The sequence below is a fragment of the Nocardia sputorum genome (genome assembly GCF_027924405.1).
GTDB lineage: Bacteria > Actinomycetota > Actinomycetes > Mycobacteriales > Mycobacteriaceae > Nocardia > Nocardia sputorum.
Genome location: NZ_AP026978.1, coordinates 4,920,268 through 5,033,989 on the forward strand (window position 1 = coordinate 4,920,268; position 113,722 = coordinate 5,033,989).

113 protein-coding genes, 1 other RNA gene and 1 pseudogene (2 of these 115 running past the window's edge) are annotated in these 113,722 nt (G+C 68.7%); 70 read left to right on the plus strand and 45 right to left on the minus strand.

Translation table 11 applies throughout. From position 1 onward, the window contains the following. Window positions 1-433: the 5' portion of a cytochrome bc1 complex diheme cytochrome c subunit gene (qcrC, locus tag QMG86_RS22190; protein WP_281874599.1), read on the minus strand. It extends 431 nt beyond the left edge of the window; the window shows 433 of its 864 coding nt (coding positions 1-433); the start codon lies at window positions 431-433; its stop codon lies beyond the left edge, outside the window. Window positions 434-518: 85 nt separating this feature from the next. Continuing rightward, a complete protein-coding gene (gene ctaE, locus QMG86_RS22195) occupies window positions 519-1,130 on the minus strand; it encodes an aa3-type cytochrome oxidase subunit III (RefSeq protein WP_159840341.1) in 612 nt (203 codons plus the stop codon). Between the two features lie 198 nt (window positions 1,131-1,328). Between ctaE and QMG86_RS22200 the strand changes: the two genes are divergently transcribed. From QMG86_RS22200 to QMG86_RS22210, 3 genes are all read left to right on the plus strand, one after another. Beyond that, window positions 1,329-1,754 carry a hypothetical protein gene (locus tag QMG86_RS22200; RefSeq protein WP_281874600.1) on the plus strand — a complete coding sequence of 142 codons (426 nt, stop codon included), beginning with the start codon at window positions 1,329-1,331 and terminating at the stop codon, window positions 1,752-1,754. Between the two features lie 374 nt (window positions 1,755-2,128). After that, window positions 2,129-3,190, plus strand: a complete 1,062-nt coding sequence (trpD, locus tag QMG86_RS22205; RefSeq protein ID WP_281874601.1) for an anthranilate phosphoribosyltransferase — start codon at window positions 2,129-2,131, stop codon at window positions 3,188-3,190. 139 nt (window positions 3,191-3,329) lie between these two features. After that, window positions 3,330-3,614 (plus strand): hypothetical protein, encoded by a 285-nt coding sequence (locus tag QMG86_RS22210; RefSeq protein WP_281874602.1) that lies wholly within the window; start codon window positions 3,330-3,332, stop codon window positions 3,612-3,614. Between the two features lie 6 nt (window positions 3,615-3,620). Here QMG86_RS22210 and QMG86_RS22215 read toward each other — a convergent pair whose 3' ends face one another. Continuing rightward, window positions 3,621-3,896 (minus strand): Lrp/AsnC family transcriptional regulator, encoded by a 276-nt coding sequence (locus tag QMG86_RS22215; protein WP_063020259.1) that lies wholly within the window; start codon window positions 3,894-3,896, stop codon window positions 3,621-3,623. A gap of 5 nt (window positions 3,897-3,901) precedes the next feature. Continuing rightward, the gene (locus tag QMG86_RS22220) at window positions 3,902-5,728 is read right to left on the minus strand and encodes a DEDD exonuclease domain-containing protein (RefSeq protein ID WP_281874603.1); all 1,827 of its coding nucleotides are present in this window, start codon (window positions 5,726-5,728) and stop codon (window positions 3,902-3,904) included. A gap of 595 nt (window positions 5,729-6,323) precedes the next feature. Here QMG86_RS22220 and QMG86_RS22225 point away from each other — a divergent pair. The 17 genes from QMG86_RS22225 to QMG86_RS22305 all read left to right on the plus strand — a co-directional run bounded on the left by QMG86_RS22225 (window position 6,324) and on the right by QMG86_RS22305 (window position 23,424). Then, a complete protein-coding gene (locus tag QMG86_RS22225; protein WP_281874604.1) occupies window positions 6,324-6,893 on the plus strand; it encodes a C40 family peptidase in 570 nt (189 codons plus the stop codon). A 257-nt stretch (window positions 6,894-7,150) separates the two neighbouring features. Next, the gene (locus QMG86_RS22230; RefSeq protein WP_281881081.1) at window positions 7,151-8,176 is read left to right on the plus strand and encodes an NlpC/P60 family protein; all 1,026 of its coding nucleotides are present in this window, start codon (window positions 7,151-7,153) and stop codon (window positions 8,174-8,176) included. Window positions 8,177-8,323: 147 nt separating this feature from the next. Further along, on the plus strand, window positions 8,324-9,325 hold the full coding sequence (locus tag QMG86_RS22235) for a hypothetical protein (RefSeq protein WP_281874606.1): 1,002 nt from the start codon (window positions 8,324-8,326) through the stop codon (window positions 9,323-9,325). 678 nt (window positions 9,326-10,003) lie between these two features. Beyond that, the gene (locus QMG86_RS22240) at window positions 10,004-11,131 is read left to right on the plus strand and encodes a glycosyltransferase family 4 protein (protein ID WP_281874607.1); all 1,128 of its coding nucleotides are present in this window, start codon (window positions 10,004-10,006) and stop codon (window positions 11,129-11,131) included. A 29-nt stretch (window positions 11,132-11,160) separates the two neighbouring features. Beyond that, window positions 11,161-11,544, plus strand: a complete 384-nt coding sequence (locus QMG86_RS22245; protein ID WP_281874608.1) for a polyketide cyclase / dehydrase and lipid transport — start codon at window positions 11,161-11,163, stop codon at window positions 11,542-11,544. Between the two features lie 37 nt (window positions 11,545-11,581). Further along, window positions 11,582-12,019, plus strand: a complete 438-nt coding sequence (locus QMG86_RS22250; protein WP_281874609.1) for an SRPBCC family protein — start codon at window positions 11,582-11,584, stop codon at window positions 12,017-12,019. A gap of 44 nt (window positions 12,020-12,063) precedes the next feature. After that, window positions 12,064-13,326 (plus strand): ArsA family ATPase, encoded by a 1,263-nt coding sequence (locus QMG86_RS22255; protein ID WP_281874610.1) that lies wholly within the window; start codon window positions 12,064-12,066, stop codon window positions 13,324-13,326. After that, window positions 13,316-13,732 carry a hypothetical protein gene (locus QMG86_RS22260; protein ID WP_281874611.1) on the plus strand — a complete coding sequence of 139 codons (417 nt, stop codon included), beginning with the start codon at window positions 13,316-13,318 and terminating at the stop codon, window positions 13,730-13,732. Before QMG86_RS22255 ends, QMG86_RS22260 begins: the two co-directional genes overlap by 11 nt. Further along, the gene (locus QMG86_RS22265; protein ID WP_281874612.1) at window positions 13,729-14,739 is read left to right on the plus strand and encodes an ROK family protein; all 1,011 of its coding nucleotides are present in this window, start codon (window positions 13,729-13,731) and stop codon (window positions 14,737-14,739) included. Before QMG86_RS22260 ends, QMG86_RS22265 begins: the two co-directional genes overlap by 4 nt. A 178-nt stretch (window positions 14,740-14,917) precedes the next feature. Beyond that, the gene (locus QMG86_RS22270; protein ID WP_281874613.1) at window positions 14,918-15,649 is read left to right on the plus strand and encodes a lysophospholipid acyltransferase family protein; all 732 of its coding nucleotides are present in this window, start codon (window positions 14,918-14,920) and stop codon (window positions 15,647-15,649) included. Between the two features lie 500 nt (window positions 15,650-16,149). Next, a complete protein-coding gene (locus QMG86_RS22275; RefSeq protein ID WP_281874614.1) occupies window positions 16,150-16,914 on the plus strand; it encodes a sporulation protein in 765 nt (254 codons plus the stop codon). Window positions 16,915-16,979: 65 nt separating this feature from the next. Next, window positions 16,980-18,545 carry an alkaline phosphatase D family protein gene (locus QMG86_RS22280; RefSeq protein WP_281874615.1) on the plus strand — a complete coding sequence of 522 codons (1,566 nt, stop codon included), beginning with the start codon at window positions 16,980-16,982 and terminating at the stop codon, window positions 18,543-18,545. 52 nt (window positions 18,546-18,597) lie between these two features. Further along, on the plus strand, window positions 18,598-19,875 hold the full coding sequence (locus QMG86_RS22285; RefSeq protein WP_281874616.1) for an FAD-binding protein: 1,278 nt from the start codon (window positions 18,598-18,600) through the stop codon (window positions 19,873-19,875). A 137-nt stretch (window positions 19,876-20,012) separates the two neighbouring features. Then, window positions 20,013-20,168: a hypothetical protein gene (locus QMG86_RS22290; RefSeq protein ID WP_159840326.1), complete on the plus strand. Its 156-nt coding sequence runs from the start codon at window positions 20,013-20,015 to the stop codon at window positions 20,166-20,168. Between the two features lie 55 nt (window positions 20,169-20,223). After that, window positions 20,224-21,474, plus strand: a complete 1,251-nt coding sequence (locus QMG86_RS22295; RefSeq protein WP_281874617.1) for a TfuA-like protein — start codon at window positions 20,224-20,226, stop codon at window positions 21,472-21,474. Then, window positions 21,467-22,609, plus strand: a complete 1,143-nt coding sequence (locus QMG86_RS22300) for a YcaO-like family protein (protein WP_281874618.1) — start codon at window positions 21,467-21,469, stop codon at window positions 22,607-22,609. The genes QMG86_RS22295 and QMG86_RS22300 overlap by 8 nt, the downstream gene beginning before the upstream one ends. Next, on the plus strand, window positions 22,606-23,424 hold the full coding sequence (locus tag QMG86_RS22305; RefSeq protein ID WP_281874619.1) for a hypothetical protein: 819 nt from the start codon (window positions 22,606-22,608) through the stop codon (window positions 23,422-23,424). The genes QMG86_RS22300 and QMG86_RS22305 overlap by 4 nt, the downstream gene beginning before the upstream one ends. Here the strand turns inward: QMG86_RS22305 and QMG86_RS22310 are convergent. Continuing rightward, window positions 23,415-24,713, minus strand: coding sequence for a hypothetical protein (locus QMG86_RS22310; RefSeq protein ID WP_281874620.1), 1,299 nt, complete (start codon window positions 24,711-24,713; stop codon window positions 23,415-23,417). The two genes, QMG86_RS22305 and QMG86_RS22310, sit on opposite strands and share 10 nt — an antisense overlap. A gap of 17 nt (window positions 24,714-24,730) precedes the next feature. After that, complete coding sequence (locus QMG86_RS22315; protein ID WP_281874621.1) at window positions 24,731-25,018, minus strand: MoaD/ThiS family protein; 288 nt, start codon at window positions 25,016-25,018, stop codon at window positions 24,731-24,733. A 75-nt stretch (window positions 25,019-25,093) separates the two neighbouring features. On the opposite strand from QMG86_RS22315, the gene QMG86_RS22320 reads away from it, so the two are divergent. Both QMG86_RS22320 and QMG86_RS22325 read left to right on the plus strand, forming a co-directional pair. Then, window positions 25,094-26,461, plus strand: coding sequence for an MFS transporter (locus QMG86_RS22320; protein WP_281874622.1), 1,368 nt, complete (start codon window positions 25,094-25,096; stop codon window positions 26,459-26,461). A 131-nt stretch (window positions 26,462-26,592) separates the two neighbouring features. Next, a complete protein-coding gene (locus tag QMG86_RS22325; protein WP_281874623.1) occupies window positions 26,593-27,687 on the plus strand; it encodes a CSLREA domain-containing protein in 1,095 nt (364 codons plus the stop codon). On the opposite strand, the gene QMG86_RS22330 is transcribed toward QMG86_RS22325, so the two are convergent. From QMG86_RS22330 to ctaC, 3 genes are all read right to left on the minus strand, one after another. Then, window positions 27,684-28,343: a TetR/AcrR family transcriptional regulator gene (locus QMG86_RS22330; RefSeq protein ID WP_281874624.1), complete on the minus strand. Its 660-nt coding sequence runs from the start codon at window positions 28,341-28,343 to the stop codon at window positions 27,684-27,686. The genes QMG86_RS22325 and QMG86_RS22330 overlap by 4 nt on opposite strands. A gap of 106 nt (window positions 28,344-28,449) precedes the next feature. Beyond that, window positions 28,450-28,866 carry a cytochrome c oxidase subunit 4 gene (locus QMG86_RS22335; RefSeq protein WP_063020277.1) on the minus strand — a complete coding sequence of 139 codons (417 nt, stop codon included), beginning with the start codon at window positions 28,864-28,866 and terminating at the stop codon, window positions 28,450-28,452. Between the two features lie 14 nt (window positions 28,867-28,880). After that, a complete protein-coding gene (ctaC, locus tag QMG86_RS22340; RefSeq protein WP_281874625.1) occupies window positions 28,881-29,972 on the minus strand; it encodes an aa3-type cytochrome oxidase subunit II in 1,092 nt (363 codons plus the stop codon). A 364-nt stretch (window positions 29,973-30,336) separates the two neighbouring features. Here ctaC and asnB point away from each other — a divergent pair, with 364 nt between their 5' ends. Then, window positions 30,337-32,280 (plus strand): asparagine synthase (glutamine-hydrolyzing), encoded by a 1,944-nt coding sequence (gene asnB / locus QMG86_RS22345; protein WP_281874626.1) that lies wholly within the window; start codon window positions 30,337-30,339, stop codon window positions 32,278-32,280. Between the two features lie 51 nt (window positions 32,281-32,331). On the opposite strand, the gene QMG86_RS22350 is transcribed toward asnB, so the two are convergent. Both QMG86_RS22350 and QMG86_RS22355 read right to left on the minus strand, forming a co-directional pair. After that, entirely contained in the window at window positions 32,332-33,300 is a 969-nt protein-coding gene (locus QMG86_RS22350) for a carbohydrate kinase family protein (RefSeq protein ID WP_281874627.1), read from the minus strand. 253 nt (window positions 33,301-33,553) lie between these two features. Continuing rightward, complete coding sequence (locus tag QMG86_RS22355) at window positions 33,554-33,904, minus strand: HesB/IscA family protein (protein ID WP_039797033.1); 351 nt, start codon at window positions 33,902-33,904, stop codon at window positions 33,554-33,556. 197 nt (window positions 33,905-34,101) lie between these two features. On the opposite strand from QMG86_RS22355, the gene QMG86_RS22360 reads away from it, so the two are divergent. Further along, entirely contained in the window at window positions 34,102-34,773 is a 672-nt protein-coding gene (locus tag QMG86_RS22360; RefSeq protein ID WP_434085508.1) for a DUF3043 domain-containing protein, read from the plus strand. A gap of 546 nt (window positions 34,774-35,319) precedes the next feature. On the opposite strand, the gene QMG86_RS22365 is transcribed toward QMG86_RS22360, so the two are convergent. After that, window positions 35,320-35,481: a hypothetical protein gene (locus QMG86_RS22365; RefSeq protein ID WP_281874628.1), complete on the minus strand. Its 162-nt coding sequence runs from the start codon at window positions 35,479-35,481 to the stop codon at window positions 35,320-35,322. An 85-nt stretch (window positions 35,482-35,566) separates the two neighbouring features. On the opposite strand from QMG86_RS22365, the gene QMG86_RS22370 reads away from it, so the two are divergent. The 5 genes from QMG86_RS22370 to QMG86_RS22390 all read left to right on the plus strand — a co-directional run bounded on the left by QMG86_RS22370 (window position 35,567) and on the right by QMG86_RS22390 (window position 40,347). Then, entirely contained in the window at window positions 35,567-36,535 is a 969-nt protein-coding gene (locus tag QMG86_RS22370) for a helix-turn-helix domain-containing protein (protein ID WP_281874629.1), read from the plus strand. Between the two features lie 73 nt (window positions 36,536-36,608). Beyond that, the gene (locus tag QMG86_RS22375) at window positions 36,609-37,169 is read left to right on the plus strand and encodes a bifunctional adenosylcobinamide kinase/adenosylcobinamide-phosphate guanylyltransferase (RefSeq protein WP_281874631.1); all 561 of its coding nucleotides are present in this window, start codon (window positions 36,609-36,611) and stop codon (window positions 37,167-37,169) included. A 335-nt stretch (window positions 37,170-37,504) separates the two neighbouring features. Beyond that, window positions 37,505-38,584, plus strand: coding sequence for a nicotinate-nucleotide--dimethylbenzimidazole phosphoribosyltransferase (gene cobT / locus QMG86_RS22380; RefSeq protein ID WP_281874632.1), 1,080 nt, complete (start codon window positions 37,505-37,507; stop codon window positions 38,582-38,584). Between the two features lie 172 nt (window positions 38,585-38,756). After that, on the plus strand, window positions 38,757-39,512 hold the full coding sequence (locus QMG86_RS22385) for an adenosylcobinamide-GDP ribazoletransferase (protein ID WP_281874633.1): 756 nt from the start codon (window positions 38,757-38,759) through the stop codon (window positions 39,510-39,512). 121 nt (window positions 39,513-39,633) lie between these two features. Further along, window positions 39,634-40,347 carry an MBL fold metallo-hydrolase gene (locus tag QMG86_RS22390; protein ID WP_281874634.1) on the plus strand — a complete coding sequence of 238 codons (714 nt, stop codon included), beginning with the start codon at window positions 39,634-39,636 and terminating at the stop codon, window positions 40,345-40,347. Between the two features lies 1 nt (window position 40,348). Here the strand turns inward: QMG86_RS22390 and QMG86_RS22395 are convergent, their stop codons facing one another. The 3 genes from QMG86_RS22395 to QMG86_RS22405 form a co-directional block, all read right to left on the minus strand. Continuing rightward, entirely contained in the window at window positions 40,349-41,446 is a 1,098-nt protein-coding gene (locus tag QMG86_RS22395; RefSeq protein ID WP_281874636.1) for a branched-chain amino acid aminotransferase, read from the minus strand. 88 nt (window positions 41,447-41,534) lie between these two features. Continuing rightward, window positions 41,535-42,635 carry a glycine cleavage system aminomethyltransferase GcvT gene (gcvT, locus tag QMG86_RS22400; RefSeq protein WP_281874638.1) on the minus strand — a complete coding sequence of 367 codons (1,101 nt, stop codon included), beginning with the start codon at window positions 42,633-42,635 and terminating at the stop codon, window positions 41,535-41,537. A 47-nt stretch (window positions 42,636-42,682) separates the two neighbouring features. Further along, a complete protein-coding gene (locus tag QMG86_RS22405) occupies window positions 42,683-43,288 on the minus strand; it encodes a GNAT family N-acetyltransferase (RefSeq protein ID WP_281874639.1) in 606 nt (201 codons plus the stop codon). A gap of 96 nt (window positions 43,289-43,384) precedes the next feature. Between QMG86_RS22405 and QMG86_RS22410 the strand changes: the two genes are divergently transcribed. Together QMG86_RS22410 and QMG86_RS22415 are read left to right on the plus strand one after the other, a co-directional pair. Then, window positions 43,385-44,200, plus strand: a complete 816-nt coding sequence (locus QMG86_RS22410; RefSeq protein WP_281874640.1) for a TetR/AcrR family transcriptional regulator C-terminal domain-containing protein — start codon at window positions 43,385-43,387, stop codon at window positions 44,198-44,200. 9 nt (window positions 44,201-44,209) lie between these two features. Further along, window positions 44,210-45,721 (plus strand): leucyl aminopeptidase, encoded by a 1,512-nt coding sequence (locus tag QMG86_RS22415; RefSeq protein ID WP_281874641.1) that lies wholly within the window; start codon window positions 44,210-44,212, stop codon window positions 45,719-45,721. A gap of 215 nt (window positions 45,722-45,936) precedes the next feature. Here the strand turns inward: QMG86_RS22415 and QMG86_RS22420 are convergent, their stop codons facing one another. Further along, the gene (locus QMG86_RS22420) at window positions 45,937-46,299 is read right to left on the minus strand and encodes an oxidoreductase (protein ID WP_434085507.1); all 363 of its coding nucleotides are present in this window, start codon (window positions 46,297-46,299) and stop codon (window positions 45,937-45,939) included. A 260-nt stretch (window positions 46,300-46,559) separates the two neighbouring features. Here QMG86_RS22420 and sucB point away from each other — a divergent pair, with 260 nt between their 5' ends. From sucB to QMG86_RS22435, 3 genes are read left to right on the plus strand one after another with little or no spacing between them, the layout of a single operon-like run. After that, the gene (gene sucB, locus QMG86_RS22425; RefSeq protein ID WP_281874643.1) at window positions 46,560-48,344 is read left to right on the plus strand and encodes a 2-oxoglutarate dehydrogenase, E2 component, dihydrolipoamide succinyltransferase; all 1,785 of its coding nucleotides are present in this window, start codon (window positions 46,560-46,562) and stop codon (window positions 48,342-48,344) included. A gap of 19 nt (window positions 48,345-48,363) precedes the next feature. Next, a complete protein-coding gene (locus QMG86_RS22430) occupies window positions 48,364-49,272 on the plus strand; it encodes a TIGR01777 family oxidoreductase (protein ID WP_281874645.1) in 909 nt (302 codons plus the stop codon). Beyond that, window positions 49,269-49,805 (plus strand): GNAT family N-acetyltransferase, encoded by a 537-nt coding sequence (locus QMG86_RS22435; RefSeq protein WP_281874646.1) that lies wholly within the window; start codon window positions 49,269-49,271, stop codon window positions 49,803-49,805. Before QMG86_RS22430 ends, QMG86_RS22435 begins: the two co-directional genes overlap by 4 nt. A 109-nt stretch (window positions 49,806-49,914) precedes the next feature. On the opposite strand, the gene QMG86_RS22440 is transcribed toward QMG86_RS22435, so the two are convergent. Then, a complete protein-coding gene (locus tag QMG86_RS22440) occupies window positions 49,915-50,337 on the minus strand; it encodes a hypothetical protein (RefSeq protein ID WP_281874648.1) in 423 nt (140 codons plus the stop codon). A 363-nt stretch (window positions 50,338-50,700) separates the two neighbouring features. On the opposite strand from QMG86_RS22440, the gene lipB reads away from it, so the two are divergent. The 3 genes from lipB (at window position 50,701) to QMG86_RS22455 (ending at window position 53,782) form a co-directional block, all read left to right on the plus strand. Further along, a complete protein-coding gene (lipB, locus tag QMG86_RS22445; RefSeq protein WP_281874649.1) occupies window positions 50,701-51,462 on the plus strand; it encodes a lipoyl(octanoyl) transferase LipB in 762 nt (253 codons plus the stop codon). Next, on the plus strand, window positions 51,459-52,574 hold the full coding sequence (gene lipA / locus QMG86_RS22450; protein WP_434086119.1) for a lipoyl synthase: 1,116 nt from the start codon (window positions 51,459-51,461) through the stop codon (window positions 52,572-52,574). The genes lipB and lipA overlap by 4 nt, the downstream gene beginning before the upstream one ends. A gap of 629 nt (window positions 52,575-53,203) precedes the next feature. Further along, entirely contained in the window at window positions 53,204-53,782 is a 579-nt protein-coding gene (locus QMG86_RS22455; protein ID WP_281874650.1) for a transglycosylase SLT domain-containing protein, read from the plus strand. A gap of 508 nt (window positions 53,783-54,290) precedes the next feature. Here the strand turns inward: QMG86_RS22455 and QMG86_RS22460 are convergent. Next, window positions 54,291-55,463, minus strand: a complete 1,173-nt coding sequence (locus QMG86_RS22460) for a helix-turn-helix domain-containing protein (RefSeq protein ID WP_281874651.1) — start codon at window positions 55,461-55,463, stop codon at window positions 54,291-54,293. A gap of 328 nt (window positions 55,464-55,791) precedes the next feature. Between QMG86_RS22460 and QMG86_RS22465 the strand changes: the two genes are divergently transcribed. The 7 genes from QMG86_RS22465 to QMG86_RS22495 all read left to right on the plus strand — a co-directional run bounded on the left by QMG86_RS22465 (window position 55,792) and on the right by QMG86_RS22495 (window position 60,039). Beyond that, entirely contained in the window at window positions 55,792-56,007 is a 216-nt protein-coding gene (locus tag QMG86_RS22465; RefSeq protein WP_281874652.1) for a hypothetical protein, read from the plus strand. Beyond that, complete coding sequence (locus QMG86_RS22470; RefSeq protein WP_281874653.1) at window positions 56,004-56,210, plus strand: hypothetical protein; 207 nt, start codon at window positions 56,004-56,006, stop codon at window positions 56,208-56,210. The genes QMG86_RS22465 and QMG86_RS22470 overlap by 4 nt, the downstream gene beginning before the upstream one ends. A 119-nt stretch (window positions 56,211-56,329) precedes the next feature. Beyond that, window positions 56,330-56,827: a DNA-directed RNA polymerase subunit beta gene (locus tag QMG86_RS22475; protein WP_281874657.1), complete on the plus strand. Its 498-nt coding sequence runs from the start codon at window positions 56,330-56,332 to the stop codon at window positions 56,825-56,827. Between the two features lie 153 nt (window positions 56,828-56,980). Beyond that, window positions 56,981-57,532, plus strand: a complete 552-nt coding sequence (locus QMG86_RS22480; RefSeq protein ID WP_281874658.1) for a DUF3558 domain-containing protein — start codon at window positions 56,981-56,983, stop codon at window positions 57,530-57,532. A gap of 11 nt (window positions 57,533-57,543) precedes the next feature. Further along, complete coding sequence (locus QMG86_RS22485) at window positions 57,544-57,918, plus strand: hypothetical protein (protein WP_281874659.1); 375 nt, start codon at window positions 57,544-57,546, stop codon at window positions 57,916-57,918. 14 nt (window positions 57,919-57,932) lie between these two features. Next, entirely contained in the window at window positions 57,933-59,210 is a 1,278-nt protein-coding gene (locus tag QMG86_RS22490) for a hypothetical protein (RefSeq protein ID WP_281874660.1), read from the plus strand. Between the two features lie 67 nt (window positions 59,211-59,277). Then, window positions 59,278-60,039, plus strand: a complete 762-nt coding sequence (locus QMG86_RS22495; protein WP_281874661.1) for an ESX secretion-associated protein EspG — start codon at window positions 59,278-59,280, stop codon at window positions 60,037-60,039. Window positions 60,040-60,101: 62 nt separating this feature from the next. On the opposite strand, the gene QMG86_RS22500 is transcribed toward QMG86_RS22495, so the two are convergent. The 4 genes from QMG86_RS22500 to QMG86_RS22515 all read right to left on the minus strand — a co-directional run bounded on the left by QMG86_RS22500 (window position 60,102) and on the right by QMG86_RS22515 (window position 62,837). Further along, window positions 60,102-60,617 carry a hypothetical protein gene (locus tag QMG86_RS22500; protein ID WP_281874662.1) on the minus strand — a complete coding sequence of 172 codons (516 nt, stop codon included), beginning with the start codon at window positions 60,615-60,617 and terminating at the stop codon, window positions 60,102-60,104. 395 nt (window positions 60,618-61,012) lie between these two features. Beyond that, on the minus strand, window positions 61,013-61,774 hold the full coding sequence (locus tag QMG86_RS22505) for a hypothetical protein (RefSeq protein WP_281874663.1): 762 nt from the start codon (window positions 61,772-61,774) through the stop codon (window positions 61,013-61,015). A 131-nt stretch (window positions 61,775-61,905) separates the two neighbouring features. Next, entirely contained in the window at window positions 61,906-62,253 is a 348-nt protein-coding gene (locus QMG86_RS22510) for a hypothetical protein (protein ID WP_281874664.1), read from the minus strand. Between the two features lie 2 nt (window positions 62,254-62,255). Next, a complete protein-coding gene (locus QMG86_RS22515) occupies window positions 62,256-62,837 on the minus strand; it encodes a YbaB/EbfC family nucleoid-associated protein (protein WP_281874665.1) in 582 nt (193 codons plus the stop codon). 624 nt (window positions 62,838-63,461) lie between these two features. Here QMG86_RS22515 and QMG86_RS22520 point away from each other — a divergent pair. Then, window positions 63,462-63,965 (plus strand): hypothetical protein, encoded by a 504-nt coding sequence (locus QMG86_RS22520; RefSeq protein ID WP_281874666.1) that lies wholly within the window; start codon window positions 63,462-63,464, stop codon window positions 63,963-63,965. Window positions 63,966-63,981: 16 nt separating this feature from the next. Here QMG86_RS22520 and QMG86_RS22525 read toward each other — a convergent pair whose 3' ends face one another. Then, entirely contained in the window at window positions 63,982-67,422 is a 3,441-nt protein-coding gene (locus QMG86_RS22525) for a phosphotransferase (protein WP_281874667.1), read from the minus strand. 149 nt (window positions 67,423-67,571) lie between these two features. On the opposite strand from QMG86_RS22525, the gene QMG86_RS22530 reads away from it, so the two are divergent. From QMG86_RS22530 to QMG86_RS22545, 4 genes are all read left to right on the plus strand, one after another. Next, window positions 67,572-68,996 carry a WGR domain-containing protein gene (locus QMG86_RS22530; protein WP_281874669.1) on the plus strand — a complete coding sequence of 475 codons (1,425 nt, stop codon included), beginning with the start codon at window positions 67,572-67,574 and terminating at the stop codon, window positions 68,994-68,996. A gap of 126 nt (window positions 68,997-69,122) precedes the next feature. Beyond that, window positions 69,123-70,616 carry a serine hydrolase domain-containing protein gene (locus QMG86_RS22535; RefSeq protein WP_281874670.1) on the plus strand — a complete coding sequence of 498 codons (1,494 nt, stop codon included), beginning with the start codon at window positions 69,123-69,125 and terminating at the stop codon, window positions 70,614-70,616. A gap of 91 nt (window positions 70,617-70,707) precedes the next feature. After that, window positions 70,708-72,903: an elongation factor G-like protein EF-G2 gene (locus QMG86_RS22540; protein ID WP_281874671.1), complete on the plus strand. Its 2,196-nt coding sequence runs from the start codon at window positions 70,708-70,710 to the stop codon at window positions 72,901-72,903. A 92-nt stretch (window positions 72,904-72,995) separates the two neighbouring features. Next, complete coding sequence (locus QMG86_RS22545) at window positions 72,996-73,727, plus strand: hypothetical protein (RefSeq protein WP_281874672.1); 732 nt, start codon at window positions 72,996-72,998, stop codon at window positions 73,725-73,727. A gap of 15 nt (window positions 73,728-73,742) precedes the next feature. On the opposite strand, the gene QMG86_RS22550 is transcribed toward QMG86_RS22545, so the two are convergent. The 6 genes from QMG86_RS22550 to glnA (QMG86_RS22575) all read right to left on the minus strand — a co-directional run bounded on the left by QMG86_RS22550 (window position 73,743) and on the right by glnA (QMG86_RS22575) (window position 80,103). Continuing rightward, complete coding sequence (locus tag QMG86_RS22550) at window positions 73,743-74,642, minus strand: hypothetical protein (RefSeq protein ID WP_281874673.1); 900 nt, start codon at window positions 74,640-74,642, stop codon at window positions 73,743-73,745. Between the two features lie 130 nt (window positions 74,643-74,772). Next, window positions 74,773-77,091, minus strand: coding sequence for a hypothetical protein (locus QMG86_RS22555; protein WP_281874674.1), 2,319 nt, complete (start codon window positions 77,089-77,091; stop codon window positions 74,773-74,775). A 97-nt stretch (window positions 77,092-77,188) separates the two neighbouring features. Further along, the gene (locus QMG86_RS22560; RefSeq protein WP_281874675.1) at window positions 77,189-77,506 is read right to left on the minus strand and encodes a hypothetical protein; all 318 of its coding nucleotides are present in this window, start codon (window positions 77,504-77,506) and stop codon (window positions 77,189-77,191) included. Window positions 77,507-77,631: 125 nt separating this feature from the next. Continuing rightward, entirely contained in the window at window positions 77,632-77,979 is a 348-nt protein-coding gene (locus QMG86_RS22565; protein WP_281874676.1) for a hypothetical protein, read from the minus strand. Window positions 77,980-78,016: 37 nt separating this feature from the next. Further along, window positions 78,017-78,292 (minus strand): hypothetical protein, encoded by a 276-nt coding sequence (locus QMG86_RS22570; RefSeq protein WP_281874677.1) that lies wholly within the window; start codon window positions 78,290-78,292, stop codon window positions 78,017-78,019. Between the two features lie 374 nt (window positions 78,293-78,666). Then, the gene (gene glnA, locus QMG86_RS22575; protein WP_067800793.1) at window positions 78,667-80,103 is read right to left on the minus strand and encodes a type I glutamate--ammonia ligase; all 1,437 of its coding nucleotides are present in this window, start codon (window positions 80,101-80,103) and stop codon (window positions 78,667-78,669) included. 252 nt (window positions 80,104-80,355) lie between these two features. On the opposite strand from glnA (QMG86_RS22575), the gene QMG86_RS22580 reads away from it, so the two are divergent. Both QMG86_RS22580 and QMG86_RS22585 read left to right on the plus strand, forming a co-directional pair. Next, window positions 80,356-80,811 carry an RDD family protein gene (locus QMG86_RS22580; protein WP_281874678.1) on the plus strand — a complete coding sequence of 152 codons (456 nt, stop codon included), beginning with the start codon at window positions 80,356-80,358 and terminating at the stop codon, window positions 80,809-80,811. A 44-nt stretch (window positions 80,812-80,855) separates the two neighbouring features. After that, the gene (locus QMG86_RS22585) at window positions 80,856-81,248 is read left to right on the plus strand and encodes a YrdB family protein (protein WP_281874679.1); all 393 of its coding nucleotides are present in this window, start codon (window positions 80,856-80,858) and stop codon (window positions 81,246-81,248) included. Window positions 81,249-81,295: 47 nt separating this feature from the next. Here QMG86_RS22585 and QMG86_RS22590 read toward each other — a convergent pair whose 3' ends face one another. Next, entirely contained in the window at window positions 81,296-82,030 is a 735-nt protein-coding gene (locus QMG86_RS22590) for a DUF4191 domain-containing protein (RefSeq protein ID WP_281874680.1), read from the minus strand. A 58-nt stretch (window positions 82,031-82,088) separates the two neighbouring features. Further along, window positions 82,089-82,532 (minus strand): TY-Chap domain-containing protein, encoded by a 444-nt coding sequence (locus QMG86_RS22595; RefSeq protein WP_281874681.1) that lies wholly within the window; start codon window positions 82,530-82,532, stop codon window positions 82,089-82,091. 698 nt (window positions 82,533-83,230) lie between these two features. Between QMG86_RS22595 and QMG86_RS22600 the strand changes: the two genes are divergently transcribed. Together QMG86_RS22600 and QMG86_RS22605 are read left to right on the plus strand one after the other, a co-directional pair. Beyond that, complete coding sequence (locus QMG86_RS22600; protein ID WP_281874682.1) at window positions 83,231-83,971, plus strand: DUF2334 domain-containing protein; 741 nt, start codon at window positions 83,231-83,233, stop codon at window positions 83,969-83,971. A gap of 8 nt (window positions 83,972-83,979) precedes the next feature. After that, entirely contained in the window at window positions 83,980-85,089 is a 1,110-nt protein-coding gene (locus QMG86_RS22605; protein WP_281874683.1) for a glycosyltransferase, read from the plus strand. Between the two features lie 6 nt (window positions 85,090-85,095). On the opposite strand, the gene QMG86_RS22610 is transcribed toward QMG86_RS22605, so the two are convergent. Continuing rightward, the gene (locus QMG86_RS22610; protein ID WP_281874684.1) at window positions 85,096-86,001 is read right to left on the minus strand and encodes a DMT family transporter; all 906 of its coding nucleotides are present in this window, start codon (window positions 85,999-86,001) and stop codon (window positions 85,096-85,098) included. 111 nt (window positions 86,002-86,112) lie between these two features. On the opposite strand from QMG86_RS22610, the gene QMG86_RS22615 reads away from it, so the two are divergent. Genes QMG86_RS22615 through QMG86_RS22630 form a run of 4 tightly spaced genes read left to right on the plus strand, consistent with a single transcriptional unit; the run spans window position 86,113 to window position 90,493 of the window. After that, a complete protein-coding gene (locus tag QMG86_RS22615; RefSeq protein ID WP_281874685.1) occupies window positions 86,113-87,780 on the plus strand; it encodes a CocE/NonD family hydrolase in 1,668 nt (555 codons plus the stop codon). Beyond that, entirely contained in the window at window positions 87,777-89,147 is a 1,371-nt protein-coding gene (locus tag QMG86_RS22620; RefSeq protein WP_281874686.1) for a M20 family peptidase, read from the plus strand. The genes QMG86_RS22615 and QMG86_RS22620 overlap by 4 nt, the downstream gene beginning before the upstream one ends. After that, window positions 89,144-90,031: an alpha/beta hydrolase gene (locus QMG86_RS22625; protein ID WP_281874687.1), complete on the plus strand. Its 888-nt coding sequence runs from the start codon at window positions 89,144-89,146 to the stop codon at window positions 90,029-90,031. The genes QMG86_RS22620 and QMG86_RS22625 overlap by 4 nt, the downstream gene beginning before the upstream one ends. A 9-nt stretch (window positions 90,032-90,040) precedes the next feature. Further along, window positions 90,041-90,493: a 6,7-dimethyl-8-ribityllumazine synthase gene (locus tag QMG86_RS22630; RefSeq protein WP_281874688.1), complete on the plus strand. Its 453-nt coding sequence runs from the start codon at window positions 90,041-90,043 to the stop codon at window positions 90,491-90,493. Between the two features lie 3 nt (window positions 90,494-90,496). Here QMG86_RS22630 and QMG86_RS22635 read toward each other — a convergent pair whose 3' ends face one another. Together QMG86_RS22635 and QMG86_RS22640 are read right to left on the minus strand one after the other, a co-directional pair. Further along, window positions 90,497-91,936 (minus strand): neutral zinc metallopeptidase, encoded by a 1,440-nt coding sequence (locus QMG86_RS22635; protein WP_281874689.1) that lies wholly within the window; start codon window positions 91,934-91,936, stop codon window positions 90,497-90,499. Window positions 91,937-92,140: 204 nt separating this feature from the next. Continuing rightward, entirely contained in the window at window positions 92,141-93,085 is a 945-nt protein-coding gene (locus QMG86_RS22640) for an endonuclease/exonuclease/phosphatase family protein (protein ID WP_281874691.1), read from the minus strand. Window positions 93,086-93,196: 111 nt separating this feature from the next. Between QMG86_RS22640 and QMG86_RS22645 the strand changes: the two genes are divergently transcribed. Then, window positions 93,197-93,589 (plus strand): hypothetical protein, encoded by a 393-nt coding sequence (locus tag QMG86_RS22645; RefSeq protein WP_281874692.1) that lies wholly within the window; start codon window positions 93,197-93,199, stop codon window positions 93,587-93,589. A 161-nt stretch (window positions 93,590-93,750) separates the two neighbouring features. On the opposite strand, the gene QMG86_RS22650 is transcribed toward QMG86_RS22645, so the two are convergent. Together QMG86_RS22650 and QMG86_RS22655 are read right to left on the minus strand one after the other, a co-directional pair. Beyond that, on the minus strand, window positions 93,751-94,398 hold the full coding sequence (locus QMG86_RS22650; protein WP_281881087.1) for a cysteine hydrolase family protein: 648 nt from the start codon (window positions 94,396-94,398) through the stop codon (window positions 93,751-93,753). 2 nt (window positions 94,399-94,400) lie between these two features. Then, a complete protein-coding gene (locus QMG86_RS22655) occupies window positions 94,401-94,727 on the minus strand; it encodes a YciI family protein (RefSeq protein ID WP_063020336.1) in 327 nt (108 codons plus the stop codon). 108 nt (window positions 94,728-94,835) lie between these two features. Here QMG86_RS22655 and QMG86_RS22660 point away from each other — a divergent pair, with 108 nt between their 5' ends. Beyond that, entirely contained in the window at window positions 94,836-95,171 is a 336-nt protein-coding gene (locus tag QMG86_RS22660; protein WP_281874693.1) for a winged helix-turn-helix transcriptional regulator, read from the plus strand. Between the two features lie 46 nt (window positions 95,172-95,217). Here the strand turns inward: QMG86_RS22660 and QMG86_RS22665 are convergent, their stop codons facing one another. From QMG86_RS22665 to QMG86_RS22675, 3 genes are all read right to left on the minus strand, one after another. Then, window positions 95,218-98,229, minus strand: a complete 3,012-nt coding sequence (locus QMG86_RS22665) for a bifunctional [glutamine synthetase] adenylyltransferase/[glutamine synthetase]-adenylyl-L-tyrosine phosphorylase (RefSeq protein WP_281874695.1) — start codon at window positions 98,227-98,229, stop codon at window positions 95,218-95,220. A gap of 57 nt (window positions 98,230-98,286) precedes the next feature. Continuing rightward, window positions 98,287-99,624: a type I glutamate--ammonia ligase gene (gene glnA, locus QMG86_RS22670; protein ID WP_159840268.1), complete on the minus strand. Its 1,338-nt coding sequence runs from the start codon at window positions 99,622-99,624 to the stop codon at window positions 98,287-98,289. 165 nt (window positions 99,625-99,789) lie between these two features. Next, complete coding sequence (locus QMG86_RS22675) at window positions 99,790-101,334, minus strand: alpha/beta hydrolase (protein WP_434086120.1); 1,545 nt, start codon at window positions 101,332-101,334, stop codon at window positions 99,790-99,792. Between the two features lie 179 nt (window positions 101,335-101,513). Here QMG86_RS22675 and panB point away from each other — a divergent pair, with 179 nt between their 5' ends. The 6 genes and pseudogenes from panB to QMG86_RS22705 all read left to right on the plus strand — a co-directional run bounded on the left by panB (window position 101,514) and on the right by QMG86_RS22705 (window position 105,605). Further along, the gene (gene panB / locus QMG86_RS22680) at window positions 101,514-102,371 is read left to right on the plus strand and encodes a 3-methyl-2-oxobutanoate hydroxymethyltransferase (protein WP_281874696.1); all 858 of its coding nucleotides are present in this window, start codon (window positions 101,514-101,516) and stop codon (window positions 102,369-102,371) included. 57 nt (window positions 102,372-102,428) lie between these two features. Continuing rightward, entirely contained in the window at window positions 102,429-102,647 is a 219-nt protein-coding gene (locus QMG86_RS22685; RefSeq protein ID WP_159840266.1) for a DUF2191 domain-containing protein, read from the plus strand. Then, window positions 102,644-103,045, plus strand: coding sequence for a PIN domain nuclease (locus QMG86_RS22690; protein ID WP_281874697.1), 402 nt, complete (start codon window positions 102,644-102,646; stop codon window positions 103,043-103,045). The genes QMG86_RS22685 and QMG86_RS22690 overlap by 4 nt, the downstream gene beginning before the upstream one ends. A gap of 243 nt (window positions 103,046-103,288) precedes the next feature. Further along, window positions 103,289-103,738 carry a hypothetical protein gene (locus tag QMG86_RS22695; protein ID WP_281874698.1) on the plus strand — a complete coding sequence of 150 codons (450 nt, stop codon included), beginning with the start codon at window positions 103,289-103,291 and terminating at the stop codon, window positions 103,736-103,738. A 13-nt stretch (window positions 103,739-103,751) separates the two neighbouring features. Continuing rightward, window positions 103,752-104,699 (plus strand): annotated as a pseudogene (pip, locus tag QMG86_RS22700) (prolyl aminopeptidase); the annotation flags it as partial. A 45-nt stretch (window positions 104,700-104,744) separates the two neighbouring features. Further along, the gene (locus QMG86_RS22705; RefSeq protein WP_281881089.1) at window positions 104,745-105,605 is read left to right on the plus strand and encodes a CHAD domain-containing protein; all 861 of its coding nucleotides are present in this window, start codon (window positions 104,745-104,747) and stop codon (window positions 105,603-105,605) included. Between the two features lie 22 nt (window positions 105,606-105,627). On the opposite strand, the gene QMG86_RS22710 is transcribed toward QMG86_RS22705, so the two are convergent. Then, on the minus strand, window positions 105,628-107,079 hold the full coding sequence (locus QMG86_RS22710; protein WP_281874699.1) for an RNB domain-containing ribonuclease: 1,452 nt from the start codon (window positions 107,077-107,079) through the stop codon (window positions 105,628-105,630). Between the two features lie 15 nt (window positions 107,080-107,094). After that, a complete protein-coding gene (locus QMG86_RS22715) occupies window positions 107,095-107,427 on the minus strand; it encodes a hypothetical protein (RefSeq protein ID WP_281874700.1) in 333 nt (110 codons plus the stop codon). Between the two features lie 434 nt (window positions 107,428-107,861). Between QMG86_RS22715 and QMG86_RS22720 the strand changes: the two genes are divergently transcribed. Continuing rightward, entirely contained in the window at window positions 107,862-108,233 is a 372-nt protein-coding gene (locus tag QMG86_RS22720; RefSeq protein WP_281874701.1) for a hypothetical protein, read from the plus strand. A gap of 95 nt (window positions 108,234-108,328) precedes the next feature. On the opposite strand, the gene rnpB is transcribed toward QMG86_RS22720, so the two are convergent. Then, window positions 108,329-108,743, minus strand: an RNA gene (gene rnpB / locus QMG86_RS22725) — RNase P RNA component class A. Window positions 108,744-108,779: 36 nt separating this feature from the next. Between rnpB and QMG86_RS22730 the strand changes: the two genes are divergently transcribed. The 3 genes from QMG86_RS22730 (at window position 108,780) to QMG86_RS22740 (ending at window position 110,859) form a co-directional block, all read left to right on the plus strand. Beyond that, window positions 108,780-109,667: an alpha/beta hydrolase gene (locus QMG86_RS22730; RefSeq protein WP_281874702.1), complete on the plus strand. Its 888-nt coding sequence runs from the start codon at window positions 108,780-108,782 to the stop codon at window positions 109,665-109,667. Between the two features lie 118 nt (window positions 109,668-109,785). Beyond that, complete coding sequence (locus QMG86_RS22735; RefSeq protein ID WP_281874703.1) at window positions 109,786-110,349, plus strand: NUDIX hydrolase; 564 nt, start codon at window positions 109,786-109,788, stop codon at window positions 110,347-110,349. A 48-nt stretch (window positions 110,350-110,397) separates the two neighbouring features. Beyond that, window positions 110,398-110,859: a GNAT family N-acetyltransferase gene (locus tag QMG86_RS22740; protein WP_281874704.1), complete on the plus strand. Its 462-nt coding sequence runs from the start codon at window positions 110,398-110,400 to the stop codon at window positions 110,857-110,859. A gap of 7 nt (window positions 110,860-110,866) precedes the next feature. On the opposite strand, the gene QMG86_RS22745 is transcribed toward QMG86_RS22740, so the two are convergent. The 3 genes from QMG86_RS22745 to QMG86_RS22755 form a co-directional block, all read right to left on the minus strand. Next, window positions 110,867-111,751, minus strand: coding sequence for a hypothetical protein (locus QMG86_RS22745; RefSeq protein WP_281874705.1), 885 nt, complete (start codon window positions 111,749-111,751; stop codon window positions 110,867-110,869). Next, window positions 111,748-112,335 (minus strand): GNAT family N-acetyltransferase, encoded by a 588-nt coding sequence (locus QMG86_RS22750; protein WP_281874706.1) that lies wholly within the window; start codon window positions 112,333-112,335, stop codon window positions 111,748-111,750. Before QMG86_RS22750 ends, QMG86_RS22745 begins: the two co-directional genes overlap by 4 nt. A gap of 349 nt (window positions 112,336-112,684) precedes the next feature. Beyond that, window positions 112,685-113,134, minus strand: coding sequence for a hypothetical protein (locus QMG86_RS22755; RefSeq protein ID WP_281874707.1), 450 nt, complete (start codon window positions 113,132-113,134; stop codon window positions 112,685-112,687). Between the two features lie 82 nt (window positions 113,135-113,216). Between QMG86_RS22755 and QMG86_RS22760 the strand changes: the two genes are divergently transcribed. Next, window positions 113,217-113,722, plus strand: partial view of a helix-turn-helix domain-containing protein gene (locus QMG86_RS22760; protein ID WP_281874709.1) — the 5' portion only. The gene runs 313 nt beyond the window's last position; 506 of the gene's 819 nt are visible here — the first part of the coding sequence; its start codon is at window positions 113,217-113,219; its stop codon lies beyond the right edge, outside the window.

Consider the following 113,722-nt stretch of genomic DNA (forward strand, 5'->3'; position numbering starts at 1 on the left):
CCGCCACGTACGCGCTGAGCGCGTCGGTCTGATGGGCGTCGAACTTCGGCGGCTTGCGCTCCGCCTGGGCCTCGTTGCGGGCCATCGGCATGCGGCCGGAGGAGACCTGGAAGTAGACCGCGGCCTCGCCGACGCCGATCAGGCTGGGACCGCGGTCGGCGACACCCTGCAGGTTCGCGCCGTGGCAGGTGATGCAGGACGTGTCGTAGAGCTGCTGCCCCTCGCGGATGAGCGCGGACTGGTCCTCGTGCGCGGTGGCGCGCTGCGGGTCCGGCGTGAGGGCCGATGCCAGGAAGCCTGCTCCGACGAGGCCCACCAGCAGCGCAAGCCCGCCCGCGATGCGACGGCGAACGCGCCGCTGCCTGCGCGTCTTGCTGGCCTGGCCGTTCCCGGGGCTGGCGGGCTCTGGCGCTGACGGGGGAGATGAACTCATCTGTGTCCCTTTGGAGTAGACGGAACCGACTTCTGCGAAAGATCCTGGGTCGCACCGCGCGCGCTGGGCAGCGCGGCGTCCACGATCAGCGGACGAAGTAGATCGTGGCGAACAGCCCGATCCACACGATGTCGACGAAGTGCCAGTAGTAGGAGACGACGATCGCCGCGGTGGCCTGCGCCGGGGTGAACTTGCTGACCTTGGTGCGCACCAGCAGGAACACGAACGCGATCAGACCGCCGATGACGTGCAGACCGTGGAAACCGGTGGTGATGTAGAACACCGAACCGTAGGAGCTGCTGGCGATCGACGTGCCCTCGTGCACCAGGTTCATGTACTCGTAGCCCTGGCCGCCGACGAAGAACGCGCCCATCAGCAGCGTGACGACATACCAGCGGCGCAGGCCGAACACGTCGCCCTTCTCCGCGGCGAACACGCCCATCTGGCAGGTGAACGACGACGCGACCAGCACGGCCGTGACCGGCACGGCGAGCTTCAGGTTCAGTTCGGTCGGCTCCGGCGGCCAGTTACCGTGCGCCTGGGCGCGGGCGACGAAGTACATCGCGAACAGGCCGGCGAAGAACATCAGCTCGCTCGACAGCCAGATGATGGTACCGACGCTGACCATGTTGGGCCGGTTCAGCGAATGCACACGCTGGGTAATGGCCGATCCTGGGGTCCCTACTGCGGTCGTCACGGGGGTAAGTATGACTCGTCGTAGTACGACGGCCGTACCCGGGTACGAAACTGGTTCCTCCGTGTCGGAAAACCCAGGAAACGACAGGCTCTGGACCAGGCGGGCGGCCTCGGGCGAGTGGCGTGCGCGACGCTGGAACGGGTCGCACGCGGACGAACGCGCGCCCAGCATGACAGCCGAGGGTAAGGAGAAGCTGAGATGAAGGTTCGGGTGCCACTGTGGCGGCGGCTGTGGCGGCGGGACCGGGACACCGCCCTGGACCCGGACCGAGCCGATCTGGTCGTGGTCGCGTCCGGCTTCGACGACGCCGAGGCGTGTTCGGCCGCGCTGGCGCGCGCGACCGCACTGACACCGGACGCGCCCGCGGTGCTGCGCCACCATCTGCGCATCCCGCCCCGGCACGTGCAGACCGTCTGCGCGATCGCCGCGCAGGACGGCTATTCCCCCGCACCCCAGGTCGGCGGCGCGGGCACCGACGCGCTCGAAACGGTCATCCTTCAGCGCGTCCAGCTGCTCGACGCCCTGCACTGCTCCCAGGAGCGCTCCCGCATGGCCGGCCTGGCCCAGCGTCACGACGGCATCGCCGACGGCTGGGACGCCCTGCAACCGGGGCAGCAGCTGTAATAACGCACCGACCTGGCTTCCGCGGACGTCGCGACCCCAGCTGGCGGATTCCGAGCGAAGCGAAACCGGCGCTCTTCGTCCACCACGCACGAAGACGGCCGCAGCTCTCCAATGCGCGGACTCGACTGCCGACGCGCTCAGCTCACCCCGGCCACGAGTTTCGAGCGAAGCGAGACCGAGCATGCGCGTTCGCGGCCCGGCTCGCGTCCGAGCGGCCGACGCGTAGGCGACGAAGGAGCAAGCGGCGGTCGCTCGGACGCGAGCCACAAGAGGGCCGCGAACACCCAGCGCCGCAGGCGCTGGAAAGACCAACACAGCTAGGCTGCAGGCAACCAAACCGGTGCGGGAACCGGTGTCGACGGGAGAAGTGTGGAATGAGCGTGCGCAGCTGGCCCCAGGTGCTCGGAACCCTCGCCGACGGTGGCGACCTGGCCGCGGACGACACGGCGTGGGCGATGAACGAGATCATGTCCGACAACGCCACCCCCGCCCAGATCGCCGCGTTCGGCGTCGCCATGAAGATCAAGGGCCCCACTCCCGCCGAGCTGACCGGCCTGGCCACGGGCATGCTCGAGCACGCCCGGCTGGTGCGGATCGACGGCGACGCGGTCGACATCGTCGGCACCGGCGGTGACCGCTCCGGCTCGGTGAACATCTCCACCATGTCCTCGATCGTGGTGGCCGCGGCCGGGGTTCCCGTGGTCAAGCACGGCAACCGCGCCGCGTCGTCCAAGAGCGGCGGCGCCGACGTGCTGGAAGCGCTGGGCGTCAAGCTGGCGCTCGGCCCCGAGAGTGTGGCGCGTTGCGTGCGGGAGGCCGGCATCGGTTTCTGCTTCGCCGCCGTGTTCCATCCCGCCCTGCGGTACGCGGGCGCGGCACGCAGCCAGATCGGCATTCCGACCGTCTTCAACGTGCTGGGGCCGCTGACCAACCCCGCGCAGCCGCGCGCCGGGCTGGTCGGCTGCGCGTTCGCCGATCTGCTGCCCGTGATCGCGGGCGTGTTCGCCGAACGCGGCGCGAGCGCGCTGGTGGTGCGCGGCAACGACGGCCTCGACGAGATCACCACCTCCGACACCACCGAGGCCTGGATCGTCGCGGGTGGAAGGACCCGCCGGACCACCATCGACCCCACTCGCATCGGGATCCCCCGGGTCGAGCTGGACGCGCTGCGCGGCGGCGACGCCGAGGTGAACGCGGGCGTGGCCCGCGACGTGTTCGCCGGTAACGGTGGCGCGGTCCGCGACGCGGTGCTGCTGAATTCGGCCGCCGCGATCGTGGCCTACGACTGGTCGCGCGGCGCGGGCGATCCGGACGCCGACCTGCACGCCGCGCTCGCCGCGGGCATCGAGCGCGCCGCCGCGGCGATCGACACGGGTGCGGCGACCGCGCTGCTGGAGCGCTGGGCGAAGCTGACGCAGACCCTCGGCGACAGCTGACGCCTGCCGCCGCGGCCGACACGCTGAGCTGAACGAAGGTCCCGGCCGGGCCGGGGCGGTAACGTCGGACGGGCAATCCGGCGCATGCCGAGTTCGTCGGGCACCGCGCCGACCGGTTCGACCGACGAGGAGCACAGCCATGCGACCCACTGTCCCGGCGCTACTCGCCGTCCCCGCCGCCGCGGGCATCATCGCCGCCCCGGCGGCGAATGCGGCCGACGGCGCCCTGTTCGCCGACGGCGTCGTCTACGAGAACCCGGTCGGCTGCCTCGAGGTCGGCGACGGGTCCGACGTGGAGATCCGCAACCGCACCGACGTCGTCGTCCACCTGCACGACGCGCCGGGATGCTCGGGCGACGTCGTGGCGCTGGCGCCCAACGACGCCGCCTATTTCGCGGTGCGCAGTGTCCGGGTCGGGGACTGAGCGGGACTACTCACCCAGCGAGAACCCGGCCTCCACTTCGGCGCGCGAGTACGACTTGAACGCGATGTGCGTCGTGGTGCGCTCGACGCCCGGTGTCTTGTCGATCCGGCCGGTCACCACCTCGGCGATCTGCTCGTGGTCGCGCACCCGCACGATCGCGATCAAATCCACGTCACCGGCGCAGGAGTAGACCTCGGCGACGCCCTCGGTGTCCGCGACCGCCTGCGCGGTCTCGGGGATGCGGCCGTTGTCGGCGTGAATCAAGACGATCGCGGTAATCATGACGCTCAGCCTAAGCGGTCGAGATAGCCCTGCTCGGTCGGTTGCGCGCGGACCGCCGCGTCGGCCAGGTCCGCCCAGCCCAGCCAGCGCGCCGCGCCGAACACCGGCTCGTGATACCCGTCCGTGGTGCGCACGATCCGCACGCCGGGCCGTGCCAGCCAGCGGGCGATCAATGCCACCTCTTCCGGTGCCGCGCCCCGCAGCGGCGGGGCGTCCTCGCCCCCGGCGTTCTCCCCGGATTCCCCGATCGACGCCTCTCGCTCTGGAAGCGGAGCCTCGGCGCGCGTGAAAGTCCCTGTCGGAACCACCGTTTCGGCGGAGGCGACGATCTGGTCGACGATGGGCATCGGCGGCGTGCCGCGCGGTGCGGTGCCCGAACCGGCCAGGCGGCCGTACCGGATGACGGCGAACTCCCACCCGCCGTTGCCGTCCGGATGCGCGGCGATCAGTTCGGCGATGCGAGCCACGGCGGCCAGTCGTTGCGTTCGGTGCAGGGCGCGCACCACCCGCGCCGCCCGGTCGCGCAGCCGCGCGGCCGCCTCGAAATGTTCGGCCCGGCAATGCGTTTCGATGTGATCGAGCATGTACCTGATCGGCGCGTCGCTGCGCCCGGCGAACAACGCGCGCACGAGCGCGGGCGCGGGGGCGTACTCCGTCATGGTCGACGGCCTGTCACCGGCGCCCGCCGGACACCCGCCGACGAGCGCGGGCGGGCACTCGTGCGCCGCCCGCCGGGACAATCGCGTCGCACAGGTTCGCAGGCCGGTGAATTCGGCGATGATCACACCCAGGTCGGCGGCGTCGTTGCGGGAGTGGAACGGCCCCAGCGCGTCCCTACCGGCCTCGCGCACCACCGAGAACCGCGGGAACGGCTCGTCGGTGAGGGTGAGCCACCAGGCCCGCTTCGGGAATTTCGACCGGCGATTGTAGGGCGGCGTGTGCGCCACCAGCAGCCGCAGTTCGCGGACCCCGGCCTCGAGCGCGTGCGCGCACACCACATGGTCGACCCGCGTCGCCAGCGACACCATCTCCTTCATCCGGCCACGGGTCTCCGAGCCGGTGAAGTAGTTGCGGACACGGCGGCGCAGGTTCACGGCCGTCCCTATATATAGGGCTTCATCGGAAGGACCGCGGAACAGATACACCCCCGGAGCAGCGGGGAGGTCGGCCGCGAGGACACGTTTCGAGCGCTGCCGGGGCGTGACATCCGGGAGGTAGTCGAGCAGCTCGGTCAGACTGTGGACGCCCTGGTTGCCCACTCGGCCGATCAGCGCGTGCAATACGTCGACGGTCGCGCGGGCGTCTTCCAGTGCGCGGTGCGTCGGCTGAGTGGAGGCGCCGAGCAGCCGGGCCAGCGAACTCAGCCGGACGGAGGGGGCCTCGTCGCGCCCGAGCACCCGCCGCGCCAGCTTCACGGTGCACAACACCTGCGCAGGCGGCCACGGGGTGTCGCACTGCGCGGCGGCGGCGCGCAGGAACGCCATGTCGAACCGGGCGTTGTGCGCGACCAGCACCGCGCCCGCCGCGAATTCCAGGAAGCCTGGCAGCACCGCCTCGATGCGCGGCGCGGCGTACACCATCGCGGTGGTGATGCCGGTGACGTGCACGACCGCGGGCGGGATCGTCCGTCCGGGGTTGACCAGCGTCGCGAACTCTCCGAGCACCTCCCCGCCGCGCACCTTCACCGCGCCGATCTCGGTGATGGCGTCGGCCCCGGGGCTGGTCCCGGTGGTCTCCAGGTCCACGACCACGAATGTCGTGTCGTACAAGGGGGTGTCGAGCTCGTCGAAAGCCAGCTGCTGGGCGGGCGGGCGCGGCGCGGGGTCGGGCACGGCGTGCAGCGTATGGCCACGGTCCGACAGGAACCGGGCGCGCGAACACCACACGAAATGTCCGAATGACACCGTGGGGATTCCGGGGCGATACCCGGGAAATGATCTAGAAATGCGATAAAGAGACCCAGATCACAAAAGGTCGAAAACTGTATCAAACATTGCCGCGAGTCGGACGAAATGCGCCGGCCCCGCGCCGAGCGATTCGACAAGCCTTGACTCTACGGTGTACGAACGGGTGACCATATTGATCACTACGGCACATTTTGCAGGCCTACCTGCGAAGACAATCCCGGAGTCGGTCTCGGGCCGCCGGTCGGTACTGGCCAGTTCTCCCAGCCGCCGCAGCCTGTGCCGTCTTGGGAATACGCCGCCGTTATCTGTTCGTGATTCGATGGGACATATCTCACACCGATTCGCCGGTGAAATTGTTGAGCGACCGCATTTCGCTTTGCCGGCGCTTTACAAATCACCGTGATGTCTTCGTAACCTTTTCGAGACCTCACGGAGTCCGCCGCGCCGACCGGTGCGGCCCCGACGCAGTCCGCGGCACCACCGGGTGCGGCGTCGTGAGGCAGATTGGGAGTACCGCATCATGACGACCAACGCCGTCAAGCGTCACGCACAGCGCGCTGTTGCCGCCGGGGCCGTCGGCGCTGCCACCATCGGCGCGTTCCTGCTGCCCGCAGCCCCCGCGTCAGCCCAGCCGGTGACCATTCCCGGCGTGGGAACCTTCGAGGTTCCGAACGAAGTCCCGGTGCCGCCGGGTCTGCCGGGCCTCGAACTGCCCGGTCCGGCTCCCCTCCCCTTCGTCGCCCCCAAGAGCTCCGGCGACATCGCCCTGGACGCCGCGCTGAGCAAGGTCGGCTCGCCGTACGTCTACGGCGCCGCGGGCCCCAACGCCTTCGACTGCTCCGGCCTCGTCCAGTGGTCCTACCGCCAGGCGGGCGTCGAGCTCCCCCGCACCAGCGGCGCGCAGCTCGCCGCGGGCAGCCCGGTGTCCCTGGACGATCTGCGGCCGGGCGACCTCGTCTCCTTCTACGGCGGCGGCCACTCCGGCCTCTACGCCGGTGACGGCAACGTCGTGCACGCGTCCACTTCCGGCCAGCCCGTGAAGGTGGCGCCCATCTCCTCGATGCCGGTCGCGGGCGCTCGCCGCTTCTGAGAAGCAGCTGGTCGGGCCGCGAGGCCGCGGCCCGACCGCAGGACGGCTCCGTGATCGTTTCGTGCTCTGCTGGACATCGACCCGGGCCGTTCCGTAACCTAACCGAGACCTTCGATTGATTACCCGCGGTTCGCCCACCGCAAACCCCGGGTTCGACGAAGACCTCCGCGTCGGTTTCGCGAAAGATCGCTTCACGAGAGAACGGGGCACCGCCGGCTGTGGCCGAACATCACCGCAGACAGCAGACCAAACGCCTGATGGGCGGGACGCTGGCAGCCGGAATCCTGGCCGCGGGCCTCTACAGCGGCGGTCCGGCCGGAGCGGATCCCGTAGCGCTTCCCACGAACGCCACCGAGGCCGTGCAGCGGATGATCGATCTGTCTCATCAGTCCGAGCAGCTCAACCAGCAGGCCCTGGGAGCGGAAGCCGAACTGGAGGCCAAGCTCGCCGTCCAGCGTGACGCCGACGCCCGGCTGGCCGCCAGCACCGCCATGGTCGACCGTGCCCGGGACGAGGTGCGCCGCTACCAGCCGGTCATCGACCGCACCGCGATCGCCGCCTACCAGGGCGCCCGCACCAACCGCCTGTTCGCCGTGCTGGTCAGCGATTCGCCGCAGCAACTGCTGGACCAGATGTCCACGCTGGACGTGGTGTCCGCGCAGACCTCCGAACAGCTCGACCACTACGACAAGGCCACCGCCGCCGCGACCGCGGCCGAGTCGGCGGCCCGCACCGCCGCCGACGCCGCACGCGCCGCGGCGCAGAAGGCCGACGCGGTGCGCATCGATCTGGAACACAAGCGCAGCGATCTCGGCGGCGCCATCGCCGAGGTGGTGCAGGCGTGGAGCGCGCTGTCGGCCAAGGACAAGTCCGCTCTCGCCGGATCACCGTTCCCGCCCGGATTCGACCGCGACACCCTCTTGCAGGGCCTCGTTCCCGGCAGCGGCACCAGCGCGCTGGCGGCCGGGCTCACGCGAGTCGGCGACCCCTACGTCTGGGGCGCCACCGGTCCCAACCAGTTCGACTGCTCCGGCCTGGTCCAGTGGGCGTTCAAACAAGTCGGCAAGAACGTGCCCCGGACAAGTTCGCAGCAGGCCACCTACGGCACCCCCGTGGCCAAGGACGATCTGCAGCCCGGCGACGTCGTCTTCTTCTACTCCGACATCTCGCACGTCGGCATCTACGCGGGCAACGGGCTCATGCTGCACGCCTCCACCTTCGGCGTCCCCGTCGCGGTCGCCCCCATGAGCTCGACACCGTTCCATTCGGCCCGGCGATACTAGAGGCCGTGAGCGAGCCAACCAGCGGCACCGCACGACCCACGACAGCACCGACCGGCGACGGTCGATCGTGAGCGACCCGCGCGAGCCCGGCGGCACATCCGGCACCGCACGGCCCGTCGGCGCCGTAGCCCCGTCCGGGGTGCGCCGATGAGCGGCTCGAGGAGACTGCGCGCGTGGTGGTCGGCGCGGCGGCGATTCGAGTTCTGCCTCACCGTCGCGATGGTGGTGGCGCTCACCGGCGTGTGCGTCGCGCTGCTCATGGTGCCGAACACGGTGCTGCCGAGACTGCGAGCGGCGGAACCGGGTGCGGCCGAGGCGGTGGGTCAGGCGGCGGCCGCCGATCCGAGGCTGGCCGAGGTACGCCGCATCATCGAACCGTTCGGATCGATCATCGCCCGCCAGGTGCCGACCGGTGACGGACGGCAGTCCCTGGTCGTCGGCCATCCCGACCAGCGGATCGAAATCGATGTGCTGGAGCGCGCGCTCGCCGACGCCACCGCCGCGGTGACCGACGTGTGGGGTCCCGGCTGGGCGCAGTCCGCGCTCGTCGTCGTCGCCTCGTCGCCCTCCGAATTCGCGGCTCTGCTGCGCTCGCCCGGCCTCCTGCCCGCCGAAGTCGCCGCCGCCTCCGTCGCCGATCCGTTGCCGCCGGGCGGCAGGCCCACCGGCCAGCGTGTCGTCTTCGGTCCCGACACCGGGCGCCGCCTCGACCCCGAGGGCATGGCCACCCTGCTGCGGCACGAACTCACCCACATCGCCGCGCGCGCCGAGACCGTCGACGGTGCCCCGCTGTGGATGCTGGAAGGCTTCGCCGACTACACCGCCCACCATCGCGAGGGCCAGCGCTTTGCCGACATCGCTCCTACCCTCACCGCGCACGGCCACGCCGGGCGGATCCCCGACGACCTGCCCACCGACGCCCGATTCTCCGGCCCCGACGCCGCATTCACCTACGAGCAGGCCTGGTCGATCTGCGCCTTCGTCGCCGAGAAATACGACCCGCCCCGCCTCGTCCAGCTCTACCGCCGCATCGCGGCGGGCAAGCAGGACCCGGCCACCGAAGACAGCATCCTGCGCGAAGTCCTCGGCACCACCCGCGCCGATTTCGTCGACGACTGGCGCGACTGGCTACGAGCCCGAACCGCCTGACCCCGCTACCGCCGCAACATCGCGACATCGCCGCCGCTGCGTCTCGGTCTGCGCCGCCGGCCGAGACGCGTGGCGCAAACACGACAACGACGACGATCCCGGCGACCCGTCCTCGGCAACGCCCGTCACCACGGTCACCCTCACCCACGGCAGCGACAACATCGGCGTCTCCGGTCCTGACGGCGCCAGTTCGCGTCCGAGCGACCGCTGCGTCGACGATCACCCCGAATACCGCCCACAAATCGCATCCCGAACCGACCCCGCCCCGCCCCGCCCCAGGGCGAGCAGATGATCAGCGAAAGCCCCGGCAAAGGGCCCACCGAGGAGACCGGGTCCAACGCCCCCAACATCCGGTTGCGAGCGAAACAAGACCGACCTCCAGCGTTCGCGACCCGGCTCCCTTCTCAGCGACGCGTCAACGATCACCCCGAGCACCACCCAGGCCACCCCACCCACCTTGTCCTGAGCCAACCTCTCTCCCGCGCCCAGCGCACCGCAACCCCAGGTTTCGAGCGAAGCGAGACCGAGCATCCGCCGTTCGCGGCCCGGCTCGCGTTTGCGCGGCCGCCGCGTCCGCGACGAAGGAGCAAGCGGCGGCCGCGCAAACGCGAGCCATAAGGGGGCCGCGAACACGCCGCGACGAAGTCGCGGCAAATCCAACACAGTATTTTGTTGCGCATGGCCCGAACTTTGCTGGTTACCAATGATTTCCCGCCGCGGCCGGGCGGTATCCAGTCCTATCTGCAGGCTTTGGCCGGTGAGCTGCCGCCGGATGACCTGGTGGTCTACGCTCCGCGCTGGCGTGGGGACAGCCATCTGAAGTTCGACGCCGAGCAGAAGTTCCAGGTGATTCGCCATCCCACGACGCTGATGCTGCCGACGCCGCTGGTGCTGCGCCGCGCCGCGCGGCTGCTGCGGAGCGAGAAGTGCGACACGGTGTGGTTCGGGGCGGCGGCGCCGCTGGCGCTGATGTCGCCCGCTCTGCGGCGCGCGGGCGCCGAACGCATTCTGGCCAGCACCCACGGCCACGAGGTGGGCTGGTCGATGCTGCCCGGCGCCAGGCAGGCGCTGCGGGTCATCGGCGAGCACACCGACGTGGTCACCTATGTCAGCCGCTACACCCGCCGCCGTTTCGCGTCCGCGTTCGGAGCGGACGCGGCGCTGGAGTACCTGCCGCCGGGCGTGGACACCGAGGTGTTCCGTCCGGATCCGGCGGCGCGGGCCGAGCTGCGCGAGCGTTACGGTCTGGGCGATCGTCCGACCATCCTGTGCCTGTCGCGGCTGGTGCCACGTAAAGGGCAGGACGCGCTGATCCTGGCGATGCGCGATATCCGGGAGCGGGTGCCGGGCGCGGTCCTGGTGATCGCGGGTGGCGGCCCCTCCGAGGAGAAGTTGCGCGCCCTCGCGGTCGCCATGGGCGTCACCGACGACGTGGTGTTCACCGGCCGCGTGCCGTCCGGCGAGCTGGCCGCGCATCACACGCTGGCGGACGTCTTCGCGATGCCATGCCGGACCAGGGGCGCGGGCCTGGACGTGGAGGGTCTGGGCATCGTCTACCTGGAGGCGTCCGCGTCCGGTGTCCCGGTGGTGGCGGGCAATTCCGGCGGCGCCCCGGAGACCGTGCTCGAGGGCAAGACCGGGCGGGTCGTGGACGGCCGTTCCGTGCAGCAGATCGCCGACACGCTGGTGGAGATCCTGTCGGATCGGGAGGCGGCCGCGCGGATGGGCGCGGCGGGGCGCGCGTTCGTGGAGCAGCAGTGGCGCTGGGACAGCCTGGGCGCGCGCCTGCGACAGCTGCTGCGGTGATCCGCGTCGCATCTACTACGCTCAGCGGAGTGAGCAGTATCCAGGTCGCAGATCAGACCTTCGTCGCCGCATCGGGGGCCGCCGTGGCCGACCTGCTGTCCGGGCCGAACCAGTGGCGCCGGTGGTGGCCGGACCTGGACCTGGAGGTCCGGGAGGATCGGGGTGCGAAGGGAATCCGCTGGTCGGTGGCCGGGGCGCTGACCGGAACCATGGAAGTGTGGCTGGAGCCCTCGCTCGACGGAGTGATCCTGCACTATTTCCTGCACGCCGAACCGCAGCCCGCGCTGCCGGTGAGCAAGCTGGCCGCTGCCAACCGGGCCCGCCGGGTCGCGGGCAAGAACATGTCGTTCGAGCTGAAGTCCCGGCTGGAGGCGGGTCGCCCGGCGGGTGTCGCACCCGCGCCCCAGTCTTGATCTACCGGCACCGACGCTGAAAGGAATCGCTGTCCGCATGGCCGACAGGACCCAGAGATCGATCGTCATCGCGGCCCCGTCGCAGCAGGTGATGTCCGTCATCGCCGATCTGGAGTCCTACCCGGAGTGGGTGTCGGCGGCGCAGTCGGTGGAGGTGCTGGAGGCGGGGCCGGACGGTATGGCCAAGACCGCGCGATTCGTGCTGGACGCGGGGGTGGTCAAGGACACCTACGTGTTGTCCTACGACTGGCGTGCCGACCGTAAGGCGGTCAGCTGGCGGCTGCTCAGCGGCGAGTTGCAGAAGGCGCAGAACGGCACCTACGAGCTGATCGATCGGCCCGACGGGGGCACCGAGGTGGTCTACACGCTGACGGTCGATCTGAACATCCCGATGATCGGCATGTTCAAGCGCAAGGCCGAGAAAGTGATCACCGACACCGCGCTGAAGGAACTGAAGAAACGGGTCGAAGGCTGACCGCGCACAAGACCAGGGTCGAACTGTTCATCGGCAAGGGCGGGGTGGGCAAGACCACGCTCGCCTGCGCCACCGCCGTGGCCGAGGCCAGGTCGGGCCGTCGCGTGCTGGTCGCCTCGCTCGATCAGGCGCATTCGCTGGGTGACGCGCTCGGCTTCCGTTTCCAGCACGATCCGGGCACCGTCACCGGTGTCGCCACCGTAATGCCCGGCTTGGACGTGATCGAGATCGATTCGCTCGCGCTGCTCGAGGACCGGTTCCGCGACGTGGCGCGGTTGATCTCGACCGGACGCGGGCACCAGCACGGCGTCGATCTCGGGGCGCTGGATCCGGCGGAGCTGACCGGTTTGCCGGGCGTGCAGGAACTGCTGATGCTGGTGGAGATCACTCAGTTCGCCGCCGAGGACGACTGGGATCTCATCGTCGTGGACTGCCCGCCCTCGGCGGACATGCTGCGCATCGTCACCGCGCCCGGCACCTTGCTCGGTTACCTGGAACGGATCTGGCCGCCGCACGAGCGCGCGATGAGCGCCGTCGGCACCGACCTGCACCGCGCCGTGCTGGCGGCGACGGTCGAACGGATCGTCAAGGCGGTGACGGAGGTTCGGGATCTGCTCGCCGACCACCGGCGCACCGGGGCACGGCTGATCACCGTGGCCGAGCGGGTCGCGGTGGCCGAGTCGGAGCGGGTGCGTTCGGCCGCGACGCTGCTGGGCCTGCGGCTGGATGCCGTGGTGGTGAACAAGGTGCTGCCCGACCTCCCGGCACCCTCCGGATCCGGCGGAGCCGAACATCCAGCGGTGCAGTGGTATTCGAACCGGCGCGGCGAGCAATCGGATGTCATCGCCGAATTGCGGAGCAAGATGCGGGGTATCCCGGTGGTGATCGCGCAGCATGCCGGGCCCGAGCCGATCGGGCTGAACTCGCTGGCCGCGCTGTCGCAGGCGATGGAGTCGGCGGGCGACACCGGCGACGCTGCGCTTATGCTGAGCGACAATCAGACGGAGGTCGACGCGAGTTCCGGCGAACCGCTGGTTCTCCGGGAATCCGGCACCGGATTGCAGTCGGTGTACGCGCTGCGCATGCACTTGCCGGTGGTCGACGCCGCCACGTTGCGCCTTGGCCGAGTGGAGGACGATTTGATCGTGGGAGCGGACGGGGTCCGGCGCCGGGTGCGCCTGGCGCCGGTATTGCGGCGGTGCACGGTCGACGGCGCCGAGCTCGCGGACGAGTACTTGGTGGTCCGGTTCCGGCCCGATCCGCGGGTCTGGGCGCGCACGTCCGAAAGTCACGATCATGACCGGTGATCCGCACGCGCCGCACGGCGACGGGACCGGCGGCCACACCGCGCCGGACGGTCTCGGCGAGTTCGCCGAGGAGTTGAAATTGCTCGCCGAGGCGGTGCTGGAGCGGGTGGAACCGGTGCTGCGGCGCGCCGCCGACGGGCAGGTCGAGTGGGCGAGCTGCAGCTGGTGCCCGGTGTGCGCGGCCGCGGCGCTGGTGCGCGGGGAGCACCACGAGGTGCTGGCCGCGATCGCCGATCACGGCACCGCGATCGTCACCGTGCTGCGCGAGGCGCTGGCTGGGGTGCCGGTCGACCCCGTCATGCCCACCGACGCCGACCCGGAAACCGGTGCGCCGCATCGTCACGATCCACCCGAGGACGGCGACGGCCCGCGTTACGTCGACATTCCCGTGACGATCAAGGTATGACGCATCAGATGGCCGGCACACGACCGCTGACCGTCGGAATAGACGTCGGCGGCACCAACATTCGGGCCTCGGTGATCGATGACAGCGGCGAGGTGCTCGACACGGTCCAGGCGCCGACGCCGCATTCGGCCCGGGCCTTGGAGGACGCGCTGGACCGGGCTGTGCGCGACCTGTCCGGCCGGCATCCCATCGGCGCGGTCGGCCTCGCGGTCGCCGGGTTCATCAACGGCGATCGCTCCACCGTCCGGTTCGCCCCGCACCTGCCGTGGCAGGACGCGCCGGTCGCGCAGCGGCTCACCGAGCGGCTGGAACTGCCGGTGATCCTGGAACACGACGCCAACGCCGCGATGTGGGCCGAATACCGGTTCGGTGCCGCCGCGGGCGGGCACAACGTGGTGCTGGTCGCGATCGGCACCGGCATCGGCGCCGCCCTGCTCATCGACGGCCAGCTCTACCGGGGCACGCACGGCGTCGCGCCGGAACTGGGTCATCTGCAAGTCGTTCCGCAGGGGCGGCCGTGCCCGTGCGGCAAACACGGATGCTGGGAGCGCTACTGCAGCGGAACCGCGCTGGCCGAGACCGCGATCGAGATGCTGGCCAGCGACACGGTGCACTCCGTGCTGGCCAGGGACGTGGCACGCGACCCCGGCTCGCTGACCGGGCGGCGGGTCGCGGGCGCGGCGCAGGACGGCGACCCGCTCGCGTCGCGGGTGATGGCCGACTTCGCGCGCTGGCTCGGGCTCGGACTGGCGTTCGTCAGCGACATCTTCGATCCGGACCTGGTGGTCATCGCGGGCGGCGTCAGCAGTTCGGCGCCGCTGTTCCTGGACGAGGCGCGCGAGGAGTACGCGCGCGCGATCACGGGTGCGGGACACCGGCCGCTGGCCCGCATCCGGACCACCCAGCTCGGCGAGGCCGCGGGCATGATCGGCGCCGCCGATCTCGCCAGGGCGGCACTGTCCTCCGGCGCGCGCAAGTCCGCGCGCGTGGCGCGGACCAGCCGGTGACGGCACCGGCCACGACCCTCGTGGCCTGCCGCGACACGCCGAGCGCCGCCATCGGTCGACGTGGGGGCCGAAGTGTGGTGAGATTCGCCGCTGCGGTTGGATGTGATCTTGCACCAGCGGTAAAGTCGGCAATTGAAGCAGGTGCCCGCAACTATCCCGGTCCCGGGGGAAGGACGTCATGTTCTACTGGCTGCTGAAGTTCGTGCTGCTGGGACCGTTCATTCATCTCTACAATCGGCCTACGGTCGAGGGTGTGGAGAACATTCCGGCGGACGGGCCGGCCATCATGGCGGGTAACCACCTCTCCTTCGCCGACTGGCTGTTCGCTCCGTTGCTGAGCCCGCGGCGGATCAACTACCTCGCCAAGGCCGAGTACTTCACCACCCCGGGCATCAAGGGCCGGTTCCAGAAGTTCTTCTTCAGCGCCACGGGTCAGTACCCGATCGATCGCAGCGGCGCCGACGCCGCCGAGGACGCGCTGAACGCCGCCCGCAAGCTGCTCGACCAGGGCCGCCTGGTCGGCCTCTACCCGGAGGGCACCCGCTCCCCCGACGGCCGCCTGTACAAGGGCAAGACCGGCCTGGCCCGCTTGGCGCTGGAGACCGGCGTCCCCGTCATCCCGGTCGCCGTCATCGGCACCGATGCGGTGAGCCCGCCCGGACCGTTCCGCTGGCGCCGCAGGAAGGTGACCGTCAAGTTCGGCGAGCCCATCGACTTCTCCCGCTACGAGGGCATGGGCGGCAACCGCTTCGTCGAGCGCGCTGTCACCGACGAGGTCATGTACGAGCTCATGCGGCTCACCGGCCAGGAATACGTCGACGTCTACGCCCACAGCCTGAAGAAGGGCGTCCCCAGCGGCAGCCGCACCGACAGCGTGTCCGTCCGCATCCCGGACACCGCCGCGGGCTGAGCACCCTCGCGCCTACACGCCGGGCCGGGCGCAATTCGTTGACCGTTCGGACGAAGATCTGAGGCATCCCGATCCGAGGCCGACCTGCGCGCAGGCGCGGACGCGATCGGATCCCGCTCGGGCATCGCGCATGTCGGTGGGGACGCGCTCGATCGGCGGCGCACCGTGATCCGAACGCCGCACGAGTGGTCCGCAGTCAGCGCGATGGGCCGAGTTCGATCCTCCCGTGGTGCTCGCCGGTGGCGTAACGTCCGCTATGGTCTCCGCAGCCGTCCGGCAGGTCCGCCCGTACGCCGTCGGTGCCGACAACGGCGTCGAAACCCCTGGGGCGATACAGATTCCGCTGCTTGCCCCGCCTTCGTCACCGCGACTCGATCGACGTCATGACGAACCGCGCCGGCGCTGCCGCGTCCGCCGGTGCCATAGACTCGGCCGAGTCGTCCGGGGGCCACAAGGTAATGAACAAGTCTTCGGTAAGACGACGCGGCGAAAGTACGAGCATGTTCAAGAAGTTGCTGGCGGCGGCCGGGGTCGGTGGGGCCGAAGTGGAAACCGAGTTGTTCACGCCGGGCGTGCAGCCCGGGGGCACGGTGGAGGGCGTGATCCGGTTGCGCGGCGGGGCGGTGGCTCAGGACATCGCCTACGTGGCCGTCGAGTTCGTCACCAGGGCCGAGCAGGAGTACGAGGATCACGAAGGCGTGCGGGACATCCCGTTCGGCCGTACCGGGGTGCACGGACCGTTGCATCTGCCCGCGGGTGCGGTGCCGGAATTCCGCTTCGCGGCCCGCGCGCCGATGGAAACGCCGATCACGTTCTACAACGGCAGGCACCTGCCCGGCACGGTGGTCTCGCTGCGCACGATCGTGGAGATCCACGGCGCGGTGGACGCCGCCGACACCGACCCGATCGGCGTCGGCGCACTGCCCGCCCAGCACGTCTTGCTGGAAGCCGTCGAGCGCTTGGGATTTCACCTGCGCAGCGCGGACGTGGAATCGGGCCGGGTGCACAACACCCCGCAGACGCTGCCGTTCTACCAGGAGATCGAATTCGCCGGTGCACCGCGCTACCCGCGCCTGAACCAGCTCGAGGTGACGTTCGTCCCCACCGATACCGGCATGAGCGTGGTCTTGGAGGCGGACAAGCGCGGCGGTTGGATCTCCGAAGGCCGCGACGTCTTCGACGCGCTCTGGGTGGACTACCAGCATCTGGGCGGCGTGGACTGGGCGGGCGAACTGCACCACCGGCTGGAGCGCTTGGCGCACTGAGTTTGTTGGCCACCCGGACCCGGCCCGTTCACGTGGCGTTGAGGTAGTTGCGGCAGGGTTGCCTCATGAGCGGCTCGGCCTCAGGACCATCCCGGCGCACCGTCTTGCGAGCTTCCGCGCTCGGACTCGTGGCGGCCCCGGCGCTGGCGGCGTGCTCGCCGGACAGCGGCCCGGCGCTGGTCCGGCCGCGGCCGGTGCTCACCCACGGTGTGGCGGTGGGTGATCCACGCCCCGACGGCGCGCTGATCTGGGCCCGCGCCGATCGCCCCGCTACCTTGATCGTGGAAACCGCTGCCACGGAATCGTTCAGCGATGCCAAGCGTTTCACCGGTCCGCTGCTCACCCCGGACTCCGACGGCACCGGCCGCGTACGGGTCGACGGCTTGCCCGCGGGACAGCAGGTGCACTATCGGGTGACCCTGCGCGGCGAGGACGGCGCCACCTCCGAACCGGTCACCGGTGTCTTCCGCACCGCCCCCACCGCCGCGGCGGACATCCGGCTCCAGTGGTCCGGCGACGTCGCGGGTCAGGGCTACGGCATCAACCCCGAAGTGGGCGGCATGAAGATCTTCGCCGCGATGGCCGCCCGCGACCCACACCTGTTCCTGCACTCCGGCGACTCCATCTACGCCGACGGACCGTTGCAGCAGTCGGTCACCCTGCCCGACGGCCGGATCTGGCGCAACGTCGTGAGCGAGGCGAAGAGCGCCGTCGCGCAAACCCTGGATCAGTTCCGCGGCAACTACGCCTACAACCTGACCGACGAGAACTACCGCCGCTTCAACCGCTCGGTCGCCCAAGTGGTGCAGTGGGACGACCACGAGACGGTGAACAACTGGTACCCGGGCGGACTGGTCGCCGAATCCAAGGGCTACACCGAACGCCGCATGGACACCCTGGCCACCCGCTCCTGGCAGGCCTTCCACGAATGGATGCCGCTGGAGCCGAGGGAAGCGGTGGACGGCAGGCTGTATCGCAAGATCGCCTACGGTCCGCTGCTCGACGTCTTCGTGCTCGACATGCGCGCGAACAAGGACACCAACAACGCCAACAACGGGCCCGACGGTCGCATTCTCGGTCCGGCTCAGACGAAGTGGCTCATCGACAGCCTGCGCGAATCCACCGCGACGTGGAAGATCATCGCCAACGACCTGCCGCTGGGCCTGATCGTCCCGGACGGCGAGCAGAAGAACGCCACCGCCTACGAGGGCCCCGCGAACGGCGATCCCGGCGCGCCGTCGGGACGGGAACGTGAGATCGCCCAGGTGCTGTCGTCGATCCGGGCGCACAAAGTGACCGACGTCGTCTGGCTCACCGCCGACGTGCACTACACGGCGGCGCACCGCTATTCGCCGGAGCGCGCGGCCTTCACCGACTTCGACGAGTTCTGGGAGTTCGTCTCGGGTCCGCTGAACGCGGGGGCGTTCGGCCCGAACCAGCTCGACGGTACGTTCGGCCCGGAGGCGGTCTTCGTGCACGCGCCGCCGGTGCAGAACAGCTCACCCCTGGACGCCTTCCAGCATTTCGGCGAGGTGCGCATCGACGGAAAATCCAGGGAACTGACCGTCGATCTGTGCGATGCCGCCGGATCCGTCCTGTTCAGCAAGAGCCTTGCGCCCGCGTCGCGGTGACACCCGACTTCGGGGGAGCGGCGCGGGCCGCGCTGTGGTTAGCTTTTCTGCCATGAGCACGCCGCAAACTGTCTCCAACGCCGAGGAATACCTCCCGCGCGATACCGCCGATGTCGTTCGCACGGTGCGGGATTCCCGAGGGCGATCGGAACGGCTGATGGTGCGTGGCGGCGAGCTGCTCGACGAGGGGCTCACGCTGCCCGCGCAGCCGACCGTGGTATCGCTGCGCCGGATGAATCAGGTGCTGGACATCAACCTGGGCCGGCGCACCGTCCGGGTGCAGGCGGGCGCGAAGCTCTCCGATGTCGACCGCAGGCTCGGCGCGCACGGTCTCGGCCTGCCCGTCGTCGGCGACCACCGCGACATCACCGCGGGCGGCTTCGCCTCGGTCGGCGGCGTCAGCGCGGCCTCGCACAAGCACGGCCTGTTCATCGACCAGATCGTCGATCTGGAGTACGTGGACACCGATGGGCGCATCGGCACCTGCGGGCGCACGCATCACACCGAGCGGTTCCAGCGCATCCTGGGCGCGGGTGGCCGGGCCGGCATCATCACCGCGCTCACCCTCGATGCGATCGAGGTCGACAAGGACCACACCTGGCTGACCACCCACGCCGACCGGTTCCTCGACTTCGACTCCTTCGTCGAGCACGCCCACGCGGAGATCGCGCGCCCCGGCAACGCCGAACTGCAGGTCGGCCGCTGGGTCGACACGGCGCCGCTGAAGGTGGCGCGTCCGGTCGGCACCGGCCACGTGCAGCTGGGCACCGTGCGCTTCGGCCAGTGGTCGAGCCTCTACCCCACCGCGCCCACCCGAGGACTGCGCGCCCGGCGCGAGGTCGGGTCGCGGGCGCGGAAATCGCTGGGCGCCATCGCCTCGGCCGCGCCGGGCAAGGCGGGCATGCCGGTGCGCAACGCGGCGGCGGGCGCGGTGCTGTTCGCGCCGAAGGTGCAGACCCTCCGCGATGCCGAGTATCTGGCCGATACAGCGCTCAGCTCGTCCGAGCGTGGCCCCGCCTACCGGGTGGGCGTTTTCGCGCCGCTGTCGAGCTATACATCGGTGTTCTACCGCCTGCACGATCTGTTCTCGGGCCACCGGGAACGCACCGGCTGCTTCACCGTCATCTCCGCGATGACCTACGGCGTGCGCTCGCGCTACCTGCGCGCGGAATCCGCCGCCCGCGGCCTGCCGCCCGAGGACCACGGCCTGATCACCTTCACCTGCCGCCTCCGCCCCGCCGCCCTGCCCTCGGAACTGCTGCGCGACATCGTCTCCGGCATCGAAGAGATCTGTCGCTCGGAGAACGCGCTGCGCTACGAGGCGGAGTAGAGGATGCATGAAAACGCGCATATCACAGCGCGTTTCGATGCTCGCTCCGAAAACGGGGGTTGACCGCTACATCGCTCCACAGTAACTTCTCCTATACGGGGCGGGGAGTTCGCTCCGTTCTCAGGGAGGGAATTGCAATGACCGCACCAACCGATATTTCGCCTGTTCGCGGCTCGGAGAACGGCGATATCGTCAGCCTGGCCACGGAATTGACTTCGGATCAGTTCGAGAAGCTGTTCGCTCTCGAGCTCCGTCGGCCGGTTGCGGTGTCCGACGCGGACACCGCGGACTAGGGAAACCGCGTCAACGGGGGCAGGACCCTGCCCCCGTTGACGGATTCCGATTCACATGCGGACGCTGCATGTATTCACAGGACCGACGATCAGTCCCGCGGAAGTTCTCGAAATAGCACCGCGCGCGCGAATCAATGGCCCGATCGCACACGGTGATCTATTCGATTCGTCGATTCGTTCCGGGGATATCGTTCTGATCGTCGACGGGCTCTTTCATCACTCGGCGACCATTCGGCACAAGGAAATCATCGGCGCACTGGACAGAGGCGTCGTCGTAGCCGGCACCGCGAGTATCGGGGCTTTACGGGCGGCAGATCTGGAACCGTTGGGGATGATCGGATACGGCGAGGTTTTCGCAGCCTATCGAGACGGGACGATCTGGGACGATGCCGAGGTAGCGGTCGTGCACGCGCCCGATGGCGACCAGCGAGCGCGGACGGTTCCGCTGGTCAATGCCAGGGCCATGCTCGCAGCAGCGGTAGCCGAGCGCGTCTCGCCGCCCGAGGACGTGGGACCCGCGTTGGCCGCGATCCGCGATATCTACTACGCCGAACGCAGTGTGGGTCAGATGTTGCAGGTGCTGACCGCCGCGGGATTCGACGAGCTCGCCCGCTGGCTCGGCCGTCGGCTCGACGACGACCCCGAGTTCGGCGACGTCAAGAAACGGGATGCAGTGGCGGCGCTACTCGCCTGCGAAGGTGCGCCTGCGGCCGTCCGGTCTGTGCCGCGCGACTGGATCACATCGTTCTATCGTGACTGGCGCAATTTCTTCATCGTTGATCCGGCCGGCTCGGGCATCCGCTATCTGGATCGGGTGCGATATCAGCAGATCTTCCATCCAGATTTCCCCCGGGTGTGGCGAAAATTCCTCGCCTACAGTTCGCTCGAACCGGCGGACGGGACGGTAGGCGTCCCGCTCGGAGAACGCCTCCAACGGCTCGGCGCGAGCGCGCTCGACCCCGCTGTCATCTTCTCCCCCAGGTTCGACGTGGCGAACCCGGCGCATCGCGCGGTGCTTCTGGCCGAGGAGACCGAACACGATCGGGCGACGGCGGCCGCGTACCGCGCGGCGCATACTTCGTTCACCGCGGAGCATGCCGCGGTCGACCCGCGAGCGCTGCATCGGTCGGTCGGGCGATCGGTGCTGAGCACGCTGTGGAATGTTCCGACGGAGGGCCTGACCACCGAATACGCACGCCGCGGTCTTCGTTCCGAGCAGGACGCAGTGGAGGCACTCGCTCTGTTCATCGTCGGCTATCTGCAGGATGTCGCCGCCGAACGCAACAAGGCAGGTCTCCGTGCCTGATACCCGCGTGGATCTACACGGCACCTACCGGGCACGGGACCCCGAGCAGACGTGGGAGTTGATCGCCCCGTTGCTGTCGGAGTTCGGTATCACCCGCGTGGCCGACGTGACACACTTCGATTGCATCGGAATACCGGTCGTCATGGCGACCAGACCGAGGTCGGAGACCCTGGTCGTCTCGCAGGGCAAGGGCTTGACTCCGTTGCTCGCGCGCCTCTCGGCAGTGATGGAATGTATCGAGCTGGACCACGCCGAACGCCCTGCGGCGACGGCGGTCTCGGCTCGTGCCGATGAGCTGGCGTTGACCTACGACATCGCCGACCTGCAGCTCCGCGTGGACGCGCACGTCGTCCGGCAGCTCGATATCGAGTGGTACCCCGCGACAACGCTGGTCAGCGCCACACCGAGCATGGTTCCGCGTGGGCTCGTCGATCTGACGTTCGGCAACGGTTACGACTGGCGTCCGGGAGTCTTCCGTACCAGCAGTACAGGTCTGGCGTCCGGCAACACTCGGGACGAGGCCTTGCTGCATGCGCTGTACGAGTTGATCGAACGAGACACCGTATCGTCGCTGTCATCGGTGACGGCCGACGCACGCCGGATGATCGACGTGTCCACTGTCGACAGTGACCACTGTCAAGAGCTGTTCGAGAAATTGCGCCGCGCCGGCGTCCAGTTCGAAACAGCGATGGTGCCCAATCCTTTCCGGATACCCACCGCAGTGGCCTTCATATGGTCGGAGGATTTCGCGCTCACCTGCGCCGGCTCGGGCGCGCATTCCGATCCTGCGGTAGCACTGTCACGTGCCGTCACGGAAGCAGTGCAGTCCCGGCTGACCGAGATCGTCGGCACCAGGGACGACATACCCTCGGACGGCGCTCCCGCACTCGACGCGCGTCCTCCGGTGCCCGCACTCGACGCGAGCGGAATACCCTGGGCCGAGGCCGTGGGCGAGGAAGGTCTGCACGAGGATTCCTTCGCGGACGAGCGCGCCGCCGTAGCGGAGCGCATCTCCGCGCATACTGGTCGTGAACCGATCTGGATCGATCTGTCCACACATCCGGATGTCTTCTCCGTGGTGCGAGCCTTCGCCCCGGGCCTGGTCTACAGCGCCCGGGGACATGTCCCGCGATGAGCCGCGTCCTGCCCACCCGACCCGGAATCGATGTCGAGGTGGTGCGCGAATCAACCGAACAGCACGTCACCGGTAACTCGCACCTGCACGAGGTAGCGGCGCGGACATCGGAAGGGTACGAGTTGCGCTTGCTGATCCGCAGGCCCGCCGAGATCCGCGACCCCTACTTGCATATTTTCGTCCACGGTCAGGCCAAGCGGGAGAAGTACACCCCACCGGTCTTCTACCGCCAAGGCAGCTCACGCAGGCTCGGTGCGGTGTGCGTTTTCCTCTGCGACCCGATTCTGTTGTACTCGACCGACTGCTCGATCGGCTGGCATCTGCTCGGCGACGACCAATTCTGGCCCGTGGTCACAGACTTGCTCGATTCGCTGATCCGGGACGACGACCTGCGAGGGGTGGTGTGGCACGGCTCCTCCGCCGGCGCCTACGCGGCAATTCGCAACGCCTTGCGGTGGACCGGCCCCTCACTCACCATCGCCGTCGCACCACAGAACGACCCCACGACGTTCTATTACTGGCCGGAGTTTTCGCCGTACTCTCGATTGGCGCATACAGCGCCACCGGAGCGATTGGACCGATTACTGGAACAGTATCCCGTGCCCGGCCACTCCCGAATACATGTCATGGTGAACAACAAAGATACGTATCACCTTCTGGAACATGTGAGGCCCCTGCTCGCGCACGCCGATACAAACGCCAATATCACCGTGCGAATGATCCACAACGAGATGGGTCACGAACGTATCGGAGAGGTGGACTACTGGTCTAATTATGAACTGGCAGAGCGCCGGTGGCGTGCCTGTCAACCATAGTAAGGAAGACTCAGATCACGAGGAAGGATCGGGGGGTGCCGAAAGATCCCCCGTTTCGGAAGATTGGCAACACCCGGCTCATCCGGAACGAACACCATTCGATCCTTGTCGAGCCGCGCACGTCGCAGGACAATGCGCTCGGGAGCCAGCCTCCGCAACTCTGCCGCCATCGGAGCGCTGAAGACCGAAGTTCGGTCCGAGATCTTGCTCCGAAGATGCGCAGGAGTTTCGATGGAGGCGATCACGTCGGAGGGCAGGATCACGTGAAAGTAAGTCTCGCGCCAGAGAACCGGAACTCCCGCTATCCGACCGGTCCAGAAGGGACGCGTGTTCGAAAACATCGAGAACGCCCATTCGGACTTGACACCGACGAGGAGCAGCCCGAAATTCAGTCCCCCGAGCACGATCGGGGCCAGTGCGGCCACATGCACGACCGGGGCGGAGGGATGTGCCGTTCCGGCTATTCCCACGCACACGGCGCCGTAGGCAGCTCCTAGAGTCGCGTTGACCCATCGCCCGGCACGGCGGTGCGAGAACACCTCGGCCGAGGTGAGGAACCGGCCACAGAGCCCACCGGCGATCACGGCCGCGACCGTTCCGGCGATCACCACCCCGTCCAGGCGACCGTCCGCCGAAAGCGCCAGCGCCCACGGGGCCAGCACCAACAGCGAGAAGTGGAAGTTCCCCAGCATGCCGAAGGCCAGATGCACGGCAGCCGCCAGCACGAAGGCCGGCCAGAGCCCGCCCGGTGCGAGAAGGAGAACACCGATCCCGGTCTCGCTCAGCACGGCTGCCCACGGAGCAACCCGCACGACCGGCTCGGGGGCCGCGAAGCTCATCCGGGCGGCATACCTGCGAAGCATGAATTTCGCCGCACTCACCTCCGCCGACAAGAACTCCCGGTTGGCTTTGATCGCCGCCGCCGAGAGATACAGGATCGCCAGCAGCCACCGCATTGCCGTCGCGGGCTCGGACGCGGCGAAGACCAGCGAGGTCAATGCCATCCAGGACAATGCCAAGTGGTTCGACAGCCGGTGCGGCTGGCACATCAGCCACGCGGTGAATACCAGCACGGCCACGATATAAGCCGGAACCGTTCCCACCCACGCCGCCCCGAAGAGCACCACGGGAGCTACGACGTGGCACACGCTGTTCACGGGGTAAGGTATCCGCACCCCCAACGCCGGTGCGAATGTCGAACGTAGATGACCCGGTCCGTCACGAACGACGTAATAGGCGATGTGCCCGATAATTCCGATCAGCAACAGGATCGCAAAATATTCGCGCATTTTCGGCCGACCGGATGTCAACCACCCGCTACCGCACACAAGATGGTTACCGTCGCTCCGGGGCGTATCGGAGCGGCCACACCACCGAGCGCACGCGCGTCTTCGTCTTCCACATACACGTTGACGAATCGCCGGATGTCGTTTTCCCCCGTGGTGATACGCGCCTTCAAGGCGGGATGCTGACGAATCAGCGAGTCCAGAACCTCCCCGACAGTCGAGCCACTGCACAACACTTTTGCATTACCTGCCGCATGTGACCGCAGCACCGTCGGCAACACGACAGTCGCACCGATTTCCCTGTCCACCCCGTTACTCCCCTCCCCGCTGGATATAGGGACGGTACTTCGGTAAGTTTCCCGCCCGTGTGGAGCATACATCGAATGCGCTTGCGGGGGGTACTCGCGGAGCCGGATTTCAGGGCGTTGTGGGTGGCGAATGCGTTCGGGGACATCGCTTCCAACACCACGGTGGTGGCTCTGAGCGTCACATCGGTCGTTGTTCTGCATGCGAGCCCGTTCCAAGTCGGCGTGATCGCCGCCCTTTCCCGCGCTGCTTATCTGGTGGTGGCGCTGCCTGTCGGCGTGTGGGTCGACCGGTGGAGCCGCAAACGCGTCCTGCTGGTCTCGGATCTCGTCCGGTTGGCCGCTGTCATGTGGATCCCACTCGCCTACTTCCTCGGCGTGCTCGCGATCTGGCAGCTGATGCTGGTGGGAGCGGTGGTCAGCACAGCCAACGTCTTCTTCGACGTGGCCCACACGGCGATCCTGCCGAGTCTGGTAGGACGCAAACGGGTTTCGGATGCGTCGGCTCGCCTGCAGTCCGTCGACACCGTCACGAGCGCGACGATTCCGGCCGCCGCCGGAAAGTTGATCGCTTCCACCTCCGCGGCGGCGGCGTTCCTGGTCGCGGGGGCCGTCAGCCTCGTCTCCACGCTGTTCGTCTGGCGGATCACCGAAGGCCGCTCGGACAAGACCAGCGCGAGCGAACCGGCCGGATTCGGCACGGCTGTGCGCGAAGGCATCCGGTACGTCGCGGGACACCGCATCCTGCGCGCGACGGTCACAGCCGGAGTGCTGCTGAACTTCGGCGCTGGTATGTACAACGCGGTGATCGCGGTCTACGTGTTGCGTGACTGCGGACTCTCCGCCGGCGAGTACGGGTACGCCCTCGCGCTCGGTTCGACAGGAGGATTCGCCGGATCGCTGGTCGGCCAGCACATCGGACGGGCACTGGGCGAGATCCGCACTCAGGTGGTTTGTTATTTCGCGATGGCCGCCGCGCTGGCCGCGCCTGCGCTCGCTTCCCACCTTCCGGTCCCGGCGTGGATCTCCTACGCCGCCGCGGTCTTCCTGCTGTCGTTCCTCCTGGTCGTCATCAGTGTGAACACTTCCGGGATGCACGCTCGCCTGACACCGCAGCGACTACTCGGCCGGGTCAGCGCTTCCCGACGGTTCGCGACCCTGGGCATCGTTCCGATCGGCGCGCTCGCCGGCGGCCTGGTCGCGAGCCACCTCTCGGCAGCGACGACGCTGTTGATCGCCGCGGCCTTCCCGGCGTCGACTCTGATCGTTTTCGCGTTCTCCCCGGTGATCGGAATGCGCGTGCTCCCCGCGGAACTCGAAGTCGATGACGAGACAGAGACCGTCCTTCCGGAGGAAGAGAGAACCGCCGCACCCTCGACCAGCGCCCCCGATGGTGCGCAGGCGCTGCAGCCCGCGGCCGTTCCCCTTCCGCCTGCACGCTCCTGACCTGCACCTGAGGACCGGTTTCCGGAAACGCCACCGGCGCAGCGCCGTTTCCGACATAGTGGTAAACACTCGCGTTCCCTACTTATACGCGAGCGTACCCCACTCCATTGTTCGTGATCGGATCAGACTTCATGAGGACGAGCACATCCGCGGCGGTCGGCGCATTCGCTGTCACAGCCCTGGTCGCGGGAACCGCGGCCGGATTTCCCGGAGCGGCCTATGCCGACACCGCGCAAGAGGGAGATCCACCGAGTGTGATCACGGTGGACAGCACAGCCGACGAGGCGGCCGCCGAGCCCCGAAACGGGCATTGCCGCACGCCTTCCGGCGCCTGCACACTGCGTGCCGCGGTGCAGACGGCCAACGCCCATCCCGGGAGCACGATCGTGGTCCCCGCCGGGCGATATGTCCTGACGATCGGGCCCGACCAGCGGAAAGTGCAGGGCCGCAACCCGGACGCCACCACGGGAGACCTGAACCTCACGGCGCCGACGACGGTGCGCGGCGCAGGCCGCGAGCGAACCATACTGGACGCCAACGGAATCGACCGGGTGCTCAGTATCGCCGCGCCCGCGGCGTTGACGGGATTGACGGTGACCGGCGGACGCACCGCCCAGCACGAGATCCCCTTCTACGACACCGGCGGAGGCGGCATAGCGAATTCGTCGTCACTCGTACTCGACGACGTCGTGGTCCAGGACAACAGCGCCGGGTACGGCGGCGGCATCTTCAACGTGCCGGGCTCGGACCTGCACACGCGGAATACGGTGGTCACGGGCAACTCCTCCGGCGAGGCGGGCGGTGTGCGATGCGACGACACCTGCACCTTCACCGACTCCACGATCTCCGACAACCGCGTGGTCGATCCCGGAGTCTGGTACCGCCCAGGCGGTTTCGCCGGACGCGGCGGCGGCGTCGATGTCCGGGGCCGGGGCGTGGTGACCTTCGACCGCGTCACGATCACCGGGAACACCGCCTCGGACGGCGGCAGCGGCATCAACGTGGCGCCTGCCTACCTCGACACCCTGCCGCGCCAGGTGACCGATCTGGTCGAGTTCCCGGTGGGCCGAGTCGTCTTGCGCGACTCCACGGTGCTGGGCAACAGGTCCGGCGCCGCGGTGGTCAACTGCGTCGAGGTCTTCGCGACGATCGTGTCGGAAGGCGGAAATACCAGCGACGATGCTTCCTGCAACCTCACCGGGGCCGGCGACCGGGTGGTGTCCTAGCCGGCGGGCGCTGTCGGCCCGAGCAACGCGAGGTGGATGTGCACGACGGCGTCCTCGAGGTCGAGCAAGTCGCCTCCGGCACGGAGGGTGCGGCGGACGGCCTCGTTGGTCGCGTCGGTCACCGCCAGGTACGCGTAGTCGGGGACGGCGGGATCCTCGGGGCCCGCCTCCGCACGCCACGAACGGAGGAACCCGGCGAACCAGCGCTGGCATCGTTCGAACGACTCGAGCGCGCGCGGCCCGGCCACGGCGGTCTCCAGATAGAACGCACGGGCGAACGACGGCTCGTCACGCAGCAAGGTGAGGTACTCGCGAATGCCGCGGCGGAGCGCTTCCCGTGGCTCCACCGATTCCGACCTGATCTGCCGCATGACCTGCCGGAGATGGTCGATCATCAGATCGCGGCCGGCGTCGGCCGCCGCGAGGAAGCACGCTTCCTTGTCCGGAAAGTGCTGGTAGAACGTACGACGCGAAACCTTGGCCGACGCGGCGATGTCCGCGACCGTCGCGTCGAGATAGCCGCGGTCGGCGACGACAACCGTCACGCCGAACAGCAGCCGCTCACGCTGCGACCCCGTCACGAGGTCGCGAGCGAGACCGTGCGGCCCGTGCGGTAAGGCCGGCAGAGTCGGCTCCAGCAACTTCTTACGTCCCACCCGCACCTTCATATCAGGCGCGGCCTCACTCCCCACCGGGTCGGCCACCACACACGCGAAACGGCCCCACCGGATCTCCGATGGGGCCGTTTCGGCAGTCTTCGGCTCAGTGCTTTTCCGGCCCGAGGTAGTACTCGAACACCAGACCGGCGGCCGCGGCGAGGATGCAGACGACGCCGATGCCGATCAACCAGAACTGGAAGAACGCCAGGCCCAGGGCGGTCACCGAACCGGCGGCGGCCAGGGTGATCGGCCAGAAGCTGCCGGGCGAGAAGAAGCCCAGGTCGCCGGCGCCGTCCACGATCTCGGCGTCCTCGTAGTCCTCCGGGCGCAGGTCGAGACGACGAGCGACGAACCGGAAGTAGGTGCCGATGATCAGCGACAGGCCGGCGGTCAGCACCGTGGCCGTGGTGCCCGCCCATTCGACGCCGGTGCGCGACTGGCCGGTGAAGAAGCCGTAGACCACCGCCACGATGATGAAGAACACCGTGAGCAGTTCGAAAATCCGCGCTTCGATCTTCATGTCAGATCAAATCCTCACTTGCTCTCGGCCGAGGCCGCGCTCTTGACGTCGCGCCTGGTGTTGAACGGCGTGGTGGACGTGGCCACGGGGGACTCACCGATGGACTCCAGCGCCTCGGCGTTGGTCTTGCCCGCCTGGCGCGCGTCCAGGTACTTGGTGAACTTCTCCGGCGTGACCGCGCGGACCTCGAAGTTCATCATCGAGTGGAAGGTGCCGCACATCTCGGCGCAGCGGCCGACGAACGCGCCTTCCTTCTCGATCTTGGTGATCTGGAAGACGTTGTCGGAGTGGTTTTCCTTCGGGTTCGGCATCACGTCGCGCTTGAACAGGAACTCCGGCACCCAGAAGGCGTGGATCACGTCGGCGGCGGCGAGCTGGAACTCGATGACCTTGCCGGTCGGCAGCACCAGGACCGGGATCTCGTTGCTCGAGCCGATCGTCTCGACCTTGTCGTAGTGCAGGTAGGACAGGATGTCGTTCTCCGGCTTGCCGTGCACGGGGCCCGGCTGCGGGTGACCGTCCTTGGTCCGCTCCTCGTACCCCTCGAGCTGCTCCTGGCTCAGCGCCTCACGCGAGGCGTCGATGCCGTCGAACTTGTACCCGTCCTTGAAGTCCACGTTGCGGTAGCCGAACTTCCAGTTCCACTGGAAGGCGGTCACGTCGACGGTGACGTCGGGGTTGTCCACCTTCTCGTGCACGTAGTTCTGCACGACCACGGTGAAGTAGAACAGCACGGCGATGATGACGAACGGGATCGCCGTGTAGGTCAGCTCCAGCGGCACGTTGTAGCCGGTCTGGCGCGGGAACTCCGGGGAGTCGGCCTTCTTGCGGTGGAACGCGACGGTCCAGAAGGTCAGGCCCCAGACCAGCACACCCATCGCCAGCGCGGCGACGACCGACCAGGTCCACAGTTCCCGCATCCGAGTGGCCTGCGGCGTGATGCCCGACGGCCAGCCGAACCGCAGCCAAACATTGTCGATCGAGCAGCCCGAGACGAGCAGCGCGGTGATCCCCAAGGACACCGCCAGCCCGGCCCGCCGAAGGATGCGGCCCCGCCCACCCCGGGCGGGTCGTGCCCCGATCTCTTCGCTCGCCTTGTGCGCCACGCTCACGCCTTCCTGGTCGCCACACATTCCGACAGTGCATCGTCGGGGCTGCGATCTACCCCGGCGATACGTCCTAAGCTCGTTTCAGGACACCCTCTCGACCAGCGCGTGACGCGCCGGTCGCCTGAGAGAGACCTGAGTACTACGCAGCGTAGACCAAACGCACCCCCCGTTCGTCGTCGGGTCGGGTTCGACACCTCGCCGAGCCCGCGGGGATCACCGTCACCAGCGATTCCGGCCGGGACGTGATGCGCACGACGCGCGGACGCCGGTGGTGCGGCATACTCGGACACTAGATTTCGTCCCCCTGCGCCCCATCCGGTGCGCGCGTATCCCGACTGCGAGAAATGAGGTTGCCGACGCCGTGTGTGGACTGCTCGGATTCCTGGCATCTGACGAGGCGGCACCTGGCACGGTGGAGCAGGTCTACGAGGCCTTGCACTGCGTGCGTCACCGCGGCCCGGACGAGCGCGGCACCTGGCACGACGACCATGTGATCTTCGGCTTCAACCGCCTGTCGATCATCGACATCGAGCACTCGCACCAGCCGCTGCGCTGGGGCCCGCCGGGGCAGCCCGAGCGCTACGCGCTCACCTTCAACGGCGAGATCTACAACTACCTGGAGCTGCGCGCGGAGCTCGCCGAGGCACACGCCGCCGAGTTCCCGGACGGCAAGATCTTCCGGACCGAAGGCGACAGCGAGGCCATCGTCGCGGCGTTCCACTACTGGGGTCCGGAGGCGGTGCGGCGGCTGCGCGGCATGTTCGCCTTCGCGATCTGGGACACCGAGACCCAGGAGCTGTTCCTCGCCCGCGACCCGTTCGGCATCAAGCCGCTGTTCCTGGCCACCGGGCCCGGCGGCACCGCGTTCGGCAGCGAGAAGAAGAGCCTGCTGGAACTGCTGCCCGCGCTGGAGCTGAGCGACGCGCTCGATCCGCGGGCGCTGGAGCACTACACGGTGCTGCAATACGTGCCGGAACCGGAGACGCTGCACAAGGACGTGCGCAGGCTGGAATCGGGCAGCTACGCCACCGTGCGGCCCGGGGCGGCCCCAGCCGTCACCCGGTACTTCACTCCGAAGTTCCCGGTGCGCGCGTTCACCCCCGGATCGGCGAACGCGCGCTACCGGGAGATCGCCGCGGCGCTCGAGGACTCCGTCGCCAAGCACATGCGCGCGGACGTGACGGTCGGCTCGTTCCTGTCCGGCGGCATCGACTCCACCGCGGTCGCCGCGCTGGCCATGCGGCACAACCCGAAGCTGATCACGTTCACCACCGGGTTCGAGCGCGAGGGCTACTCGGAGGTGGACGTGGCCGCCGAGAGCGCCGAGGCGATCGGCGCGCGCCATGTGGTGAAGGTCGTCTCTCCCGCCGAGTTCGCCGAGGCGATCCCGGAGATCGTCTGGTACCTCGACGACCCGGTGGCCGATCCGGCCCTGGTCCCGCTGTACTTCGTGGCCAAGGAGGCGCGCAAGCACGTCAAGGTGGTGCTCTCGGGCGAGGGCGCCGACGAGCTGTTCGGCGGATACACCATCTACCGCGAGCCGCTGTCGCTGAAACCGTTCGAGAAGCTACCCCGTGGCTTGCGCAAGCTGGCGGGCAAGCTGTCGGACCGGATCCCGGACGGCACCAGGGGCAAGAGCCTGCTGCACCGCGGCTCGCTCACCCTCGAGGAGCGCTACTACGGCAACGCGCGCAGCTTCAACGACGCCCAGCTGCGCGCCGTGCTGCGCGAGTTCCGGCCGGAGTGGACCCACCAAGACGTGACCGCGCCGCTGTACGCGCAGTCGCGCGGCTGGGACCCGGTGGCCCGGATGCAGCACCTGGACCTGTTCACCTGGCTGCGCGGCGACATCCTGGTCAAGGCCGACAAGATGACCATGGCAAACTCGCTGGAACTGCGCGTGCCGTTCCTGGACGCCGAGGTGCTGAAGGCGGCCGAGGGGCTCCCGTTCGACCAGAAGATCACCAAGGAGACCACCAAGTACGCGCTGCGTCAGGCGCTGGAGGGCATCGTGCCGCCGCACGTGCTGCACCGCGCCAAGCTCGGCTTCCCGGTCCCGCTGCGGCACTGGCTGCGCGGCACCGAACTCTACGACTGGGCACAGCAGCAGATCGCCGAGTCGCAGACCGACCACCTGCTGAACAAGGCCGCGATCAGCGAGATGCTGGTCGCGCACCGCGCCGGGACCGCCGATCACAGCCGCAGGCTGTGGACGTTGCTGGTGTTCATGGTGTGGCACGGAATCTTCGTCGAGGACCGGATCAAGCCGGAGATCCAGGAGCCGGTCTACCCGGTCTCGCTCTGAGATGCACGAAAGGCGCGCACCCGGTCGGGTGCGCGCCTTTCGTCTTCAGGATCAGAGCAAAGTCTTGATGTCCGCCGCGGCCTCGGGGCCATAGGCCTGGGTGAGGCGCTCCAGCGCGGACTCCTTGTTCAGCGTCCACTCCTGGGTGCCCATGGTCTCCAGCACGAGCACGGCGATCAGCGAGCCCAGCTGCGCGGAACGCTCCAGGCTCAGCCCGGCGGTGTGCGCGGTGAGGAAGCCGGCGCGGAAGGCGTCCCCGACGCCGGTCGGCTCGACCTTCTCCGCCTCGGGCACGACGCCGACGGTCACCTCGGCGCCGTCACGGTCCACGATCCGCACGCCCTCCGCGCCCAGCGTGGTGACCCGGATGCCGACCTTCTGCGCGACCTCTTCCTCGCTCAGACCGGTCTTCTGCAACAGCAGCGCCCACTCGTACTTGTTCGTGAACAGATACGCGGCGCCATCGATGAGCTGCACCGACTGATCGCCGTCGAGACGGGCCAGCTGCTGGGAGGGGTCGGCGGCGAACGGAATGCCGAGCTCACGGCATTCGGCGGTGTGCCGCAGCATCGCCTCCGGATCGTTGGCGCCGACCAGCACGAGGTCGAGTTGCCTGCTCTCGGCCAGCTCGGCGATGGAGATGTCGCGGGCCTCGCTCATCGCGCCCGGGTAGAACGACGCGATCTGGGCCATGTCGTCGTCGGTGGTGCAGACGAAACGCGCGGTGTGCGCGCGGTCGGATACCAGCACGGTGGAGCAGTCCACCCCGTGCTTCTCCAACCAGGCGCGGTACTCGCCGAAGTCCGCGCCGACGGCGCCGACGAGCAGGGGCGTGCGATTGAGCAGGCCCATGGCGTAGGCGATGTTGCCGCCGACGCCGCCGCGACGGATCTGCAGATCGTCGACGAGAAAGCTCAGCGACACATGGTCGAGCTGATCGGCCAGCAGTACGTCGGCGAACCGTCCGGGGAAACGCATGAGGTGATCGGTCGCAATGGACGCGGAAACGGCGATGGACACGTGGCTGAGCCCCTTCAACGGTAGGCGGCAGGCGGTGCAGACCGGGACGCGAGTCCCGATCTCACCGTAGCTGATGCCGCCTCTCCGGGTCTTCAGGCCGTACTAGTTGAGCGACACCGGATTTGCGTTCAGGTCTTGCGTGCGCGCCGCTCGGGTCCTGGTCGTTCCCGACGAGTTACCCATGTCCCGACAAGATCAGTCGTTCCGATCTCATCCCGGCCGATCGCCGTGATCGCGCCGGGAGGGTACTACCTCAGTTGAAGGAGTCGCCGCAGGCGCAGGAGCCGGTGGCGTTCGGGTTGTCGATGGTGAAACCCTGCTTCTCGATGGTGTCGACGAAGTCGATCGAGGCGCCCTGCACGTACGGCGCGCTCATCCGGTCGACGGCCAGCGTGACGCCACCGAAGTCGACGGTCAGGTCGCCGTCGAGCGAGCGGTCGTCGAAGAACAGCTGGTAGCGCAGGCCCGCACAACCACCCGGCTGCACCGCGATCCGCAGCGCCAGGTCGTCGCGACCTTCCTGGTCCAGCAGTGCCTTCGCCTTCGCGGCGGCGGCGTCGGTCAGAGTCACACCGTGGGTGGCGGTCTCGTTCTGCACAGTCATGAACTCTCCTCGAGGAACCTGTGGTCAACCCGTGAACAGCGCACGGGTCGTGTCGGTCAACACCACTCGGCAGGCTGCTATTCCTCCATCTTGCCACCAGCCGATCCGCGGGGACACGCAACCTCCGTGACCCCGCACACTCCCGGCGAATCGGACCGCATTTCTCGCCACGCTACCCATCGAATAGCCTGGTCGGTGTGAAATTGTTCCGTCGCGGCGAGTCCAGCACCACCGACGCGACCGCCGAATCGACGGTGGTCACGAACGGCGACTCGGCCGCGGGCACCACCCGCGCGGCGGCCACGGCCACCGCGGGCAAGGGCCGTCCCACCCCGAAACGCCGTGACGCCCAAGGCAAGCGCCGCGGCCCGGTAGCACCCGCTCCGCTCACCGCGAAAGAGGCCCGCGCCCGGCGCAAGGCCGCGCGGGGCACCAGAGAGGAGCGCAAGGCCGCGGCCGCTCGACGACGCGAGGCCGCCGCCGATCGCCGCGAGCGCATGCTGGCCGGCGAGGACAAATACCTGCCGCAGCGCGACCAAGGTCCGGTCCGGGCGTTCGTCCGTGACATCGTCGACGCCCGGCGCAACCTGGTCGGCCTCTTCATGCCGATGGCGCTGGTGCTCATCCTGTCGATGTTCGTCGCGCCCGCGCTGCAGACCATCGTCACCCTGGCCATGCTGGTGATGATGCTGTTCATGGCCGTCGAGGGCTTCCTGCTCGGCCGCGTCGTCAACAACCGCGTCAGGGAGCGTTTCCCGGAAACCACCGACATCGGCTACCGGCTGGGCTGGTACGCCTTCGTCCGCGCCTCCCAGATCCGCAAGATGCGCGCCCCGAAGCCGCGCGTCAGCCCGGGCGACGCTGTGTAGTTTTGCCGCGCCTTCGGCGCGGCGTGTTCGCGGCCCCTTTGTGGCTCGCGTTTGCGCGGCCGCCGCTTGCTCCTTCGTCGCGTACGCGGCGGCCGCGCAAACGCGAGCCGGGCCGCGAACGGCGGATGCTCGGTCTCGCTTCGCTCGGAAGACGTGGTTGTGGTGCGCTGGGCGCGTCGGTACCGCAACTCGCTACCAAGAGGTACACGGGTCCGCTATGGCTTGCTGTCGGCTGGGCCCAGTTGTCTCTTGCTCCTTCGTCGGGTACGCGGCGGCGCACACGCGAGCCGGGCCGCAGACGGCAATGCTCGGTCCGGCTTCGCTCGAAATCGGGGTTGACCTGGCGTGATTGCGGTCGGCAGCGTCTGCGAACCTGGGTACGCGGTCTTCGCCCTTCGTCTGAGGGCCTGCCACACATGGCGGGAGGCAAGGACGCTCGACACAAGCGGGGTGTTCGGATGCGGCGTGCGCACCGTGCGCTCGGCCGGTTTCCACGGACTCTGCCCGGTCGTGGGTCCGCCATGAGCGCGGACCGGTGTCTCGCGGTCAGCGGTGGTGGGTGTTGCGGCCGAGCATCGCCGTCAGTTCCGAGTGCAGTCGCTCCGCGTCGCGGTCGATCACGTTCGAGGAGCCCGCGCTGGCCGTGCCGCGCGCGATGACTGTGGCGAAAACCACGAGAACCGCCAGGGTGATGAGGAAAGTAGCCATGGCAGTAATTTTTCGTTCATTCATTTACTGCCGAAAGTGGCGGTGCTGACATAGTTCGTAAAAATTCGGCCACTAGACTGGCGGCATGCTGTCGAAGGTCGCCGTGGTGCTGTCCGAACGCATGGCCATGTTCGAATTCGGGGTGGTGTGTGAGGTTTTCGGTCTCGACCGCACGGCTGACGGGCTGCCCGGCTTCGATTTCCGGGTGTGCGGGGCCGAGCCGGGCGTCCCGCTGCGCTCGACGAGCCCCGGGATCACGATCACACCGGAACACGGCCTCGCGGAGCTCGCGACGGCCGATCTGGTGGCCATCCCCGCCGCCGCGGCGGACCAAGGATTCGACCCGCGGGTCGTCACCGCCGTGCGCGACGCGGCGGCGGCTGGAGCAACCGTGCTCACGGTGTGTTCCGGAGCCTTCCTGGCCGGGGCGGCCGGGCTGCTCGACGGCCGCAAATGCACCACGCACTGGCGTCATGTGGAGCAACTCGCCGCCGCGTATCCGGCGGCGACCGTCGATCCGGACGTGCTGTTCGTCGACGAGGGCGATCTGATCACCAGCGCGGGCACCGCCGCGGGCATCGACGCCTGCCTGCACCTGGTGCGGCGCGAACTCGGCAGCGGCGTGGCCAACGCGATCGCGCGGCGCATGGTGGTGCCGCCGCAGCGCGACGGCGGGCAGCGCCAGTTCATCGAACGCCCCGTCGCCGCCTGCACCTCCGACAGTCTCATTCCCACCCTGGAGTGGATGAACGAGCACCTCGACCTGCCGCACACGGTGGAAGACCTCGCCACCCGCTCCAACATGTCCACCCGCACCTTCGCGCGTCGCTTCGCCGCCGAAACCGGGACCACCCCGGTGAAATGGCTCACCAACCAGCGCGTACTGCTGGCCAAGCAACTGCTCGAGGAAACCGACCTCGGGCTGGAACACATCGCCGCACGCTGCGGTTTCGGCTCCGGCGCCCTCCTGCGCCACCATTTCCAGCGCCTCGTCGGCATCGCCCCCACCGAATATCGTCGCCGCTTCGGCCGCAGTCCGGAAGCAGCGGTCTGATCGCTCGCCCGCCGACACCCGGCACGCCTCGGAGCAGTGCGGGGACCTGACGCTCGGTTGATAGCGTGCACCCGTGTCCGAACCTCCTCCGTCCGCCGCGCCGCGTAGCACCCTCGTTCTCGGTGGCGCGCGGTCCGGGAAGTCGGCGTTCGCGGAGGACCTCGCGGTCCGGTCGGGCGGCCCGGTGCGGTATCTCGCCACCGCCGTGCCCGACCCCGGCGACCACGACTTCGCCGAACGCATCGCCGGGCATCGCGGCCGGCGACCGGCGGGCTGGTCCACCGTCGAAAGCGCCGATCCGGCGGAAATCCTCACCGAGCCGACGCCGACGCCGTCCGTCTTCACCCTGATCGATGACATCGGCACCTGGTTGACCGCCCGCATCGATGCGCGCGACGCGTGGGACGCCCCGCGCGGCACGGTCTCCCCCGACACCGACGCGCTGGTCGCCGCCGTCGCCGCGTACATCGGCGACCTCGTGATCGTCACCCCGGAAGTGGGCATGGGCGTCATCCCGGCCACGCGCTCCGGCCGCCTGTTCCGCGACGAGATCGGCACCCTCAACCAGCGTCTGGCCCAAGTCTGTGACGAGGCCTTCTTCGTCATCGCCGGTCTGCCGGTCCGCCTCAAATAGCGCTCGAGCCACGTCTTCCACCCAGCGATACCCGCGACCGCGCCGAGCGGTCCGCGTCGCCGATCGCGGATCCCACGCCCTTCACTCGTATCCGTCTGAGCGCCTGGATTCTCGACGTCGACCGCGGTGTCGCCTCGACACATCTCCTGGGCCGCGTGGCACAAGTCGGCCTTGCCGCAGGCGATGCGGCTTCCGTCGACAGCCGGACGGCTCGGCGATGCCTCGGGCGCGGCGAACCGGTGCGGCGAGGTCAGGTCACGGCCCCACGGTGCGACGGGGCAATGGCAAGATTGGGCGGCGAAGCGGGCGAACCGCCATGACCGAAAGGCTCGATAGTGACGCACGGATTCGGACCGGTAGCGCCTCCGGACGCACAATCTCGTGCGGCGGCCGAGCAGCGCCAGGCGCAGCTGACCAAACCCGCCGGCGCACTCGGCCGTCTGGAGCAACTCGGCAACTGGGTGGCGGCCTGTCAGGGCACGTGCCCGCCGAAGCAGTTCGAGCGTGCGCGGGTGGTGATCTTCGCCGGGGACCACGGCGTCGCCCGGCACGGGGTGTCGGCGTATCCGAGCGAAGTGACCGCGCAGATGGTCGCGAACTTCCTGGCCGGCGGCGCCGCGGTGAACGCGCTCGCGGCGGTGGCGGGCGCGACGGTGCAGGTCGCGGACATCTCCGTCGACGCGGACACCGACCCGCAGGTGTCCAAGCACAAGGTGCGCCGTTCCAGCGGGGCGATCGATCGCGAGGACGCGCTCACCGACGACGAGATCCGGGCGGCGATCGAGGCGGGCCGCGCCATCGCCGACGAGGAGATCGACGCGGGCGCCGACCTGCTGATCGCGGGCGACATGGGCATCGGCAACACGACTCCGGCCACCGTGCTCGTCGCGAGCCTCACCAAGACCGAACCGGTCGCCGCCGTGGGCCGCGGCACCGGCGTCGACGACGCGGGATGGATCCGCAAGGTCGCCGCGATCCGCGACGCGATGCGCCGCGCCCGCCCGGTGGTGAAGGACCCGGTCGAACTGCTCCGGGTGGCCGCGGGCGCCGACTTCGCCGCGATGGCCGCGTTCCTCGCCCAGGCCGCCACCCGGCGCACGCCCGTCCTGCTCGACGGCGTCGTCGTCACGGCCGCGGCGATGGTCGCCGAAGACCTCGCCGCGGGCGCGAGCGCCTGGTGGCTGGCGGGTCACCGCTCGACCGAACCGGCGCACGACCTCGCGCTGCGACACCTGCGCCTGGACCCCGTGATCGACCTGGCCATGCGCCTCGGCGAAGGCTCCGGAGCTCTGACCGCCTTGCCCGTCCTCCGCTCGGCGGTGGCCACGCTCGCGGAGATGTCCACCTTCGGCGAAGCGGGCGTCAGCACCGCCGACGCCGAACCGGTGAATCGCGCGCTCGACCTGCGCAAGTGAAGTCTTCCCGGTCCTGCGACCCCTTCCTCCACCGGCCGACGCCGAGCGGGAGGCAACCGCTCCCGGCGACTCCCGGCTCCGCGACGCGCGGGCCGACAGCTGGACCGCAGCCGGTAATCGATCAGGTCAGCGGCACAGCGCGCGCGATGCCGCCTGGCACACGAGGTTCGGTGTGAACGGCGTTCGGTTGGCGATTTCCTGGCTCACGGTGCTGCCGGTGCGCGGCCCGGATGCCGTGGATCGCGCGGCGGCGGGCCGCGCGATCCTGCTGGCACCGCTGGTCGGCGCGCTGCTCGGCGCGGGGGCCGCGGGTCTGCTGTGGGCTCTGACCCGCGCCGGGGCGAGCGCCGCGCTGGCCGGGCTGGTGGTGGTCGGCGCGCTGGCATTGATCACCAGGGGTATGCACCTGGACGGCCTCGCCGACACCTTGGACGGCCTCGGCAGCTACGGGCCGCCGGAGCGGGCCAGGCAGATCATGAAAAGCGGCGGAGCCGGACCGTTCGGTGTCGCGGGGCTCGCGTTCACCATCGGGATACAAGCGTTCTCGTTCGCGGCCCTTGCCGAGTCGGATAGGTGGCTGGCCGTCGCTCTCGCCGTGACGACCGGCCGAATCGCCGTGATCCTCGCTTGCCGGGGCATCCCCGCCGCGCCGGGCACCGGTTTCGGCATCCTGGTCGCCGACACGCAGTCCGCCCTTGCCGAGGCCACCTGGTCGGTGCTCGCTCTCGCGCTCGCCGTGCTCGCCGTCCCGGGCCGTCCGTGGCTCGGCCCGCTCGCCGTGGCGCTCGGTCTGGCCGCCTCGGTGATCCTGGTCCGGCATTGCGCTCGCCGCTTCGAGGGGCTCTCCGGTGACGTCCTCGGCGCCGCCGTCGAGACCACGGTGGCGCTCACGGCGGCCGTGCTGTCGCTTACCGTCCAGCCCGGCTGACCGGCCGCGGGCGCCGATTCGGGTGTTTGGCCGGTGCGGACCGGGAGCGAGAGTCTGAGTCACTGGAATTTTTCCGGCCGTGCCGCGCGGGTCGTCTGGGTCGGGCAATAAGGTGGGCGGTATGTCTTCTGAGCGCCTGTATTTTCGCCAGCTGTTGTCGGGACGCGACTACGCCGTGGGCGATCCGATCGCGACGCAGATGCGCAACTTCGCGTATCTCATCGGCGATCGGGAAACGGGCGAGTGCGTGGTGATCGACCCGGCCTACGCCGCGGGTGATCTGGTGGACATCGCCGAGAGCGACGGCTTGCGGCTCAGCGGGGTGCTCGCCACCCATCATCACCCCGATCACGTGGGCGGCACGATGCTCGGCTTCACCCTGCGCGGAGTGCGCGAACTGCTCGAGAAGACAAGCGTCCCAGTGCATGTCAACGCGACAGAGCTGCCCTGGGTGGCCAATGTCACCGGCATCGCGGAGAGCGAACTGACCGGCCACGAGCACGGCGACAAGGTCACCGTCGGAGCCTTCGACATCGAGTTACTACACACGCCCGGTCACACCCCGGGCAGCCAATGCTTTTTGTTCGACAACCGCCTGATCGCCGGCGACACGTTGTTCGTCGACGGCTGCGGCCGCACCGACTTCCCCGGCGGCGACTCGGACGAAATGTTCCGCAGCCTGCGCTACCTGGCCGGACTTCCCGGTGACCCGGTCGTGTACCCGGGGCACTGGTATTCGCAGGAACCCAACGCCACGCTGTCCACTGTCCGGGACAAGAACTACGTCATGCGTCCGCAGACGCTGGAACAGTGGCACATGCTGATGCCGGGCTGAGTCACATCGGCCGCATCCACCCGTGCTTGTCGGCGAAGGTGCCGCGCTGGATGCCGGTGAGGGTGTCGCGCAGCGCCATGGTGACCGCGCCGGGCTCGCCGCCGCCGATGGTGAATTCGCCCGCCTCGGAACGGACCCAGCCGACCGGCGTGATCACCGCGGCGGTGCCGCACGCGAAAACCTCGGTGATCTCCCCGGTTTCGGCGCCCTTACGCCATTCCTCCACCGAGATCTTGCGCTCCTCGACCGGGAAGCCCGAGTCGGCGGCGAGGGTGAGCAGTGAGTCCCGGGTGATGCCCGGCAGCAACGAGCCGGACAGTTCCGGGGTGACCAGCCGCGCCTCGGACCCGGAACCGAAGACGAAGAACAGGTTGTTGGTGCCCATCTCTTCGACGTAGCGGCGCTCACACGCGTCCAGCCACACCACTTGGTCGCACCCCTTGGCCGATGCCTCGGCCTGCGCGAGCAGCGACGCCGCGTAGTTGCCCGCGACCTTCGCCTCGCCGGTGCCGCCCGGCGCGGCGCGCACGTATTCGGTGGACAGCCAGACCCGCACCGGCTTCACACCACGCGGGAAGTACGCCCCCGCCGGGGAACCGAGCAGCAGGTACTTGTACGCCGCGGCGGGCTTCACGCCCAGCCCGGCCTCGGTGGCGAACATGAACGGCCGCAGGTACAGCGATTCCTCGCCGCCCGCCGCGGGCACCCAGTCCCGGTCCACCTCCAGCAGTTGCCGCACCGACTCGACGAACAGCTCGTCGGGCAGTTCGGCCATCGCCATCCGGCGAGCCGACCGGCGGAAACGCGCGGCGTTGGCGTCGATGCGGAAGCAGGAGACGCTGCCGTCGCTCTGCCGGTAGGCCTTCAGTCCCTCGAAGATGGCCTGGCCGTAGTGGAAGACCATGGTCGCGGGGTCCAGCGCGAGCGGCCCGTACGGCTCCACCCGCGCGTTGGTCCACGTGCCGCCGACGTAATCGATCGAGACCATGTGATCGGTGAAGTGGCGCCCGAACCCCGGCTCCGCCAGTACCTCTTGCCGCCGCTGCGCCGGAAGCGGCGCGGGATGCGGAACACGGGTGAACTGTGCGGCAGCGGTCATGCCGACGATCCTATCCGGCCCGCTTCCGGCCATTTCGCCACGGTCCGCACCGCACCGCGTCACCCTCGGCGGCTGGTGGGCGCGTCCCTCACTTGGTGTTGGTCCGGACGAACGGCGGACGGACGGTTTCGCAGCGCACACGGCGGCCGCGCACATCGACCTCGACCTCGACGCCGGGTTCGATGCCCGCCGCGGTGTCCAGCAGCGCCAGCGCGATGCCGAGCTTGAGCGTGGGCGAGAAGGTGCCGGACGTGGTCGCACCGACCGGCTCGCCGTCGCGCAGCACGGTTTGGCCTTGCCGGAGCACACCGCGGTCGAGCGCCTTGAGGCCCAGCAGGATTCGGCGCGGACCGTCCGACTTCTCCTGCTCCAGCGCGGCCTTGCCCCAGAACTGCGACTTCTGCCAGCCGACCGCCCAACCGCAGCGCGCCTGCACCGGGGAGATGTCCGGCGAGAGCTCGTGTCCGTGCAGGGGATAGCCCATCTCGGTGCGCAAGGTGTCGCGGGCGCCCAGCCCGGCCACCTGCCCCTCGGCGGCGCGCACTTGCTCCACCAAGGCGCGGAACAGCGGTTCGGCGTCGGCCCAGCGCGGCAGTAACTCGTAGCCGTGTTCGCCGGTGTAGCCGGTGCGGCAGACCCGGACGGGGCGGCCGTCCCAGTCCGCGTCGGCAAAGGCCATGTACTCGAGATCGGTGGGCAGGCCGAGCGCGCCGAGCACCTCGCCGGAGCGCGGCCCCTGCACCGCGAACACGGCGTAGTCGCGGTGCTCGTCGGTCACCGTGACGCCGTCGGGCGCGGCCTCGCGCAGTTCGGCGACGACCGCCGCGGTGTTGGCGGCGTTCGGTACCAGGAAGATCTCGTCGTCGCCGACGTAATAGGCGATCAAGTCGTCGATCACGCCGCCGTCCTGCGCGCAGCACAGCGTGTACTGCGCCTTGCCCGGGCGGATGCGGCCGAGATCGTTGGTGAGGGCAGAGTTCACGAACGCCGCGGCGCCTCGGCCGCGCACCGTCGCCTTGCCCAGGTGGCTGACGTCGAACAGCCCGGCCGTCGTGCGGACCGCTTGGTGCTCGGTCACCGTGCCCGCGTAGGACACCGGCATCTCCCAGCCGCCGAACGGCGCGAAAGTGGCGCCCAGCTCGACGTGCACGGCGTGAATGGGTCCTTGCAGGAGGCTCGTCTCGGTCACCAGCCGAGCTTATCCGGGACCGCGGCGGCGCAAGCCCGCCCCGCGCGCTACGGCCGGAACCACATCGGGATCAGCGTCGGGCCGTTCTCCGGCAGCGTGTGGGTCGCCGCGGTCGGCGCGAATCCGCAACGGCTGTAGAGCCGGGCGGATCGTTCGGTGCTGGCTTCGAGAAACGCCGGGAGGTCCGCTTCGGACACCGCTTTCAAACGGTCGGCGAGTATCACCGCACCCGCCCCCTTGCCGCGATGCTCCGGCAGCGTGACGATCACTTGCAGGTAGCGGTGCGGGAACTCGCGGGGGTGTGCGCGGGCGAGCAGGTCGGTGAGATACGTCAGCCGCTGCGCCACGCGCAGATCGGGAGCCTGTTCGAGCATGGTCCGAGCCTCGGCGGCTTCGTCGGCGAATCGCTCGACCGAGGTGACGTGCTGCCAGATCGACATGGACCAGATCTGCTCGCCCGGCCCCGCTACCCAGATCTCGTCCTCGCGCAGCGCTCGATCCACCAAACCCGGCACGAACGCGGTACGGAAAGCCGGATCAGGCTGACCTTCCAGCACCCACTCCGTCACCACCTCGTCCGCACTGGCGATGCCGAACGCATCGATCAGCGCGTCCCGGTCGCGCCGACCGGCCTGGCGAACAGTGAACTCCATCCGCGTCACCTTCCTGTGAACATCGTGTCGATCATCGAATCTAAGGAGGTCAGAGACGTGTCGCTACTATTTCGTCACACCTGTTCGTGTGTCGAAATGGAACCACCGATGATGTGCGCGGTCTGCCGCAAGGAACTCGCCCAGCCCGCCAAGGGCCGGCGGCGCAAGTACTGCTCGCGCTCCTGCCAGGCGCGCGCCTACCGCGCGCGCCGCGCGTCGATCCCGGCACGCCGCGCGAGCCGCCCGACGCGGCTGACCGCGGTCGGCATCGCGCGGGCGGCGGTGGAGCTGGCCGACCGCGACGGAATCGACGGTCTCACCATGCGCCGCCTGGCCAGCGCGCTCGGCGTCGCGACCGCGACCCTCTACCGCCACGTCCCCGACCGGGAAACGCTGCTGGCGAACATGGCGGAGCTGGTACTCGACGAGATCCCACCGCCCGCGGCCGGATGCGCGGGCTGGCGCCGACGGCTGCGGCACGAGGCGCACGAGGAGTGGCGCCTCTACCGCAGGCATCCGTGGATGCTGCCGCTGCTGGCGCGCACCCGCCCCCCGCTGGGCCCGGCCCTGCTGGACGTCTTGGAACGGAACTTCGCCGCCCTCGATCGCCCCGGCCTGACGCGGCGCACGGGTTTCGCGATCTACCTCGCGCTCTCCGGCCTGGTCCAGGGCCTCGCGCTGTTGTGGAGTTCCGAGCGCGCCGACCGCTTCGGCGAGCCGCGCGACGCCGCCGAGGCTACCGCGCTGCGCCACGAGTTCGCCGAACTGCTGGACCCCACGGTCCGCCCCGTCCTGCACCGTCTCCTCGCCGACTCGGATTCCTTCGAGATGGACTTCGACGACCTGCTGCACGACGCGGTGGAACTGCTGCTCGACGGCGTCGCGGTGCGCTATCCGGAACCGACCGAATAGCCTGTGCCAATGACCGCTGTTGCAGATCGCTCGCTCGGACCGGAACTGGCACGCACCGAGACCATCGGCGCGGACACCGATGTGCTCGTCATCGGGTTGACCTCCTCGGAGGACGGTCCCGCCATCGTGCCCGAGGACCTGTTCAGCGACGTGCTCACCGCCGACGTGCGCGCGGAACTGCTCGATCAGCTCGGCGCGGTGGGGGCGAAAGGCAAGGCCGAGGAGCTCACCCGGATTCCGGCCCCGGCCGGGCTGGACGGGGTGACCAGCGTCCTGGCCGTCGGTCTGGGCTCCACCGACAAACTCGACGCCGAGCAGATCCGCCGCTCGGCCGGCGTGGCCGCTCGCGCGCTCTCCGGCACCGAACTGGTGGTGACCACGCTGTCCGGGCTGGACATCGGCGCCGCGGCGGAAGGCTTCTACCTGGGCGCCTACTCCTTCACGCCGTTCCGCTCGGACAAGTCCGCGCCCAAGCCGGACGAGCGCCCCGTGGCCCGCGTCGAGTTGCTCGTGCCCGAGCCCGGATTCGGCGAGGAGGCCTTGTTCCGCGCCCAGCTCACCGCCGAGGCCGTCGCCACCGCACGGGATTTCGTGAACACCCCGCCCAGCCATTTGTTCCCGGCCGAGTTCGCCTCGCGCGCGCAGGAACTCGCCGAGGCCGCGGGTCTCACCGTCGAGGTGCTCGATGAGAAGGCGCTGGAAGCGGGCGGTTACGGCGGCGTGCTCGGGGTGGGCAAGGGCTCCTCGCGCCCGCCGCGCCTGATCCGCATCACCTACGCGGGCGGTCCGAAGAAGGTCGCGCTGGTCGGCAAGGGCATCACCTTCGACACCGGCGGCATCTCCATCAAGCCCGCGCAGAACATGGAGAACATGACCTCCGACATGGCGGGCGCCGCCGCCGTGATCGCCACGACGCTGCTGGCGGCGCGCCTGAGCCTGCCGCTCACCGTCACCGCCACGGTGCCGATGGCGGAGAACATGCCCTCGGCCACCGCGCAGCGCCCCGGCGACGTGCTCACCCAGTACGGCGGCACCACCGTCGAGGTGCTCAACACCGACGCCGAGGGCCGATTGATCCTGGCCGACGCGATCGTGCGCGCGAGCGAGGACGAGCCGGAGTACCTGATCGACGTGGCGACGCTGACCGGAGCGCAGATGGTCGCGCTCGGCACCCGCACGCCCGGCGTGATGGGCACCGACGAGTTCCGCGACCGGGTGGCCCGCATCTCCCGCGAGGTCGGGGAGAACGGCTGGGCGATGCCGCTTCCCGCCGAACTGCGCGCTGACCTGAACTCCAAGATCGCCGACCTGGCCAATGTCGCGCCGCACCGCTGGGGCGGCATGCTCTCGGCCGGACTGTTCCTCAAGGAGTTCGTACCGGAGAACGTGCAGTGGGCCCACCTCGACGTGGCCGGTCCCGCCTACAACACCGGCGGCCCGTTCGGCTACATCGGCAAGGGCGGCACCGGCGTCCCGGTCCGCACGCTGATCGCGGTATTGCAGGACATCGCCGCGGAGTGAGTGGGAAGCGCGTCGTCCGGGGCGTTCCCGGACGACGCGGGTAGTCCACCGCGGTCCGAAGGGCGGACCGCGGCCCGCGTTCCACGCTCCGCCGCGCATCGGCCCACTGATATTCGGAGTGGGTTCCGCCTCGCGACTCCGGGGGGACGCTTCGCGCGTCGTCGGGGCAACTCGGAAAGCACCCCGGAACCGGGCGGAACGGACAATCCGGCGGCTCAGAGGTCGTACAGATCCCGTTCCAGCTCGCGCTGCCGCTGCACCCGCCTGCGAGCGTCGTAGTCGCGCATCCGCTGCGGATAACCGGTCTTGTGCACGTCGTAGACGGGGATGTGCAAATCCTTGGCAAGCCGTTGCGCACCACGCTCGCCGACGATCCGCCGCGTCCATTCACCATCTGCGGCAACAAGCACCACTGTGACATCGGTCACCGTGGTCTTCGGTTCGATGTAGCCCTCGACGCCCACGTGCGTGCGCACCCAGTCGGCCAGATAGCGAGCGTCCCGCCCGGACACCGAACTCCCACGTAGAGCGCCCCCGCCCCGGGCGACGCCGCCACGGAAACGATCCAGCAAACCCAACGACGCGCACCTCCTTTCCTGCACCGGAGAATGTTCACCGCCGGTCTTCCCATACTGCCAGCTCCGCGCAGTTGGCCGCCCTGTGCTACGTAGCTTGCGCGCGAGTGCAAGGATGGACCGCGGTACAAGAACCACACGGATCTCCGGTGCCACGCACAATGATCGGTGGCTTCCGGACTCACGTCGCGACCCGCGGCGGGCGTCCGCAGCGAGATCAACTGTTGTAGAACCCCGTCGAGCAGTCAGAGGAGTCAACGGACATGGCCTTCTCCGTCCAGATGCCCGCTCTTGGTGAGAGCGTCACCGAGGGAACGGTGACCAGGTGGCTGAAGCAGGAAGGAGACACGGTCGAGGTCGACGAGCCGCTGCTCGAAGTCTCCACCGACAAGGTCGACACCGAAATCCCGTCCCCCGCGGCGGGTGTGCTGTCGAAGATCGTCGCGAACGAGGACGACGTGGTCGAGGTCGGCGGCGAGCTCGGCGTGATCAGCGAAGCCGGTGAGGCGGCGGCGTCCGCTCCCGCGCCCGCTCCGGAAGCCGCGGCGCCCGCGCAGGAGACCCCGGTCCCGTCCGAGGAGGCGCCCGCGGCCGAACCTCAGGCCGCTCCCGCCGAGGAGTCCGCGCCCGCCGCCCAAGCCGCGCCCGCGTCCTCCGGTGACGGCACCCCGGTGAAGATGCCGGAGCTCGGCGAGTCGGTCACCGAGGGCACCGTCACCCGCTGGCTGAAGTCGGTCGGCGACGAGGTCGCCGTCGACGAGCCGCTGCTCGAGGTCTCCACCGACAAGGTCGACACCGAGATTCCCTCGCCCGTCGCGGGCACCCTGCTGGAGATCACCGCCCAGGAAGACGACGTCGTCGCGGTCGGTGGACAGCTCGGCGTCATCGGCAGCGGTTCCCCGGCGGCCGCCGCACCGGCCCCTGCCCCGGCTCCCGCGCCCGCTCCCAAGCCCGAACCGGCTCCCAAGCCCGAACCGGCCCCGGCCGCCGCCGCGCCCGCTCCGGCCCCGGCTCCCGCCCCGGCCCCGGCTCCCGCTCCCGCCCCGGCCCCCAAGCCCGCCCCCGCGCCGGCCGCCGCGGCTGCCGAATCCTCCAACGGCGCAACCCCCTACGTCACCCCGCTGGTGCGCAAGCTGGCCGAGGAGAACAACGTCGACCTCGCCACGATCACCGGTTCCGGTGTCGGAGGCCGCATTCGCAAGCAGGACGTGCTCGCCGCCGCCGAGGCCAAGAAGGCCCCCGCCCCGGCCGCCGCTCCGGCCGCGTCCGCCCCGGCGGCGAAGGCGCCCTCGGCTCCCGCCGCGGCGAGCCCGGAGCTGGCCCACCTGCGCGGGACCGTGCAGAAAGCCAACCGCATCCGCCAGATCACCGCGACCAAGACCCGCGAGTCGCTGCAGACCACCGCGCAGCTGACCCAGGTGCACGAGGCCGACGTCACCAAGATCGCGGCGCTGCGCAACCAGGCCAAGGCGGCGTTCAAGGAACGCGAGGGCGTCAACCTGACGTTCCTGCCCTTCTTCGCCAAGGCCGTGGTCGAGGCGCTCGGCGTGCACCCGAACGTCAACGCCAGCTACGACGAGTCCAGCAAGGAGATCACCTACCACGCCTCGGTGCACCTCGGCATCGCCGTCGACACCGAGCAGGGCCTGCTGTCCCCGGTGATCCACAACGCCAGCGACCTGTCGCTGGCCGGTCTGGCGCGCGCCATCGCCGACATCGCCAACCGCGCTCGCACCGGCGGGCTCAAGCCCGACGAGCTGGCCGGCGGCACGTTCACCATCACCAACATCGGCAGCCAGGGCGCGCTGTTCGACACCCCGATCCTGGTTCCGCCGCAGGCGGCCATGCTCGGCACGGGCGCGATCGTGAAGCGTCCGGTCGTGGTGACCGACGAGACCGGCAACGAGTCCATCGGCGTCCGTTCGATGTGCTACCTGCCGCTCACCTACGACCACCGCCTGATCGACGGCGCCGACGCCGGTCGCTTCCTGACCACGATCCGGCACCGGCTCGAGGAAGCGGCGTTCGAGGCCGATCTCGGCCTGTGAGGAAGGTCCCGCGGCACGTATGAAGGTCGTGATCGCCGGCTCGTCCGGATTGATCGGGACGGCGCTCGTCGCGGCTCTGCGCCGCGACGGGCACGACGTCGCCCGGCTGGTGCGCAGGAAAGCGGCGGGCCCGGACGAATTCACGTGGAATCCGGCCCGCGCCCAGCTGGACGAGCGGGCGCTGCGCGGCGCCGACGCCGTGGTCAACCTGTGCGGGGCGGGCGTCGGCCGGCGGCGCTGGACCGGCAGCTTCAAACAGGAGCTGCGCGACAGCCGGATCACCCCGACCGACGTGCTGGCCGGTGCGGTGGCCGCCGCGGGCGTGCCCGTGCTGCTCAACGCCAGCGGCGTGCATTACTACGGCGGCGACACCGGCGATCGGGTGGTGGACGAGACCTCCCCCGCCGGCTCGGGATTCCTGGCCACGCTGTGCAGGGACTGGGAGAAGGCGGCCGAGCCCGCCGCGGCGGCCGGTGTGCGTACGGTGCTGTTGCGCAGCGCGGTGGTGCTGTCGCGGGCCGGAGGCATGCTCGGCATGCTGCACCCGCTGTACGCGCTCGGCCTGGGCGGGCGGCTCGGCAACGGCCGCCAGTACACGCCGTGGATTTCCCTGGACGACGAGATCGGCGCGATCGTCTTCGCGCTCACCCACGACACGGTGTCCGGCCCGATCAACGTGGTCGGCCCCGCACCGGTCACCAACGCCGAGTTCAGCCGCGCGCTCGGCCGGGCGCTGCGTCGTCCCACTCCGCTGGTGGTCCCGGCGTTCGCGCTGCGCGCGCTGGTCGGCGAGATGGCGCAGGAGGCGATTCTGCACGGGCCGAGGGCGATTCCCACCGCCCTCGAGGAAGCGGGTTATCAGTTCCACCATCCCACCATCGGCGCCGCGCTGGCGGCCGCGGTGGGACGACCCGGAGACGCTCGATGACCGATCGACTCGACACCAGGCCCGCCATCGTCATCCGCGACGCGACCACCGATGACCTTCCGGCGATCCTGGAGATCCACAACGCGAATATCGCCACGTCCACCGCGATCTGGGACACCGAGCGGGTCGGTCTGGAGGAGCGCCTGGGCTGGTTCCAGGCCCGCACCGGAGCGGGGCTGCCCGTGCTGGTCGCCGAGATCGACGACGCCCTGGCGGGTTACGCGAGCTACGGGCCTTGGCGCACCAAATCCGGCTACCGCTACACGGTCGAGAACTCGGTCTACGTCGACGAACGCTTCCAGCGGCGCGGCATCGCCACCGCCCTGCTCACCGAGCTGATCGACCGTGCGCGCCGGGGCGGCGCCGTGCACGCCATGATCGCGGCCATCGAATCCGGCAACACCGGTTCGATCCTGCTGCACGAACGCTTCGGCTTCCGCACCGTCGGCGTCCTTCCCGAGGTAGGCCACAAATTCGGCCGCTGGATGGACTTGACCCTCATGCAGCTGACCTTGCCGGTCGACGCCGATTGACCGGGCGCCCGTCTTCGGTGCCGACGTCCATGAACGGCGCAGTGCCGTCACGCGGGCGACCGAACGAAGCCGAACAGTGACGAGCGGTCCTCGAGCGCTGCCATAGGGCCTACCGTGCCGATTCGTTCTGGCTCTGGTCATCGAAAAGCTCAGTCGCCGAAAAAGGGGCCACACTCAGGCAGTGATGTTGGTGCGGAGCCTTATGGCCTGCAGCCCTCGAGTCGCCGTTGACGGCCACACCGATGTAGAGGAAGAAGAGTCCGGGCAGCAGTAATCCGATCAGCGTCAGCAGTGCGATGATCGGTGACCTGCTCCCGATCGCCGCGGCGATCGTGCACACCACCGAGGCGGCAGCCAGGACGATCACAGCCCAGTTCACCACGAAGAACCACGGCGACAACGGTAGGCGGCAGAAGTCAGGCCCGTAGTTCGTCTCCGATCGGTCGGAAACAATCACGCACAACAGGCTGACGACGATCAACGCGACGCTACCTGCCAGGAAAACTTGCCACCTCTTACTCAGAAACGACATTCACTCCCACCCGCCGTCGGTACCCGACGAAGCCGCACGAGCGGCCGCGCTCAGAAATACTCGAACATATCGCTCGCTCGACCGAGCTTCTCAGAGCTGGCGGGACCCGCCGAACCGATGCGGACACAGGAAGAAGGCGCCTCTCGATTCGCTGCGGCGCAGCTCGCGGAGCGCGTCGTTAAAGAGTGCGCACCAGGCACTTCGATGCGGCACAGCTCCATCCCAGCACAGAACCGTGACCCTCGTTCATCGCCGCTGTCGCGGCAACCTTCCAGCTCTTTCCCTGGCAACCCCGATCGACGGTGCGGATTCGCCCATCGAGGTGCTGGAATCGGATCACCTCGTGGGCGTACCGTCGTCGCCGTGACCAACCCGCGCACCACCGTGTCCGCCCGATTCGACACGACCCCGATCGTGGTCGAGGATCTCGGACTCATCGACTACCACGCCGCCTGGGAGCTGCAGCGCGGCATCGCCGAACAGCGCGCCGAGGGCAGCGGTTCGGATCATCTGCTGCTGCTCGAGCACCCCTCGGTGTACACCGCCGGCCGCCGCACCGAGGCCGACGACCTGCCGATCGACGGCAGCCCGGTAGTGCGGGTGGACCGCGGCGGCAAGATCACTTGGCATGGCCCCGGCCAACTGGTCGGCTATCCCATCGTGCGGCTCGCCGAGCCGGTCGACGTCGTCGACTATGTGCGCCGCCTCGAGCAGGCGTTGATCACAGTGTGCACCGATCTCGGCCTCGCCTGCGGCCGCGTCGAGGGACGTTCCGGCGTCTGGCTGCCCGCCACCGAGCTGTACGCCGAACGCAAGATCGCCGCCATCGGCGTGCGCGTGCAGCGCGGCGTGGCCCTGCACGGCGTCTCGTTCAACTGCAACGCCGCCCTGGATGGGTTCCAGGCCATCGTTCCCTGCGGCATCCGCGACGCGGGCATCACCACGCTGACTCGTGAACTCGGCCGCGAAGTGACCGTCGCCGAGATGAAGCCCCTGGTGGCCGGCGCCATCATCCGCGCGCTCGACGGCGATCTCCCGGTCACCGAGCGCGATATTCCCCGTGTCACCTCTGGCGACACCACCTCCGCAGCGGCCGATCGCGACGGCGTAAGGTCGATCAAGTGACCTCAGTCGACACCCCGACACCGCACAACGCGTCCGCAGCGGAACCTGCTGCGGCACTCCCGGGGCCCTCCGCGGCCACGCAGGCTACCTCCTCCGGGTCCGACGCTCGCGCCGCGAACGGCCGCAAACTCTTGCGCATCGAAGCCCGCAACGCGGAAACCCCGATCGAGCGCAAGCCCAAGTGGATCCGCACCCGCGCCACCATGGGCCCTGAGTACTCCGAGCTCAAAGGCTTGGTGAAGCGCGAGGGCCTGCACACGGTCTGCGAGGAAGCGGGCTGCCCCAACATCTTCGAATGCTGGGAAGATCGCGAGGCCACCTTCCTGATCGGCGGCGAGCAGTGCACCCGCCGCTGCGACTTCTGCCAGATCGACACCGGCAAGCCCGCCGCCTTGGACCGCGACGAGCCCCGCCGCGTCGCCGAGAGCGTCCAGGCCATGGGCCTGCGCTACTCCACCATCACCGGCGTCGCCCGCGACGACCTGGAAGACGGCGGCGCCTGGCTCTACGCCGAAACAGTCCGCGCCATCAAGCGTTTGAACCCGCATACGGGCGTGGAACTGCTGATCCCCGACTTCAACGCGAATCCGGACCAGCTCGCCGAGGTCTTCTCCGCGCGTCCGGAAGTGCTGGCGCACAACCTCGAAACGGTCCCGCGCATCTTCAAGCGCATCCGCCCGGCCTTCCGTTACGAGCGTTCCCTCGCGGTTCTGACCGCCGCCCGCGAAGCCGGATTGGTCACCAAGTCGAACCTCATCCTCGGCATGGGCGAAACTCCCGAGGAAGTCACCCAGGCCATGCGCGACCTGCACGAGGCAGGCTGCGACATCCTCACCATCACCCAATACCTGCGCCCGTCCCCCCGCCACCACCCGGTCGACCGCTGGGTGAAGCCCGAGGAGTTCGTCGAGCACTCCAAGACGGCCGAGGAAATCGGCTTCGCCGGCGTGATGGCAGGCCCGCTGGTCCGCTCCTCTTACCGGGCCGGCCGACTGTACGCCCAGGCGATGGCCCACCACGGACGCGAGATCGCCCCGGAGATGGCGCATCTCGCCGAGGAAGGCACCGCCGCCCAGGAAGCCAGTTCCGTGCTGGCCCGCTTCGGCAGCTGACCTACCTCCTCCGAGCAGTTCTGCCCTCGCGCCGCCCTTCAAGGCGTGAGGGCAGAAGCATTTCTACGACATACCGGCGGACCACGCACTTTACTCCGCCAGATATTTCGATCGCCGTCACTTGGAGCGTCAATGCATCCAAACCTTGCGTCGGACGGTCGTGATCCATCGTGATTCAGCGGGTTCAGTGATCGGATCGAGACGTTTTGGTCTCGTCACTGCGAAGTGCTGCTTTGTGGCGTAAATCACGTTTGCCAACAAAAGTCCAGCTCAGCGCACTGCCGCCAAGGCGTGTCAGGGTAGCTCAAGATCGGCAATTCCGGATATTTAATTTCCGTTTGCCAAATATTCACCAGTCGTGATCAAGCTGAGATCAGGTCCGGAAGAGACCCGAGAAACCAGCTCCACTGCTCCAACGGCTTGTTTCTCTCCGGGTACGGCAGCGGCACCGAAGGGCACCGCCCGGCTTGTGCACCGCGTCGCGCCGCCAGGAATCGAACCTGGCTTTCACAACGAAATCCGAAAACCGCACACGAGCCGAGAGGGCGAACACCTTACCCGGTGTCGCCGTGGATCCCGCGCTGGTTTTTCCGGCCGGATCGCCGCACGAACAAGGAACTGATTTCTCGATGCACGCACGCCTTTCTTTCCGCCGCCCGTCACTCGTCAAGGGCGCTGCCATCGCCGCGACCGTCGGCGTGATCGCCGTCGGCTTCTCCGCCGGTGTGGCGGTGGCCGACGACACCGCTGCGGCCCCGGTCACGCCGGTCGCCGCTGCCGCGCCGATCGATCTCCCGGCCCTGCCCGGACTGCCCGCGCTACCCGAACTGCCCGCGCTGCCCGGGCTACCGCCGCAGGGCTTCCTGCCCGCGCCGCCGCCCGTCTACGAGGACAATCTCGACGGCTGGATTCGCCAGTCCCTGGACATCATGCGCGTCCACGGGATTCCGGGGAGTTACGAAGGCATCCACCGCAACATCATGCGGGAATCCGGCGGCAATCCCCGCGCCATCAACCTGTCGGATTCCAACGCCGCCAAAGGCACCCCCTCCAAGGGCCTGCTCCAGGTGATCGACCCGACCTTCAACGCCTACCACGTCGACGGCACCGCCTTCGACATCTGGGACCCGGTCGCCAACATCACCGCCGCCTGCAACTACGCGGCCCACCGGTACGGCTCGATGGACAACGTCAACGGGGCCTACTGAGCCCTCGAATCCGAGCAAGCGCCTCCTCGTCTTCGCGACGCGGAGGCGCTGCCGTTTCCGGGTACGACTCGAGTCCCCGATCGGCCACTGCCCTGCGATCCCGCCTTCGTCCAGCAGCGCGATGGTGATCGCGGTCCAAGACATCGACTCCGGGGATGCATGGAGGAGGTGAAACGGCCGCGCTTCCCGAGAACACTGCCAAGGAAAACGCCGAGCGGTCGTCTACTCGAGAGCCTGCGTGTCCGAACCGCCATGACGCGGCTCGCGAGCAAGGACCGCTTTCGATCAGACTGGTACGGCTCCGAGTCTTGTCCCGTTTCTCGCGAGCCGTCCACGCTGACGAACGAATAACGATGACACGCCCCGCTGCTTCCGGCGAAGTGCTGTGCAGAAGGGTTTCGTGCTGTTGCCTCAGATCATCGACGGCGAAACAAACCACGGCCTCGGTACGTCAGGAACCGCGCGTGGTCGCCGATCCGGACGACGGAGTGTCCCTTTGTTCCACGGGCTACACCTGCGCGGCGCGCCTCCCGAGGAATTCCCGCACCTCCGGAACCGCGGCATGCGTGCGAACCAGGTTGGCGATCGCGTCGATTCGCTGGTGGAGGCGGGTGGAGGCGAGTCCGGCGATGGTGTCGTAGTTGTCCGTCAGCAGTGAGCATGCTCGCGCGACGTCACCGGACGTTGTGAAGTTCTCCGCGAGATGGACGTGCCACGCGGCGCGCTCCCTGGGCCATGCCGACGAACTCTCGATTGCGGCTTGCAGGTTAGAAGTCGCCTGGGAGTGCTCGCCGAGCCGCATCTGCGCCCAGCCGATGCCACCGACGAATTCGGCTTCCGGCAGATAAACCCAATCCGGATCGTGCCCGCGGGTTGACTCGTACGCACGGTGCGCCCGACCGATCGCGGCCGTCATCGCCGACTTGTCTTTGCGAACCCCATGCGCTTCGGCTTCCCTGATCGCCATCAAGGCGCGCAGTTTCGGACCGCCGTCACGGAGCGACGCCCGTGCCCCTGCCTGGGCGTACTGCACGGCCAGAGGGTTCCCCTTCGCGTCGTCCCCGGGACGACTGGCCATCAGACAGCTGGCATTCCCCAGCGCATGCGCCGCAGCGATCCCGTCACCCGCCGCATTGGCGGCGTTCGCCGCGTCCGCGTAGTACCGCCGAGCGTCGTCCAGCCGCCCGGCGTCATAGTGCACCCATCCGGCGGCGGTCATCATCTCGGCGGCAGCGCTGGTGAGCGCACGCCCGACCTTCTCGGTGTAACTGCCTTGGTCCAGAAGCTGCTCGACATAGCGGACTTGATTGGCCGCCACCCGGCACAACCGGTCGCCGCCGACCACCAGATCGAGTTCGTGGATCTGGTTGACGCTGTCGATGATGGCTTCCACGTCGCTCGCGCCGACTTTCCCGGCGGACGCCGAGGCGGCGTTCGCGGGGGCGGGAACCGACATCATGGCAGCCCCCGCGCTTACTGATGCCCCTGCTTTGAAGAAGTTGCGACGGTCCACATCTGCCTCCCGGTCCGACTCCACTACCAGTATGGCAAGCGGAACGCCCAGTGCACGGGCTACGAGCCGCAAGACCCGAACGTCGTGCGAGGCAGGGCCGCCGCGCTCCAGACCGGAAACGGCGGGCTGGGAGAAGTTGATGAGCGCGCCCAGTTCCGTCTGCGTCATGCCGACGGATTTCCTGATCCGCCGGATCACTTCCCCCGTGGTCATGTACATGGCCCAGCGCCCCCCTGATCGTCGGTCGAATTTTCCCCACAGCTTTTACCCCGAAAGCGACTGCAACCGCAGGATATACGGCTCTTCGGATAGCCGGAACGGAAACCGCGATCCGTGCTCCCACCTCGGCTTTCGCACGACCTACGTTCGGTCGCGGGTGCCCGGTACCGGGGCGACGCCGCACCCTCAGCGGCGCACCGGCTTGTCAGAGTGGCGAGCTGGTGGCGAGAGCCCCCGGGACCGGGCACCGGTCGATCCGCGAAACAGAGAGGTTTCCGTGTCCCCGCATTCCCTCGCCATGTACCAATTCATCGCCCTGTGTGACGCGGCCGCCCACCAAGCGCCGATGCAGCCCTTCACTATCCGCCAGGCGCATGACGTGATGCAGATCCATGTGGCCTGCCGCGCGAAACACTGCGCACGCAAAGCGGCGGCACGGCAGGTGCTGGTCGACAGCGGACGCATGGTGCCGGACCCGAGCAGGCCGCAGTGAACGCAGCGGCCCCCGGGGCTCCGGACCGCCGCCACATCCAAATCGAAAGCGGTCCGCTCCGCCTGGACTACCAGGCGAGCGCCGCACAGGCCGAAAGCGTCGCACACGCACTGGCGCAACGGTTTCCCGACATGACGGTGACCGTCGACGACGACCTGGACGACGATCTCCCGCACCTCCCTTGCGCGCAGCTGTGGGACTGATCGCTCCGCCCGGCCACATCACCCTCCATCCTCGAAACCTCAACGGAGACCTGCATCGATGCGATCTGTCCAACTCGTACAAGATCGACTCCACCCTGCTTCGAGCTGACGGCGCGGCCATGAACACAGATCCCACACTCGCCCGCTGCCAGCGCTATCGGCACGTCTACGGGCTGCCGTGCTACGTGCATGAGGAAACTCGACGAATCACTCTGCGCGCAGGGGAGGTAGGCGCGGTCACGGTACCCGAACGGCTCGGCAGAATGGTCCACGCCGACCTCGCCAGGCAATACTTGCTCGGCCCCGTCATCGCACACGGCTCCGGGCGCTGGACGATTCTCGTCCGTCCCGACGACACCCACCAGCTCGCCAACGACACCGATATCTTCATCGCACTGCTGCGCGCGTCCGCGACGATCGTCCCCGACGGCGGCGAGATACTGCTCCCCTCGCCTACTGACGAACGGACCGGCTACCGGTGGTGGGTCGTCGCACCGCGCGACGCGTTCCGCCCACACATCAGCACCGTCGTGCAGTCGATCATCATCTGCGCGGATCGAACTCCGCACCATCCCTATGGTTTCCAGGGACCGGACCGGCCACGAGACCACTCCTGACAACGATCACCCGAGCTGCACTCCCGTCCATCGGATGGCGCAAGTTCCCGAGACTCCCGATCCGAACGCACCCGATTCCGATGGAACCGGAAGCCCCGCGAGTGCGTCATAGACTTCAGGGACGACTTCAACGGCCCGGATCGGGAGGCTTCGGTGGGACGACGGACGACGGCGACGGTTGCGGCGCTCGCTGGGGTGGTGCTGGTCGCCTCGGGGTGCGAATCGGGCACGAACGGAACCGCCACGCCCGGCACGACCGACACGTCGGCGGCCACGGCCGCGTTGTGGGATCCGTGCACGCAGGTTACGGATCAAATGCTGCGGCAGGTAGGAGTTGACCCAGCCACGAAGAAGTCAGGCGTGGTTGGGATCGAGGAGCCCGGTTTCAAGGTCTGTGACTGGAACGACCCGGGCCATCCGTGGAACTATTCGCTCGGAGTCTGGTCGACCATCCATACTGTCGAAGCCTTCAGAAACAAGACAGACAATGTTGACTTCACTGCCGTCACGATCGACGGCCGCTCGGGCTTCACATTTCGTGATCAACGATACGACCGCGACGAGGCTTGTGACCTGATCTTTCCCACCAGTTTCGGAGCCGTAGAGGTCACCATTTTCAATGTCTCAGCGAAGAGCCGCCAAGTTCCACCCTGCGAGCGCGCATCGACTGCCGCCAGAGTGTTGCTGCCCGTTTTGCCACACTGATTGGAGATGAGATGGTCCTGGAAGAGGAGAGGTCACGATGGCAGTCCCTGGCCAGCGAGGCGAAAGGCGGCCGCCTATATCTCGACCCTTCGGTCGCGAAAGACTGTAGGGACGCTTGCGATAAGCAAATACAGCTGTATCAAGACTTGCGCAATGACCTGTTGTACATGCGTAAGGTGACGGGCTTGGGCCGCTTCGACTGCGCCGACGAACTGGCGAACATGCTGGGCGCGAAGGCAATCGGCGGCGACGGCGATGTGGACTCCGCGCTCAAAGAGCACATCGAGGTACTGACCCTCATCCGTGATACCATCCAAATTTCCGTGGACCGCATCGGCGCCCAGGACGACTCCAATGCGCGAGACACGAGCAATCTGCTGAACTGACCGGGGGATTAATCATGGGTCTGCCGTTCTTGGTAGCGATTGGCGCCGCCCTGTTGGAGCAGTCGAAATCGGGTCCGCCGGACAGCGGTTCGCGCGACGAGAGCCCCGACGCGGCCATCGCACGCAACCGCATCGCCGAAATCATGCGTGCGGGTTCCGATCTGCAGACCCAGTCGCCGAAAGTTCCGGAGACCGCGTACAAGAATCCGGACGGGATCGACGATCTCTATCAACGTGTGCAGGCGATGTCGATCACCGATGTCGTCGCGCTGCATCAACGGTGGGAGTCCATTCGCAATCGGCTGGAGCAGGGTTTGCGGGGTTTCGCGCCGGAGATCGGCAAGGCCATGGAAGGCAAATGGGAAGGGGCGGCGGCGAAGGCCGCGGCCGACGGGATCAAGGAATACGTCGACAAGTCCAGCGGACTGATCAGGTCGGTGCAGATCGTCGCCGAGAAGGTGAAGATCATCCGATCGGGCATCGAGGTCACCCGGCCCGCCGTGCAAGAAGCACCGGCGCATACCTGGACCAGCAACGTCGCGAGCTGGGTGCCCGGCCCGACCTGGAAGTTGAACCAGCATCGCGACGAAGCCGCGCACGATGCGTCCGTGAACGTCGTCAAGAACGTCTTCTATCCTGCCGTCCGGGAAGCCGACACCGGCGTTCCGCTGGTACCCAAGCCGTACAACCCGGTGCACGATTCCGGCGATCAGCCGTCCGCGTCGAACAGCGGTTGGCAGCCGTCGTCGTCCGGTACCGACACCAGCGATAAAGCCGGCACGGTGGACCCAGCACAGCTACCTGGTACCGAGAACACGGCGGAGAACACTGTCCCGTCGAGCACGAATCCTGGTGCTGAACAAGAAAGCACGCCCGAACAAACCACGACCACGCCGGCCGGCACGAATCCGTCGACCCAACCGGCGAGCACCAATCCTGGCACCGATCCATCACTGACCCGCCCCGGAACACCGGGTCCCGGATCTCCGAACACGCCGAGCCCGGGCAGTCCCGGCCCGGGCGTACCCGGCCTCGGCACCCCCGCGCCGGGCCGCAGCATCAACGGCGTCCCGGGCGGCGTTCCCACCGTCGCGTCCGCGCGTCCCGGCACCGGCCGACCGGGATCAGGCGGCATGCCGGGCATGATGGCGCCGGGCGCTCGCGGCAAGGGCGACGACGACAAGGAACACCAGACGAAGGACTACTTGGTGAACCAGCGCAACGGCGAGGAACTCACTGGTCTCGGTGCGGAGAACAGGGTGAAGTCGGTGCCGCCGGTGATCGGCGAATGAGCGAGCCGAATAGCGACACCATGCCACGCAGGATACGGCCGTGGTGCATGACGAAGGGGCCGGCTTCGTGAGCCGACAGGATTGGTCGTTCACCGCGCTCGGCTTCACGGTGCTGTGGCGAGCCGTCGAGCGCGACGTGCTGCCGTACCCCTTGCAGTACCGGTCCACCGCGGAGACCGTCGCCGATTACGAGTCGGAGTGGAAGGCCGAAGCAGCCGGACTGCACCGTCGCCTGGACGAGTCCCTCTACAGCGCACTGCGTGTTTTGGCCGAACCCGAGGCACGCATCGAGATGGCGGGTTTCAACGGAAGAGACAAACTGCGCGTGCACGCCGCCGTGCAATATCGCCATGCCGTGCTGCTGATACAAGAACCCACCTCGTCGCCGGATAGCGGTGGGGCGGTGCAAATGTCACTGATCAGTGCGGAGGACGTCAGCCGTCGGGTTTTCGATCTGCTGCCCGACGCCACACGCGGCAGCGGCCCCGGCATCGAGATCGCTCGGCACGAACTCGACGCCGAGGACGACGAGCCGTTCCGCGTAGGCGCACCACCCCCGCCCCGCGCCCGAGCCGAGCAATTCTTCGAACGCCCCCGCACCACCATTGCCCACGTCGCGGTGTACGCGGGCCCGGCCTGGGACAACCGCCCAGCACCCTCCCGCGGCTTCCACGTGATGGACTATCCCGACGGCCGCTATCTCGTCCGCAGCGGAGCCACCATCAAGGCCGTCCCCGCCGACACCACCGAACTACGGACCCAACTCGACCGAGTCGTCCGTGCGACGATCACAGCCTTTCGTGAGGAAAGCGATCCGAGTTACACCTGACGCATCGAACCCCGAGCCGCTCCAGCCCTATTTCCTGCCGGAGCGGCGGGTGCTTCGACAGCTCAGTCGAGGATGTTCAGGACCACCGCCGTAAACATCAGGGCGAAAAATGCGCCGAAGACGACCCAGCTGGTACGGATCCAGTTGAGACCCGGCCACCTCGGCGGCTTCGGACCCATCGCCCCCGGCAGAAGGTAGAACGCCGGAGTGCGGTAGTACACCGTCGTGCGGCATCCGGGTTCTACCGGCACGACAGTCTCCGCCGGACCCATATCGGCGTCCCACGCGCGGACGAAGAACCTGACGAGAAGGTTGACCCCCCGCGTCAGGACTTCGACCCGGTAGAGCCCAGGAGCCACCGGAATGTGGGTAGGCCCCCATGAGGCATTGGGTATTTCATTGCCGTTCACATAGATGCGCGGTCCAGTCGTCGCGTATACGGGGCCCGCGATCCACCATCGGAAGTAGGACGTGTCGACCACGATGCCGGTCTCGCCTGGCTCGGGCCGGAAGGCTTCCACCGGGTGGCGCTCGACATTCTGAAAGAACCGCAACCTCGGCCGGTCGACGGTATGCATTGGGGGCGGCACGTAGTGTGTCGTCCCACCATACGAAATGGGCTCCGGCATATATGGATTCGGGTGCGAATGGTTAGGCATCGGACCGCCGCCCCAATGCGTTTGCGCCGACCCGTTGAATCCCATGGAGTTTGGTTGCGCGGAGCCGGTGCTCATCTGTGCAGATTGCGGCGGACTCGCCCAACCAGGCTGACCCGCCGGTGGAGCAGCGCCTGAGACGGCGCGTCCCGGTGGCCACGGGCCGCCAAAACTCGTGTGCCCCTCCTGGGCGATACCCGGACTCGCCTGGCCCGGCTGCGGCGGAGGTGCGGACGGCCGGCTCCCGGGGCCACTGATATGCGGTCCCTGCTGATAATTCACAGTGCGTACTTCCCCTCGTTGTACTGGCACGATCGTCAGGCCGAAGCAGGCTGGTTTTCCTTACCCAGGAGGGCATAGATGACAGCGGCGACGGCCTGGGTGAGCGTCTGCACGTCTTTGAAGGCTTTCGCCATGTCGAGAAGTAGCGTGGAGATCTTCAAACCGTCGCGCCCGATCCTCGCGATCACCGCCGCTGCGACGTGCGGGCCCGCCGCGCCCAGAGACGCCGCGAGTTCCAGGGTGTACCCGATCAGTGCTCCCGCGAGGCTGGTCAGGATGTCCTGCACCATCTTGCGGAAGGCCTTGACGATCTTCGACGCGGTATCCATGATTTCGCCGAGAGTTGCCGCCACGCCACCCGCCCCGGCGATCTGGTCGATGAGATCCGTGGCCCGGTTCCGGTAGGCGTCCCCCGCGTTCCCGGTCCATGTCGCGATATCGGACTCCAGACCCTTCTGCCACGAATCGCTCATGCCGGTCAGTTCCTTGGCGATGCGATTCCAAGACGCGGAGTACGCCGCCACCATCTTGTCATTTCCAGCGAGTCCATCCAGCACCTTCCGGTACGGCTCGACGTGCGTGAGCATCCATCCGGCGATCTGGTCGCCCACGAATCCGAACGGGTCGACCACCGCATCCGCAACGGATGCGCCTGCCGAGATGCCACCCGTGATCGCCTCGAACGTCTTGGCGTTTTTGAAATTGGCGTAGGCCTCCCAAGCGTCTCCGGCGATGGTGCCGGACAGAACCCCGGGCAGCTTGGTTTCTTCGTCCTGCTTCAGGCCGATGTCGTGCATCCAGAAGACGGTCTCCTGGAAGTACTCCTCCCGATAGTCGGTGCCGTCGGCGATCAGTGGATTGTTCTCGGGCTTCTTCCGGTCGTCGAAACCAGGGGTGTGCTCGTTGAGCCAGTCACCAACTCTTGTGCTCACTTCGGGCCTCTCGATGCGTCGGCGATGGTTTCCCGCAGTTCGGTCACCGATCTGCCGAAGGCGCTGTCCTTGTCTTCGAATGACGCTGCGACGAGGTCGAGTTTGCTCGGCAGCGCCGCGACGTCCTCCGCGAGCTTGCGGATCACGGCGATGGTGTTGCGATGTTTGTCGTCCAGCACCAAGTGCACGAGCGGCCGGGGAATCTCGCCGAACCCGTCGTCAGCGGAACCCAGGTAGTCGGCGGCCTCCAGCGACAACGTCAAACTCTTCATGAGTGTCTGCAGCTTCGCGGCATGATCGCGCACTTCATCAGGATCGACGGAGATGGCGTCGGGATTGGTCACGGTCACACCAGCCAGGAGCGGTTGTAGTACTCGGTCTCCGGATCCGGTTCATCCGGGACGACGATCTGGTCACGGTTGGGTTTGCGGCTTCGCGGCGAAGCGGTCGGCTCCGCGGACGCCGCGCCCGGTTGCGCCGGGAAAGGAGACGAGGTCATGGACGGGCTGTAGCCGGACGAGGAAGCGGCACGGTCTTCGAATGGCGCGCTCGTCCGCGGCTCGGGATCGGGGAAACGCTCGGCGTACTGAGCGGTGATCGCGGCACCCGCCTCATCGTCGCCGACGGTGTTCCGCACGAGTTCGCCGACCTGTATCCGCAACGCCGATTGGGCCCGTCGCAGACACGCCATGATCTCGGCGGACAACACCGCCGGGTCCATCCCCCTCGAACCGGGCGACAGATCGATCGCCGTGGGCGCACCGCTGCTGTCGACGGTGACACGAACCCGATCGTCCTTACCGGCCTCGGTGACGGTCAGCGCCCGCATGCGGCTTTCCAACTCCTGAAACCGTTCGGCCCGACGCTCGAAATCCGCTGCCATCCGCGCCAAGTCTTCCGCAGCATGGTGCACATCGAATGCGGCCATCAACACCTCCTACTACTTCGCAACTGCCTGGTTCGACCAACACACACCGACACGCATCTTCACGTGTCCTACATCGACACTGACGCAGCGGACGGCCGATCGGTTCCATCGGATTCCGTGCTATCGGTGTCCTACCGAACTGAGGCCGAACCCAAGAGCCGCCTATTTTGGCGGAGGACCACGCGCCGCTGAAAACGTCCACCACAATGTTGCTGCGGCGCAACACTACTCGCGCTCGACTACGACGCCCGCACGGGCGAACTCGCCGCGCTGATCGGATTACTGAACTGATGATCACAAATAAGCGCTGGTCAGGCAGGTACTCCCGGCAGTGAAAACAAATGCGGAGGTATGGAGACCTAACCTTGGCCTATGCCTCGCTGGAGTACGCACGGTCGCAACCCGGCGCGAGTAGGGCGACTGGCGCGGCTCGGCACGGATTCCCAATCCCTCTCGGCCACAAGCATTTCCAGGGCGACGATCAGATCGATCACGGCCTCGGGAAGTGGGCGCAGGCCACCGTCGAATGTCGAGGACGAAGCACCGGAGCCCACGCCTCCTCGAGTACATCCGGGCTCCCTCGCACCGAAGACCGAAACGCTCTCGCGCACAACGGCGATGGGAATGCCGCCGCTGCCGCCACGGGACCGGGACGACGAACCGCATCGGCTGTATCACTCGGGCGCGGCCGCGTTCGTCGGGCTCTGCGTCGGTGTGCTGCTGCTGGTGGTGTCCGGGTGTCTGCTCGTCGATCACCCGACGCAGACGGCAGCGGCAACGTCCACCACAGCGGTCCGCACCAGCACCCCGACGTCCACGGCACCCTCGTCCACCGCGCGCACGACGCCTTCCGTCGCCGCCGCACCGCCGGTCCGGACGGGCATCGGGATCACCTTCGGAAAGGTCATCTCCAACGACGGTACGACGATGGTGGTGCGCAACGCGTTCACCAGCAGCAGCCTCGAGGTTCGTGCCGACGCCAACACGAAGGTGAACGTCCTGGTCGCCAAACGCGCCTCCGACATACGCGTGGGCGCCATCGTCGCCGTCTACGGGCGGCAGTATCCGGATCAGACGATCGTCGCCGAGTTCATCACCGGCATCTCGATCGGCGGTCCCACGAGATGATCCGCCCGCTCGCGCCTCAGGAACGCCCGCGTAGCGCCGCTTCCACCACCGCGTCCTCGACCGGCTCGGGCTGACCCCACACCCTCCGCGCCAGCCGCAGTTTCCCGGCCATGCCGGCCACCAACGCCGCCTCCGCCGCCGCGTCGGCGCCGCCCTGCCTGAGCTGTTTGCTGTAGCGAACCGCATCGACGACGACCGACTTGACGCGTTCGTGATCGAGGTAGGTCCGCAAGTCGCGCCGCCACTCCCCGGTCGCGGCCTCGGGCTCGGCGGCGATCCACGCCGCGAGGAACGCCTCCTGTTCCTGCGGGAGGTAGCCCATCTTGTGCAAGTGGGTGGCCACGTCGTACACCGGGTCGCCGTACAGGGCGAATTCCCAGTCGAGGAACACGACCCGGCCGTCTCGCACGATCATGTTCTTGCGGTGCACGTCGGCGTGCACCATCCGGAAGGGCCGCGCCTCGAGCGTGTCCCACGACGCGACGATGTGCTCGAGCGGCTCGTCGGGGACGCCCAACCGGCGGTACAGCTCGCCGAAATCCGCGCTGCTCTCGCGATACACCCGGGCGGTGACGGCGGACAATCGACGGGCGAAGGCGGCGGGGTTCTCGGTCCCGTCGGACTCGATCGGCGGCAGCAACTCGCGTGGGATACGCCTGAGTTCGGCGAACAACGCCGCGACATCCGCCGGTACGTGCGCCGGGACCGGGACGCCGCGCGGCGCTATGCGATCCAGGAGGTCGCCGTCGATGTAATCGTGGATCTGGAAGGCGGGACGCACCGATTCCCAGCGCAGCTTCGGCGCCGCGGCGACGAACGGCTCGATCGCGATCAGCACCGCGGGCTCCGGCCACTGCCGCAGGTCCATCACGTCGGCGCCTTCGACGGGAATCCGCACGTTCACCGCACCCGCGACACCGTCGACCCGGACGTTGTGGTTGTAATACCCTGCGGCCGACTGCGGCCGGGTGAGCGCGTCGTCGTACATCGCCTCGGCGTCGACACCGAGTACTCGTGCGATCAGTCGGGCGGCATCGCGGTCCACGGCCGAGCCGGGCGTCGGCGGCTGGATGCGCGACCGCGCGGCCGCGGCGGCTCTGGAGATGTCGGGTTCGGTCCAGCCGTAGAGCGCCAGGACCGCTCGCGCGACGAGGACGAGCCCCGGATAGACGTTCGCGCCCTCGAATTCCGCGATAGCCCAGCGCGCGCTGCGGACGGCCGCCTCGCGTTGCCCACGGCGCGCGAAGACACCGGCGCGGAACAGCTCGGCCCTGGCCCGCCCGGACCGGTACCCGGCCTGCTCGAGGATCTCGCAGGCTTCGGTGAGCGCACGCTCCGCGGCGTCCAGTTCGCCGAGTGACAACCGCGCCAACCCGAGTGCGGTGTAGGCCTTTCCGAGCTCGTGCAACGCACCCAGCTCACGCTGCCGCACGATCGCGGTCCCAGCGGCCGCGATCGCCCGGGCCGGGTCGGTGAGCGCCAGCAGCTCGGCGACATTCGTCGCGATATTGGCTTGGCCGACGACGCTTCCGGCGGCTCGATAGTGGGTGTCGGCCTCGTCCAGATATCGTGCGGCGCGCTCGGTGTCGAATGCCAGCCGGTAGGCGAGATGACGCAACCGCGCCACGTCCCCGAGGAACTCACGGTCGTCGCCGTCCGCCATCGCGACGAGTTCCTCGCACATGGCCAGTGCCTGGCCGAATCGGCCCTGGCACATGTGCAAGTCGGCCGCCCACTGGCCGGCGACGAGCCGGGCCCGGCCCGATCCGCGCGACCACACGTCTTCGTAGATGGCCAACGCGTCGTCGGTGTCACCGAGGATGCGGCGTGCGTTCGCCGCGGCGACGGCCAACCGTTCCGCGATCGGTCCGGTCCCATCCAGGTCGACGCCGCGGGTGAGCCGATCGGCTTGCTTGGCGTCGCCGAGCAGCACCGCCGCTTCCGCTTCCAGGCACCGCGTCAGTTCCGACAGTTCCGCCATACCTGCCAGGTTCTCATGCGGATCGGTCAGGTAACGGTCGAGATCGCTGATCACCCCGCCGATTCCTTGGCTGCCCCCGGCCGCTTCGATCCGATCGACGTATCCCAGCAACGTCACCGCGGACAGCAGCCCGGACCGGACCCCGTGGTATCCCGCCTCCCGCAGAGCGGCGACGCGGCCTGCCGGTCGCTCCGCACGCGTGAACCAGAGGTCGTGCAGCACCCCGTGCAGCGTGCGCCGCACGTCCGGATCCAAACGCCGCTGCAGTGCGTCCACCATCAGTTGGTGCAGCTGGAAACGCTCGCCTTCGTCCGCCGCGTACACGAACGAGTATCCGATGAGGGACTTCCAAGCGGCGATGTGGTGCGGTAGCCCGAACTGCCGTGCCACCACGGTGAAGATCTCCCGATCGAAGGTGCGCGGCAGGCCCAGCAACTCCAGCATCCGAACCTCGTCGGGGCGCACGTGTTGCAGGAAACGTTCGAGAATCGGTTCGGGAGAGACCAATTCGGCAGGCGTCACCCAGCCCGCGCGGGTGCGGGCGTCGATGGCCAGATGCAGGTAGAACGGCACGCCCGCACTCGACGCGGCGATCGCGGCGCGCTCCGCGGAATCCTCGATGCCGGACGCGTCGAGCAAGGCGAAGCGGGCGTCCATCGGCAGGTCGTCGACCGGCACCGCCCGGATTCTGCCCGACCACTCCGGGTCGTGCCGCTCCCAGCCCAGCGGCTCGCGGCTGGCGATCACCACCAGTCCGGTGTCCAGCTGCGCGACCACATCGCGTAACCACGCGTCCGACGCCGCCGCGCGGCCTTCGCGGTCGGTGCCGCCCATCAGCGCTTCGTAGGCGTCCAGGAAGACCGCGTAGGGCTGCCTGCCTTCGGTCCCGCTCTTGAGATCTTCGGCGAAGAGATAGGAGACGGCCTCTTCCAGGCCCGCGAGACTCAATCGGTCGAGTTCCTGGAGAACCGGGTCCTGGCGTATCCGATGGGTGCGGATCGCGCGGCGGGCGCCGATGTCCAGCAGCCGGGTCGCGGTGCCGAAGACCGGGATCCCGGTGGCGTCGTTGAGGATCTCGGTCAGGATCTCGCTGTGCTCGGCCAGCGCCAGCGACTCCGAGGTCAGGCGCAGATGCGGGTGCATGCGCTGCCACAGCACCGCGCAGGCGATGTCGAAGCGGTGGAATTTGATCTTCTGCGCGCCGAACTGCATGCGCAGCACGGCGAGGCCCTCCGCGGCCTGCCGATGACTCGGAACCTGCAGATCCAGCACCGCCGCCGGATGCTTCTTCTCGACTCGCGCGCGCAGCTCGGTGACCAAACGCGATTTGCCGATCCCGCCCACACCGCTGAGCAGCATGACCCGCGGCTGCTCGGCGGCGTCTGCCAGTAGTTCGTCGAATCGCGTCAGCACCAGCTCACGGTCGACGAACGGGCGGCTGGTCGAACCCGGCTGGAATCGTGCGGTCAACGCCATGCTGTGTCCCCCCTCCTGACGAACCCGGCACGATTCTGCCAGACCCGCCACGGCCCGCAAGGACGTGACCGCGGCCGGTTTCCGCTGAATGTCGGTGCCCGTTGCTAACTTTCGTTTCGTTCTGATCTGACGAAACCAGGCGAGGCGCTATGACAATCGGGGGAACCACCTATCTCGAACTGTCCGAGGACAGTGGTACCGCGCACAAGTTCTACGAGGTGATCGTGGCGGGCACGCAGGTGAGCGTCCGTTTCGGTCGCATCGGGGAGCAAGGGCAGACGAAGGTGAGTTCGTTCGCCTCCGAGGAGAAGGCGCAGGCGGCCGCGGCGAAGAAGATCGGTGAGAAGGTGCGGAAGGGCTATGCGCCCGCCGTGCTGGGAGCGCGGGCCAGGCGCCCGGCCACCCGGCGGGCGATCAGCAGCGGCCGCTCCACCGCGAAAGCCGCGCCCGTGCTGTGGAGTTTCGACTCCGGCGCCGCCGCTTTCGGCATCTTCGTCGACGAGCGCCGCTGCTGGGTGGGCAACGAGAGCGGCGACGTGTTCACCCTCACCCCGGACGGCGTGGTCACCGGCCGGTACCGCTTGCCGGATGCGGTCAAATGCATTGTGGCGGACGATTTCTGGATCTACGCCGGTTGTGACGACGGACGCGTCTACGACTTGTCGGGCAAGGTGCCGCGGGCGGCCTACGACATCGCGGCCGACGTCGACATCTACTGGCTCGACATCCACGACGGCATCCTCGGCGTCTCCGACCGCCAGGGCGGCATCACCGTGATCGACTACGAGGAAGAGTCGCTGTGGACCCGGCGCAGCACCGGCGACTCGGGCTGGATGGTGCGCATCGACACCGGCGGCGTCTACCACGGGCATTCCGCCGGCGTCACGAAATACGACCTGGACAGCGGAAACGCGCTGTGGCACGCGGGCACCGGCGGCGACGTCCTGTTCGGCTGGCAGGAATCCGGCGCCGTCTACGCGGGCACCGCCCGCAACCAGGTCCGCATGGTGGCCAAGAGCGGCCGGGCCGAGCGCACCTACCAGTGCGATGCCGCGGTCTTCTCCTGCGCCACCTCGCCCGACGGCCGCTACGTCTTCGCGGGCGACAACTACTCCTCGGTGTACTGCTTCGACGCCGCCGGTAACCGCGTGTGGAAGCTGGCCACCGGCTGCGGCTCGGCCTATTCCATGCAGTACCACGACGAGAAGCTGTACCTGGTCACCACCACCGGCACGCTGGCCTGTCTCGACGTCGGCGAGGCCGCGATCCGTGATGCCGAGCAGGGCGTGCTGCCGGAAACGGTGTCGGTGAAGGCTCCCGAGATCTCCGCGGTGGTGCCGAGCGACACCGTCGAGATCACCTCCGACGCGGGCACCGGCGTCATCGTGGAATGTGTGCACCAGGGGAGTTCCCTGCGCGTGCGAGTCGTCTCGCCCGGATATCACCAAGGCTGGAACGTGCAGTTTCCCAAGGACATTCGCCGAGCGGGGGCGCGGTACGTGGTCGACGGCATCGCGGAGTCGGCGCGTGGCGGGTTCTACCGCGTGCGCGGGGACATCCGCCAGTTGTCCTGAGTCCAGAACGTTCCAGAACGATACGTTCTCGCACGTCTCGCGAGATGTGCGACGGCGTCTCAGCAGGACCCCGGCCGCTCACGACACTGGCACACTGACAGAAGTATCGAAATGGGGGATGGCTCGATGGGTGGACGATTCAGAACGTGGGCTGCGATCGCCGTGGCACTGACGACGGCGGCGGCGCTGCTGGCCGGGTGTACGTCGAACGACCATGCGGAACGGAGTTTTCCATCCGAGGCAGCCGAGCGGATCGACCGCATCGTGCGGCCGCAGATGCGCGCGCGGCTCGCCCCCGGGGTACTGGTCGCGGTGCACGACCCCGAGCGAGGCACTTTCGTCACGGCCTACGGCACAGCCGATCTCGCGACCGGTCGTCCGATGGACGTGGCGAATCATGTGCGGATCGGGAGCATCACCAAGACGTTCACCGCCACCGCGGTGCTGCGCGCGGCCGACGAAGGAAGACTCTCGTTGGACGATGTGCTGGCACGGTACGTGCCGGGAGTGCCGAACGGCGACGTCATCACCCTCCGCGATTTGCTCGGCATGCAGGGCGGCGTCTGGGATGTCCGGGAAGAACCAGCTTTCGCCGAGCAGATCACTGCGAAGACTCCGGCATCCGAATGGCATGAGGGCGACCGCCTGCGTGCCATCATCGCGCACCCGGAAAGGGCGATGCCGCCACGCAATCGCGTGGAGTACTCCAACTCCGAGTACTACCTCTTGGGCCTCATACTCGAGAAGGTCTACGGAAAACCGGTGCACCGCGTGATCGATGATGTCGTCGCCGCACACGGGTTGCGCGCCACGACGTATCCCATCGACGCCACCATGCCGGCACCGGAGAGCCGCGGGTACGCGCACTTCGACGAAGCGGCCACCGATGTCACCGCGCGGACCACCCCTGCGCTCGCCGGTGCCGCGGGCACCATGGTGTCCACGATCTCCGACCTCGCCGACTACGCCCGCATGCTCGGCCGCGGCGATCTGCTGAAACCGGAGACCTTCCGTGCCAGGACCCAGTTCGCCGGAGACCTGCGCTACGGGCTGGGTGTGATGGAGTACGGCCGCTGGATCGGCCACAGCGGGGCGGTCCCGGGCTACACCACTCACCTCGGTTATCTACCCGAGCGGGACGTCGGCGTCGTGGTCGCGGTCAACGAATTCAGCTCTCCGCCCCTGCTCGGGGTGACCGCCTCGATCATCTGGTTCGGCATCGTCCGTCAGCTGTACCCGGGCACAGCGCCCGAGGCTTCCGTGAACGCCGAGCCGAGCCCGCCGATCCCCGCGGTCGCCGAGCTCGACGGCCGCCTGCGGCGCACGCTCGATCCGGCGGTCCCGGCGGCGGACAAACCGCTGCGGATCGCCGACGACGACAAGGATCCGGAGTTGATCGCGCGGATATCCCGGGTCTACGCGCCGATCACCACGACGGTTGTCGAAGCGACCGAGGTCGGCCCCGGTCAGCTGCTCGGGACCGTCGTGCTCGGCAGCCCGGAACGCCGCGTGCCGGCCGTCGTGCCGTTCGTCGCCCGCGACGGCTCCTGGCGCATCGCCACGGGCTGGGCCTGCCAGACGCTCGTGACGACCGGCGAGTCCTCCCCCGCCTGCCCGTGACCGCCCACGCTGATCTGCCGATTCGTCGGCGGAACGCCACGACCGGTGGGAAGGTTGAGGTACGGCAGGTGTCGGCAAAGGAGCGAGACACATGGTGGACAAGACCAACGGAGCTGCCGCGGGCGACGGCGGCGTGATGACGGCGGACCGGCCGGAGCAGATCCGCAACGTGGTCCTGGTCGGGCACAGCGGGTCGGGCAAGACCACGCTCGTCGACGCCATGGCGCTCACCGCGCGGGCGGTCAACCGTGCGGGGCGCGTCGAGGACGGCACGTCGCTGTCGGATTACGACGAGATCGAGCACCGCCAGCACCGGTCGGTGCAGCTGTCGGTGGTGCCGGTCGCGTGGGGCGGGATGAAGGTCAACCTGGTCGACACGCCCGGATACGCCGACTTCGTCGGCGAGTTGCGGGCGGGGCTGCGGGCGGCCGACGCGGCACTGTTCGTCATCTCGGCGGCCGAGGGCGCGGACGGAATCGCCGGGGCGACCAGGGCGCTGTGGGAGGAGTGCGCCGCGGTCGGGATGCCGCGCGCGATCGTGATCACCCACCTGGACACGGCCCGCGACGAGTTCGACGTGATGACCGAGACCTGCCGGACCGTGCTGGGCGGCGGATCCTCGGAGAACATCCTCCCGCTGCATCTGCCCGTGTACGGCCCGAAGAATCCGGACGGTCACCGGCCGGTCACCGGCATGGTGGAGCTGCTGCCGCACTGCGTCGGCGACTACTCCTCCGGCGAGGAGGTCCAGGGCGACCCGTCACCCGATCAGGTGCCGGAGCTGGAGGAAGCGCGCAACCGCCTCATCGAGGGCATCATCGCCGAGAGTGAAGACGAGAGCCTCATGGAGCGCTACCTCGAGGGCGCGGAGATCAGCCTGGCGACGCTCGTCGCCGACCTGGAGCGCGCGGTGGCGCGGGGCAGCTTCCACCCGGTGCTGTTCGCCGCGCCCGCGCCCGAGGGCGCTAAGCAGGGCCTCGGCACGGTCGAGTTGCTCGACCTGATCACCGGTGGTTTCCCGACGCCCGCGGAGCACCCCATCACCGCCAGCAACGGCGCCGGACCGCATCCGCTGCGCTGCGATCCGGACGGCGAGCTGGCCGCGGAGGTCATCCGCACCGCGTCCGACCCGTACGTCGGGCGGGTCTGCATGGTCCGCGTCTTCTCCGGCACCTTGCACGCCGACGACACGGTGCACATCAGCGGGCACGGCCTCGAGGATCGCGGCCACGAGAGCCACGAGCTGGACGAGCGGGTCGGCGCGATCTCCGCGCCCTTCGGCAAGCAGCAACGCCCGCTCCGGCAGGCGATCGCGGGCGATATCGCCTACGTCACCAAGCTCGGTCACGCCGAAACCGGCGATACGTTGTCGTCCACCGGCAGTCCTTTGCGGATCGAACCGTGGCCGATGCCCGATCCCCTGCTGCCCGTCGCCATCCGCGCACACAGCAAAGCCGACGAGGACAAACTCTCCCAGAGCCTCGCCCGCCTGGCCGCCGAGGATCCGGCGCTGCGCCTCGAGCACAACGCGCAAACCCATCAGCTGGTGCTCTGGTGCCTCGGCGAAGCGCATCGCGACGTCGCCCTGGAACGGTTGCGGACCCGGTTCGGCGTGCAGGTCGACGTGACCGACCACGAGGTGGCGTTGCGGGAAACGTTCGCGGGCAAGGCGAACGGACGCGGCAGGCACGTCAAGCAGTCCGGCGGGCATGGGCAGTACGCCGTGTGCGAGATCGAGGTCGAACCGCTGCCGGAGGGGTCGGGGATCGAGTTCGTGGACAAAGTGGTCGGCGGCGTCGTTCCGCGCCAGTTCATCCCCTCGGTGGAGAAGGGTGTCCGAGCGCAGGCCGCGCGCGGGTTGACTGCGGGATATCCCCTGGTGGACGTGCGCGTAACCCTGTTCGACGGCAAAGCCCACTCCGTCGACTCCTCCGATGCCGCATTCCAGACCGCCGGCGCGCTCGCCCTGCGCGAGGCCGCTGCGGCCGCGGGGATCAGGGTGCTCGAGCCACTCGCCGAAGTCTGGGTGCTGGTCTCCGACGACTACGTCGGACCGGTACTGAGCGACCTGTCCAGCCGCCGCGGTCGCGTCCTCGGCACCGAGCCGCACGGCGCAGGCCGCACCCGGATCCACGCCGAAGTCCCCGAACTCGAACTCAGCCGCTACGCCATCGACCTGCGTTCGATCTCGCACGGCACCGCCGATTTCACCCGCAGCTACGCGCGCCACGAGCCGATGCCGAATCAGATCGCCGCGTCGATGCGCGGGGAAAAGGCACGCGCGTAACCACATCGGGCCGACTTCCCACTGGCTGTTGATCTCGTGCTGCCGGGTACAGTTGGGCTCGTATTCGAGCCTTGGTAGGTGGAGAAATGGAAATGGACCCCGCGCGCTGCGTCGTGCTGGTGCCGGTGCACGACTACATCGAACCCGGTTGCTCGGAGGGTCTGGCGGAACTGGAACGGCGCGGCTACCCGGTTTGGCGCGTCTACGGTTGCTCCGCGATCGATCAGGCCCGCAGCCAAATCGCCACCGACGCTTTGGCGCAAGGTTTCGAGGAGTTGATGTGGATCGACGCGGACGTGCGCTTCGATCCAGATGCGGTGACAATGCTGCGGTCCCACGATCTGCCGGTGGTCTGCGGGATCTACGCCAAGAAGATGACGCGCGAACTGGTCTGCAGTCTGCTGCCCGGTACCGACAAGATAATTTTCGGCGACGGCGGCGGCACAGTGGAGATCCGTTACGCGGCCGGCGGGTTCCTGCTCACCAAACGCGACGTTTACGAGACGATCGCGGAGAAAGAGGAACTGCCGGTCTGCAACTTGCAGTTCGGGCGCGCCAACGTGCCGTACTTCTTGCCGATGATCGTCCCGGATGGCGAGAACCAGTGGTATCTGGGCGAAGATTACGCGTTCTCCGAACGTGCCCGGCGCAGTGGCTTCAGCATCTACGCCGATACCCGTATCCGTCTGGAGCACATCGGCAAGTACGGATTCACGTGGGAAGACGCGGGTAGCGGCAAATACCGCTACAGCAGTTACGAGTTCAGTTTCCGGCAACGGGGTACGGATGCCGATGCGGAGAAAGGCGTCGAGCAGCCCCAGTGACGGAAGCTCGGCGGATCACGCCGTGCCCTCCTGAGAAGGCGAGCCGTCAGCGTGGACGAGATCGCTGGAAACGGCTGAGAACAAGCTGATCGAGGACTGCTCGCGCGGCACTCCGACGCGTTGCGCCATCTGCAGAACAGATGCGCCATCGGCGTCACCGAGCACTCGGGCCAGGCCAGGTCGAGGATCGGATCCACCCACCACCGGGGCCGACCGCAGCCTGCTCGACAGCGCCTGTTTCCACGAGGGCACCCGGTCGTATTGATGGACGATGGGATACGGCATGCCTGTGGAGGTGTGGACACACTCCCCGATCAAGGTCGGCTCGGGCTCCAAGAGAAATGGGCGCAAAGCGCCGAGCTTGCCGGGGTCCGCGAATGTCCCGGCTTGACAGGCGAACCCCTCCTCGGACGTCACGAATTGCACCGCCGATCGATACGGCTCCATATCGAGCAACAGGTTGTACCCACTCTGATCGGCGATCGACACCCCGGACGATGCCGCGATCAGGGAGATGGCCAAGCACAAATCTGCCATCACCCCCGCCTCTCCAGCGATGACTCCGACGTTGCAGACCGGTTTCGACCACAGGCGCTGTACATGTGCCGGGAAACTTCGTTGCAGATTGGCCCGGTTCCACTCTTCGTCGGAATACCGCACCCCCTCGCTGACAGCGAGAAAGGGGCGTCGCAAGTGGGCTTCCAACCACGTGATCGGATCCGACTGGAAGAACACGTCGCGCACATCGGTGACGATCGCGAACCGGAGGGAAGACGCGAACATACGCAGCACATGGGCGACATCCTCGAATCGCCCGTTGTACACGCTGTCCCGAGGCGGCATCCGGACCGCGTACAAACCCAGCGCGTCCAGATGTTCGGCTATGGCATCGCCGCGGTCGTCGCGGTCGTACACGATGACCGCGCCCACACCGGCGAAACCGCTCGCGACCAGGCTCCTGGCCCACGGCTCGACAGCGGGCCACTCGTAGCCCGCTGCCGCTCCGATGACGATGTCCTTTTTCGCAGCCACGCCTTGGGCCCGCTCAGATCTGTTGCGGTGGCGGTGGCGCCACGGGGGGCGGAGCCGACGGCTGCGCCTGGCTCACGGTCGGTGGCGGTGCCGCCGCAGTCCCCAGATCGGCATTGCCGGTATCCAAACCGGTCGGATGCAGGTAGCCCGCGAAATTACCGTACTTTTCTTTCAGCGGAGGGTTATTGGGGTCGAGCGGAACGAGATGACCGCCGTCGAGGACGAACAGTTTGTTGTGCTCCTCGTCTCTGACGATCAGCGCGCTGTGCCGCTCCCACTGGAGGATGTCGCCCGTTTTCAGCTCGCCGGGACCGTTGACCACCGCGGGCGGATGATCCGCCGTCAACTCGCCCGCAGTTCCCTTGTACGCGGACATCGCGTCGAGGGCGACGTTCTGCACCTGCTTCTGCAAAGCTTCTGCTACCGGTGGGGACGCCTTCACATTCGTATTGTCGATGGGGACATCGACCGTAGTACCCGGCGTCGTCACCGCCGGCGGAGCACCCGCGTACACCGGGGCCGTCACGCCGGCAGGAGACGGTTGAGCAGTTTGTTGGGTGTTCGCGGCTTGTTGAGCGCGGTTCTGCTCCCGGGCTCGTTCTCGTTCCCGTTCCCGATCGCGTTCCTCACGCGAGTCCCGCTCGTCGTAGCCCCTGTCATCGGCCGGAACGCGCGGCTGCTGAGTCGCTTGACCGAGAGCGTTCATCAGCGCCATCTGCCCCATCAGATCGGACGCGTTGCTCCCGGTATTGGCGGCCGGTGTGGCATTGGCGGTGGGAGCGGTCGTCGCGGTCCCGGTCCCGGTCCCGGTGCCGGTCGGCATCGACGCGGTCACCACGGAACCGAGATCCGTGCTGGACGCGGTGTCACCGCTGCCGGTGCCCAAGGTCGGCTGGGTGCTGTCCACCGAACCGGTGGTGTCCGAATCCGACGTGAGCAGGTCGTCGTATGTGGAACTGAAATCCTGGCTCGTACTGACCGGCTGAGCGGTGGTGCCTGGCGACTGAGACGTCGTGGCTGGGGGGGTGTATGGCGGGGTGTACGGCTGGCCGGCGCTCGTGTGCTGGGTGGCCGAGCTGTGTGTGTCGCCCGACCCGGAACCCGAGCCAGAGGTCGAACCCGAACCTGAACCCGAACCCGAACCGGACCCGGAACCCGAGCCCGAACCGGAGCCCGAGCCCGACCCGGAACCCGAGCCGGACCCAGAACTCGAGCCGATCGGGAACGGAAGCTGCGCGGCCCTATCCGCGTACGCGATGACCTGGTCGGTGCAATGCTTCACCGCATCCCTGATCAGGCCGTAAAGCGGTGCTTCCTCCGCGACATTCTGGATGCCGTCCTCCGCGTACATCCGGCCTTGACCCGGGCCCTGCCCCTCGACACCGTCGTTGAGCTTGTCCCATATCTTGTCGTGGGTGTCCTGGATCTTGTTGTACATACTGCGGTAGTACGAGTAATTGGTGCGGGAAAGCTCCTCGGTCGTCTGCTCGAACTTGAGATCCCCACTCTGCCATTGGTCCGCGAGTCCGTTGAGATAAAAGACGGCAGAATTGTAGGCTTCTTCGGTGTAACCGGAACCGTGACCCCGATGTTCGAGTTGCTGAATGAAGGAGTCGGCCAGGTTGTCGTCGCGCCAGTTGTCGTCTTTGCCCTCTTTAGGGGAAATCAGAAATTTGGGCTTCTCCGGCTTCCCGTTGCCCATCTGAGCCATCAGATAGAGCAGCTGAGAATTGGCTACATCGATGAACGCCTTGAGTTCGGGGGAGACTTTACCCGGCGGCGTCCGGATTTCCAGCTTGAAATCAGATATCTTTTTGCCGTCGGTGATATCATTCTCATCGGCGTCCTGGCCGAGGAACTTTCGCTTGGCGACATCGGCAGGGAGCTCGTTGAACCAGACAATGTTGCCGTCCGCCGGGCGATTGCCGTCCCAGTTGTCACCGACTTTGTCTTTGACGGCGACCAGTTGTCCGTCGTTGGTCAGTACATATTGCCCGACCCCGTCGTCTTCGTCATCCCAGTCGTCAGTGGCCGCGCCACCTTCGTGCTTTTTATCGCCGGGCTCGGCAATCGCCGTGACTTCATCGTCATCTTTGTCGTGGAGTTCGAGCCGGGTTTCGCTGCCATCACCCCCCTGATCTTCGAATCTGATCTGGTTGGCGTCGCTGCCCTGTTCCCCATATCTATCTATGACATTGCCCGTGGGAACATGCTCGATGACCATCTCGCCGTCCCGCATGCCCATGCGGTATTGCTTGTTCGGGGAGTAGAGCCACTCACCCTCTTTGATTCTCTGTTCCCGATTGAGGATGCCACCCTCGATGTCACCCATCAGTTCCACCCCCGATCACACATGTGATTCCGAACTGCTCGTGAGCCGGGAACAGCCATTCCAAATCCTCCTACCCGAAATCTTCGACCCCTCGGCCTCAGATCTCCGGGTTCGTCCGCCGCACGCGTGCGCCGCCATCGATATCTGTCACCTCGAAGGTGTTCCCGGCGGTCGTCGAGTTGTCACCGGTCGCATTGCGCCCGTCGCCCACCTGCGTCCAGCCGATTCCCCGCTCGACGCCGTATTGGACGGCGAACAGCCGGTACGCGTTGGCTGCCTTGCCGTACTGCGCCTCGAACTGGGCCTCCCATTCGGGATCTCCCTCTGCCCGCGCATACGCGGGAGCGCTGGCGGCGCGGTTGGCATCACCCAACCTGCGCAGTTCCTGCGGATCCTGAACAAACTTCTCGACCATATCGACGACTCCATTCCCACCGGCTCCCCCCATTCTCGGGCATCCCCATCGCTGGGGACTGAGACTCCGAGGAATGGCCCGGACGCCGGCGAAGCCGTGCCAGTCCGGTTTCGCCGAGTTCGCGATCAGTGATCTCGAGCGAACTCGGTCTTCTCCATGAGGTTGTAATCCGCCTCGGTAGGCAGCTCCAACGAGTCGGCGAAATGGGGCAATCCGCCTTTGTACAGCAACTCGGCGCGGCGGCCTACGCGGGACTTCTGGCGGGCCAGCCGAGCGACGCGCAGAATCTCCTCGGCGAGCCAGCTGTCGGGATGGTCGAGCACTTCGTCAGCGAGGTGCAGACCGACGATCATGCCGCTGCGGTCGCAGGCCACACCGACGGAATAGTCCGGGTTGAACACCTCGTAGATCAGATTGCGCCAGTCGGGCGCGGCTTCCGCTCCCGCGGCGCCCGGCATATCGAGATCGGTCACGGCATCACTCCTGGGTATCGTCGACCGCACCGGCGAGTCAGGGCTGCGGCCACGGCACCTTCGGCAGGGCCGTTTCCTGGATGGCGATTTTGTGCTGCCGTAGGGCGTCGACCGTACTGTCCCGAATCGCCGCCATGATGTCGGCGGCGATCTCCTGTCCGCTCGCGGCGCCCGCGAGCGTCCCGGGCGCGATGTACAGATCGGTGAGCCTGCCCATCCCGTCCACTTCCGGGATCACCCGGGCGCTGGGCGAAGGCCGCCGGGCGCGGATACGGTCGATCCGTTCCAGCATGTCGTCAATGGTGTTCACCACATTCCGACCGGATTGCACCGCCGACACCGTTTCCGGATGCATATCACGGGGCCAGATGTCCGCCACGATCAGCCCTCCTCGGACAGGTGACGAACCATCTCCGCGGCAACAAGGCACGGGCCCCACACCGCTCGAACAAGCACGTCCGGCAGCGAAGCTGTCGGACGCGAACTCGGAACGGCACTCAGCTCTCTACGCATGCCACCTCCACCCGTGAATGTTACGGGGCCATTCTTCTCGGTCCCCCACACACTTCCCACAGCCGGGAAGTCTCGAGCGTGTCCGAAAAGCAGACGAGTCCACCTGCTCGCGACCGTCGAAGGGTCACAGAACAGGTGGACTCGCTGACTACTACCGACGAAGCCGGTAACGGCTTACACGTCGAAGTACAGCTCGAACTCGTACGGGTGCGGCCGCAGGTTCACCGGGGCGATCTCGCCTTCGCGCTTGAGGGTGATCCAGGTCTCGATCAGGTCCTCGGTGAAGACGTTGCCTTCGGTGAGGTAGTCGTGGTCCTGCTCGAGGCGGTCGATGACCGACGCCAGGCTGGTGGGGGCCTGCGGGATGTTCTTGGCCTCCTCCGGCGGGAGCTCGTAGAGGTCCTTGTCGACCGGAGCCAGCGGCTCGATCTTCTTCTTGATGCCGTCCAGGCCGGCCATCATCATGGCGGCGAAGGCCAGGTACGGGTTGCCCGAGGAGTCCGGCGCGCGGAACTCGAGGCGCTTGGCCTTCGGGTTGTTGCCGGTGACCGGGATGCGGACCGCGGCGGAGCGGTTGCGCTGCGAGTACACCAGGTTGATGGGGGCCTCGTAGCCGGGGACCAGGCGGTGGTAGGAGTTCACCGTCGGGTTGGTGAACGCCAGCAGCGACGGCGCGTGGTGCAGGATGCCGCCGATGTAGTGGCGCGCCAGGTCGGACAGGCCGCCGTAGCCGGCCTCGTCGTGGAACAGCGGCTTGCCGTCCTTCCACAGCGACTGGTGCACGTGCATGCCCGAGCCGTTGTCGCCGAACAGCGGCTTCGGCATGAAGGTGACGGTCTTGCCTTCCTGCCACGCGGTGTTCTTGACGATGTACTTGAACAGCTGCAGGTCATCGGCCGCGGCGAGCAGGGTGTTGAACTTGTAGTTGATCTCGGCCTGACCGGCGGTGCCGACCTCGTGGTGGCCGCGCTCCAGCTCGAAGCCGGAGTTCTGCAGGTTGGTCGAGATCTTGTCGCGCAGGTCGACGTAGTGGTCGTAGGGCGCGACGGGGAAGTAGCCGCCCTTGTTGCGGACCTTGTAGCCGCGGTTGCGGGTGCCGTCCGGGTTGAACTCCGCACCGGTGTTCCACGAACCGGAGACCGACTCGATCTCGTAGAACGCGCCGTTCATGGCCGAGTCGTAGCGGATCGAGTCGAAGATGTAGAACTCCGCCTCGGGGCCGAAGTACGCGGTGTCGGCGATGCCGGTGGAGCGCAGGTACTCCTCCGCCTTGCGCGCGACGTTACGCGGGTCGCGGCTGTAGGCCTCCCGGGTGAACGGGTCGTGCACGAAGAAGTTCAGGTTCAGCGTCTTGGCGGCGCGGAACGGGTCGACGCGCGCGGTGGAGAAGTCGGGCAGCAGCAGCATGTCCGACTCATCGATGGACTGGAACCCACGAACGGAGGAGCCGTCGAACGCTAGCCCTTCCTCGGCGAGGTCGGTGGTGAAGGCCTTCCCGGGGATCGAGAAGTGCTGCTGCACACCGGGCAGGTCGCTGAAGCGGATGTCGACGTACTCGATGTCCTCGTCAGCGATGTATTTGATGACCTCGTCGGCCGTGCTGAACGTCACTTGTTCTCCTTACGGATCGGTTCCCAGCCAGTGTCGCTTGCATGGGTTCGTCGCGACCAGACGCTATGGATGCCGTGTTTCCCTGCAGTCAAGGATGTGTTTCGCCGGTGTTACACGTGCGTCAGGCAGCGTGGTGCTGACCACCCGGACTCGAAATGCATGGTAGTCCTGCCCCCGCCACGGCGCTCGCCGACGCTGAACTGGCGCTTATGCGGTCCCGGCCGCCGGTTCGGCCGCGCCTATCCTGGGTGCATGGCACGCATCACCGGCTCCTGGCTCTCCGGACCCCCGGCCGACTCCGGCGGCCCGGCAACCTCCGAGTTCCCCGGTGCACAACTCGGCCTGCCGAAGACCGGAGCGGGCTCACTGGCCGGCATGGGCCGCCGCATCGCCGCCCTGTTCGTCGACTGGCTGATCGCGCTGGGCATCGCGGCGCTGATCACCCGAAGCGGGTCGGCGTCGAGCCTGACACTGCTGATCTGGTTCGTCATCGGCGTGGGCGCGGTCACACTGTTCGGCTTCACCCCGGGTCAGTACTTCCTGCGTCTGCGGACGGTGCGCATCGACGCCCCGGCGCCGGTCGGCTTCGTCCGCGCGCTGGCCAGACAGGTGCTACTGCTGTTCGTGGTGCCCGCGCTGTTCACCGACGCCGACGGCCGCGGAATGCACGACCGTGCGACCGGTACCGCGCTGGTGCGTTCACGCTGAGCCGCCTGCCATCGGCCACCGTGTCACCGCGTTAGGCTGCGCCGGTGTCGTCGCGTCCGGTGATGCTCGTCATCCGTTTCCTGCTCGAGCTCGTCGCGGTGGCTTCGTTCGGCGTCTTCGGCTGGCGGGCGTTCGGAGAGCCGTGGAATTTTCTCCTGATGGTGGCGCTGCCCGTCGTCGCGGCAGTCGCCTGGGGAACCTTCGCGGTGCCCGGCGACCCGAGCCGTGCCGGGCAGGCGAGGGTCGCCGTGTCCGGCTCCGCGCGCTTGGCGATCGAGCTCTCGGTGCTCGGCGGCGGGGCGCTCGCGCTGCAGTCGGCGGGGCTGCCGCACTGGGGTGTGGCGCTCGCCGTGCTGGTGATCGTCTATCACGTGCTCGCCTACGACCGGGTCGTCTGGCTGCTCACCCGTGATTCGGCGACGCGGCGTCGACCGTAGTCCGCCGGAGCAGTCGCAAGGCCCCTGCACGGATGGGCCCGCTCAGGTCAGCGGCGGCGGATGGTCCGCTGCACTCCGCGCATCTTGGCGCCGGCGGGCATCGGCCCCTTCGGGAGGGCGGGCCCGCTGCGCGCGCTGAGCGCGGAAAGCCGGCCTTCGATGAGGTCCATGCGCTTGGTGTCGATGTTGCGAGGCAGCTTGGTGAGGTAGCGCTGCAGGTCCTTGAGCGGTATCTGGCCTTCGTCGTTGCCGATGACGACGTCGTAGATCGGGGTGTCGCCGATCAGCCGGGCCGTGCGCTTCTTCTCTTGGGCGAGCAGCGACTTGACCCGTTGCGGGGCGCCTTCGGCGACCAGCACCACGCCGGGCAGGCCGATCACCCGGTGCACCGCGTCCAGCTGCGTGGTGGCGGCGACGCCGTTGCTCACCCGCCACTTGCCCTGAAGGTTGTCCAGCACCCAGGCTGCGGCGCCCGCCTGGCCCTCGGCCTTGCGGTAGACGCTCTTCTGCACCCGCCTGCCGAAGATGATGAACGCCGCCAGCGCGCCGAGCACCACGCCCAGCGGGACCAGGAACCAGGTCAGCCCGAAGATCAGGCCGATCACGACGAAGACGGCGGTGATGCCGACCAAGGCGCCGATCATCAGCGGCAGCAGCAGCTTGTCTTCCTTGCGCTGCATCTGGAACGCCTGCCACAGCTGCTTGCGGCGCTCTCTCGACTGCTGCTTGCGGGCCGCTTTCGCCGCGGCCTTCGCTTCCTTGGTGGGCTTACCTGCTGCCATGTCTCTCAGAATAGTGCCCAGGTAGTCGCGGCTCGCCGCCGGACAGCGGCCCGACGGGCTACCCCCGGCGCGCGATCGGACCGAGCACGGTGAGATCCAGGTCGCCGGACGCCTCGGTCCAGCCCATCGCCCGCAACTCGACCGGGGCCGCGACCCCGAGAGCGTCCCGCAAGCCGACGGCCACCGAGCGAGCGAACTCGAGCAGGCTGTTCGGCGCGATCGGCCAGAAGAGGGTCCTGGTCCAGTTGTCCACGTCGCGCCGCACGACGGGCTCGTGCCAGCCCAGTGCGCGCAACGCCTGCGCGGCGGTCTCCGGGATGGGGTCGGTCAGGTAATGATTCCCGGCCAGTTCGGCGGACAATTTGATGTCGTATTGGACAAATTGGACATAGCGATTTCCCGGGGCGGCGATGATCAGGGTCGCCCGGGAGGGCAGCTCCGCGAGACAGTGCGCCAGTGCTTGCACGAACCGTTCCCAGTCCGCGGTTTCCGGCTCGCTCATTCTTCCCCCGGGTATTCGCACTGGCCTGATCATACGCCGCGCCGCCGGGAACACCAGACGAAATTTGTTGCCTCGCCTACTGGTTCGCTCCGGTTCGCCGCCGTCGGCCGTTCCCCCTCGAAACTACGCCTGCCTGCGGCATCTCCATCGTGGGCCCGGCGTTCGACCGGATACCGCCGCGTCCGTTCACGATCGCGGACAGCGTCCGGGACCCGCGGGCGCGTCTTACCCACGACAGTCCGGAGAAGCCGCCGTAGAACCAGTGCGGAATGCACTGTGGAGATCGCAAGCGTTTCCCGTGGACGCCATTCCTTCACCTGCGGAAAACGCCGGCTCGGAAACGAAAAGGCAATTGCTGCCGCGCTTTCGCCACGTGGTCCTCGCACAGTCGTCTGTCCGGCCGACGTTGCGCGGAAGTACGGGATTCGCCCGGATCACCGGGTCCCGCTGCTCCGGGCACGTGCTGCGTGGGGTCTGCGGCGGGTGCGCGGTCGGTCGTTTCCGAGCTGCCGGTTCGGGCCGATATCTATCCGGCGATCGACTCGGCGACACAGCCGCAACCGTATCGAGCATGCCCGGCGCGGTCGCGACCGCGCCGGGAGCCGGGAGCCGGGAGCCGGGAGCCGGGAACGCATCCTTCAGACGAGCGCACCGCGCTGTTCAGCTCGCGGCCACCGGGCGGTGTTAGCTTCCCCGACGTGTGTGCGCGGTTGGTGGTGAGCGTCCATGACGTCGCACCGGCAAGTGCGGCGGAAACGGCGCGTTGGTGCGCCGACGCCGATCGGTTCGGCATCCCCGTCTCGCTGCTGGTGATTCCGGGGCCGTGGCGGGGCAGGCGGTTGTCCGACGAACCCGATTACGCCGCGTTCCTGCGGGAGCGCAGGCAGGCCGCTGACGACGTCCTGACGCACGGGTGGTCGCACCGGGCGGGGCCGGAGGGCGGGTGGCCGCGCCGGGCAGTAGGCCGTGCGGTAGCGCGCGGCGCGGCGGAGTTCGCCGCCTTGAACACGGGCGAGGCCACCGCCAAACTGCGTGCCGCCGCCGAGGTGATGGCCGGATCAGGTTTGCCCACGACCGGTTTCACTCCCCCCGGCTGGCTGGCCTCACCCGGCGCGAAGCAGGCGCTGCGCGCGGCGGGATTCACCTACACGACTTCGCATTTCGGCGCCGAGCACCTGGGCACCGGACGCCGGTATCGCGGATTCGCGCTGTCGCACCGGCCGGGCGGCGGCTGGTCCGAACGGTTCGGCGCGGCGATGCTGGAGACGGTGGCGCGGCGCACGGCCGAGCGCGGCGGGTTGGTCCGGCTGGCGCTGCACCCCGACGATCTGAGCAGGCCGGGTCTGCGCGACTCCACGCTGCGCGCCATCGATGCAGTACTGCGGACCGGCGCGCATGCGATCACCTACGGCGAGCTGGTCGGATCGGCGGTCGGCTAGTGCGGATCGTGCAGATCGCCAACTTCTACACCCCCGCCTCCGGTGGTTTGCGCACGTGTGTCGACGAGATCGGACGCGGCTATCGCGCGGCGGGTCACGACCGGGTCCTGGTGGTGCCCGGCCAGCGCGACGACGACGAGCACACCGCCTCCGGCCACCGGATCACTGTGCGCAGCCCGAAGTTCGGCGACGCCGGGTATCACGTGCTCACCGCCCGGAGCACCCGCCCCGTGCTCGACCGGTTGGCTCCGGACGTGCTCGAGTGCAGCGACAAACTCAGCGTGCGCTGGCTGGCGCCGTGGGCGCGCGGCGCGGGTGTCCCACTGGTGCTGTTCTCGCACGAACGGATCGACGCCATCCTGCGCTCGCGGGTGCCGCGCGGCTTCCCGCTCACCGCCGCGGCCGATCTGGCCAACCGGCGACTCTGGGTGCGTGCCGAGCAGGTCGTGGTCACCTCGCGTTTCGCCACGGCCGAGTTCGACCGCGTCGGCGCGCGCAACGTGCGCCGCGTGCCGCTCGGCGTCGACCTCGCGACCTTCCGTCCGTCCGCCGGGCAGCCGTCCGGCGACCGCTGCGGCGATCCGGTGCGACTGGTCCTGGTGAGCAGGCTGTCGCGGGAGAAACGCGCCGAACGGGCCATCGAGGCGATTCGGGTGCTGGTCGGCTCCGGCCTGCGCTGTGCGCTGTCGGTCATCGGGGACGGCCCGCTGCGTGCTCGACTCGAACATCAGGCGGCCGGGCTTCCGGTCGTCTTCCACGGCCACCTCACCGACCGGTCCGCGATGGCCGCGCTCGTCGCCGACGCCGACATCGCCGTGTTCCCCTCCCCTGCGGAGACTTTCGGCCTCGCCGTGCTGGAGGCCCTCGCCTGCGGGACCCCGGTCGTCGTTCCCACGGCGGGCGCCGCCCGCGAACTCGTCGGCGATCCCGGCTCCGGCGTCGTCTGCGACGGCACCCCGCGCGGCCTCGCCGACGGCGTCCGCGCACTGCTCACCCTGCCGGAGGCGCAGCGCCGCGCGGCCGCCCGCGCCGCCGCGGAACGCTTTCCGTGGTCGGCGACGATCGAGAGCATGCTCGCGCTCTATGCCGATTACGAGACCCCGGCTCGCTCCGCCTGACCACACCTAAGCGATCGCCGCCCGCGCCGGGGCCTGCTCGGAAAGATCCCGTTCGTCGTGCAGCGTCGGCGAATTCGCCAGCAACGCGACGCCCACGATCACGGCGGTGGCCGCGCAGGCCAGCACCGGCGGGCGCGGGTGGACGGTCGCGGTGAACAACGTCAGGCCGACCAGATAGCTGAGCACCGGGTCGGTGATCGTCATCGCCGTCAGCGCCGTGGGCAGCGAGCCGCGGGCGTACGCCTCCTGGGTCAGGATGCCGCCGACGACGGTCGAGACCGGAATGCCCAGCAGCGCCCAGCTCGGCTCCGGCAGCGCGCCCGTCGCCACCACGACCAGGACCGCCGTCGTGGCGAAACAGCAGCCCGCCGCCACCGCCACCAGCGCCGAGCGCAGTTGCGTCGAGCGGGCGAGCCGGGATGTGCCGAACAGCACGACGACCACGACGATGACACCGGCGCCCGCGGCGGGCAGCAGGTCGCCGTGCACCGCCGAATGCGCGGGAATCCCCTGCGCGACGAGCAGGATCAGCCCGGCGCACACCGCTGTGGTTCCGGCCCAGTCGCGCACCAGCAGCGCGCGCCTGCGCCGCAGCGCCGCGAACGGCAACGCGAACAGCAGTTGCACCACCAGCAACGCCTGCACCACCGCGATGGCCCCGAAACGCAGCGCGAGCGCGTGCACGACGAACCCGGCCACGTTCGCCGCCTGCCCGGCCAGCCAGCGACGGTCGGCGATCAAACGCCGAGCGATGGCGGCGAGTACCAGGAACCGTCCCTGCCCAAATTCGGTGGCGGCCTGCCGGGCGGCGCTTTGTTGCAGCGCCGCGGACACCGCGAACAGGAACGCGGCCAGTAACGCCAAGGCGATCGTCGCCATCGAGTCGACCGACCCGAAACCGTGTTCCGGCATGGCCTCGATGCTGACCCGCCCGGATGAACACCGGATGGCGTCGGCCCGGCTGCTGGACGACTACCCCGATTCCGGGGGCTGGACGACCGTCCGGGCACACTCGATAGTCCTATGGTGACCGACCGCGCCGTCCTGTCTCGTGCCCTGTGCGGCCTGCTGTTGCTGCTGGCCGCGTTCACCCCGGTGACCGCCGCCGCCGAACCGCTGCCGGTGCCCTACCAGTGGAAGCAAGCGTTCATCGACAGCGCGGACGGCACCCGCCTGCACGCGGACATCCTGCGCCCGGCCGGTCTCCCGGACGACGCCCGCACTCCTGTCGTCCTCACCGTCAGCCCGTATCGCGCGCACCTGGCGTACTTGAGCGAGCCGCGCCTGACCGGGGGACCGTCCACCGACAACCTCACCGCCGAACTCTTCCTGAACGCGGGCTACACCTACGTCGTCGTCGACCTGCGCGGGTTCGGCGGCTCCAACGGCTGCCCGGACTTCGGCGGCCCCGGCGAACGCGCGGACGTCGCCGCGGCCGTGGAGTGGGCGGCGAGCCGGCCGTGGTCCACCGGCAAGGTCGGATTGTTCGGCACCTCGTACGAAGCCTGGACCGGCCTGATGGGTCTGGCCGCCGCACCGAAGGGCCTCGCCGCGGTGGGCGCGTTCGAGCCGGTCGTCGATCCCTACTCCTACCTGTACATGCAGGGCGTCTCGTGGAAGTTCTCCGGCAAGCCGATCACCGAAAGCGGCGTGCGCCCCGCCGATTTCGCTGGGCTGGAGCACTTGCTCATCGCCTCGACCCCGCCCCGTCCTGAGGACTCCGGCGAATACCAGGCGAACGCGACGCAAATGCCGTGGCAGTGCTATCAGCGATACCTGTCCGAGATCGGCGACCACAACCCCGACACCGCGTTCTGGCGCGACCGCGACCTGGTCGCGCGACTGCGCGGCAGCACGATTCCAGTGTTCCTCGGCCAGGGTTTCGTCGACTACAACACCCGCGCCTACCGCGTGTTCGAGCTGTGGAACGGCCTCGGCCCCGGCGAGCACCGGGCCTGGTTCGGCCAGTGGGGACACCGCACCTGCCACGACAAATGCGGCACACCGCACTTCGACACCGAGTTGCTGGCGTTCTTCGACAAGCATGTCGCGGACCGTGCCGTGCAAGTGCCGGGACCGCGGATCACCGTCGGCCAGTTCGACGGCCGCTGGCGCGCGGAGACCGCCTGGCCGCCCGCCGACGCGCGGCGGGTCCCGGTCGAGCTGCGGACCGGCTCCTATACCGACCGCGGGCTGGTCCCCGGACCCGACCGTGAACTGTGGTCGGTCTCCGCGCCGCTGACCGTGGACCAGCACCTGTCCGGCATCCCGACCGCCACCCTCCGGCTGACCGGCCCGGCGAACGCGACGGTCGCGGTCGAGCTCTACGACATCGCCCCTGACTCGCGCGCGACCGTCATCACCCGAGGGATCGCACCGGTCGGCGACACCGCCGAGGTCCGGCTGCTCGCGCAGGACTGGCCGATCGCGGCAGGCCACCGGATCGGCGTGCGGGTCACCGACGTGGTCGACGACGTGTGGTCGCACTCCCCCGCCTTCGCCCCGGTGACGGTGACCTCCGCGCGCGTCGAGCTGCCGCTGCTGACCGGAACGCGTCGTCCCGAGCTCGCCGGTGGGCTCACCGAGGGCATCGTGAAGTGGCGAAACGAGAAGACGATCGCCCTCGACCCGAGCATGCTGAACAATGCAACGGTGCCCATGACTCTGCCCGACCGCACCGGTGACCGATGACGGAGCCGGTCGACGACCCGACCGCCGAACGCCTCGCCGCCGCGCTGCGATGCGCGACGGTGTCCACCGACGACCCGCGCGACGCCGACAGCGCGGCGTTCGAGCGCCTCGACGCGCATCTGCGGGCGTCCTTCCCGCGCGTGCACGCCGAACTCGAGCTGGAGCGGTTCGCGCACAGCAGGCTCTACCGCTGGCCCGGCGTCGAACCGGACCGGGTGGCCGCGATCCTGCTCGCGCACCAGGACGTGGTGCCGGTGGACGACGCTCAGCGCTGGACCCATCCGCCGTTCGCCGGAGTGGTCGACGACGAATTCATCTGGGGTCGCGGCGCGATCGATGACAAGAGCCGCGTGCTGGCCATCCTGGAGGCGACGGAGTCCGCGCTCGCCGCGGGCGTGCGGCCCCGGCACACCGTCTACCTGGCCTTCGGGCACGACGAGGAGGTCTTCGGCGGCGAGGGGGCCGAGCGCATGGCCGACCATCTGCGGCAGGCCGGCGTGCGGGCGGATCTGCTGCTGGACGAGGGCGGGGTGATCACCGCGGGCGTCGTCGACGGCGTGCGGCAGCCGGTGGCGACGATCATGCTCGGCGAGAAGGGCTACGCCACGGTCCGGTTGTCGGTTACCGAGGTCGGCGGGCATTCGTCCATGCCGGGCAAGCAGACGGCGGTCGGCCGGATCGCGCGGGCGGTGGCCCGCATCCAGGACCATCCGATGCCGCTGCGCCTGATCCCGGTGATCGCGGACATGCTGGACCGGGTGCGCGAGGTCATGCCGGCCCCGCGGCGGCGTCTGCTCGGTCTGGCGCGCGTCGCCGCACCGGTGGTCGCCCGGGTGATGGCGGCCCAGCCGCAGACCGAGGCCATGGTGCGCACCACCACGGCGCCGACGGTGATCCGCGGCGGCGTGCGGGCGAACGTGCTGCCCCAGCGGGCCGAGGCCATGGTGAACTTCCGCATCCTGCCCGGTGACACGGTTGCCTCGGTGCTGGCGCACTGCCGCAAGGTGGTCCGGGACAAGGGCATCCGGTTCGAGCTGATCGGCATGTCGTCGGAGCCGTCGCGGATCACCGGGCCCGGTCCCGCCTTCGACTTGATCGCGGGACTCGCGCGCGCCGTCGTCCCCGGCATCGCGGTGACCACCGGCATCGTGCCCGGCGCGACCGACTCCAGGCACTACGACGACCTGGCGGGCACCCGGTGCAATTTCGCGCCGATCGTGCTGGACGAACGCGACCTGGCCTCGATCCACGGAACCGACGAACGGCTGTCGCGGGTCAACTACGCTCGACTCATCGAGTTCAATCGGCGACTGATCCAGCATTTCGCGACGGTCGGCGCGCCATCGACGTCAGGAGCCGAGGCATGACGACCGAGCCGACGGCGGGCGACGCCACGCCCACCGAGCCGCCCGCGATCCGCACCGAATCCGGTGAGTTCGACGGTATCGGCAGCGGAGTCGCCTGGCGCGCGTGGCTGCCGGAGGGCTCAGCGCGGGGCGTGATCGTCCTGGTGCACGGCGTGGCCGAGCACTCCGGCCGCTACGCGCACGTCGGGCAGCGTCTGGTCGCCGCCGGTTTCGCGGTCTACGCGCTCGACCACATCGGGCACGGGAAGTCCGCGGGCGGCAAGGCCAACATCGGCTCCATGGCCGCCGCCGCCGACAACGTCGCCGCCATGCTCGCCATCGCGAGCCGGGAGCAGCCCGGCGTGCCGCGGTTCGTCGTCGCGCACTCGATGGGCAGCCTGATCACCCTGTATCTGGCCACCCGCGCGCCGATCGACGTGGCGGGCGTCGTGCTGTCCGCCCCGCCGCTGGACATCCCGGTGGGCAATCCGGTGCAGCGCATGCTCGCACCGGTGTTGAGCCGGTTCACCCCCAATCTGGGTGTGCTGAAGCTGGATTCGTCGCAGATCAGCCGCGATCCGGCGGTGGTCACGGCCTACGACAACGATCCGCTGGTCTACCGGGGCAAACTGCCCGCCCGCACCGGCGCCGAGATGCTGAGCGCGACGGATACCGTCAAGCAGCGGCTGGCGCGGCTCACCGTGCCGGTGCTGGTGCTGCACGGCACCGCCGACGCGATCGCCGCGCCGTCGAGTTCCGATCTCATCGAACGCGGCGCGGGGTCGGAGGACCTCACGGTGATCCGCTACGAGGGCCTTTACCACGAGGTGTTCAACGAGCCCGAGCAACAGAAGGTGCTCGACGATGTCGTCGGCTGGCTGGAAGCGCACCTTACCGAACAGTAGTATTCGTCCATGAGTACCACCGGATCCATCGCGTTCATCCGCGCCAGCTGGCACAGCTCGATCGTCGAGAAGGCGTACGAGGGCTTCCGCACCGAATACGCCGACCTCGGTTTCGATCCCGCCGGCATCGACGTCTACGAGGTGCCGGGCGCCTTCGAGATCCCGCTGCACGCCAAGCGCCTGGCGCATTCCGGCCGGTACGCGGCGATCGTCGCGTCGGCGCTGGTGGTGGACGGCGGCATCTACCGGCACGACTTCGTGGCGTCGGCGGTGATCGACGGGCTGATGCGGGTCCAGCTGGACACGGACGTGCCGGTGTTCTCGGTCGTGCTCACCCCGCACCACTTCCACGAGCACAGCGAGCACGTCACGTACTTCACCGAGCACTTCGTGACCAAGGGCGCCGAGGCGGCCCGCGCACTGGCGGGCACGCTCAGCTCGCTGCGGTCGCTGCCGGTGTAGCGCCTACCGGAACTTGGCCAGGCAGGCGCTCTCGCCGTCCAGCACGCCGGTGCGGAACGCCTCCAGCCGCTGGTAGCCGCTCGGCACGACCTTGCCGTTCACGTCGGCGGCCGCCGAGCCGTCGGCGAGCAGGCCGGAGACCGCCTCGTCCAGATCGCCCGCGGACAGGTGCGGATCGCTGCCCGGCTCGCTCAACTCGGTGGTCACCACGCCGCTGAGGCAGGCGGTGCGCAACCCGGCCGTTTCGGCTCCGGTCAGGGACAGCTTCCGATCCTGTTGCACCGCGAGCACATATCGCGACACGAAGACGACGAACGCGTTGTAATCACCGTCCACGACCGCCGACAGCGGGTCCTCGCCCGCCATCGGTCCGCCGCGGCGGGCCAGGGCGGGGACGTCGGTGCCGATCCGGTTCGCGCCCGGGCAGTAGGACACCGGCCGGGTGAGGGTGACGTCCGAGCAACCGCGGCCGACGCCGGAGTAATCGAACTGCGGCGGCCGCGTGACGGGGAAGATCTGCGCCAGCGCCTTGCTCAAACTGGTCAACGCGGCGGCATCCACCGGCAGCTGCGCCTGCTCCTCGCCGGGCTCGAAGGTGGTGGGGAGTTTGCCGCGGCGCTGGGCGATCTCCTTCCTGGTGATCTTCTTGCACCCGTCGGCGCCGTCGGTGTAGCCGATCTGCACCGCGGTCACCCGCTCGAAGGCCGACCCGTGCACGTTCTCCGGGTCGTTCGGGTCGCGGTCGCGCACGGCCACCGTCGCGCCGAGCACGGCGTTGAGCCCGTCGGTGGTGTTGAGTGTGAAGTGCGCCGAATCCCCCTCCGCCACATGACGCAGGAAGACACCGGCGAGGCAGTCGGCCTGCTGTTCCTGCACGAGCGGCGGAGTGAGCAGACCGGCGAGCTTGGCCTGGCCTTGGATGGCGTGCCCGTACTCGTGGGCGAGCACCATCACCACGGCCATCTCGCCGTACTTCTGCACCAGTTTCGGCAACAGGACGCCACGGTCCCAGCCGATGGTGTGGTCGCCGCCGCAGTAGGCGGCGTTGACCACTTGGTAGGTGTCGGACTTGCAGAACTTGACCGACTGCGTTCTGGGCGCCTTGGCGTCCCAGGAGATATACCTCGCGACCGGCTCGAGCGTGCCAGGGAAGTGCGCGGGGTACTCGGCGGCCCAGAAGTCCTGCACGTCGGCGATGGCGTTGAGCGCCAGCTTGTCGATGGCGCCGCCGTCGCCGTTCTCCGCTGTGAGCGGTGCGTCCGGCACGCCCTTGCGCGGGCCGTTCGGACCGGTGGCCGTCATCGATCCGGCCAGCTCCCAGGTGTCGGCGTGGGGCGAGACCTGCTGCGCCGCACGGTCGTTCGCTCCCGTGGCACAACCGGCGAGCACCGCGGTCACCACCGCGAGCACCGCCACCACACCGAATCGCTTGTTCTTCCGCATCGACCAGCCTCCCCGGTACCGCGTCTCGGGCCCGCCGAGCGCTCACATCGTAATCGCCACGAACGCGCTTCGCGCATCACGACGTTCGTCCTCCGGTCCACAAGGCGCGCAACCACTTGCGGACGGCGGCGATCCGGCCGAAGAGGCGTACGCCGACCTGGATGTGACACAGCGCTCGGTGGGTAGGGTCGCGGCACGGACCCGTCAGTGCAGGCGGATGCGGCAGATCAGCGCTCGGTGGTCGGAACCGGGAACGGAAAGGGTGCGCAGCTGTTCGGCGGTGGCGTCGGCCAAGAGGATGTGGTCGATGCCGATTACCGGGCCCCAGCGGCGGTCCTCGGGAAACGTGGGCAGCAGACCCGCCCCGGTCTGCTCGGCGGCCGAGGCGAAGCGGCCGCGCAGGAGATCGCGATACGCCGTGTGGTCGCGAGTCGCGTTGAAGTCGGCACCGACGATGGCGGGACCGTTGTGCGCGTCGAGGATTTCGCGGATCCTGCGCATCTCCGCCTGCCACGCGGGGAAGTCGAACGGCGGCGGGACCGGATGGAACGCGAAGACGGCGATCGGCCCTCGTTCCGGGTGATCCATTGTCGCGGAGACATTGTTCAGGATGAAGCCGTCGTATTTCCTGCTGTCCCGCAACGGGTACCTGCTGAAGATGCCGGTGCCGCCACCGCCGTCGCGGGTGGGTTCGGCGTAGTGATGCGGCAATTCGGCGAGCAGGCCCGCGCCCGCCAGGCGTTCGAGCGCCGCGCCGGTCAGCTCGTCGACCGTCAGCACGTCGACCCGGTGGTCCCGCACCGCGCGCACCACGGCGGCCGGATCGGCGCCGCCGAACAAGATATTCGACTGCATGACGGTCACCTCGGGACCGCTCGCGGCCCGGCTCTCCGGCACGAACGCGGGCACCAGCGTCCAGAGCACCGCCGCGGCGAGCACACCGGCCACGGCCGCACTGCGCCACCCGCGCGCGATCAGCAACAGCACCAGGCCGACGAGCGCCCCGATCATGAAGTACGACGCCCCCGACGCGAGCAGCACCAGCCCGCGCCGCTGCCACGCCCCGAAATGCAGCACGATCCCGAGGGCGCCCGCGGTTACTGCGCACCACCCCACACCGAGCAACGCCCGGTCCATCCATTTACGCATGCGGTCGAGCCTAGGCACCGTCTTCGAAGAGCCGGTGTAGCGCGGGTGTGGATTCCGTGTGCTCGAGCGAGATCCGCCGCACGTCTACACTGGCTCACTACTGCCGACGACGTGACGAGGTCGAGAATGTACGTCGAGGAATTCCGCGCGGAGGGGCCGCTCACAGCGGGGATCGCCGAAGATCTGGCCGTGATTCCGGGTGTGACCCGTTCGGCCATCACGATCAGCAGTAACGGGCGCAGCGTGCACGCGCCCGTCCTGCCGTGGTGCTGGGATGTCCTGCGGATCGACTCCGGCGACCTGGTCACCGTCACGACCGCGCACGGGCTCGGTGACGAAGACCGGCTGGCCATCCGCCGGTTCGTCGATCGCTTCCAAGCCTTGACCGGCGGGGCGACTCCGAGTCGCACACCCGGCGCCCGGAGTTCGGCAGGCAAGCGCGCGTTACGCGTGCTCGGCCGCAGCGGGAGAGCCGCTGTCCCGCGCGGATCGCGACCCTCCTGACGATCGCCTACCCGTCGATCGATCATTCGGAGGCGGTGGGATACCGGCGCAGCGCATCCGAACTCCCGGTCGACGACGGCGGTCCCCGGCCGACGCACACCGGACGAATCCTGACGCGTCCAACGCGTCACGGCGCGCACCGCCTCACCGCGTCCGATGCGTCACGGCGCGCAGCGCCTCATCAGTTCGCTCAGTCCCGCGGTGTCCGTCGTCAGCGACCCACCGGCGAATTCCAGGGTGGCGTGCGCTCTTTCGGCCGCCGCCGGATGACCGGCTCCACAGGCGTCGGTGACGACGATCGGCAGATAACCCAGGTCCAGGCTGTGCCGGACGGTCGGCTCGATGCCCACCTCCATGGCGATGCCCGCCACGGCGTAGGTGTCGATGCCGCAGTCGCGCAAGGCGAAATCCAGCGGGGTCGCCGCGAAGGCCGACATGGTGATCTTGTCGAACACCACCTCGTCCGGACCGGGCGTCAGCTCGGGCACCAGGTGGAACTGCGGCGAACCCTGCGGGAAGCTCGAGCGCACGTCCGCCGGGTCGGCCACCCGCTGCCAGGACATGGCGGTGCGCAACTGGGCCACGCCCGACGCCGCGACCGGCAGCGACATGTGCCGGGTGTAGAAGACCCGGAATCCGCCCGCCCGGGCGGCGTCACGCAGCCGCACGCACGCGCGCACGATCTCCTCGCCGCCGGGAATCTGCCGCACGATGCCGACCTGCATGTCGTAGATGAGCAGCGCCATCCGCGTGGGATCGCAGGCGTCCGGCACGGTCTGCGGGATGCTCAAGCCGAATGCGTGCCGCATGCTCACGCGGTCCGGTCGTAGGGCTCGGCGACGTCCACGGCCGGGTCCATCAACGCCTCCAGCGGCAAGGGAGCCTGCACGGGGACGAACGTCCAGTCCAGGTACCCGGCCTTGGTGAGCGGGAAGTCCGCGACGTACTTGCGGGCCTCCTCGACGCTGTCGACCTCGAAGACGATGACCACCCCGGGCTCGTCGGCGCGGGCGTAGTTCTCCCGGACGATGCCCGCCTTCCACAGCCGCCACACATTGGCGACTTCCTCGGGCAGATACGGGTTGATCGTCTCCAGGGTGACGCCGGGCTTGAATCGGTCGAAAACGATGACCTTCATAGAATTTCGCTCCATGTGCGCGTGTGGTTTCCGGTGAACGGCATCCATGGAATCGCGATGATTACAGTGTTACAAGAACGCACTTTTCGGTGAGTACTCGGAGGACAGGTGCCCGGCAAGCGCTACAACTGCGCGGTGGAGGTGACCGTCGACCTGATCGGCGGCAAGTGGAAGCCGGTGATCCTCGCCCACTTGAAGGAGGGGGTGCACCGCTACGGCGAGCTGCGCAGGCGGATGCCCGCGACCAGCGAGAAGATGCTGGTGCAGCAATTGCGCGAGCTGGAGGCCGACGGCCTGGTCCGGCGCACCGTCTACGACACGGTGCCGCCGCAGGTCGAATACACCCTCACCGACGAAGGCAGCACCCTGGTTCCCGTCCTCACCGCCCTCTACGACTGGGGCGAACAGCGCGCGGCCCGCGCCGGGCTCACGCTCGAGTCCTGAATCCGGCTGCCGGAGCCGCGCGGGAAGCGACCAGCCGACGCGCGGCTCACGCGCCGAAGACGCGTTCGACGACGGCTTTGGCGCGCCGCGTGACGCGCATGTAGTGGTCGAGGAATTCGCTGCCGTCGTCGTTGGGCCACCCCGCGACGCGGGCGACCGCGGACAGGAGGCGGCCGGGGCCGGGGAGCTGGTCGGTGGGCTTGCCGCGCACCAGCACCAAGGCGTTGCGGGCGTTGGTGGCCGTCAGCCACGCGTCCCGCAGCAGCGCCACGTCCTGCGCGTCCAGCAGTCCGGTCCGCTCGATCACGTCCAGCGCCTCCAGCGTGGAGGTGTTGTGCAGGCCGGGCACCTCGTGGGCGTGCCGCAGCTGTACCAGCTGGACCGTCCACTCGATATCGGCCAGGCCCCCACGTCCCAGCTTGGTGTGGGTGGCCGGATCGGCGCCGCGAGGCAGCCGCTCGGCGTCCACCCTGGCCTTGATCCGCCGGATCTCGCGCACCGCCTCGGCCGACACACCGCCCTCCGGGTAGCGCACCTTGTCGATGACGTGCAGGAAGCGCACCCCGAGCTCCTCGTCACCGGCCACTTGGTTGGCGCGCAGCAGCGCCTGCACCTCCCACGGCTGCGCCCATTGCTCGTAGTACGCGGCGTAGGCGGCCAGCGTGCGTACCAGCGCGCCGTTGCGCCCCTCCGGCCGCAGCCCGGCGTCCACGTGCAGCGGCGGGTCGGTGCTCGGCGCGCCGAGCAGTTGCTGCACCCGGTCGGCCACCCCGATCGCCCACTTCACGGCCTTGGTCTCGTCCTCGCCGGGGCGCGGGTCGCAGACGAACAGCACGTCCGCGTCCGAGCCGTAGCCCAGTTCCATGCCGCCGAGCCGCCCCATGCCGATCACGGCGATGTCGGCGGGCGCGGGCGCGCCCCGTTCCGCCTCACCTGCCCGGATCACCGCGCGCAACGACGCCTCCAGCACCGCGACCCACACCGACGACAACGCCCGGCACACCTGCGGCACGTCGAGCATGCCGAGCAGATCGGCCGACGCCACCCGTGCGAGTTCGTGCCTGCGCAGCGAACGCGCCGCGGCCACGGCGCGTTTCGGGTCCTCGTAGCGAGCGGCGGCGGTGAGGATGCCGCGAGCCACCTCGTCGGGCTGCGGACCCAGCAGCAGCGGGCCGCCGGGGCCGTCGGCGTACATCCGGATCGTCTCGGGCGCGTTGATCAGCAGATCGGGCAGGTACTCCGAGGAGCCGAGCACGATCATGAGCCGCTGCGCGATCGCCCCTTCGTCGCGCAGCTCGCGCAGGAACCAGATCTGGTCGGCGAGCCCTTCCGACACCCGACGGTAGGCCAGCAGGCCCGCATCGGGATTCGGTGTCTCACCGAGCCATTCGAGCAGCGTCGGCAGCAGCAGGGCTTGGATGCGGCCTTTGCGCGACACCCCGCCGGTGAGGGCCTTCAGGTGGCCGAGGGCGTGTTCCGGCGCCGCGTAGCCGAGCGCGGCGAGCTGCCGGATGGCGGCCTCGGGGCTCAGGCGCAGCGCGTCGGGTTCCATGCGCACCACCGATTCCAGCAGCGGCCGGTAGAACAACTTGGCGTGCAATCGCCGCACGCGCACCGCGTTGCGGCGGATCTCGCTGGTCAGCACACCCACCGCGTCCTGCCTGCCGTCCGGCCGGATGTGTGCGGCGCGGGCCAGCCAGCGCATGCCCTCCTCGTCGTCGGCGGCGGGCAGGGTGTGGGTGCGACGCAGCCGCTGCAGTTGCAGGCGGTGTTCCAACAGCCGCAGGAATTCGTACGACGCCGTGAGATTGGCCGCGTCGTCGCGGCCGACGTACCCGCCGGCGGCCAGCGCGGTCAGGGCCTCGACGGTGCCCTGCACGTGCAGCGTCTCGTCCACCCGCCCGTGCACCAATTGCAGCAGCTGCACGGCGAATTCGACGTCCCTGAGACTGCCGCGCCCCAGTTTGAGTTCGCGTTCCCGCAGGTCGGCGGGTACCAGATCCTCCACGCGACGGCGCATCGCCTGCACCTCGGCGACGAAATCCGGACGCTCGGAGGCCGACCACACCATCGGCATCAGCGCGGCGCGGTACTGCTCGCCGAGCGCGAGATCGCCGGTGGCCGGGCGGTTCTTCAACAGCGCCTGGAATTCCCAGGTCCGCGCCCACCGCTTGTAGTAGGCGATGTGCGAATCCAGCGTGCGCACCAGAGCACCGGCTTTGCCCTCCGGCCGCAGTGCCGCGTCGACCTCGAAGAACGCCTGGCTCGCCACGCTCATCAGCTCCGCTGCCAAGCGCGTGGCGGTGGCGTCGGCAGGCTCGGCGACGAACACCACGTCGACGTCGCTGACATAATTCAGCTCGCATGCCCCGCATTTGCCCATCGCGATCACGCCCAGCCGCACCGGCACCGGCTCGTCCTTGCAGACCCGGGCCACCGCGACCGCCAGCGCCGCGGTCAGGGCGGCGTCGGCCAGGTAGGTGAGCTGCCTGCCGACCACCTGATAGGGCAGCACGGGCTCGTTCTCCACCGTCGCCGCCAGATCCAGCGCGGCCAGCAGCATCAGATGATCGCGGTACCGCTTGCGCAGCGACGCCACCACCTCGGGCCCCGAGACCCCGGCGCGGAACAGCAACGGGGCCGCGTTGGGCCCTCGCTCGGGTTCGGCCTCGACGACGGCGAGCAGATCGGCGATCAGCTCGTCGCGTTCCGGTAACTCCTTGCGCCGCAGACCCTCCCAGGCCGACGGCGCCGCGACGAGATGGTCGCCGAACGCGCTGGACGAGCCGAGCAGCGCGAACAGCCTGCCCCGCAGTGCCGTATCGGTACGGATCGCCGAATCGACGGCGTCCCATCCGTCTCCGATGCTCTCGCGCAGCCGCATGAGCGTGCTCAACGCGAGATCGGCGTCCGGCGCGCGGGACAGCGACCACAGCACGGGAATGCTCTCGACGTTGTCCCAGCCCAGCTCGCGCAGCGACGCGGCGGCCGACGGCTCGAGCAATCCGAGCCGACCGACACCGGGGACGACGGAGCGCGCAGACGGAGGCCGGACCATGGTTCTCAAATTACCCGGCCGCGACCGGGGGCACGCTCCCCCGGGGCATCACTCGGATTACAGCCCCAGGTATTCCTTCAGCTCGAACGGCGTGACCTGACTGCGGTAGTCCGCCCATTCCCGGCGCTTGTTGCGCAGGAAGAAGTCGAACACGTGCTCACCGAGGGTCTCGGCGACCAGTTCGGAGCGCTCCATCGCCTGCAGCGCCTCGTCCAGGGTGCCGGGCAACTCGCGGAAGCCCATCGCGCGCCGCTCCGCGACGGTCAGCGACCACACGTCGTCCTCGGCCTCCGGCGGCAGCGTGTAGCCCTTCTCGATGCCCCGCAGACCGGCCGCGAGCAGCACGGCGAAGGCCAGGTAGGGGTTGCACGCGGAATCGGGGCTGCGGATCTCGACGCGACGCGAGGACGACTTGTTCGGCGTGTACATCGGCACACGCACCAGCGCGGAGCGGTTGGACCGGCCCCACGAGGCGGCCGTGGGGGCCTCCCCGCCGTGGATCAGGCGCTTGTAGGAGTTCACCCACTGATTGGTTACCGCGCTGATCTCCGGGGCGTGCTCGAGAATGCCCGCGATGAACGCCCGCGCCGTCTCCGACAGGTTCATCGGGTCGTCCGGGTCGTGGAAGGCGTTGGTCTCGCCCTCGAACAGGCTCATGTGGGTGTGCATCGCCGAGCCCGGGTACTGGGCGAACGGCTTGGGCATGAAGGTCGCGCGCACGCCCTCGTCGATGGCCACTTCCTTGATCAGGTAGCGGAAGGTCATCACGTTGTCGGCCATGGACAGCGCGTCGGCGTAGCGCAGGTCGATTTCCTGCTGGCCCGGTGCGCCCTCGTGGTGGCTGAACTCCACCGAGATGCCCATGGACTCCAGCGCGTCGATCGCGTGGCGGCGGAAGTTCGGCGCCGAATCGTGTACCGCCTGGTCGAAGAAGCCGCCGCTGTCGGCGGGGATCGGGGCACCGTCCCGCGTTCCGTTCTCCAGCAGGAAGAACTCGATCTCGGGGTGCACGTAGCAGCTGAAGCCGACGTCGCCTGCCTTGTTCAGCTGGCGGCGCAGCACGTGGCGCGGGTCGGCCCAGGACGGCGAGCCGTCCGGCATGGTGATGTCGCAGAACATGCGCGCGGAGTGCTGGTGCCCCTTGCTGGTGGCCCACGGCAGCACCTGGAAAGTCGACGGATCCGGCCGGGCGACCATGTCGGCCTCCGAGACCCGGGCGAAGCCCTCGATGGCCGATCCGTCGAATCCGATACCCTCTTCGAACGCGCCTTCCAGCTCGGCGGGTGCGATGGCGACGGACTTCAGGTAGCCCAAGACGTCGGTGAACCAGAGACGTACGAAGCGGATGTCCCGCTCTTCGAGCGTCCGCAGCACGAATTCCTTCTGGCGATCCATGCCCGCGAGCGTAAGCATCCGGCGTTAAATCCGTGTTACATACACGCTTAAGATTGCTGACCTGGATTTTTTCGGAAGAGTCCGCACAGCCGGATCGTCCCCTTTGTGAGTTTTTTCCGGAAACGCCCGCGCGGGGCCACCGGTCGGCAACCGTGCCCGGCGGCCTCAGCAGGTGAGGCCGGGAGCAGGTTCGGTCAGATCGACCAGATAGGCGATGACCGCGTCGTCCACACAGGGCACGCCACCCGCCAGCGCCACCGTGTGCCGGCTGCCCTGGTAGGTGATCAGCGCGGCGCCCAGTTGCGCGGCCAGATCCACTCCGGCCTGGTACGGCGTCGCCGGGTCCTCGGTCGTCGAGACCACCACCGTCTTCGGCAGGCCCGCCACGGCGATGCGATGCGGTTCGCTCGTGTTCGGCACCGGCCACGCGGTGCACAGTTCCAGCGGCGCCGCGCCGGTGCCGCGGCCGTCGTCCAGGAACGGGGCCGCTTTGCGGTATTCCGCGTCCTGGCGGCCGGCCACCGCGCGATCGGTGATGCGCGGATCGTCCACGCAGCGGATCGCGTTGAACGCGTCGGTGGTGTTGGTGTACGTGCCGTCGTCGCGGCGGCCGTCGTACAGGTCGGCCAGCGCGAGCAACGTATCGCCGCGCCCGTCCCGCAACTCCGACAGCCCGAGCGTGAGCACCTTCCACAACTCGTCGGTGTAGAGCGCCTGGCGTACGCCGGTGAGCGCGTCACCGTAGGTCAGCCCGCGCGGATCGGTGGTCTGCGCCGGCTTGTCCCACAGCGGGTTCACCAGCGCGCGGAACCGCGCCACCGCCTGCGCCGGATCCGAGCCCAGCGGGCAGTCCGGCTGTTGCGCGCAGTCCGCGGCGTAGGCGTCGAACACCTTCTGGAAGCCCGCCGCCTGGCGCAGCGACTCCTGCACCGGATCCTGTGAGGAGTCGATGGCGCCGTCCAGCACCATGGCGCGCACCCGGTCGGGGAACTTCTCCGCGTACGCCGAACCGATCTTGGTGCCGTAGGAGTACCCGACGTAGGTCAGCTTCTCGTCCCCGAGCGCCGCACGCATGACGTCGAGGTCCTGCACGACCTCCCGGGTGCCGACATGGGCGAGGAAGTCCTTGCCGGTGCGCTCGGCGCAGCGGTCCGCGTACCGGCGGTTGTCGGCCTCCGCGTCGGCGATGCCCGCCGGGGTGTAGTCCTCCTCCGGCTCGGCTCGCTCGGCGTCCTGCTCCTGGGGTGTCTGGCAGACGATCACGGGCAGGGAGGAGCCGATGCCGCGCGGGTCGAAGCCGATCCGGTCGAAGCGCTCGGCCAGCTCGGTCTTGTTGCCGAGCGACGACAGGCCCAGACCGGATTCCCCCGGCCCGCCCGGGTTCATCACCAGCGAACCGACCCGCCGCCCGGTCGCCCGGGTGCGGGAGATCGCGATCTGCGCGGTCGCGCCGTCGGGCGCCGCGTAGTCCACCGGCACGGTGATCCGCGCGCACTCGGTGCTCGGCGGGAGCCGGTCGTCCGGTCCGCCGAATCCGGTGCAGTCGCCCCACTGCACCGTCTGGCCGTAGAACTTCTCCAACCCGGTGGGCGGCGCCGTCGTCGGCTGCCCCGATTCGGTGCGGGTGACGACGCACCCCGACATCAGGACAGCGACCGACGCCAGCACCGCCACCGGGAGCGCACCGCGCCCATTCCGAACCGTCGACATGCCTCCGATATTGCCACCGGGCACCCGGGGGCACCGCCCCGGGCAAACTTCGGCGCTGTGACCAATTGCACCGGTCATCGGCCTTAATCCGGCTCGGTGGCGGGTGGCACACTGATTCTCGTCAGACAATCCCGGGGACCCGGACGGGCCCCGAGGCGACACAGACGAAAGGGACGATGATGTCCGTATCCGATTCGGAAACCCCTGCCTACGGTGCGGCGCCCGCGGAGCCCAAGAAGGTCGTGCGCAAGACCAGGGTGCACCACTTGCAGCAGATGAAAGCCGATGGCGAACGCTGGGCGATGCTGACTGCCTACGACTACTCCTCGGCGCGGCTGTTCGAAGAAGCAGGCATCCCGGTGCTGCTGGTCGGCGATTCCGCGGCCAACGTCGTGTACGGCTACGACACCACCGTACCGATCACCGTGGACGAGCTCATCCCGCTGGTGCGCGGCGTGGTGCGCGGCGCGCCGCACGCGCTGGTGGTGGCCGACCTGCCGTTCGGCACCTACGAGTCCTCCCCGCAGCAGGCGCTGGCCACCGCGACCAGGTTCATGAAGGAGGGCGGGGCGCACGCGGTGAAGCTGGAGGGCGGCGAGCGGGTCGCCGAGCAGATCGCGCTCGTCACCGCGGCGGGAATCCCGGTCATGGCGCACATCGGCTTCACCCCGCAGAGCGTGAACACCCTCGGCGGATTCCGGGTGCAGGGGCGCGGCGACGGCGCCGAGCAGTTGATCGCCGACGCCATCGCGGTCCAGGAGGCGGGCGCGTTCTCCGTGGTGATGGAGATGGTCCCGGCGGAGCTGGCGGGGCAGGTCACTCGCAAGCTGACCATTCCGACGGTCGGCATCGGCGCCGGCGCCGACACCGACGCGCAGGTGCTGGTCTGGCAGGACATGGCGGGCTACACCAGTGGCAAGACCGCGAAGTTCGTCAAACGTTTCGGCAACGTGGGCGACGAATTGCGCGCTGCCGCCGCTGCCTACGCCGACGAAGTGCGCCGGGGCACCTTCCCGGGGCCGGAGCACAGCTTCTGAGATCGCGACCTCCCTTGATATACTCGCTTATATCCGTATATCAAGGGAGGTGCAGCCATGTCGCGGACCATAGTCGATCTCGACGACGGCGCACTGGCGTTCGCGCAGCAGCAGCTGGGCACACGAACCAAGCGTGACACGATAAACCGGGCATTGGCCATCGCGGCGGGCCTGACCGCGGACGATCGCGCCCGCGGCTTGGCCTGGCTGCAGGCCAATGCCGAGGAGATCCTGGACTTCGACGTGCTGGCGGGCGAGGAGCGGTCCCGGCGTTGACCTACCTCGCCGACACCTCGGCCGTGTGGCGGCTGCTCCGTGGCCAGGTGCACGACCCGTGGCCGCGCCAAGTGGCACAAGGACTCGTCGCCGTCTGCCCGCCCGTCGAAGCCGAACTCATGGTCTCCGTTCGGTCGGGCAAGGACTTCGAACCGTTCTTCGCGGTGCTGGGCCGTACGTTCGGCTGGTATCCCGCGCTCGACGATCCGTGGCGTCACGTGCTGGCGGTGCAACGTGACCTGATCCGAATCGGCCACCATCGCGGGCCGTCGCCGATGGACATCGTCATCGCTCTCACCGCGCTCGAACACCACCTGACGCTCCTGCACGCGGATGCCGACTTCGAATCCATCGCAAAGGTACGACCAGAGCTTCCGATGATCCGCGTCGATCGCTAGCTCCGACGGCGCGGAGGACTTCAGGCGCGCAGTCAGCGCTCCACCTGCCGAATCAACTGCGCCGGTTGCGGACCGAGCCTGGACGACACTCTTCGTCCCGTCGGTGACTTGTGCATACCGCGCGGTCCGAGCTGCGCGCGCGGTTGCGCTGAGCTATTCCCACCGAAAACGGCCGGTTCGGGCCGGTCGGCGAAATCAATGGCAGACTCGATGCCGACAATACCGACACGACCAGAGGTACCCATGCCGTACAGCCGTTGGATTTCACGCAGCACCCTGCTGGTGGCGGGCGCTCTCGCCGCCGCGGCGTTGACCGCTTGCGGCAGCGACTCGGGACCGGCCCCCACCGGCAGCTCGAGTTCGACCACGGCGTCGGCCACCGCCACGCCGGGCACCACCGCGGGCCGCACCACCCCGGCGAGCCCGGAGATCTCCGACGCGGCCGCGACCCAGCTGTGCGACATGATCCGGCCGGAGCTGTCCAACTGGCGAATCCAGGGCGGGACCCTGGGCAAGATCGGCCTGAACGCGTTGGTCCACGAGTGGGCGCTGCGCAACGGCGGCATCAACGCCGCGGTACTGGCCGACAAGCCGATCGTCGACCGCGCCACGATCAAGGCCTGCCCCGACGTGCGCCAGCAGGCCGTGGAGGCGCTGGGCATCCCGGATCTGGCCTCTGGTCTGGCGTTCTGAGCCGGGCGGCCGGATGCGTACCCGCTACCCCGCGATCGAGCCCTACGCCTCCGGCATGCTGGCGGTCGGCGACGGCCAGTCGGTCTACTGGGAAGTCAGCGGCAATCCGGACGGCAAACCGGTGGTGTTCCTGCACGGCGGGCCGGGCGGCGGCACCGCGCCGTTCCACCGGCAGTTCTTCGATCCGGCCGCCTATCGCATCGTGCTGTTCGACCAGCGTGGTTGCGGCCGCTCCACCCCGCACCTGGCCGACGGCGCGAGTCTGGAGCACAACACCACCGGTCATCTGATCGCCGACATCGAGGCGCTGCGCGAACATCTCGGCATCGACCGCTGGCAGGTGTTCGGCGGCTCGTGGGGTTCCACGCTGGCGCTGGCCTACGCGCAACGGCACCCCGAGCGGGTGACGGAATTGGTGCTGCGCGGCATATTCCTGTTGCGGCGCAAGGAAATCGACTGGTACTACAACGGCGCCGCGGGCTACGTCTATCCGGACGAGTGGGAGAAGTTCCTCGCGCCGGTGCCCGAGGACGAACGCGACCAGGATCTGGTCGAGGTCTACCACCGGCTGCTGCACTCGCCCGACGAAGACATCGCGCGCACCGCCGCGATCGCCTGGTCCAGCTGGGAGGGTGCGACGAGTTCGCTGCGGCCGCAACCGGATCGGGTGACCGAGACCTCCGAGCCGCGATTCGCGCTGGCCTTCGCCAGAATCGAGAACCACTACTTCCGCCACGGCGGGTTCCTCGACGAGGGCCAGCTGTTGCGCGACATCGGCGTGATCTCGCACATCCCCGCCGTGATCGTGCAAGGCCGCCACGACATCGTCTGCCCGGCCGTGAGCGCGTGGGAGCTGCACCGGGCCTGGCCGGGCTCGGTCCTGCACATCGTCGACGACGCCGGGCACGCGGCGAGCGAGCCCGGCATCACGCACCACCTCGTCGAAGCGACCGACCGATTCGCGAAAGCGGGGGTGGGCACGGTGCTCACGGCCGGGAACGCACTGGTGGACGCGCTGCGGGAGGACATCGATCGGCTCTTGGCCGCCGAGCCCGAGGTCCGGGCAGACGCACCGGATTCGGTCCATCAGATGCGGGTGGCCACCCGCAGGCTGCGCAGCGTGCTGCGGTCCCACGGCAAACTGCTGGTCAAGCAATCGGCCGCCGAGATGGGCGCGGAACTCAAGTGGCTGGCCGGATTGCTCGGCGCGGCGCGGGACGCGGAGGTGCGCGCCGACCGGTTCGCCGCGCTGCTGGCCGAGCACGCCGAGCACGCCGACCCGGCCGCCCTCGACGCCGTCACCGCGCGTCTGGCGCAGGCCGAACGGGATCGTTATCGCGCGGCGCACGACGATGTGCTGACCGCGCTGGACGACGCGCGTTACCGCGCGTTGCGGGAAGAACTGTCCGGATGGCGCACCGATCCGCCCTTGCGCCACTCCCGCGCCGCGGCGTCCGCGACGGACGTCTTCGGGGAAGTGTTGCGCCGCGACCTCGACCGGGTGCAGAACCTGGTCCGCGCCGAGCCCACCGTCGACCCGAGCGAACGGGTGGAACTGCTGCACGACATCCGCAAGAGCGCCAAGCGGCTGCGGTACGCGTGCGAGGCGGCGGAGCAGGTGCTCGGCGAGGAGGCCGCCGAGCGCGGCAGCCGCGCCAAGAAGCTGCAAACCGTGCTCGGCGATCACCGCGACGCGGTGGAATCGCACGCCGCGATCCGGCACCGGGCGACCGAGGCGGTAGCGGCAGGCGAGGACGCCGGGCTCTACGAGGTTCTCGCGGCGGCGGAGGACGCCGCGGCCGGGCGTGAGCTGAGCCGCTACCCGGCCACCGCCGCCGCCGTGTTCGAACAGGTCATCACGGGGTGATCCGGCGGCGCGCCGCTCCCGTTCACGCAGGGTAGGTGAAGGACACTTTGCGCTCCGCCGGGTCGGCCGACAGCAGCCGCACCCGCACCGCCTCGCCTTCCGGTGGTTTTCCCACGCACGGCCCGAGCACCGGTGGGTCGGCGACGAAGACCACCGCCGGCCGGTTGCCGTTGGCCTCGCGCACCACGACGGCGTCGAACTCCGCACCGATCCGCCGCGCCAGCACGCTCGACTCGGTCAGATCGATGCAGGCGCGCTCGATTTTGCCCGCGACGCTGTCGCTGCGCCGCATGGCGTCGGCCGCGCCCGTCAGCCCGTCCCGCACCCAGCGCGGCACCTCGGCTCCCGCGCAGCGGGCGAGGCAGATCTCGGTCGCGAACCGGTCCGACAACCGCCGCAAAGGGGCGGTGACGTGCGCGTACGGGGCCCCGATCGCACTGTGCCGCAGGGTGTCGGGCCCGGGCGGCTCCCCGGCCGCGCCGTCGACCACGGTGTAAGACGCTCCGCGCAGTAGGGTGGTCGCCTCGGACATCAGCACCAGCGCCGCGGGCGTGCCGGGGTCCAGCCGGGCCAGCATCTGCCCGACCGGTTCGTCGGCGGACCAGGCCACGCCCAGCGCCTGCGCGGTCCGGCGCATCGACTCGAGCGCGGGTTCGGAAGGGGGCGGCATGGTGCGCAGCAGCGCGACTCGCTCCCGGGCGGGCGCGTCCCCGTCCAGCATGATCCGCGCCGCGCACATGCCGGTGAGCAGCGAGACCTGCTCGTTCCAGTCGTCGGCGGCGGTGCGCGGTTCCACCACCAGCCGCCAGTGCCCGTCGGCGTGCTCGTCCTCGATGATGGTTTGCGCGGGCAACCGCAGCCCGATCGCGCCGCGCGCCACCCCAGCCTCGATGCGCCGCGTGCCGAATTCCGGCAGGGCCGCGATCGAGGGATGCAGGCTGCCGGACTCCGCGTCGGCCTGCACGCGCAGGTAGTCGAGCCGGGCGCGGGAGCGCACCAGCGCACGGACCACCGAGAACCGCACCGGTTCGGCTTGGTCGTCGAGCTCGATGGTCCACAGCGCGGCCGGACGCGGCTGGTCGGGAAGCAGGCTCGCGGAATTCTCCGACAGCACCGGCGGGTGCAGTGGAACGGTGCCGTCGGGAAGATAGAAGGTTTGCCCTCGCGCGCCGGACTCTTTGGCGAGCGCGCCGTCGGGGTAGATCACGGCACCCACATCGGCGATGGCGTAATGCACGGTGAAACCGCTGGGAGTGCGTTCGATATGCAGGGCCTGGTCCAGATCCATGGCCCCGGGCGGGTCGATCGTCACGAACGGGATGTCCGTGCGATCGACCCGGTCGCCCGCGAACGCGTCCACCGCGTCGCGGGCCTCCGCGCTGGCCTCGGCGGGATACGCCGAGGCCAGGCCGAACTCCGATCGTATGGCGCCGAAATCGATCGGTGCCGAGACGATCCGCTGGTGGAGTTCCACGCTTGCGCGCCGGTCCTACTGCAGGGCCAGCATGGTGCCGTTCAACTGGTCGAACGGCCCGTAGACGGTGAAGGTGACCCGGCCACCCGGGACCGAGGACGACACCTGAGCCGCGGCGTCCAGCGCCTCGCCGAAGGAGGCGGCGGACGGATGCGGCAGCCCGGCGAGAGCCAGGCCGACGTGGTTCTGGTGAACCCATACCGTGTCCGCGGGACTCAGGTCGACCTGAACCCCACCCGGCAGCGGGGTCACCGCGACCGCGCTCGCCGAACCCGCACCCAGCACCGCAAAAATCGAAGCGGCGCCCGCGACCAATGCGCCGGCGACCATGGAGCGAACTACTCGCATATGTATTGAGACCTGCTTTCCCGCGATCGAAGAACGAAGGGCCCGGTGCTGCCCCGCATCGGGCCTTGCCAACGGCGACTACTTTATGACGTCGATCACGCTCAGGGCCAGTTCCGAACGAATCGGGCAACGGAAATTCCGGCCGCGCGACATGAGCGAGGTCGCGCTGCTAACGTGGCCCGCCGTGACGGGCGTCCGGTTCGCCCGCGCCTTCGGAAATGTCCCACACGTCGACAATTTGGGAGCTTCACGCCTATGTCATCGATTTTGTACGACTACCTGTTGCCTCTGCTGGGCCCCGAGCAGGCCGCGTACTGGGCTCAGGTTTTCGTGATCAACCCGGTCTGACCGCGCGATTCTTTTCCCACTACTCGTCGCCTCCCGTTCACCTCACGGGAGGCGACGGTGGTCAGAGCCCGCTAGCATGCCGCCTCGTGACAAGAACTACCGCCGCTATCGCGGCCAGTGCCACCCTCTTCGCCCTGCTCCTCACCGGTTGCGGCGAGGACAAGACCAGCGACGCCACCTCGTCCGCCACCACGACGGCGGCGCAGGCCGCCGCCCAGGTCGACAGCGTGAAGGCGGGCGCGTTCCTCGTCAGCTTCCGCGGCGCGTTCCCCAAGCTGGCCGAAGGCAAGGACGACGCGAAGATCGCGAGCATCCTGACCGAGACCTGCGGGGACATCAAAGCGGGTAAGTCCGAGGACGACGTCGTCAAGAACATCACCAAGCGCGCGGGCGGCGCCACCCAGCCCAGCGCCGAGGAAGCCAAGGCGATCTACCAAATGGCGAAACTCATGTGCTGACCCCGGCCTTCAGGCGTGCTTCGCATACCCGATCGATTTCCCGCGGCACGGAAACTCCGAGGCTTCGGGCAGGGGCGCGAAGCAGCCCCGGCGGGCGGACGAGTTGGTCTGTAAGCCGGATCCTGTCCCCGGCCCTGGGGCCGGGGGGCGGCCATCCATCTGGGCACTCCGTCGCCGGGTGCCTCGAGCGGTCCACCCGCAGGCTCGGGCGAGCAGCCCTCGAACGCCTGCGCAGCCGCACCGCGGACGGTGCGACCTTCGACCTTGCTCCGGGCGGGGTTTACCCAGCCGCCCCGGTCACCCGGGGCGCTGGTGCGCTCTTACCGCACCGTTTCACCCTTACCCACGGCCGCGAGGCCGTGGGCGGTTTGTTTTCTGTGGCACTTTCCCGCGGGTCACCCCGGGTTGCCGTTAACAACCGCCCTGCTCTGTGGAGTCCGGACTTTCCTCGGCGCCGGGCGGCGGCACTGCCGTGCCCGTTCCCGACGCCGCGGCCGCCCGACCAACTCGTCCGCCGTCCCAGGATACTGGGTACGGTTGGTGGCCATGGAACGTGTCGAGGTCGGCTTCCCCTCCGGAAGCGAACAGTGCGCGGCGTGGCTATATCGCCCGGACGGCGCACCCAAACCCCGCCCGCTAGTGGTGATGGGACACGGCCTGGGGGCCAATCGGGAAATGGGACTGGATCGGTACGCGCGGCGATTCGCCGCCGCGGGAATAGCGGTCCTGGTCTTCGACTATCGGCATTTCGGTGCCAGTCAGGGCACACCGCGCCAACTGCTGAGCATCGCGCGCCAGCGCGCGGACTGGCATGCCGCCATCGCGTACGCGCGCACGCTGCGCGGCATCGACGCGACCCGGATCGCGTTGTGGGGCACGTCTTTCGGGGGCGGTCACGTGCTGTCGGTCGCGCCGGACGACGCCTACCTCGCGGCCGTGGTCGCGCAGGTGCCGTTCACCAGCGGTCTGTCCTCGGCACGGGCCAAGGGGCCGATCAGCTCCATCAAGGTCGCCACCATCGCCGCAGCCGATCTGCTGCTCGCGCCGATTCGGCGCAAGCCGATCGGGATCCGGCTCGCCGGACGCAAGCGCGCCGCGGCGCTGATGAGCGCGCCCGATGTGCCGGACGGCTTCCGCAGGCTGACCGACGAGAGCGAGACCTACGAGCCGAAAGTGGCTGCGCGAGTGGCGTTCTCCGCGCTCTTCGACGCACCGGGGCGACGTGCGAAAGCCCTGAAGATGCCGGTGCTGTACGCGCTGTGCGACGACGACTCCGTGGCGCCGGTGAAATCGGCGCTGCGCGCCGCCGAGCGCACCAAGCACGCGGTGGTGAAGCGTTATCCCGCCGGGCATTTCGATATCTATTTCGACGAGGTCTTCGAGAAGGCGGTTTACGACCAGACCGAATTCCTGGTGTCGGTGCTGCGACCATAGGTGGTCAGCGGCCCGGTGCTACGCCGCCGGGCCGCACCTCGGTGCCGCGCTGATCGAATTGCGAAAAAGCCCGCGTCGAGCGGAAAACCTGTAGGTGCCCGGCGCTACAGTCCGTACCGTGCATTCCGCCGTGGTAGCCGACATCGTCCGCCACATCGTCCCGCTCGACGGGCTCGAGCAGCAGCACATCGACACGACGCTCGCCTGGCTCGCGTCGACTCATGACATCTTCCGGCGGATCAAGCCCGCCACGCCGCCGCGGCATCTGGTCTCCTATGTCGTCCTGGTCGATCCGCACGCGCGGGCGGTGCTGCTGGGCGAGCACCGCCGCTCCGGATTGTGGCTGCCGACCGGCGGGCACGTCGATCCCGGCGAGCATCCGCTCGAGACCGCCCGGCGCGAAGCGGCCGAGGAGATCGGCATCCAGGCGCGGTTCGACGTCATCGGACCCGATCCGCTGTTCCTCACCGTCACCACCACAGTCGGCTCCGACCCTCACGAGGACGTCAGCCTCTGGTACGTCATCCGTGGCGACCGCACCCACGACCACGCCCTCGACCCGGGCGAGTTCGATGGCGAGCGTTGGTGGGACATCGCGGGTGCTGTCCTTCCCCACACCGACCCTCACCTCGGACGATTCCTCACCAAACTCGACGGCGCGCTCGGGCGGCGCACCGGCTGAGACCGCCCCGAGTCGACGGAGCCGGCCGATGCTGTCACGATGGCGCGGATGATTGTCAGGCTTGCGCGGGAGGACGACCTCGCCGGTTTCTCCGAACTGGCGGGTCAGGTCGAGCACTGGTTCGGCGCGGCCGCCGACGACGCCGAATTCCGTGCCGCCGTGCTGCGGCACGTGGAGCGGGGTACGGCGCTCGTCGCCCGGTCCGCGGGCGCGGAGGTGCTCGGCGGCCTCCTGTTCGGGCCGAAGCCGCCGATCTACCGGGTGCGCTGGCTGGTCGTCGCGGAACAAGCGCGCGGGCACGGCATCGGGCGGACCTTGATCGCGGACGCGATCCGCCGGTACGTCCCCGCCCCGGGCACGCTCGAAGTGGTCACCTTCGGTCCTGATCATCCCGGCGCGATCGCCAGCGGTGCGCGCGCGTTCTACCAGAGCATGGGTTTCCATCCCGCGGAAGACGCGGCTCCCGGTCCGGAAGGCGGTTCTCGGCAGGTCTATCGACGTCGCGTGTGAGGGCGGGTCAGCGCCGGCGGAACGCGCGCCAGAGGATGAACGCGAGGGTGGAGGCGGGAATAGCGGCGAGAATCGGCTTGTCGCGCAGCGTCTCCAGCAGTGTGCGGCCCGGACGGGTCACCGGTCCGGGGATGCCCGCGGCGCCGCGTTCGGCTGCCGCGGCGGCCTCCGCCTCGACCTGTTCGGCGCGCTCGGCGGCGCGTCGAACCGACTCCGATATCGGTGTCTCCCGCCGGTCGGCGTCCTCGGCCGACTGCCGTGCGGTGGATCCTGGCTCCGTGGTTGCTGCCGCGCCGGCGGAGACCGCTTCCGCAGCCGCGCTCTCCGGGGCCTGCTCGGAAACCACCGTCTCCGGCTCGCCGCCCGTACCGGCGGCACCGCCGAACTCCGCCGCCGCGTCTTCCGAGATCTGCGCCGAACTCACCGTCTCGGTCTTGCCGCCCGCAGCGGCCGACTCCGCCGCGCCCTCCGGACGCGAACTCACGGTCTCCGGCTTCCCCGCGGTACCACCGGCCTCCGCAGCCGCAGTCTCCGGGGCCTGTGCCGAAGTCACCGCTTCTGATTCGTCGTCCGCACCGGCACCGCGGAACTCCGCCCCCGCGTCTCGCGGATCCTGCTCCGAGGTCACCGTCTCGGGCTCCGGCGCGGCACCGACGGCGCCGCTGGCCTGCACGGCCGCGTCCTCGGGGACCTGTGCCGCACCGGGTGTGCCCGTGCCGTCGCCGCGGTCCTGGCCGGGCGTGTCCGCCGTGGGGTCCCCGTTCCGGCTCGTCCCGGCCGCACCGCTCACCGCGCCCGCCGCACCGTGGGACGGCTGCCCGATCCCGGAGGACCCACCGGCGGTGCCCGGCGCGTCGTCGGTCCCCTTGTCCGCGGGTTTGCGATCGTTCATGGCTGTCTCCTGTGCTCGGCGTCGCGGTGCGGGACGGACGTCTCGGATGCCGTCGCCGCCCGGATACCCTGCGGATGCACGGGCAAACCGGACCTCGGAGGCCGCCATTCCATCTCGAATTCCCGGCGCGGATCGCCCGGGGCGATCGGCCCACCACCCCCGTTCCGCACGAAGCCGTGGCGCAGGTACAGCCGCTCGGCGAAGGAATTGTGCTCGGCGAACTCCAAGCGGACGACGTCGTGCCCACCCGCGACCGCCCAGTCGAGCACCGCGCGGACCAGCCGGTCCGACACACCGGTCCCCCGCGCCCGCGGCGCTACCCACATCGAGATCAGATGCACGCCACCGCGTTCGGGGTCGGGCATGCCCGCGACCGTCCCCACCGCGTCACCGCCCGACTCGGCGACGAACTGCGCCCGATCCGACAGCGCGCGCCGCCAGTCGCTCTCGGTGCGGGCCTGCGCCTCGGCCAGGGTGGTGCCGAAGAACTGCGGAGCGTCGGTCAGCGCCGCGATCCGCACGTGCCGGAACAGCGCCCAGTCGTCGGGCACGAGCAATCTGATCGCGTGTGTCGAGACGTCCATCCGAATGTCTCTACCCGGTCGCCGGACTCCTGCATAACGGAAATAGGCGACGCGGTCGAGGACGGGAGGCGCTGACCACTCCCCCGGTCGGGGATCCTCGTGTCCTGGAACTCGGTGCGCAACCGCCGTGCCGCCTGCCGCCGGTCGCCATCACCGGGATCGGCGGCCGAGAGCACCTCGTCCAAGCGCAGCCCAGCTCGCCGATGTTCAGCTCGCTCATCGTGTTCAGGTAATCGCCCGGTACGTCGATCACCGTGAACCGGCGGGCCCCGTACTGCTTCCAGCCGTTGTCGGCGCTGTCGAACATGCTGCCGACGGTCTTGTTCGCCAGTCGGTACGCGACCGCCGCTCACCCGAGTCTGCGCAACCCGGCGAATTCCAGTCCGGCGAAAGTAGCGACCACCGCCGCGCCGACGAGCAGGAACGCCAGGCCGAGTCCGGTCAGCACGAGGATGTCCGATCCCGCCAGTCCTGTCATCCCCGCGGCCGACAGCACGTTGACCGCCACGACCACCTGCGCGTGGCGTGCGGGCACCTCGGGGCGCCGGGCGATCGTCAGTAACGCGAGCGCCCCACCGAGCATGACGACGCCGAACGCGATGCTCCAGCCGATCGGCAACCCGAGCGGGTCCCGCAGCAGTCCCGCTCCGGCGAGCAGCAGCCCGCCGAAGATTCCCGTGCTCCAGCCGTCCACGCGCAGCGCGGAGCGCAGGAACGCGGCGCCGTCGCGGCGGGCCAGGGTGGATCCCATGTCGTCCTCCAGTTCATCGATCTGCCGGAGCCCCGTCGGCTCCGGCACCAACCCTGCTGACCGAAAGTGGGCGTCTCAATAACCTCGGAGGTCATGGCGGCACCGCGCGATGGGGTGCTTAGCTGGTCGAATGACATCGGTGCGGACACCTTCGCGAGCGGGCATCCTGCTGCGCGAATGGCGGCAACGGCGCAGGCTCAGCCAGCTCGATCTGGCGCTGGCCGCCGACACCTCCGCGCGGCACCTGTCGTACCTGGAGACCGGCCGGGCCGCACCGAGCCGGGCGATGGTGCTGCGGCTGTGCGAGACGCTGGAGGTGCCGTTGCGCGAACGCAACACGGTGCTGGTCGCCGCCGGTTTCGCGCCCGCTTACCGGGAGAGCGGCCTGGACGACGCCCATCTCGCGTCGGTCCGCGCCGCACTGGACACCATGCTGACCGCGCACCAGCCGTATCCGGCGGTGGTGATCGATCGCCTGTGGAACGTAGTGGTGGGCAACCCGGCGATGAGCGTGCTGATGGACGGCGTTCCCGAGCACGTGCGCGCGCCGCGACCGAACGTGTACCGGCTGGTGCTGCATCCGGACGGGCTCTCGGCCCGGTTGGCCAACCTCGCTCAGGTGCGCGGACTGTTCCT

Coding starts and splice junctions, on each gene's coding strand:
- QMG86_RS22200 (WP_281874600.1), top strand. CDS start 1,329: ATGAAGGTTCGGGTGCCACTGTGGCGGCGGCTGTGGCGGCGGGACCGG.
- trpD (WP_281874601.1), top strand. CDS start 2,129: ATGAGCGTGCGCAGCTGGCCCCAGGTGCTCGGAACCCTCGCCGACGGT.
- QMG86_RS22210 (WP_281874602.1), top strand. CDS start 3,330: ATGCGACCCACTGTCCCGGCGCTACTCGCCGTCCCCGCCGCCGCGGGC.
- QMG86_RS22215 (WP_063020259.1), bottom strand. CDS start 3,896: ATGATTACCGCGATCGTCTTGATTCACGCCGACAACGGCCGCATCCCC.
- QMG86_RS22225 (WP_281874604.1), top strand. CDS start 6,324: ATGACGACCAACGCCGTCAAGCGTCACGCACAGCGCGCTGTTGCCGCC.
- QMG86_RS22230 (WP_281881081.1), top strand. CDS start 7,151: ATGGGCGGGACGCTGGCAGCCGGAATCCTGGCCGCGGGCCTCTACAGC.
- QMG86_RS22235 (WP_281874606.1), top strand. CDS start 8,324: ATGAGCGGCTCGAGGAGACTGCGCGCGTGGTGGTCGGCGCGGCGGCGA.
- QMG86_RS22240 (WP_281874607.1), top strand. CDS start 10,004: ATGGCCCGAACTTTGCTGGTTACCAATGATTTCCCGCCGCGGCCGGGC.
- QMG86_RS22250 (WP_281874609.1), top strand. CDS start 11,582: ATGGCCGACAGGACCCAGAGATCGATCGTCATCGCGGCCCCGTCGCAG.
- QMG86_RS22260 (WP_281874611.1), top strand. CDS start 13,316: ATGACCGGTGATCCGCACGCGCCGCACGGCGACGGGACCGGCGGCCAC.
- QMG86_RS22265 (WP_281874612.1), top strand. CDS start 13,729: ATGACGCATCAGATGGCCGGCACACGACCGCTGACCGTCGGAATAGAC.
- QMG86_RS22270 (WP_281874613.1), top strand. CDS start 14,918: ATGTTCTACTGGCTGCTGAAGTTCGTGCTGCTGGGACCGTTCATTCAT.
- QMG86_RS22275 (WP_281874614.1), top strand. CDS start 16,150: ATGTTCAAGAAGTTGCTGGCGGCGGCCGGGGTCGGTGGGGCCGAAGTG.
- QMG86_RS22280 (WP_281874615.1), top strand. CDS start 16,980: ATGAGCGGCTCGGCCTCAGGACCATCCCGGCGCACCGTCTTGCGAGCT.
- QMG86_RS22285 (WP_281874616.1), top strand. CDS start 18,598: ATGAGCACGCCGCAAACTGTCTCCAACGCCGAGGAATACCTCCCGCGC.
- QMG86_RS22290 (WP_159840326.1), top strand. CDS start 20,013: ATGACCGCACCAACCGATATTTCGCCTGTTCGCGGCTCGGAGAACGGC.
- QMG86_RS22295 (WP_281874617.1), top strand. CDS start 20,224: ATGCGGACGCTGCATGTATTCACAGGACCGACGATCAGTCCCGCGGAA.
- QMG86_RS22305 (WP_281874619.1), top strand. CDS start 22,606: ATGAGCCGCGTCCTGCCCACCCGACCCGGAATCGATGTCGAGGTGGTG.
- QMG86_RS22310 (WP_281874620.1), bottom strand. CDS start 24,713: ATGCGCGAATATTTTGCGATCCTGTTGCTGATCGGAATTATCGGGCAC.
- QMG86_RS22320 (WP_281874622.1), top strand. CDS start 25,094: ATGCGCTTGCGGGGGGTACTCGCGGAGCCGGATTTCAGGGCGTTGTGG.
- QMG86_RS22325 (WP_281874623.1), top strand. CDS start 26,593: ATGAGGACGAGCACATCCGCGGCGGTCGGCGCATTCGCTGTCACAGCC.
- QMG86_RS22335 (WP_063020277.1), bottom strand. CDS start 28,866: ATGAAGATCGAAGCGCGGATTTTCGAACTGCTCACGGTGTTCTTCATC.
- QMG86_RS22355 (WP_039797033.1), bottom strand. CDS start 33,904: ATGACTGTGCAGAACGAGACCGCCACCCACGGTGTGACTCTGACCGAC.
- QMG86_RS22365 (WP_281874628.1), bottom strand. CDS start 35,481: ATGGCTACTTTCCTCATCACCCTGGCGGTTCTCGTGGTTTTCGCCACA.
- QMG86_RS22370 (WP_281874629.1), top strand. CDS start 35,567: ATGCTGTCGAAGGTCGCCGTGGTGCTGTCCGAACGCATGGCCATGTTC.
- QMG86_RS22390 (WP_281874634.1), top strand. CDS start 39,634: ATGTCTTCTGAGCGCCTGTATTTTCGCCAGCTGTTGTCGGGACGCGAC.
- QMG86_RS22395 (WP_281874636.1), bottom strand. CDS start 41,446: ATGACCGCTGCCGCACAGTTCACCCGTGTTCCGCATCCCGCGCCGCTT.
- QMG86_RS22405 (WP_281874639.1), bottom strand. CDS start 43,288: ATGGAGTTCACTGTTCGCCAGGCCGGTCGGCGCGACCGGGACGCGCTG.
- QMG86_RS22410 (WP_281874640.1), top strand. CDS start 43,385: ATGGAACCACCGATGATGTGCGCGGTCTGCCGCAAGGAACTCGCCCAG.
- QMG86_RS22415 (WP_281874641.1), top strand. CDS start 44,210: ATGACCGCTGTTGCAGATCGCTCGCTCGGACCGGAACTGGCACGCACC.
- sucB (WP_281874643.1), top strand. CDS start 46,560: ATGGCCTTCTCCGTCCAGATGCCCGCTCTTGGTGAGAGCGTCACCGAG.
- QMG86_RS22430 (WP_281874645.1), top strand. CDS start 48,364: ATGAAGGTCGTGATCGCCGGCTCGTCCGGATTGATCGGGACGGCGCTC.
- QMG86_RS22435 (WP_281874646.1), top strand. CDS start 49,269: ATGACCGATCGACTCGACACCAGGCCCGCCATCGTCATCCGCGACGCG.
- QMG86_RS22440 (WP_281874648.1), bottom strand. CDS start 50,337: ATGTCGTTTCTGAGTAAGAGGTGGCAAGTTTTCCTGGCAGGTAGCGTC.
- QMG86_RS22455 (WP_281874650.1), top strand. CDS start 53,204: ATGCACGCACGCCTTTCTTTCCGCCGCCCGTCACTCGTCAAGGGCGCT.
- QMG86_RS22460 (WP_281874651.1), bottom strand. CDS start 55,463: ATGACGCAGACGGAACTGGGCGCGCTCATCAACTTCTCCCAGCCCGCC.
- QMG86_RS22475 (WP_281874657.1), top strand. CDS start 56,330: ATGAACACAGATCCCACACTCGCCCGCTGCCAGCGCTATCGGCACGTC.
- QMG86_RS22485 (WP_281874659.1), top strand. CDS start 57,544: ATGGTCCTGGAAGAGGAGAGGTCACGATGGCAGTCCCTGGCCAGCGAG.
- QMG86_RS22490 (WP_281874660.1), top strand. CDS start 57,933: ATGGGTCTGCCGTTCTTGGTAGCGATTGGCGCCGCCCTGTTGGAGCAG.
- QMG86_RS22500 (WP_281874662.1), bottom strand. CDS start 60,617: ATGCATACCGTCGACCGGCCGAGGTTGCGGTTCTTTCAGAATGTCGAG.
- QMG86_RS22505 (WP_281874663.1), bottom strand. CDS start 61,774: ATGCACGACATCGGCCTGAAGCAGGACGAAGAAACCAAGCTGCCCGGG.
- QMG86_RS22515 (WP_281874665.1), bottom strand. CDS start 62,837: ATGGCCGCATTCGATGTGCACCATGCTGCGGAAGACTTGGCGCGGATG.
- QMG86_RS22520 (WP_281874666.1), top strand. CDS start 63,462: ATGCCGCCGCTGCCGCCACGGGACCGGGACGACGAACCGCATCGGCTG.
- QMG86_RS22525 (WP_281874667.1), bottom strand. CDS start 67,422: ATGGCGTTGACCGCACGATTCCAGCCGGGTTCGACCAGCCGCCCGTTC.
- QMG86_RS22530 (WP_281874669.1), top strand. CDS start 67,572: ATGACAATCGGGGGAACCACCTATCTCGAACTGTCCGAGGACAGTGGT.
- QMG86_RS22535 (WP_281874670.1), top strand. CDS start 69,123: ATGGGTGGACGATTCAGAACGTGGGCTGCGATCGCCGTGGCACTGACG.
- QMG86_RS22540 (WP_281874671.1), top strand. CDS start 70,708: ATGGTGGACAAGACCAACGGAGCTGCCGCGGGCGACGGCGGCGTGATG.
- QMG86_RS22545 (WP_281874672.1), top strand. CDS start 72,996: ATGGACCCCGCGCGCTGCGTCGTGCTGGTGCCGGTGCACGACTACATC.
- QMG86_RS22555 (WP_281874674.1), bottom strand. CDS start 77,091: ATGGGTGACATCGAGGGTGGCATCCTCAATCGGGAACAGAGAATCAAA.
- QMG86_RS22560 (WP_281874675.1), bottom strand. CDS start 77,506: ATGGTCGAGAAGTTTGTTCAGGATCCGCAGGAACTGCGCAGGTTGGGT.
- QMG86_RS22580 (WP_281874678.1), top strand. CDS start 80,356: ATGGCACGCATCACCGGCTCCTGGCTCTCCGGACCCCCGGCCGACTCC.
- QMG86_RS22590 (WP_281874680.1), bottom strand. CDS start 82,030: ATGGCAGCAGGTAAGCCCACCAAGGAAGCGAAGGCCGCGGCGAAAGCG.
- QMG86_RS22595 (WP_281874681.1), bottom strand. CDS start 82,532: ATGAGCGAGCCGGAAACCGCGGACTGGGAACGGTTCGTGCAAGCACTG.
- QMG86_RS22610 (WP_281874684.1), bottom strand. CDS start 86,001: ATGCCGGAACACGGTTTCGGGTCGGTCGACTCGATGGCGACGATCGCC.
- QMG86_RS22615 (WP_281874685.1), top strand. CDS start 86,113: ATGGTGACCGACCGCGCCGTCCTGTCTCGTGCCCTGTGCGGCCTGCTG.
- QMG86_RS22620 (WP_281874686.1), top strand. CDS start 87,777: ATGACGGAGCCGGTCGACGACCCGACCGCCGAACGCCTCGCCGCCGCG.
- QMG86_RS22625 (WP_281874687.1), top strand. CDS start 89,144: ATGACGACCGAGCCGACGGCGGGCGACGCCACGCCCACCGAGCCGCCC.
- QMG86_RS22630 (WP_281874688.1), top strand. CDS start 90,041: ATGAGTACCACCGGATCCATCGCGTTCATCCGCGCCAGCTGGCACAGC.
- QMG86_RS22635 (WP_281874689.1), bottom strand. CDS start 91,936: ATGCGGAAGAACAAGCGATTCGGTGTGGTGGCGGTGCTCGCGGTGGTG.
- QMG86_RS22640 (WP_281874691.1), bottom strand. CDS start 93,085: ATGCGTAAATGGATGGACCGGGCGTTGCTCGGTGTGGGGTGGTGCGCA.
- QMG86_RS22650 (WP_281881087.1), bottom strand. CDS start 94,398: ATGCGGCACGCATTCGGCTTGAGCATCCCGCAGACCGTGCCGGACGCC.
- QMG86_RS22655 (WP_063020336.1), bottom strand. CDS start 94,727: ATGAAGGTCATCGTTTTCGACCGATTCAAGCCCGGCGTCACCCTGGAG.
- QMG86_RS22665 (WP_281874695.1), bottom strand. CDS start 98,229: ATGGTCCGGCCTCCGTCTGCGCGCTCCGTCGTCCCCGGTGTCGGTCGG.
- glnA (WP_159840268.1), bottom strand. CDS start 99,624: ATGGATCGCCAGAAGGAATTCGTGCTGCGGACGCTCGAAGAGCGGGAC.
- QMG86_RS22675 (WP_434086120.1), bottom strand. CDS start 101,334: ATGTCGACGGTTCGGAATGGGCGCGGTGCGCTCCCGGTGGCGGTGCTG.
- panB (WP_281874696.1), top strand. CDS start 101,514: ATGTCCGTATCCGATTCGGAAACCCCTGCCTACGGTGCGGCGCCCGCG.
- QMG86_RS22685 (WP_159840266.1), top strand. CDS start 102,429: ATGTCGCGGACCATAGTCGATCTCGACGACGGCGCACTGGCGTTCGCG.
- QMG86_RS22695 (WP_281874698.1), top strand. CDS start 103,289: ATGCCGTACAGCCGTTGGATTTCACGCAGCACCCTGCTGGTGGCGGGC.
- QMG86_RS22715 (WP_281874700.1), bottom strand. CDS start 107,427: ATGCGAGTAGTTCGCTCCATGGTCGCCGGCGCATTGGTCGCGGGCGCC.
- QMG86_RS22730 (WP_281874702.1), top strand. CDS start 108,780: ATGGAACGTGTCGAGGTCGGCTTCCCCTCCGGAAGCGAACAGTGCGCG.
- QMG86_RS22740 (WP_281874704.1), top strand. CDS start 110,398: ATGATTGTCAGGCTTGCGCGGGAGGACGACCTCGCCGGTTTCTCCGAA.
- QMG86_RS22745 (WP_281874705.1), bottom strand. CDS start 111,751: ATGAACGATCGCAAACCCGCGGACAAGGGGACCGACGACGCGCCGGGC.
- QMG86_RS22750 (WP_281874706.1), bottom strand. CDS start 112,335: ATGGACGTCTCGACACACGCGATCAGATTGCTCGTGCCCGACGACTGG.